This window comes from Streptomyces sp. NPDC005485, assembly GCF_040606085.1.
Classification (GTDB): domain Bacteria; phylum Actinomycetota; class Actinomycetes; order Streptomycetales; family Streptomycetaceae; genus Streptomyces.
The window spans coordinates 114086-229428 of the sequence record NZ_JBEXDZ010000001.1; the positions used below are offsets into that span (position 1 = coordinate 114086).

Sequence of the window (115343 nt, forward strand, 5' to 3'; positions counted from 1 at the left end):
GTGCCGTCGTCGGCCGCCGTGCAGTGCAGGTCCGTGATGCCCCGGTCCCAGTCGGACGGGGTCATCAGGCCCGCGGCGAGGGCGTCCTCGCGGACGGACTCGATCATGGCGATGAAGGTGTTGCGGGTGAAGCCGTTCACCAGGGCGGGACGGGAGCGGTCGGCGTAGACCGTGCGGGGGCGGACCACGACATCCTCGTATCCGGCGCCGGTGACGAGAGGGTACAACTGGCGGCCGATCAGAGCGTTTCCGCCTGCGGTGGACTGGAGCTGGACCTGACAGTCGATCGCCGCGTGGGCGTAGGCGCTGTCGGGGTGGAAGAGCGGCGAGCCGTGGTCGCCCTCGATGACGGTGAGCGTGCCGCCGGGCTTCAGGACGCGCCGCAGGGCGGCCAGGGCCTGGCCCGGGGCCGGAAGATGCTCCAGCACGAAGCAGACGAAGACATGGTCGAACTCGGCGTCGGGGAAAGGAAGTTCGAAGAGGTTCGCCTGGAGCCACTCCACCTGCGCCCCGGGTGCGTGCGCCGTCACCCGGGCGCGTGCCTGGGCCAGTGAGTCGGCCGAGATGTCCGCCGCGACGAAGTGGGCCAGAGGGCTTCCCGTCACCAGGTGCACCGTCTGGGCACCCACTCCGCAGCCGACCTCAAGAACCTTGCTGCCCGGGGGATACGCCGTGCCGGAGTGCAGCAGGGCCGCCAAGGTGTCGGCCTGGTCGCCGAGGCGGCGGGTCTCGTGGGCGGAGTAGCCGTGCACATAGCCGATGTCATCGATTTCTACAGGATCTACAGGCGTGGTCATGGACCGACCCTCGCCCGACGGTGGCCCGGCATACAGGGCCAATGGACACCGTGTATGCGGGACCAATGTCCGGTGCCTGGCGCCTGCTGCCCTGACACTTGGCGCCTGGCGCCCCATGTCGTGAGCGGCAGCTACAGGTGCTCCGCGAAGTGCGCCGGTGCCAACACCCGTAGCGCCCACCGGTAATGACGTACGGCCTTCACGACTCCTATCAGGCCGGTCATCCACAGGATCAGGCCGATGCCCATGCCCAGAACCACATCGCTGAAGTACGTCTTCCTAGTCCCGGCCGCCGCGAAGGAGGCCCACAGGCCGATCGCGCCCACCACGATCGAGGAGAGGAACCAGAAGAGACTGAGGCCCGGCGAGCGGAGTCGGGCGTCCGTCGGCGGGTGGCTGTCCAGGTGCAGCCAGGCGTCGAGGAGTTCACGCAGCTTCCGGTCGCGACGGACGGCGAGGACGACGGCCACGACGGAGGGCGCGAGGGCGGCCAGGCCGAGGATCGCGAAGACCGGGCCCAGGATGAAGCCGGTGGGATCGTGCTGCTCGATCTGCTGCAGCGGAAGCACCAGCAGGGACCAGCCGATGATCGCGGCGAGCGCCAGCAGCCAGAGCAGCAGCACCCGGTGCACCCCGAGGCTCCGCCTCAGCAGTTCCTCCAGCGCCCGCCTCCGGTCGGCCAGCAGCGCTGCCCGGTCCGGCCAGGTCCGGACATGCGGGGGCGGAGGGGGCGGCGGCACGGAGGAGCGGGGCATCGGGACCTTCCCGGACGGCGGCACGTACAGCGAGGAGCGAAACTCGCGTCGACGCTACAGCGGTCCCGTCGCCGCTCTCACACCACCCGCGTCGCCCCCGCGAACGGCATCTCGTCGATCGGGGCGAGCCGGACCGGAGCCGTCGGGTTCGGGGCGTGGATCATCTGCCCGTTTCCGACGTAGATGCCCACATGGCTGATGCCGGAGTAGAAGAACACCAGGTCTCCGGGGAGCAGTTCGGAGCGTGAGACACGACGGCCGGCGCCGATCTGGGCGTACGTCGTCCGCGGCAGCGAGATGCCCGCGGAGCGGTACGCGGCCTGGGCGAGCCCCGAGCAGTCGAAGGCGTCCGGACCGGTGGCGCCCCACACGTAGGGGCTGCCGAGCTTGCTGTAGGCGTACGAGACGGCAGTGGCCGCACGGGAGTTGGGGGCGTCGGCCGCGGCGGAACCCGGCGTGGTCAGGCTCTCGCGCGGTGAAGTGGAGGAGCGCGAGGCGTGCCCCGCTCCGCCCGTCTGGGCGAGCCGCGTGCGCTCGGCGGTGGTGAGCTGCGACAGCAGACGCCGTGCCGTGTCCAGCTTCCCGGTGATCGTCTGCTTGTGCCGCTTCAGCTCCGCCTGGCGGGACTTGAGCGAGGCGAGCTCCACATGGGCGGCCCCGCGCAGCTGCTCGATCTCCCGCAGTTGCTTGCGTACGCGGGCCACGGCCTGTGCCTGCCGGTCACCGGCGCGTTCGGCGAACTCGGCGCCGTCCAGGTAACGGTCGGGATCGTCGGAGAGGGCGAGCTGCAGCGCCGGGTCGAGGCCGCCGCTGCGGTACTGCGCCGCGGCGATCGAACCGAGTGCGTCCCGTGCGGAGTTGAGCCCCTCCGTCTTGCGTGCCGCCTCGTCGCGCAGCTTGTCCAGCCGCTCCTCGGACCTGTCGGCCTTCTCCTTCGCGCCGTTGTACTTCTCGGTGGCCACCTCGGCCTCCTCGTACAACTTGTCGACCTTGGCCTTCACCTGCGCCGCCGACAGGTGTGGCTCGGCGTGACCCGTTCCGTCGAAGCCCGTCGCCGTCGCCGCTCCGGCGAGAGCGATCGTGGCCGCTGTGCGGGCCGTACCGCCACCGAGCGAGCGCTGTCTGGGCTTGCGGTGCGCTGCCACGAGGGCCCACATCCTTCCGTACGACCGCCGGGGCGTGAGCGGTGAGCGGTGACGCGTCCGACGGCGGCCCACACAGGGGGAGCGGGCCGCCGCCGGACCTTCTCGGCGGTGGTGTCCGACTGCCGCCCCTGGCCCGGGCGGCGGTGGGGAGCCGGTCACCTGGTGGAGGACGCTAAACCTCACTTAGGTCGAGTGGTAACGCAATGTACGGAAATGATCCGACTCGACCGCTGGGCGACCGTCTGTGGCCGTGATCCCGTTCCTCTGTCGCCGACTTCACGGAGTGTGCTGACCGATGAGGTGGTTCGGCGGCGGCCGGGGGCGCCACCGTGCTAGGCCGCCGTCCGGCGCCTTCCGAGTGCCGCATCCTGCCGAGGCCCACCCGGGGGGAGGCCCGGTGCTCAGGGGAACGCGGGCCCCCGGTTAGGCTCCGGCCTCATGGACGTACTCATCCATCTCTTCGTCGGCCTGCACATCATCGGCATCGCCGCGCTCCTCGGCGGCTTCTTCACCCAGATGAAGGCGATGGGCCAGGGCACCGCCCGGTTCGTTCCCGCGATGCTCCACGGCGCGCTGACCATGCTGGTCACGGGCGTCGCGCTGGTCGGGCTCAACCAGGCCGACGACCACACGGTCAACACCTTCAAGATCGGCGTGAAGCTGGCCCTGCTGATCGTGATCCTGGGGCTCGTCTACGTGAAGCGCGACGACGAGAAGGTCGACAAGGGGCTGTTCGGGCTGGTCGGCCTGCTGACCACGGCGAACATCTTCATCGCGGTGCTCTGGACCTGACCCTCCCGGCCGCCCCGGCTGCCACGAGCAACCAGGCCGCCACCGCGATCCACAGCAGCGTCTGCCCCGGGCCGCTCAGCCATCCGCTGCCGAGGGCGGTCCCGACCGCCAGGGTCGCCACCGCCGTCATCCCCATGGGGAACACGGTCGCCCAGCGCCGTACGTCGTAGCGCGGCCGCGGCCAGACCGCCTCGGCGGCGAACAGGACGACGTACCAGGCGAGGTCCAGCACGAGCAGCGCGGCGGTGACTGCGCGAAGGACGCCGTTGTCGTCGTCGTTCCACAGGTACGGGTTCGCGTGGTGCGCGGTCACGAGCTTCGCCCCGGCCAGCGCCGAGATGGCGAGCGCACCGCCCGCCACCCACTGGTCCCCGGCCCCGGTGGCCACCTGCCGGATGTCGAAGCGGAGCAACGCCACCCCGTAGAGGACGATCCCGAGCCAGAACAGCGCCAGCGCGGCATGCGCGAGCCACTCCACGCCCACCAGCGCGGCCAGCACGGAGCCCAGCACGGCGAGCCCCTGGGTGGCCACACAGCCGAGGAACACCGCTCCGGGCATACGGCGCCCCCAGTGCCGTACGACCACGATCAGCAGCCCCGGCCAGAGCAGGGCCGCCAGCGCGAGCAGAGCCTCTGCGAGGCCCAGCCACCCGAGGGCGGACAGCCGGGTGCCGAGCACGGTGGTCGCGGCGATGGCGGTGAGTGCGCCCGGCGTGCACGCCTCCGCCACCCAGCGCGCCCGGTCCCGTACGAGCCGCACCCCGAAGTCCGCGCCGAGCGCGAGCCACGCGATGACCGCCAGGACCAGGGCGATACGGGACAGGGTCTCGTAGCCGGTCAGGGACAGCCCGACGGAGACGATGCCGGTGGCCATGACGGCGGCCCCGGCGGCGGGCGGACGCTCCGCCCACCACGCGCGGAGCTGGGAGATGCCTGACATGCGCCCGATGCTAGGGATCTTCGCGCGGCTTGCCGTGCTGCACGCGCGCGTGGAGGACGAAAAACGCATACGGCACGAAAAAGGGGGTCCACGCGCGCGTGGACCCCCTCCCTACGGTGCGTTCACGCCGGTCGCACCACGCTGTGGATGATCGAGGAGCCGGCGTAGTAGACGGACTCCTCGCGGACGTACGCGCCCGGCTTCGGGGCGTGGATCATCATCCCGTTGCCTATGTAGAGGCCGACGTGGCTGATGTCGTCGTAGAAGAAGATCAGGTCGCCGGGTTGCGCGTTGGAGAGGGAGACCGTCGTGCCCGCGTTGACCTGGTCGTAGGTGGTGCGCGGGAGGTCGACGCCGGCCGCCTTCCAGGCGGCCGCGGTGAGCCCGGAGCAGTCGTACGAGTCGGGGCCGGTGGCGCCCCACACATACGGCTTGCCGACCTGGGCGCGGGCGAAGGTGAGCGCCTTGGCGGCCTTCGTGGCGTACGAGGAGTCGCCCGTGGAGGTGCCGGTGCCCGTGCTTCCCGAACTCGAGGAGTCCGAGGTGCCGGAGCCGGACTGCTGCTGAGCGGCTGCCTCCGCCTCCTGGCGCTGCTTCGCCTCGGCGGCCTGCTGGGCCGCCAGCTCCGCCGCCTTGCGCCGGGCCTCTGCTTCCTTCTTCTTCTCGATCGCCGCGAGCCGCGCCTTCTCCTCGGCGGTCAGCTTCGAGAGCATCTCGCGCGCTTCGGAGAGCTTCTTCTGGACGTCGGCCTTCGACGACTTCAGCGACTTCTGCGACTCGGTCAGCGTCTCCAGGCTCTTGGAGGCCTCCTGGCGCTTCTTCGCCGTCTCGGACTGCTCGGTGACGTAGTCGTCGACGGCGGTCTTCTGACGGCTGGTCAGCCGGCTCATCAGCTGGGTCTGGTCGAAGTAGTCCTGCGGGTCGTCGGCCAGCAGCAGGGTCGCGGTGCCGGGGGCGGCGGCGCCGGTCCGGTACTGCGCGGCGGCGAAAGAACCCAGCTCCTCGCGCGCGGAGTTGAGCTTGTCGGTGCGCTGGGCGACGTCGTCGAGAAGGGTGTCGACCTGCTTGCGCTGCTTGGTGGTCTTCTCCTTGGCGGTGTTGTACTTCTCGGTCGCCGTCTCCGCCTGGTGGTAGAGGTCGTCGACCTTCTTCTGCACTTCTTCGAGGCTCGGCCTGGGCTCGGCCGAGGGCGCGGCGTTCGCCGTCTGGGAGAGCAGGGCCACGGAGGTGAGGGCCGCTGTTGCCAGGGCGGGAGTCCGCATGCCCGCTACGCGCGTTGCAGCAGGACGCGGCTTTTTGTGCGACGCCAAGGGAGGCGACTCCTTCCGTCATCCGCCTACCGGGTTAGCTGTCGGGTTCGGGCGGGTGCTCCGGAAGGTTTGCCCTACGGTCCTTGCCCCGAAAGGCGGTTGGACCGATTCACCCCAGGTTCGGTGGGTCCCCGGTTCCGGCTGCCGCGTGGGCACACCGAATTCGGCGGAGGCCGCACGGCCCGGCGACGTTCGCCGGAGAGGGTCGAGCGGTCTGCCCGGCACGCTAGCCAACTCGTGTGGTCCCTGTGAAGGTTGATGTTCGATATGCCCGATACATTTTCGTGACCTTGGCCTCAACCGCCGCTTCCGTGACCGTCCGTGGTGACTCGTGACCCCATGCAGTGGTCTTCAAGGGGCATTCCCGCCCGGCCGGTGGCTGACCGTAACCGTACGGTTCTTGATCGTCCTGGACGATTCCTGACGGCGAAGGAGTGCCGAGTGGCCGGTTCTGGAAGATCATCGGCTTCCGGAGCCCTCGCGGGACAGGGAAATCCCGGGGCGGCGGTCTGTTGTCAGTGCGGCGGCCTAGACTCGGAGAGCGATGAGCAGCCTCTTTGACGACAGCTTCCTGGCGGACCTCAAGCCCTCAGGGGCTCACGAGGAAGAGCCCCCGCCGCCGCCCGAGGACGGGGCGGCCGAGCCGCTTCCGGACGACCTGTTCGGCGGCCGTTTCGACGTGCCCCCGGACCGCGACGCCTACTACCGCGACGGAGCCCCGCGCCCCGCCGTGGAGGCGGCCGCGCTCCTGGACGGGCTGAACGAGAACCAGCGGGCGGCCGTGGTGCACTCCGGCGCCCCCCTGCTCATCGTGGCCGGCGCCGGCTCCGGCAAGACCCGGGTGCTCACGCACCGGATCGCCTATCTGCTGGCCGAGCGCCATGTGCACCCCGGGCAGATCCTCGCCATCACCTTCACCAACAAGGCCGCGGGCGAGATGAAGGAGCGCGTCGAGCAGCTGGTCGGCCCGCGCGCCAACGCGATGTGGGTCATGACCTTCCACAGCGCGTGCGTGCGCATCCTGCGCCGCGAGTCGAAGCGGCTCGGCTTCACGTCGTCGTTCTCGATCTACGACGCCGCCGACAGCAAGCGTCTGATGGCCCTGGTCTGCCGCGACCTGGACCTCGACCCGAAGCGCTTCCCGCCGAAGTCGTTCAGCGCCAAGATCTCCAACCTGAAGAACGAGCTGATCGACGAGGAGGACTTCGCCGCCCAGGCCTCCGACGGCTTCGAGAAGACCCTCGCCCAGGCGTACGTGCTCTACCAGTCGCGGCTGCGCGAGGCGAACGCGCTGGACTTCGACGACCTGATCATGACGACGGTCAACCTGCTCCGCGCCTTCCCGGACGTCGCCGAGCACTACCGCCGCCGCTTCCGCCACGTCATGGTCGACGAGTACCAGGACACCAACCACGCGCAGTACGCCCTCGTGCGCGAGCTGGTCGGCACCTCCGCGCACCCCGTCGACGTACCCCCGAGCGAGGACGACCTCGGCCCCGCCGAGCTGTGCGTCGTGGGCGACGCCGACCAGTCGATCTACGCCTTCCGCGGCGCGACCATCCGCAACATCCTCCAGTTCGAGGAGGACTACACGGACGCGACGACGATCCTGCTCGAACAGAACTACCGCTCCACGCAGACCATCCTGACCGCCGCCAACGCCGTCATCGAGCGCAACGAGTCGCGTCGCCCGAAGAACCTGTGGACGAACGCGGGCGCGGGCTCGAACATCACCGGCTACGTCGCCGACACCGAGCACGACGAGGCGCAGTTCGTCGCCGACGAGATAGACCGTCTGACGGACGCGGGCGAGGCGAAGGCCGGAGACGTCGCCGTCTTCTACCGTACGAACGCCCAGTCCCGTGTCTTCGAAGAGGTCTTCATCCGCGTCGGCCTGCCCTACAAGGTCGTCGGCGGTGTCCGCTTCTACGAGCGCAAGGAGGTCCGCGACGTCCTCGCGTACCTGCGCGTGCTGTCGAACCCGGAGGACTCGGTACCGCTGCGCCGGATCCTCAACGTTCCCAAGCGGGGCATCGGCGACCGCGCCGAGGCCATGATCGACGCGCTGTCGCAGCGCGAGAAGATCAGCTTCCCGCAGGCCCTGCGCCGCGTCGACGAGGCGTACGGCATGGCCGCCCGCTCCACGAACGCCGTCAAGCGTTTCAACACGCTGATGGAGGACCTCCACACGATCGCCGAGTCGGGCGCCGGACCGGCGACCGTCCTGGAGGCCGTACTCGAACGCACCGGCTACCTCGCCGAGTTGCAGGCCTCGACCGATCCGCAGGACGAGACGCGCATCGAGAACCTTCAGGAACTCGCCGCCGTGGCACTGGAGTTCGAGCAGGAGTCCGGTGAGGGCGAGGCCGCGGGCAGCCTCTCCGACTTCCTGGAGCGGGTCGCGCTCGTCGCCGACTCCGACCAGATCCCGGACGAGGAGGACGGCAACGGAGTCATCACCCTGATGACCCTGCACACCGCCAAGGGCCTTGAGTTCCCTGTGGTGTTCCTGACCGGCATGGAGGACGGCGTCTTCCCGCACATGCGCGCGCTCGGGCAGGTCAAGGAGCTGGAGGAGGAGCGGCGCCTGGCCTATGTGGGCATCACCCGCGCCCGCGAACGGCTCTACCTGACCCGCTCGGCGCTGCGCAGCGCCTGGGGCCAGCCCTCGTACAACCCGCCCTCCCGCTTCCTGGAGGAGATCCCGGCGGCACATCTGGAGTGGAAGCGCACGGGCGCCATGGCCCCGGTGTCCTCCGGTCCGGCCTCGGGCATCGCGGCCTCGCTGTCGTCGTCCCGCTCGCGCTCCGCCGCCTCGGGCGCGTCCGGCTTCGCCACCCGCAGGGCCACCGACAAGCCGGTGGTCTCCCTCGCGGTCGGGGACCGTGTCACGCATGACCAGTTCGGCCTCGGCACCGTCGTCGGCGTGAAGGGCACGGGCGCGAACGCGGAGGCGACGGTCGACTTCGGCGAGCCGAAGCCGAAGCGGTTGCTGCTGCGGTACGCCCCTGTGGAGAAGCTCTAGGTTTCAGCCCGTCCGGCGTTTGAGGACGAGGCCGTTCAGGCCGAAGGGGGGTCTGGGGGCGCAGCCCCCAGGTCTCCGTCCACTGCAGCGCCGGGTTCGCTTACGTTGGGTCCAAGCCATGGCTGCGAAGCCACGGCAGCGGGTCGATCGCCGAGCCGCCGGCCGGGCGGACCTCGAAGTGCAGGTGCGGGCCCGTGGAGTTGCCGGAGTTCCCGGAGTACGCGATCGGTTCACCGGCCTTCACGACCGTCCCGGACGGAACCCGGTAGCTGGAGAGGTGGCAGTACCACGTCTCCGTGCCGTCCTTCGCGGTCACGATCGCCATGTTCCCGTACGCGCTGTTCCACTGCGTCCGGACGGTGCCGTCGGTCGCGGACATCACCGTCGTGCCGTACGACACCGGGAAGTCGATGCCCGTGTGCACGGACATCCAGTTGACGCCCGCCTGGCCGAAGTAGGCGCTGAGCCCCTTCTGCGTCACGGGGAGGACGAACTTCGGACGCAGCCGCTCCTTGCGGGCCGCCTCCTCCGCCGCCTTCTTCTTCTCGGCCACCTGCTGGGCCTTGAGGTCGATGCGCTCCTGCGTACGGCTGGCCCGGTCGGCGAAGTCATCGGCGCCGGCGGAGAGGTTCTGGAGCTGGGTGTCCAGCTTGTTGTTGGCGGCGGACGGTTTCACTGCGGTCGCGTCGGGCGCGCTGGCCGTCGTCTCCTTGCCGTCGTCGCTGCTCAGCGTTCCCACGGAGGCGGCGGCGATCCCCGCGACACCCATCACGCAGGCCGAGGGGACGGCGACGGTCAGCAGGGCGGAGCGTTTCGCCGGGCTGCGGCGACGCGAACGCGAACCGGAGCGGGAGGCGGAGCGAGAGGCCGTGGCCGGGATGACCTCGTCGGCGTCGTCGGGCAACCGAGTCCCGTACGAGCCGTCCGCATCGCAGTCGGCCTCCGAGCCCTCCAACTCGCCCTCGTCGGCGGCCGGTTGCGCGAAGTCGTACGTCACCTGTTCGAAGGTCGCGGTGGCCTGCTGCTCGAAGGTGGCGGTGGCCTGCTGGTCGAAAGGTTCCGGCACGGACGCGGCAGGGTCCGTGCCCGGGTCCGGGGCGTGGGGGACATGGGCGGCGGGCTGCTGTTCGTACGACTCGTAGCCGTCGTAGCCCTCTTGGCCGCTGTAGGTGTCGTGGCTACCCGACGAGTTCCACTGCGTGGCGTCGTACGCACCCGTGTCCTGGGTCTGCGCGGTCCACTGCTGGGTCTGGTCGGCGTGGTGCTCGGGCTGGGTCCAGGCGCTCGCGTCCCACTGGCCCGAGGCGTCGGGGCCCGGGTGCTGGGCGGGGATGTCGGCGAGTTGCTGGTAACCCGTCGCCCAAGCGGCTGTTTCGTAGCTGCCCGTGTCGTACGCGGCCTGGTGCTGCGCCGCGTACGGGTCGTAGTTCATCGTCTGGTGGCTGCCGGTGTTCCACTGCGTGGCGTCGTACGAACCGGTGCCGCCGCCCGTGCCGGGCAGGTCGCCGAAGAGGGGGTCGGTGGCGAAGGTCGACGTTTCACCGTTCGCAGCCGCGTACATGCCCGTGTTCGCGTGGGTGTTGAACTGCGCGTCATAACCAGTCGCGGCGTAACCGTCGTACGTGGTGAAGTCACCGTAATTGGCTTCCTGCTGGCCGTACGACGACGCGTAGTGCGCCGAGGCGGCATCGGAAGCCGGGGCCGGGGCAGTCACGGTCCCCGACGGGTGACGATCGTTCACCAACTTCTCTTTCGCCTCGACGACAGGGGCTGGCAGAGCAGTGCGGTGACTGTACCCGGCGGTACGCGGGCACGACAATCTTCGGCAGGTTTCCTTGGCGCAGGAAACGGGCATTCGGCCGTGTTTCGGGGGAGTGCGGGCACGGCCTTGGCCTGGCGTTCGACGAGTGTTCGAAGTTCAACGACCCCTGGTCGGCTGTGCGTCGACTGTGCGGCGGGTGTTTGTCGTTCGCTCGAAGGTCTCTGTGCGGGCTTTGTGTCGACCTTTCTGTCGATCTGGTGACGACCTGGGGACGCCCTTTTTGGTCGGCTTTTATGCCACCGTCAGGCCCCCCGTGCGAGCGGCGGTGCGGGCTCCGGTCTCCTCGACGTCGAGCGCCTGCCGTATTCCGGTCGCGACGGCGGGATGCACGGGCAGTGCGAGATGTCCGATACCGCTCACCCGCACGTTCTGCACGAGCAGGTCAGGGTGGTCGATGCAGGCCGTCTCCAGCGGGTCCATCAAGTGGTCGAGATCGCTCCAGAAACTCACGAAATGCGTACGGCAGCCGGGTGCGGGGCTCTGCAGTTCCTCGAGCAGGTCCGAACCCGGGCGCATCTGGCGGACGATGGGATGCGCGTTCATCAACGGCACGACACTGGTGCCCGAGTGCGGTGTCCCGAGCGTGACGAGCGTGCGGACCCGGAGATCGCCGCCGAGCCGCTGTACGTAGTAGCGCGCGATCAGCCCGCCGAGGCTGTGCCCGACGACGTCCACCCGATCGTGGCCCGTGCGCTCACATATCTCCTCTATGTGCCGGCCGAGCAGCTCGGCCGCGGTGCGGATGTCGCACGTCAGTGGCGAGTAGTTCAGCGACTCGATCCGGTGCCTGCCGTGCTGGGCGAGCGAACGGCGCAGCAGGACGAAGACCGAGCGGTTGTCGATGAAACCGTGCAGCAGCAGGACCGGCGGCTTGGCCTCGGTGGGCAGCTGCGTGGCGTCCGGCGACGGGAGCGTGGGGGCGGACCGGCGCTCCTGGACGATGCCGGAGGGATAGAGGAGGAGATGCCCGGCGAGGATCGCGATCTCCAGGGCCGTCGCCTTCAGGAGGGTCACCGAGAGGCCCGCCAGTCTGCTGGGGATCAGCCGCTGGCAGAGCGGAAGAAAGGGGAACATTGCCCTGGTGACCTTCATGGCCGACCTCCAGTCGGCACGTGGGGGGACAGCCCTGTCCCCCGTGTGCCCTCGTGGAAAACCGCGGTGACGGTGACATGCGGTGTGCCCGGGGCGGATGTGACGCCCGTGACGCGACGGGGGGCCCTGCCGTCGTCATGACCTGGTTCCACGCCGTCCGTGCGGCGCGGCTCCCTGTCCTCGTACGGGCGTGGCTCCCCGCTTGCTTGCCATCGCCGTGGCGGCCGGCTCTCGCGCCGCCCCGCTGACGGCGTGGTGATGCGGCCACCTGATAGCGGCTCTCCTTGCGCGAACCCCCGACCCGGCCCGTATGCCGCAGATCCGTGCGGCGCATGAGGCGCAGGAACGTGGAGCGACGCGCTGCGAACTTGTCCCACCGTGTGATTTCCCCCTCGGTCTCCACCGTGAAACTGCCGGTTGCGGGATGCTGGCGATAACGTTCGTTCACCATCCCGGCCGGTACGGCTCGGGGCAGCCGTGCCGCGGATACGCATCCGGTGCAGCGGGCAGTGGAATGTGCGATATCTGTCGGTACAGGTTGGTGTAGTCGGTTCATGGAGGCAGTGATGGGTGTGGCAGCCGGTCCGATCCGCGTCGTGGTGGCCAAGCCGGGGCTCGACGGCCACGATCGCGGGGCCAAGGTGATCGCGCGGGCGCTGCGCGACGCCGGTATGGAGGTCATCTACACCGGCCTTCATCAGACCCCCGAACAGATCGTCGACACCGCGATCCAGGAGGACGCCGACGCGATCGGCCTCTCGATCCTTTCCGGCGCCCACAACACGCTGTTCGCCGCGGTGATCGCCCTCCTCAAGGAGCGCGACGCGGAGGACATCAAGGTCTTCGGCGGCGGCATCATCCCCGAGGCGGACATCGCTCCGCTGAAGGAGAAGGGTGTCGCGGAGATCTTCACGCCGGGAGCCACGACGGCGTCGATCGTGGACTGGGTGCGGGCCAACGTTCGGCAGCCTGCGGGGGCGTAGGTCTGGCGGGGGCGCCTGCTGCCGTTCGCGGTGCGGTGTGTTGTGGGTCGGGTCCGTGCCGGTACGTCTTGCCCGTCGCCGCGTGGGCATACTGCCCGGCACCCGAGCACGGCGAAGCTTTGCGGGCGGCCGGCTACGCGACGGGCAGAGACGTACCGGCACGGACCCTTCCGTACGTACGCGACTGCGGGCCGTCCTGGCTGCGGGCAATCGGACGGCTGCCCGCCCACGCTGCGGCGGTGTGTGTACCGCCGGGTGGCCGGCGGAGCCTCGTTTGTGCGGGCGCGCGTGTGGCTGGGGGCGGTTGCCCACCCGGCAGTGGCTGGTGCGTGTGGCGCCGGGTGGCCGGTGGAGCCTCGTTTGTGCGGGCGCGCGTGGCTGGGGGCGGTTGCCCACCCGGCAGTGGCGGGTGCGTGTGGCGCCGGGTGGCCGGTGGAGCCTCGTTTGTGCGGGCGCGCGTGTGGCTGGGGGCGGTTGCCCACCCAGCAGTGGCGGGTACGTGTGGCGCCGGGGGGCCGGCGAAGCCTCGTTTCTGCGGGCAATCGTGCCGCCAGGGGCGGCACGGGTGGGCGCAGCGGCGCCCCGTAAGCGCCGGGCTGCGTGACCCAACCCCGCCCAGCACCAACCCCTGGTGCGAAGGAAACAAGGGGCGCCCGGGGTTTGCCCACCCGGGGGGTGCCCGATAGCCGCAGGGTGGGGCGGCCCCAGGCCGGCCGGAGTGTCACGGCGGGGTCAGTTCCGCTGACATCGCCGCGCGCAACCGTAGCGTGGTGACGAGGCGCTGGAAGGCCTCGGCCCAGTACCCCCCGGCCCCGGGCGACGCGTTCTCCGGCTCGTCGGGAATCGCGGTGAGCCCCTCCAGCCGTACGGCCTCCGCAGGGTCGAGGCAGCGCTCGGCAAGCCCCATCACTCCACTGAAGCTCCATGGATAACTCCCCGCGTCCCGCGCGATGTTGAGCGCGTCGACGACCGCCCGCCCAAGCGGCGCCGCCCACGGCACCGCGCACACCCCGAGCAGTTGAAACGCCTCCGACAGCCCGTGGGTCGCGATGAACCCCGCCACCCACCCGGCCCGCTCGGCGGAGTCCAGCGTGGCGAGCAGCTTCGACCGCTCGGCCAGCGACACCGCCCCCGGCCCCCCGGCCTCCGGGGCGGAGGGCGCCCCCAGAAGTGCTCTCGACCACCCCGAGTCCCGCTGCCGCACCGCCGCCCGGCACCACGCCGCATGCAGCTCGCCCCGCCAGTCGTCCGTCACGGGCAGCGACACGATCTCCCCGGGCGTACGTCCGCCCAGCCGCCGCTCCCAAGTCGCGAGGGGAGCCGCCTCGACCAACTGGCCCAGCCACCAAGATCGTTCACCTCGCCCCGACGGTGCTTTCGGTACTACACCGTCCCGCTCCATGCTCGTGTCGCACTCGTGCGGAGCCTCGACCACGATCGTGGGCGTCTTCTGCGTCCGGTCGACGGCCACGCACGAACCGGCCCGGTCCGCCATCCGTGCGGCGAGCGCCGAACCCGGCAGCGCGGACAGCAGCTCCGCCGCCGTGGCCCGCACATTGCGGCTCCGGTCGGCCAACGCCCGCTCCAGGAACGGCTCGTCCGCCGCGCACAGTCGCGTCCGCAACGAATCGAGGAACATCAGCCGGTCCTCGGCCCGCTCGGTAGCCCATGTCGTGGCGAGCAACTCGCGTGCGGCGGCGGGTTCCTGTGTCCGCAAAGCCCCGAGGAGTGCGACCCGCTCGGCGAACAGGCCCTCCTGCCACAGCTGTTGGATGCGCTCGGTCTCGCCCGGCCCGGGCAGTGCGGCGCCGCGGCCCGGCGTGGAGCGCAGCGCGAACCGCCAGTCCGGGTTCAGCCGGGCCAGCCACAGTGCACGCGGACCCGCGAAGGCCAGCGCGGCGGGCCGCAGATCCGTGCGCCCCCTGGCGGTATCGAGGAGGGCGGGCAATGCCTCCGGGGGCGCCGCGAAACCGCGCTCGTTCGCGAGGGTGAGCCACTGCGGCAGCAGCTCCATCAGGTCGGGTGCCGCCCCTCTGCGGCCGCCGCCTCCCGTGCCGGGGCGGTCCGTCAGCAGCATGGCGAGCCTGCGGGCCGCGGCGGGTGGGAGCGCCGGGCGGGGATCCCGTGCCGTCGGCTCGGGCCGGGCCGCCGCGCGGGCCGGCCGCAGCCCGGCCCGCCGCCGCAGGGTCCCCGCGGCGGCCGCGTCCAGCAACGTCGTGGGCGCCTCCCGTCCGGGCGCCCACCTCGGTGGCGTACGCCGTTCGGTCCCGAGCAGGGCAACCGTGACGAGCTCCTCCCAGGAGTCCCCGACGGATGTCTCCGGCGGCCGAGGGGCCTTTGCGGAAGCGGAGGTGCTGTTCATGAGCGTCCTTTCCGTACGGAGGGCTGAGGGTGAGGAGGGACAGGGGGCGGAAGGCGGGAGGCGGGAAGGCGGCTGCACGGGGCTTCGGGATTCCCCGTCCCCGGCGGGGGCCTGCGTCCTCAGCAGAGGGTTACCGCTTCCCCGGACCCCTCGGGCCAGGCCGTCAGCGGAGTGAAGCCGTGGTGGCCGCACTCGCCGAAGACCGTGACGGGGGAGCCGCCGGAGAGGGAGACGAGCCGCCACAGCCCGGCTCGGGTCCGGGCCGCCGGAGTGAGCGGCAGCGCCAAGTCGCCGTCGGCGGCGGCCAGTTGCCAGGAGTCGCCGTCCGGGATGGGAACGACGCGGTCCAGGGTCACCGGGACGGAGTCCAGCCAGGGGTCGTCGCGCAGCGCCGCGCCGTAGCGGGCCGCCGCCTGTGCCGGGCTCATCCCCGGCGGCCGTATCTCCATCGGCGAGGGCGGCGCGAACTGCTCTCCCAGCGCCGCCCGCAACTGCCCGGCCCCCGCATAAGCCGACAGCTCCGCCTCTACGGCCAGCCCCACCGGCAGCGCCAGCTCCGGAGCGCGCCCGGCGGCCCCGTAGGAGAGGAGCAGCGCGGTGCGGCCGGACTCCGTCCCGTACATCCAGATCCTGCGCGTCGTGAGATGGCCGTCCGACGTGTCGTACTGGGCGAGGACCAGCCAGCGGTCGCGCACCGGGAGGCCGTCCGCCGAGCCTGTCAGCCCCACCCGGGACCGGACCGTCGCCGCCAGACCGTCCGGCAGCCGCTCGCGCCGCAGCCACCCCCGGACGAGCAGGTGGAGCAGCGCGCACTCCTCCAGCAGCCGCACCGGCCAGCCCGGACCGGACGACGGGATCGCCCCCAACTCCCGTACCCGCGCCGCCAGACCGGGCGCCTGGGCGTCGACCATCCGGGCCGCGGTCTCCTCCCACAGCCCGTACCCCGCCTGCTCTGCGGCGGCCAGACCGCCCCGCAGTACGTCCTTCAGGCGCTGCTCCAGCTCCGCCGCCCCCGCCGTGATCCGCTCGGCCCGCCGCTCCGCCCTGCGCCGCGCCGCCTCCGGATCACCCGCGGCCGCTCCAGATACCCCGCCCGTCGTCCGTTTCTGCTCCGCCCGCTCTCTCCTCCCTTCCATCCACTGCTCCGCCCAGTCCGGCGCCTGCCCCCGCGGCACCGTGTCGCCCGAGCCCGCCCAGAGGAGCAGCAGCCCCAGCGCGTGCTTGCACGGGAACTTGCGGCTCGGACAACTGCACGTATAAGCGGGCCCGGTGGAGTCCGCGATGTCGATGACCGTCCGATACGGCTTGCTGCCACTGCCCTTGCACAGACCCCACACCGTCCCCTCGTCGCTGCGCCCGGCCCCGGACCACGGTCCGGCCGCGCCGAGTTTGCTTCCCGCTTTGCGTGACGCGGCGTCAGGCGCCAGTGTCAGCACCTGATCCGCTGTCCAGCGCACCGCCTGCTGTGTCATGCAATCGAAGGTAGATCCCGCCACTGACAATCGACCGCCGCGAGCATATTTCCGCAGGTCAGAGCGATTGTCAGTGCCGTGGTGCAGGGTGGAACCAGATCCGAACCGGCGAAGCTGGAGGGGGACCAAGCCATGTCTGTGTCCGTTGACCCGATGACCGTGAATCCGCCCGCGCACGACACGCACGAGGCGTTGCGCCCGCACGCCGAGAACGCGTTCGCGGCCGAGCTCGCGGCGCTGGCGGCGCAGGACGACCGGCCCCGCCCGGACCGCTGGCGGCTGTCGCCGTGGGCGGTGGCGATGTATCTGCTGGGCGGCACACTGCCGGACGGCACGGTGATCACACCCAAGTACGTGGGCCCGCGCCGCATCGTCGAGGTCGCCGTCAGCACCCTCGCCACCGACCGCGCGCTTCTCCTGCTCGGGGTGCCCGGCACCGCCAAGACCTGGGTGTCCGAGCACCTGGCGGCAGCGGTCAGCGGCGACTCGACGCTGCTCGTGCAGGGCACGGCCGGGACCCCCGAGGAAGCGATCCGCTACGGCTGGAACTACGCGCAGCTGCTCGCGCACGGCCCCAGCCACGACGCGCTCGTGCCGAGCCCCGTCATGCGGGCCATGGCGGAGGGAATGACCGCCCGCGTCGAGGAGCTGACCCGCATCCCGGCGGACGTGCAGGACACACTGATCACGATCCTGTCGGAAAAGACCCTGCCGATACCGGAGTTGGGGTCGGAGGTGCAGGCCGTCCGCGGCTTCAACCTCATCGCCACCGCCAACGACCGCGACCGCGGGGTCAACGAGCTGTCCAGCGCCCTGCGCCGCCGCTTCAACACCGTGGTGCTGCCGCTGCCCGAGAGCGCCGACGCCGAGGTCGACATCGTCTCGCGCCGCGTCGACCAGATCGGCCGCTCCCTCGATCTGCCGGCCGTGCCCGACGGTATCGACGAGATCCGTCGCGTCGTCACCGTCTTCCGCGAGCTGCGCGACGGAGTCACGGCCGACGGGCGCACAAAGCTCAAGTCCCCCAGCGGCACGCTCTCCACCGCCGAGGCGATCTCCGTCGTCACGGGTGGCCTTGCCCTGGCCGCCCACTTCGGTGACGGCATCCTGCGCGCGAGCGACGTCGCCGCCGGCATCCTCGGCGCCGTCGTCCGCGACCCGGCGGCCGACCGCGTCATCTGGCAGGAGTACCTGGAAGCGGTCGTCCGCGAGCGGGACGGCTGGAAGGACTTCTACCGGGCATGCAGGGAGGTGAGCGCATGACCGGACTTCCCGCGGAGCGGCCTCCGAAGGCCTGTGCGATGGGCGCCGATGGGCCGAAGACCCGCACGGGCTCGTACGGCCACGCCTACGACGACGGGCCCCTGTTGCTCGGCGTACGGCATCACGGACCCGGCTCGGCCCGTGCCGTTCGGGCCGCGCTGGAGGCTGCCGAGCCCCGCGTCGTACTCATAGAGGGGCCACCGGAGGCGGACGTGCTGATCCCGCTGGCCGCCGACGAGGACATGCGGCCCCCCGTCGCGCTGCTCGCCCATGTCGTGGACGAGCCCGGCCGCTCGGCCTTCTGGCCGCTCGCCGAGTTCTCGCCGGAGTGGGTGGCGATCCGCTGGGCCGGGGAACACGGCGTCCCGGCCCGTTTCATCGACCTACCGGCAACCCACACCCTGGCGTGGGGGAATGAGGAGAGCACCCCGGAGCAGGCCGAGGAGGCCGAGGGTGCCGCGGAAGTTGAGAAGGCCATCCGGATCGACCCCCTCGCCGTGCTGGCCGAAACCGCCGGCTACGACGATCCGGAGCGCTGGTGGGAGGACGTGGTCGAGCACCGGGGCGGGGCGGGCGCCGATCCCTTCGTGCCGTTCGCGGTGCTGGGCGAGGCGATGGGGGCGCTGCGCGAGGCGTACGGAGCAGGAGGGCACGACCGGGACCTGGTGCGAGAGGCGCACATGCGGCTCCGGATGCGGGCGGCACAGCGGGAGTTCGGGGACGACGTGGCCGTGGTGTGCGGGGCCTGGCACGTGCCCGCGCTGCGGCAGAGGTCCGCGGTCGCCGCCGACCGGGCGCTGCTGAAGGGGCTGCCCAAGGCGAAGGCCGACCTGACATGGGTGCCCTGGACACACCGTCGGCTCTCCCGGGTCAGCGGATACGGCGCGGGCATCGACTCGCCGGGGTGGTACGGGCATCTGTTCAGCGCCCCCGACCGCCCCGTCGAGCGCTGGATGACGAAGGTGGCCGGACTCCTGCGCGAGGAGGACAGGCTCGTCTCGTCCGCGCATGTCATCGAGGCCGTACGGCTGGCGGACACGCTCGCGGCGATGCGCGGTCGCCCCCTGCCCGGGCTGACCGAGACCTCCGACGCCGTACGTGCGGTGATGTGCGAGGGCTCGGATGTACCGCTGGCGCTCGTGCACGACCGGCTCGTGGTCGGCGACGTCCTGGGCGAGGTGCCCGCGTCGGCGCCCGCGGTGCCGTTGCAGCGGGACCTCACGCGGCTCCAGCGAAGTCTGCGGCTCAAACCGGAGCCGATGGAACGGGAGTTGGAGCTCGACCTGCGCAAGGACACAGACGCCGGCCGGAGCAGGATGCTGCACCGACTGCGCCTCCTGGGCGTCGACTGGGGCGAGCCGGCCGTGTCGCGCGGCAGCACGGGTACCTTCCGGGAGACCTGGCGGCTGCGCTGGGAGCCGGAGCTGTCCGTACGGGTCGCCGAGGCCGGGGTGTGGGGCACGACCGTGCTGTCCGCCGCGACCGCCAAGGCCGAGACGGACGCCGTCGCCGCACGCGCCCTCGCCGACGTCACCGCTCTCGCCGAGCGCTGCCTCCTCGCCGAACTCCCGGACGCGCTGCCCGTGGTGATGCGGATCCTCGCCGACCGGGCCGCCCTCGACACGGACGTCGGGCACCTCGCCCAGGCCCTGCCCGCCCTCGTCCGCTCCCTGCGCTACGGCGACGTACGCGGCACGGACACCCACGCCCTCACCGACGTGGCGGCAGGCCTCGCCGAGCGGATCTTCGTCGGCCTCCCGCCGGCCTGCACGGCCCTCGACGCCGAAGCAGCCGAGGAGATGCGCCACCATGTGGACGCGGTGCACGGAGCGGTGGCCCTGCTGGGGGAGACGCTCACGGCCTCGCCCGGCGGCATACGCGAGCGCTGGCACAGGGTGCTCAAGGTGCTCGCGGGCCGCGACACCGTCCCGGGAGTGATCCGCGGGCGGACGGTGCGACTGCTCCTGGACGACGGGGAGTTGGGGCACGACGAGGCCGCACGGCTCATGGGCCTCGTGCTGTCGCCGGGCACGGAGCCGGGGGACGCGGCCGCCTGGATCGAGGGGTTCGTCGGCGGCGGCTCCGGGGGCGGCATGCTGCTCGTCCACGACGAACGCCTGCTCGGCCTGGTGGACGCGTGGCTGACAGGGGTCCCGGCGGAGGCGTTCACCGATGTGCTGCCGCTGCTGCGCCGCACGTTCTCGGCGTACGAGGCGGGAGTGCGCAGGACGCTGGGCGAACTGGTCCGCCGCGGCCCGGGAGCGCCGGGCGCCGCCGGGACCACTGCCTCCGGTCTGCCCGGCTTCGCCCCCGACCTCGACCCTGACCGCGCCGACGCCGTCCTGCCGGTACTGCGCCTGCTGCTGGGATTGGACGAGGGCGCAGCCGACACGGACACCGCCACCGACACCGGAACCGACCCAGGCACCGGAGCCGGCACCGACAGCGACCGCGATCGAGCCGACCCCGATCGAGCCGACCCCGATCGAGCCGACCCCGATCGAGCCGACCCCGATCGAGCCGACCGCGAACGCGCCGACCACAGTGACGACAACGACCTTGCAGGGGTGTGACCTCATGACCACATCGGCGGTTGCGCCCGGCGCAAGCGGCGCGGGGGACGCGCGTGAGACGGGCGAAGCGGGGGATGAGCGGCTTCGGCGTTGGCGGCTCGTGCTCGGAGGTGAGGCCGCGGACGGCACCGGCTGTGTGCTGGCCGGGCAGGACGCGGCGATGGACGGAGCGCTGACCGCGCTGTACGGAAAGGGGGACAAGCAGCAGGCGGGGCGGGACCGTTCGGCGGGGCTGGGGGCGTCGGCGCCGTCTGTGGCGCGCTGGCTCGGGGACATCCGAACGTACTTCCCTTCGTCCGTGGTCCAGGTCATGCAGCGGGACGCCATCGACCGGCTCGGCCTCTCCACGCTGCTGCTGGAGCCGGAGATGCTGGAGGCGGTGGAGGCCGACGTCCACCTCGTCGGCACGCTGCTCTCGCTCAACAAGGCGATGCCCGAGACGACGAAGGAGACGGCACGGGCCGTGGTGCGCAAGGTCGTCGACGACCTGGAGAAGCGGCTCGCCTCCCGCACCCGGGCCACGCTCACCGGCGCGCTCGACCGCAGTGCCCGTATCAGCAGGCCCCGCCACCACGACATCGACTGGAACCGCACGATCGCGGCGAACCTCAAGCACTACCTGCCCGAGTACCGCACGATCGTGCCCGAGCGGCTGATCGGCTACGGGCGCGCCTCGCAGTCCGTGAAGAAGGAGGTCATCCTCTGCGTCGACCAGTCGGGGTCGATGGCGGCCTCCGTCGTCTACGCCTCCGTGTTCGGCGCCGTCCTCGCGTCCATGCGGTCCATCGCCACCCGCCTGGTCGTCTTCGACACGGTCGTCGTCGACCTCACCGACCAGCTCGACGACCCCGTCGACGTCCTCTTCGGCACCCAGCTCGGCGGCGGCACGGACATCAACCGGGCGCTCGCGTACTGCCAGTCGCAGATCACCCGGCCCGCCGACACGGTCGTCGTGCTCATCAGCGACCTCTACGAAGGAGGGATACGGAACGAGATGCTCAAGCGGGTCGCGGCGATGAAGGCGTCGGGGGTGCAGTTCGTGACGCTGCTGGCGCTGTCCGATGAAGGGGCACCCGCGTACGACCGCGAGCACGCGGCGGCGCTCGCCGCCCTCGACGCACCGGCGTTCGCCTGCACGCCCGACCTGTTTCCCGAGGTGATGGCGGCGGCGATCGAGAAACGGCCGCTCCCCATTCCGGACACCAGGTGAGGAGAGTTGAGAAAGGGGACATGAATACCCATCGGTAACAGGGGACTTGCGCAACCTCGGGCGCCCCGTGCGAGGATCGGGCTTCCTTATAAGCCTCTTACACGCGAGGACCCGCCCGCCTTGTCCCTGTCAGCCGCATGGCCCGGAGCCGGTGCCAGTGCCGCTCTGCGCGTGATGCGCACGGCGGCCGGGCGGCATGCGCTGCAACTGGTGCTGTTGGCGGGTGGGTTGTTCGTGCTGGGGCTTGTCTGCGGCGGACAGGCGTACGCGGCGGACTCGACGGGAGCGACGGTGCCGGTGCCGGCGGTGGCGACGCCCACAGGGGTCGTCAGGTCGGTGGCCCAGCCCGTGACGCGGTCGGTGACGGCGGTGTCGAGCGCGGCGGAGCATGTCGTGAAGCCGCCGGTTGAGCGGACCGCGGGCACCTCGGTTCGGCGCCAGCAGGCACAGGCACAGGTACAGGTCCAGGCCCCCGGGGACCCGGGAGCAGGCGCCACGGACACCGTGCGTGACGTCGTACGGCCGGGCGGGGATCCGGTCGGGGATCTTGTGGAGACGGTCACCGGTGGGCCGACAGGGCCTGGGGCGGACGTACTGCCATCGCTGTCCTCGCTGCCGACCCTGACCCCGACCCTGCCTGAACTTCCCACGCCACCGCTTCCGACCCCGCCGCTTCCCACCCCACCCGATCTGCCTGGTCTGCCCGGCGTGCCAGGCCTGCCCTCGCTCCCGGACATGGGTCAGACCCTCCCGGCGCCCGCAGCGGCGCAGCCGTCTGACGGGACGACGGCCGGGCGCGGCAGCGCGCACGGGACCACAGTCGCGGCGTCAGCGTCAGGGTCGGTGCCGGTGTCGGGGCCTGCGTCTGTGTACGGCCCCCACGCGCGGAGTGCGGAAGCCGGCGGTGCGGCCGTGGGTGGTGGAAGCCGGCGTGCACGCATCGCCCAGGTGCCCGTGCACCAGGCGCCCGCCGGTGAGCCAACCGGTGACCCGACCGGCGCGCTGGGCAATCAGTCGGCGGTCGACAACGGCGCGCCGCGACACGGTGATCCGCAGGCCGTCACCTTGAACCACCTGGCGCCGCTGCGGCTCGCGCCCGGCGCACCCGCGGGCGTCACCGCGGCCGAGACCCGGGACAGGTACCGGGACATTCCGGTTTTCCCCGGCTAGGGCAGCCCTTCCCCCGCTGATCGACCTGCCGCGCGGGGGCGGAACAGGTCTGCCCGCCGTCCGGGCACCCCGCTCCTCCGATTCCCGGATGGAAGCCCCCGGACCTCCCGAACCGAATGTCTCGGTCTCCCGAAGGATCTGACGCAAGCATGAACAAGAACATCCGCCGTTCCCTCGTCATAGCCGCCGGTGTCTCCGGCGCATGGGCGCTCGGCACCGCCGTCGCCAGCGCGGACGAGCTGCACTCGCCGTCCGTCTCCCTTCCCGACGTGAATGCCGACGGAGTCGTCGCGAACGTGACGAGCGACGTCGAGGACACAGCCACCGGCGCCACGGGCGGCAGCGATGTCACCGATGCCGCCGGTGTCACCGATGTCGCCCACAGTGCCTCTGCTGGTACTGCCACCAGCACGGCAACCGACAAGGCCGCGACCGCCACCACGACCACCGCGCCCGAGGACGAGATCGACTACCTCTTCGGGCCGCTCTCAGCCTTCGCGCCCGTCACTACGAGCACCACGAACGTCCCAAGCACCGCAAGCACCGCAAGCACCACAAACACCATGGCCCCGGTCGTCGACGAGACCGCGGCCGCCGCTGTGCCGCCAGTCGCCGTGACCGCCGTCGACGGCGTCGTGCCGCTCGCGGGGCACGCGGCCGGCAACGCGAGCAGGCTGGCGTACGGCGTGACGGGTGATGCGCAGCCGCTCGTCGGGGGTGTCGCCTCCGGTGTCGTCGGGGACACGGCGGGCGCCGTGCTGCCGCCGGTCGCGGCGACCGCCGTCCACGGGGTCGTCCCGGTCGCCGGGCAGGCCGTAGGAGACGCGACGACTCTGGCGCACGGCGTCGTCGGCGATGTCCGGCCGTTCGCGGGCGGTGTCGTGGGCGGTGTCACGGGCGGAGTTCCGCCGCTCGCGTGGGGTGCGGTCGGCGGCGTGGCCCCGTTCGCGCAGCACGTCGTCGCGCACGATGTGCGGCCCTTCACCGGCGGTGTGGCCGACGCGGCGCAACCGGTCGTGCAGTTCGCGCAGGGCGTCGTCGACAAGGTCCGGCCCGTTGCGGACGGAGTCGCGGGCAGCGCCACCCGTCTGGCGTACGGCGTCACGAGCGATGTGCGGCCGTACGCGGGCGGCGTCGTCGGCGAGGTCGACCCCTTCGCGCAGGGCGTGACCGGACAGGTCGCCCCCTTCGCTCAGGACCTGACCGGAACCGTCGGCGCGACCGGTGGCCCGCTGGCCGGCCATGCCGTCACCGGCGTCCACCACGTAGCCCAGTCGGTGACCCCCGGCTACCTCGGCTGACCAGCGGCAACCAGCGGCAACCAGCGGCAGCAGCCGCAACCAGCCGCACCAGCCGCGATCAGCCGTATGCAGATAGATCCCCATGTAGTTCCCTTCCCCTCCCATCTCCGCAGGGCCCGCGGCCCCGGACGGTCGAAAGCCATCGGTCCGTCCGACCGGAATTCCGACCGGGACCCTGCGGATGGGGCGGGTGGTCCCCATTGGGGTGGGGACCACCCGTCCTGGGCCCTTCAAAGCCATTGAGGGCTGTTCAAGGGGTCTCACCGGGCAAACCCCAGCCCGGTGAGGCCCCGTTTCCAACGAATCTGTGACAGGTATCACCGCTCAGGTGTGATCTGCGATTTAGGGACCCGCGTCCAGCGGCGATAACCTGCGAGACGGACATGCCGCGCGCTCGGACACCGTGTGCGCCACCCTTGTGACAGCGGACGTCACGTTGCCCTTCGCGGCACGCCCACGCATCCCAACGAACCGCGAGATCACTGATAGGGACGGACGCGCGTGGACCTGTTCGAGTACCAGGCGAGGGACCTCTTCGCCAAGCACGGTGTACCGGTGCTGGCCGGTGAAGTCATTGACACGCCTGAGGCAGCCCGCGAGGCGACCGAGCGTCTTGGCGGCAAGTCCGTCGTCAAGGCCCAGGTGAAGGTAGGCGGCCGTGGCAAGGCCGGTGGCGTGAAGCTCGCCGCCACCCCGGACGAGGCCGTCGCCCGCGCGACGGACATTCTCGGCATGGACATCAAGGGCCACACGGTCCACAAGGTGATGATCGCCGAGACCGCGCCCGAGATCGTCGAGGAGTACTACGTCTCGTACCTCCTCGACCGCACCAACCGCACCTTCCTCGCCATGGCGTCCGTTCAGGGCGGCGTGGAGATCGAGGTCGTCGCGGAGGAGAACCCCGAGGCCCTCGCGAAGGTCCCGGTCGACGCCAACGAGGGCGTCTCGATCGAGAAGGCCCGCGAGATCGTCGCCCAGGCGAAGTTCCCGGCCGAGGTCGCGGAGCAGGTCGCCGAGATCCTGGTGACGCTGTGGGACACCTTCATCAAGGAGGACGCCCTCCTCGTCGAGGTCAACCCCCTCGCCAAGGTCGCCTCCGGCAAGGTCATCGCCCTTGACGGCAAGGTGTCGCTGGACGAGAACGCCGAGTTCCGCCAGCCGGACCACGCGGCTCTCGAGGACAAGGAGTCGGCCAACCCGCTCGAGGCCGCCGCCAAGGCCAAGAACCTCAACTACGTCAAGCTCGACGGTGAGGTCGGCATCATCGGCAACGGCGCGGGTCTCGTCATGAGCACCCTCGACGTCGTCGCGTACGCCGGTGAGAACCACGGTGGCGTGAAGCCGGCCAACTTCCTCGACATCGGCGGCGGCGCGTCCGCGGCCGTGATGGCGAACGGCCTGGAGATCATCCTCGGCGACCCGGACGTCAAGTCCGTGTTCGTCAACGTCTTCGGTGGCATCACCGCCTGTGACGAGGTCGCCAACGGCATCGTCCAGGCGCTGCAGCTGCTCAAGGACAAGGGCGAGGAAGTCACCAAGCCGCTGGTCGTGCGTCTGGACGGCAACAACGCCGAGCTGGGCCGCAAGATCCTGTCGGACGCCAACCACCCGCTGGTCCAGCGCGTGGACACCATGGACGGCGCGGCCGACAAGGCCGCCGAGCTGGCCGCGGCCAAGTAAGGGACGAGGGAACCACACAGCCATGGCTATCTTCCTCAACAAGGACAGCAAGGTCATCGTCCAGGGCATGACCGGTGCCACGGGCATGAAGCACACCAAGCTCATGCTGGCCGACGGCACGAACATCGTCGGTGGCGTCAACCCGCGCAAGGCGGGCACGTCGGTCGACATCGACGGCACCGAGATCCCGGTCTTCGGCACGGTCGCCGAGGCGATCGAGAAGACGGGCGCCAACGTGTCCGTCCTCTTCGTGCCGCCGGCCTTCGCCAAGGCCGCCGTGGTCGAGGCGATCGACGCCGAGATCCCCCTCGCGGTCGTCATCACCGAGGGCATCGCCGTCCACGACTCCGCCGCCTTCTGGGCGTACGCGAAGTCGAAGGGCAACAAGACCCGCATCATCGGCCCGAACTGCCCCGGTCTCATCACCCCGGGCCAGTCGAACGCCGGCATCATCCCGGGCGACATCACGAAGCCGGGCCGCATCGGCCTGGTCTCGAAGTCCGGCACGCTGACGTACCAGATGATGTACGAGCTCCGTGACATCGGCTTCTCGTCCGCCGTCGGCATCGGTGGCGACCCGGTCATCGGTACGACGCACATCGACGCGCTCGCCGCGTTCGAGGCCGACCCCGACACCGACCTGATCGTCATGATCGGTGAGATCGGTGGCGACGCCGAGGAGCGTGCGGCGGACTTCATCGCGAAGAACGTGACGAAGCCGGTCGTCGGCTACGTGGCGGGCTTCACCGCGCCCGAGGGCAAGACCATGGGCCACGCCGGCGCCATCGTCTCCGGCTCCTCCGGCACGGCCGCCGCGAAGAAGGAGGCCCTTGAGGCCGCCGGTGTCAAGGTCGGCAAGACGCCGACCGAGACGGCGAAGCTGGCGCGCGAGCTTCTCGCGGGCTGATCCTCCGCTTGCCTGAACGTCGGGTGGGCCCGTACCCCTTGAGGGGTACGGGCCCACCGGCGTTTCCGGAACCGACACCGACGCCCGATGTCACGCCTGACAGACACGACGCCCGATGTCACGCCTGATGCGATGACGAGGCGCGCGCCGCCTAACGCGATTGCGGCACCAGCCTCTCCGGGCCATGGGCCGTCTGAGACCTGAGCTTGGCTCTCAACTCCAGTTCCTCCTCGGAGAGCGCGCCCGGAGCAGCCCGCGGCGGCACCCCCCGGACCGCGGCGCCCGGGGCGACCGGAGCCTCGTAGTGGTCCGGGGCCTCGCGCAGGGTCAGGGCGGTGATGCCGATGAGGAGGGCCGTGCAGGCGACGGCCGCGCGGGTCCATTGACGGGCACGGCGCTCGCTGCCGGTACGGACGGCCCGGGGTTTGGCGGCGCGGAGCCGCTCCGTGCCGGCGAGTTGCGTGAGGCGCTGGTGCAGCGCCTCCGGGACGGCCAGCTCCGGCAGCCGCGCGGCGACGGCCTGACGCGCGTACAGCAGCCGGTTGGCGGCCGCGGGCGTGCTCGCCTCCGTCTCGGCCGCGGTCTCGGGAAGGTCGAGCCCGACGCCGTCGTAGAGCAGCAGGGTGCGCCGGTAGGGCGGCGGCAGTTGCAGGAGTACGCCGAGCAGCGCCCGGCCGGCGGCGTCGGCGGGCGGCGCCTCCGGGTGCCGGTGTCGGGGGCGCAGCCGGTGCCAGGGGGAGAGCGCGTACTCGTACGCCGTCGCCCGCACCCACCCCGCGGGGTCCCGGTCGACAGCCACCTCGGGCCAGCGGTGCCAGGCCAGTTGGAAGGAGCGTTCCACGGACTCGCGCGCCAGTTCGCGGCGCCCGGTGAGCAGATAGGTCTGCCGTACGAGAGCGGGGGCGCAGAACGCGTAAAGGGCGTCGAAGGCCTGAGCGGGCGTCAGGGGTTCGAGCGTGTCGGCCGGGGCCGGCGCGGTGGCCTCCGCCTCCGCTTCCCCCGCCGGCAGCGGGTCGAAGGACGGTCCGCCGCCGACACCGACCAGGGCACGCACGGTCGCCTCGTGACGGTCACTCACCTCGGCCTCGGCGACTTCACGTACCTCAGCGACGACGGCTTCACGCATGTCGGCGTCGGTGTCGGCGGGCGGGCCCTCGGGTGTGCCCAGCAGCTTTGCGTACGCTTCCAGTCTCCGGCCGCGCGGTGTCGTACGGCCTGTCTCCCATGAGCGCACCGTCTCGCGGGTGACGCCCATCCGGGCGGCGACCTCGGCCTGGCTCAGTGACTTGGCCTCGCGGCGGCGGCGCCGTTCCTTGGGGGACGGGAGCGGGGTGGCAGAGCCGTCCGTCACAGCGCGCCCTTTCGTACGAAAAAGTACATAGATGCATATTGAGCGACACATCCGAGCTTCGCCTGTTACGACGGGAAAGCGCGTGTCGTTGGGAGCATGGCGGACGTGACCCACCTCACCGAGCGCGGCACGTCCCGCATCACGTCGTTGTCGTCCCTGCTCACCCGGATGCGCGACCGCTCGCCCGGGCTGGCCGCCGGCGCCTTCGGCGGCGCGCTCGCGGCCGGGCTCGGGCTCGGTTCGTTCGCCGTCCTCGTCATGGTGCTGTGGATCAGTTCGCCGTACCCGGACAGCGGACCCGGCGGCGCGCTGCATGTCGCCGCCGCGCTGTGGCTGCTCGCGCACGGGGCCGAACTGGTCCGCACCGAGACCCTGTCGGGGGTGCCCGCGCCCGTGGGCATCACGCCGCTGCTGCTGCTCGTGCTGCCGACGTGGCTGCTGCACCGCGCGGCGCGCGACGCGGCGGACACCGACGCGGAGGGTGACGAGGACGGCGGCTCCGAGGCGTCGCCGCGCGCGGTGTGGGCCGGGGTCGTGACGGGCTATCTGTCGGTCGGCGGGGCCGCCGCGTTGTACGCCTCCGGCGGCGAGCTGCGACCGTCCTGGGCGTGGACCGCCGTATGCCTTCCGGTAGTTGCGGCCGCGGCGGCGGGAGCGGGGGTGTGGACGGCGTACGGGCGTCCGAGCGGGCCGCTGCCGGCCCGGTGGCGCAGGAGGCTGACGGCCGCTCTGCCGGGAGGCCTACGGCGCTTCGTCACCGACGAGGGTCTGGAGCCGGGCGCCCGCCGCGCGCTCGCCTCGGCGGTGCGGGCGGCCGGGGCCGGGGTCGCCGTGCTGGTCGGGGGCGGGGCGCTGCTCGTCGCCGCGTCCTCGGTATGGCACGGCGGAGCGGCGCGCGACTCGTTCCTGCAGCTCACCGAGGTGTGGTCGGGCCGGTTCGCCGTACTGCTGCTGTGCGTGGCCCTCGTGCCGAACGCCGCGGTGTGGGGGGCGGCTTACGGCCTGGGGCCGGGGGTCGTGCTGGGTGCCGGGCATGTCGCGGGACCGTTGTCCTCGGCGGGACCGGGGTCCCTGCTGCCACCGTTCCCGCTGCTGGCTGCGGTGCCGGGGACGGCTACGCCGTGGGGCTGGGGGGCCGTGGCGGTGCCGGTGGCGGCGGGGGTGACGGTCGCGTGGTTCACCGTCGCGGCGGCGGCGCCGAAGGGCGGGGCTCGGGAGGAGGCCTGGTCGAGGGGACGGACGGCCGCTGTCGTGGGGCTCGCTTCCGTGCTGTGCGGGGCCGCTGTCGCGGGGCTCGCGGGGCTGGCCGGGGGGCCGCTCGGGGTGGATGCGCTGGCCCATCTCGGGCCGGTGTGGTGGCAGGCGGGGCCTGCGGCGGTCGGGTGGGTGGGGGTGGTGGGCGTGCTGGTGGCCGGGGGAGTACGGGGCTGGCGGGTACGGGTCTCCGGCCGGCATCGGCTCCGGGTGGCGTTGCCCTCCGCGAAGACCTGGTTCTCGTGGGCGAGGCCACGGTCGTCCCGGGCCGCGGGCAAGGCGGAGCCCGTGCTGCCGCCCACGCCCGCGCCGGAGCCCCCGGACCCCACCTTCGAGCCGTACGACTTCCTCCCCGCGGACGCCCCGCCCTCTCCCTGGCACGAGGACGCCACCCGAGAGTCCCGCTGGGCAGCCCTGAAGGAGGCTTCCACCCTCGCGGACCCGGAAGAGCTGGGCTGAGCCCGCACCAGGGCCGAGGGCCCCGCGTACCTGCGGCCGCGGGTACGGCATGGCGCCCGGGGTCCGGTGGGTGGGTCGGGGCCGGGCCGGAGCATCCGTCCTCGGTCCGGCGCGGAATCGGTTGCGTTACAGGTGGAGGGTGTTGACGCGCCATCCGCTGCGGGCGGACGTTCCGGCCCGTCCCCTGCCGTGCGTACGCGGCTGCGGGTGCGTGGGGGTGGTCGGTTCGGCTTCACCGCCGCGGGCTCGGCGCGCCAGATGCTCCGGCCCCACCCCTGGTCGACGACCGGCAGGCAGCAGCCCTCGACGTCAGCGCGTGCCCAAGAGCCCCCGGAGTTCCTTCGGGAGGAGGTCGTTGCAGGACTGCTTGGCGGAGTTGGTGAGGGCGTCGTTCGTGCAGGAGTAGTAGTCGCTGTAGACGAGTTGGGCGGTGAAGGCCGCGGCGACCATGACGATGGCGAGGGAGGCGGTGACCAGGCCGCTCACCGCAGCCGTCTTCTGAGGACGGGTGCTCGCGGCAGGGTCGGGCGCCGGGGCGTCCGGATCCGGCGTACGCGGCTTGGCGCGCAGGGCGCTGCCGCCCCAGTACAGGGCGAGCGCGCCGAGCAGCAGCGCCACGTACGGCCAGCTGAAGAGGGCGAAGAAGAACGCCCACATCCCGGAGAGCAGCGCGAAGCGTGCCCGCCGCTGGGCGGGGTCCGTCGGGTCCCAGCGCATCCCGGTGCCCGGACCGCCGCCGGGCCCCTCCTGACCGCCCTGCCCCTGAGGCGCACCGGGACGGTCACCGAAGCGGCCGCCGCTCGAACGGCCCGGCTGCTGATCGCTCCACTGGTTGCCCCACGGGGACTGCCCCTGGTGTCCGGACTGCCCGGGCTGCCCGGACCGGCCGTCGTCCTGCGAGCCCCGCCCGTTCGCGGGCCTCCGGGGCTGCCACGGCCGGTCGGGGGTCCCCTCCGGCGGCGGGGCGAAGGGGTTGTCCTCCGAGGGCGGGTCGGAGGGCGGGTCCGACGGCGTCGGCGTGTCCGACGAGGGGGCCGAAGGAGTCTCCCGGCCCCGCCCGTCCGCAGCGTCGCGTCCGCTCTCCTGCGGCGGCGTGGGCGAAGGGCGCCGCTCGCGCAGCAGGGGCGGAGGGAGTCGGAGACTGCGATCCGGCATCAGGTGTGCGTCTTCCCCTTGATGAATGTTCTGATGAATGTGCTGGTGAACGCGCTGGTCAGCGTGCTGATGAACGTGCTGGTGAACCGACTGATGACTTGCTCGGGAACTGACTCGGTGGTCCTCGCCGGGTGGCGTGGCCGGGCCGCGTGCCCCGGGCCCGAGCCTCCCGTCCCAGATCAACGTCCCACGCGCACAGGGCGTTCCCCGTGCTGAACGGTGTTCCCGGGTGGAACCTTCCCAGACGCTACCTTCCGGCCGCGCCCCCGTCCCGTGGGGGCCGCCCGGTGTGCCGGTATCGTTGCTGACGGTCGGCCGCTTCGTAGACTTCCCCGTATTCAGGGGTGCGATGCATTCGTACGACCATACAAACGCACCCCCGAGAAAGGGCCCCGTCGTGGCCGAGCCCGTGGTCAAGTCCGCGGCCAGGCGCCTTGTCGTGCTGGTCTCCGGATCCGGCACCAACCTTCAGGCACTGCTGGACGCCATCGCGGAGCAGGGCGTCGAGGCCTACGGAGCCGAGATCGTCGCCGTGGGCGCGGACCGCGACGGCATCGAGGGGCTCACCCGCGCCGAGCGCGCCGCCCTGCCGACCTTCGTGCGCCGCGTGAAGGACTACGACACCCGCGAGGAGTGGGACGAGGCCCTGGCCGACGCCGTTGCCGCGTACGAGCCCGACCTGGTCGTCTCCGCGGGGTTCATGAAGATCGTGGGGAAGGAATTCCTCGCGCGGTTCGGCGGGCGGTTGGTCAACACGCACCCCGCCCTCCTCCCCAGTTTTCCGGGGGCCCACGGCGTGCGCGACGCGCTCGCGTACGGCGCGCGGGTCACCGGCTGCACCGTCCACTTCGTCGACGACGGCGTCGACACCGGACCGATCATCGCGCAGGGCGTGGTGGAGGTCCGGGACGAGGACGACGAGAGCGCGCTGCACGAGCGCATCAAGGAAGTCGAGCGAAGGCTGCTCGTCGATGTCGTGGGGCGGCTCGCCCGGAACGGCTATCGCATTGAGGGACGAAAGGTAGTTATCCAGTGACCGCCGAGAGCACAGTCACGGCCGAGAGCGACAAGCGGGCCATCCGTCGGGCGCTCGTCAGCGTCTATGACAAGACCGGACTTGAAGAGCTCGCCCGCGGGCTCCACGAGGCCGGCGTGGAACTCGTCTCCACCGGGTCCACGGCCGGCCGTATCGCCGCCTCCGGCGTCCCCGTCACCAAGGTCGAGGAGCTCACCGGCTTCCCCGAGTGCCTGGACGGCCGCGTCAAGACGCTGCACCCGAAGGTCCACGCGGGCATCCTCGCCGACCTGCGCCTTGAGGACCACCGGCAGCAGCTCGCGGACCTGGGCGTGGAGCCGTTCGACCTCGTCGTCGTCAACCTCTACCCGTTCCGCGAGACGGTCGCCTCGGGCGCGTCGCCCGACGAGTGCGTCGAGCAGATCGACATCGGCGGTCCGTCGATGGTCCGCGCCGCCGCCAAGAACCACCCGTCGGTGGCCGTGGTCACCAGCCCGCAGCGGTACGCCGATGTCCTCGCGGCCGTCCAGGGTGGCGGGTTCGACCTCACCACCCGCAAGCGGCTCGCCGCCGAAGCGTTCCAGCACACGGCCGCGTACGACGTCGCCGTCGCCTCCTGGTTCGCCGACGAGTACGCCGCCGCGGACGACAGTGGCTTCCCCGACTTCCTCGGCCACACCTACGCGCGCAAGAACACCCTGCGCTACGGCGAGAACCCGCACCAGGGCGCCGCGCTGTACGTCGACGGCACGGGCGGCCTCGCGGAGGCCGAGCAGCTGCACGGCAAGGAGATGTCGTACAACAACTTCACGGACACGGACGCCGCGCGCCGTGCCGCGTACGACCACGCCGACCCGTGTGTCGCGATCATCAAGCACGCCAACCCGTGCGGGATCGCGATCGCCTCGAACGTCGCCGAGGCGCACCGCAAGGCGCACGCGTGCGACCCGCTCTCCGCGTTCGGCGGCGTCATCGCCGTCAACCGGCCGGTGACCAAGGAGATGGCGGAGCAGGTCGCCGACATCTTCACCGAGGTCATCGTGGCGCCCGAGTACGAGGACGGCGCCCTCGAAGCCCTCACCAAGAAGAAGAACATCCGCGTGCTCAGGGCCCATCAGGGTCCGGCCAACCCCGTCGAGGTCAAGCAGATCGACGGCGGCGCGCTGCTCCAGGTCACCGACCGCCTCCAGGCGGACGGCGACAACCCGGCGTCCTGGACCCTCGCGACCGGCGACGCCCTGAGCCCCGGTGAGCTCGACGAGCTGGCGTTCGCCTGGAAGGCCTGCCGGGCCGTCAAGTCCAACGCGATCCTGCTCGCCAAGGACGGCGCCTCGGTCGGCGTCGGCATGGGCCAGGTCAACCGTGTCGACTCGGCGAAGCTCGCCGTGGAGCGGGCCGGCGCCGAGCGCGCCCGCGGCTCCTACGCGGCCTCCGACGCGTTCTTCCCCTTCCCCGACGGCTTCGAGATCCTCGCCGAGGCGGGCGTCAAGGCCGTGGTGCAGCCCGGCGGTTCGGTCCGCGACGAGCTGGTGGTCGACGCCGCGAAGAAGGCGGGCGTGACGATGTACTTCACGGGGACGCGGCACTTCTTCCACTGACCCGTTCGCTGCCGCACAGGTAACGCACCAGGGCCGTGTCCCCCTGTACGAGGGGGGCACGGCCCTTGGTGTGAGTGGTGCGGGTGGTGCTGGGGGTTGGTTCAGTAGCGCGGGCGCGCGAACCAGGCGGTGCCGCTTGCGACGACCGGCGCCGCCGTGATGACGGTGGCGAAGACGACCCAGATCAACGGGAAGATGACCGCGGACGCGAGCCCGGAGTCCAGACCGGCGAAGAGCGCGATCAGACCCACGATGCCGCCGAGCGCACCGTAGACGACGGTGGTGATGCGGACGCCTTGACCACCCTTGCTGAACTTCACGCCGAGTGTGATGGAGAGGGTCGCCAGGGCCGCGGCGAGCAGCGCGATCAGGAAGAAGACTCCGGCGGCCATGTGGCCGCCGTCGCTCACCGAGCTGAACCCGTAGTCGTCCGCGCTGTCCGAGACGTCGTTCGCGAAGGCGGCGACGTAGAACCAGAACAGCGCTCCGATGATCTGGGGCACCGAGATGATGAACAGGAACACACGAGCCGTCATCAGCAGGCCCGGCATCGACTGCGGAAGCATCTGGTTGCCGCCCGGGTAGCCGGGGTACGCCGGCTGCTGCGGGTAGCCGTAGCCCTGCGGCGGTACGCCGGGGGGCTGCTGGGGGTAGCCGTATCCGGGAGCGGCCGGGGGCTGCTGGGGGGGCTGCCCGTAAGGGTTGTTCGGGTCGCCGAAACTCATGGCGGGTTTTCCTCCGTTGACTATGCGCGGGGACGAAGCGCGGAACGGTCGGAGGAATTTCTACAGAGCGGTCCGTCCCCCCGGTACTGCCCGCGGCACTGTGCCTCTCATCGTTCTTTAGGCGCCTCTTACTTGTCCAGCCGCATGCCATATGTGTTGTGCAAGTGCAACATCCCGATCATGGCCGGATGTGTGACATGCGCCCGGAAATCCGGTGCCGGAACGCCCGCCTGGTGGCCGGATTGGAACCGGGGCCGGGTCATCCGCGAGGATGGGGCCATGACCGCCCAGATTCTCGATGGCAAGGCCACCGCAGCCGCGATCAAGTCCGACCTGACCGCCCGCGTGGCGGCCCTGAAGGAGAAGGGCGTCCTGCCCGGCCTGGGGACCGTCCTCGTCGGCGACGACCCCGGCAGCCAGAAGTACGTCGCGGGCAAGCACCGTGACTGCGCCCAGGTCGGTATCGCCTCCATTCAGCGCGAACTGCCCGCGACCGCCACGCAGGAGGAGATCGAGGCGGTGGTCCGGGAGCTCAACGAGGACCCCGCCTGCACGGGTTACATCGTCCAGCTGCCGCTTCCCAAGGGCATCGACGAGAACCGCATCCTCGAACTGATGGACCCCGACAAGGACGCGGACGGACTGCACCCGATGAACCTCGGGCGCCTCGTCCTCAACGAGCCCGCCCCGCTGCCCTGCACCCCGAACGGTGTCCTCACCCTGCTGCGTCAGTACGGCGTCGAGATCAAGGGCGCCGAGGTGGTGGTCGTCGGCCGCGGTGTCACCATCGGGCGCCCGATGCCGTTGCTGCTGACGCGGCGCTCCGAGAACGCGACGGTGACGCAGTGCCACACCGGCACGCGTGACCTCTCCGCGCACCTCAAGCGCGCCGACATCATCGTCGCCGCGGCCGGCTCGGCGCACCTGATCCGCCCGGAGGACGTGAAGCCGGGCGCGGCCGTGCTCGACGTCGGTGTCTCGCGCAGCGCCGAGGGCAAGATCGTCGGCGATGTCCACCCGGGCGTCGCCGAGGTCGCCGCGTGGATCTCACCGAACCCGGGCGGCGTCGGCCCGATGACCCGCGCCCAGCTGCTCGTCAACGTGGTGGAGGCGGCGGAGCGCAGTGTCGGCTGAGGCTGAGGGCCACGGGGACCGCGTGGACGTCGACGAGCACGGCGACGCCGGCACCGCCACGGGGGGCGGCGGCGCACGTACCGCTGCAGGCGCCCATGGCGCCCGTACTGGTGAAAGAGCCGCTGCCACCGAATCCACCGATGCCGCCGCCGACGACGTCACCGGCGCCGACGCCACCAATGGCGCCGACGACATCGAGGTGCGGGACGCCGTCAGCGCGCCCGACGCCGAGGGGAGGCCGCGTCGCACCACGCGCCGCTTCCCGCTGTTCACCCGTGACACCGCGCGGCCCGAGGGCGGCGGCCGCGCGGCGCCCGGCGACGCCCCGGCACCGGCGCGTCAGTGGCCGATCCTCGCCGTGCTGACGACCGTCGGGATCGGCCTGCTGCTGACCGCGCTGGACGTGTTCCGCGTCGGCACGGTCCTGATCGGCCTCGCGCTGCTCGGCGGCGGTGTGCTGCGCTGGATGCTGCCCGACGTGGGCATGCTCGCGGTCCGCTCCCGCTTCACGGACCTGGTGACGTACGGCGTCCTGGGCGTGGCCATCGTGCTGCTCGCGCTGATGGCGCAGCCCAATCCGTTGCTGGAGATCCCGTTCCTGGACGACACGCTGCACTTCACGGTGCGCTGAACGGACGGTGGCCCGCACCTCCCCCGGAGGATGCGGGCCACCGCCGTTTCACCCCCTGCGGCGGGCGTTGGCGGGACGATCAGTGTCGGCCCGCTGAGCGAGGGAGGCTTCGCCGTGCGGCTGACCCTGGGCTCGTCCGGCCTCGTGGGTGAGGGAGAGTACGACCGCGGCCCGTCCTCTCCCCCGAGTAAGGACGGGCCGCGTTCGGGCGGGTGTTCCGCCTGGGTCAACCCTTGTGCACGCCGGCCAGGCTGTTCAACACCTGGCAGTTCCCTGTGGCACGGAAGTGACCATTCCGCTACGGTGTCCGCGCCCCGCAACGGGAACCGTCCGGGCCCCGGCGTCGTCCCTCGCTCACGGGAACGGCGAGGAGGACGGTGATGGGCGCCTGGCAGCCACTTCCGGAGGAACTTCCGCCGGAGGTACGCCACTTCGTGGAGCAGTTGCGGCTGCTCAAGGACCGCACCGGGCTCAGCCTGGTCGCCCTGGGCGCGCGCACGGCGTACAGCAAGTCCTCCTGGCAGCGCTACCTCAACGCGACCCAGCCGCCGCCCCGGCAGGCGGTCGTCGCCCTGTGCCGGGTGCTCGGCGAGGAGCCTGAACGTTTCGTCGTGCGCTGGGAGCTGGCGGTTCAGGCGTGGCCCCGCGAGCCGGCACAGGCCGGACCGCAGGCGACGGCCCAGGCGGCGGGAGGCGGCCCCGCGTCCGGCACGTACGGGCGCGAGGGCGGGGACGTCTACGAGGAGGACCCCACCCTTCCGTGGTGGGACGCGCCCGAAGAGCGGCCCGGAACCAGGGCGTCGCGATCGGCGCGCGGATCCTCGGGGCGGCTGCTCCTCTACGTCGCGCTGCTCGGGCTCGTCCTCATCGGCCTCGTCGCCGTCGTCGGCGCCGTCACTCTCGGGTGAACTGATTGTCCTTGTGGCTCCTGAGGTCGCTCCTGTGTTCCCATTGTGTCGATGTCTTGACAAGTTCGGGGATTTACGTCGATCGGCTTCAACAGCCGGGCTAACGTGGCCAATCGGGACGCTCCGGGATGCTCCAGGACGTCCCGTGCCGGAATTCGGCGGAGATCAGCGCAGCTCAGAGGTTCGACAGGTCGACCAAGGGGTCAGTGGGACACTGGACCGCAGACCAACCGGCGTGCAACGGTGCATGCCTCGGCCCGAAATGCTCCCGTGCGCCCCCGCCCCGGGAACTGAGATCCCGGCCGGGCGCATCCCTGTGGGTAGCCAGAACGGGGACTTGGCGGAGGGCCGCCACGCGCGGGAGAACAGTCAGGCACGTACGGGGGGAAAGCAATGAGGGGGGACAAGCAATGCCTCGTTGGAGGGCCTTGCCGGATGAGCTCGATCCGCAGGTCAGGGAGTTCGCCAGCCAGCTGCGCCGACTCGTGGACCGGAGCGGGCTGAGCATCGCCGCAGTGGCCGACCGCACGGGCTACAGCAAGACGTCCTGGGAGCGTTATCTCAACGGCCGGCTCCTCGCCCCCAAGGGGGCGATCGTCGCCCTGGCCGAGGTGACCGGGACCAACCCCATCCATCTCACCACCATGTGGGAGCTCGCCGAGCGTGCGTGGAGCCGCTCGGAGGCGCGCCACGACATGACCATGGAAGCGATCCGGATCTCCCAGGCGCGGGCCGCGCTCGGCGAGTTCGGACCGACCCCGGCGAAGGGGAGCAACGGCAAGCAGTCCCGCAAGGGCGGCAGTACGACGGTGACGCCGGGGATCGCCGGACCGGCGGGCGTGTCGCCGACCGTCCCGCCGATGGTGCCGCCGACCGTCCCTCCGCAGCCGACGGCTCCGGACGTCCAGGACTCCGTGGGCGGCGACGTACGGGGAGGCGCGTCTCGGCCGGGTTCGTCCGCGGGTACGGGCGGGGGTGCGGGTACGGGTTCGTCCGGGAGCTCCTCCGTCGCCAACTCGTGGGGGCTCGCCGGGTACGAGAGGCCCGCGCAGGCTCCCGGCCGGGGGGCCGGGAGCACGCCGGAGGCTTCCGGGCGGAATTCGGGGGCGAGTGTCGGTGTCGGTGCGGGGGCGAGTGGTTCCGGTGCCGGGGCGAGTGCGGGTGCGTCCGGGGCGTTCGGGCCGCCGCCCGGTGGGACGCCGCCGCAGGACGCTCGGCCTCCGTCCGGCGGGTCGGCCGACGCGGCGCGTCGCAGGCGGCGGCTCACGATGTTCCTCGCGGGGATCGTCGGCACGCTCGTCGTGATCGCGGCGGCCGTGTTCCTGACCCGCGGCGGCGGTGACAAGAAGGACGAGAGCACGCCTAAGTCGCCCACCACCTCCGCCGCCGTCGACCCCGATCTGCCGGTCGGGGTCAAGTGCAGCGGGAGCAGCTGCACGGGCAAGGACCCGGAGAACATGGGCTGCGGCGGGACGCTGGCGACCACCACCACCAGCGTCACCGTCGGCACCACCCTTGTCGAGGTCCGCTACAGCAAGACCTGTGGGGCGGCGTGGGCCCGCATCACCCAGGCCGCGGCCGGCGACAAGGTCGAGGTGTCCTCGGGTGCGGCGGCCAAGCAGACCGGGGCGGTCGACACGGACACCGACGCGTATACGCCGATGGTGGCTGTGAAGGACGCGGGGGACGCGAAGGCCTGTGCGACGTTGAAGGCCGGGCTGAAGGGCTGCACGAAGTAACCCCGCGGGCGGGGCTGTTCTCGTACGGTGCCGGGCTCGTCCGGCGTACGAGGATGGTCCCGCCTCGCTGTGCGTTCCGGTGCCGGGTCCGCCCACGAAGCCGGTTTTCGCCCCCTCCGCCCCTGCCCTTCCCGTGGTCCTGGGGGCTGCGCCCCCTCTCCCCCTGCCATCGCGCTGACGCGCTCGTCCTCAAACGCCGGACGGGCTGAAATACCCCACCCGCCGGTCGGCTGAAGTGCCCCACCCGCCCGATGAGCTGAAGTGCCGCCACCCGCCCGACGGGCTGAAATGCCCCACCCGCCCGATGGGCTGAAATGCCCCACCCGCCGGTCGGCTGAAGTGCCCCACCCGCCCGATGAGCTGAAGTGCCGCCACCCGCCCGACGGGCTGTCCCGCCGCTGGTGGGCCGGCATACCGCCACCCGTCTGAAATCCCGAACCCCAAAACTCCTCCCCGCGCTCACGCATGCCCCTGCGTTCTCGGGGCAGGCGGACGGTAACCCCACGGGATCCGGTGGCTGTTCGGGAGGAGACACCCCCTTCCGGGCTGTTCCGGTTGCCATTGGCGGCCGTCTTGCCCACCTCTCCCGGGCAGGCGGCCGCCTTTTCGTCGCTCTGTGGGGTGGGCCACACGTACCTGGACGTCCGGGATCCCGGAGGCGCGATAGCCTGACGGGCGGATCTCTCTTGACGCCAAGAGATCGATCATCTGTGTCCCTGATCGATCATCGCGGCGGAGCAGGGGATCCGGATCCTGCACCCGGGGCAGCGACGCCCCACCGCCAGCTGTCATACGGAGAACGCCATGACCCGCACTCCCGTGAACGTCACCGTCACCGGCGCGGCCGGCCAGATCGGTTACGCCCTGCTCTTCCGCATCGCCTCCGGCCAGCTGCTCGGCGCGGACGTGCCGGTCAAGCTGCGCCTCCTGGAGATCACGCCGGCGCTGAAGGCCGCCGAGGGCACCGCAATGGAGCTCGACGACTGCGCCTTCCCGCTCCTTCAGGGCATCGACATCACGGACGACCCGAACGTCGCCTTCGACGGCACGAACGTCGCCCTTCTCGTCGGCGCCCGCCCGCGTGCCAAGGGCATGGAGCGCGGCGACCTGCTCTCCGCCAACGGCGGCATCTTCAAGCCGCAGGGCAAGGCGATCAACGACAACGCCGCGGACGACATCAAGGTCCTCGTCGTCGGCAACCCGGCCAACACCAACGCGCTCATCGCGCAGGCGGCCGCCCCGGACGTACCGGCCGAGCGCTTCACCGCGATGACCCGCCTGGACCACAACCGCGCGCTGACCCAGCTCGCGAAGAAGACCGGCACGACGGTCGAGGACATCAAGCGCCTCACCATCTGGGGCAACCACTCGGCCACCCAGTACCCGGACATCTTCCACGCGACTGTGGCGGGCAAGAACGCGGCCGAGACCGTCAACGACGAGAAGTGGCTCGCCGAGGACTTCATCCCGACCGTCGCCAAGCGCGGCGCGGCCATCATCGAGGCCCGTGGCGCGTCCTCCGCCGCCTCGGCCGCCAACGCCGCCATCGACCACGTGTACACGTGGGTCAACGGCACCGCGGACGGCGACTGGACCTCCATGGGCATCCCGTCGGACGGCTCCTACGGCGTCCCCGAGGGCCTCATCTCGTCCTTCCCCGTCACCACGAAGGACGGCCAGTACGAGATCGTGCAGGGCCTGGACGTCAACGAGTTCTCGCGCGCCCGCATCGACGCCTCCGTGAAGGAGCTCGAAGAGGAGCGCGAGGCGGTCCGCAGCCTCGGCCTCATCTGAGCCGACCGAGCCACCCCGCTCAACGCGCAAGGCCCCGCCCCGGATTCGTTCCGGGGCGGGGCCTTCCGCATGCGTACGGAAAGTACGTATCGAACGTGCTTTCTTTATCCCCGCATGAGGTGACACTGCGGACGTAGCCGTCGCTATCGTCGCAGTGAGCAGGCTGATCGGGGGACGGGGACAAGAGATGTGGCGGTGGGACGCTCACCAGCAGCGGTGGATCGACGACGGCAACAGCGCGGGCGACGGCGCGGGCGGTGACGCCGGGTCGGAGACTCCTTGGTGGGCCGCGGAGGAGACCCGGGCGGCCGGCCTTCGGCCACCGCCGCCGGTCCAGCAGCCGGCGGCACAGCAGCCGCCGCCGCCACCGCCGGTCGGAATGCCGCCTCCGGTTCAGCCGCCGCCCGTTCAGCAGCCCTGGCAGCAGCCCGGGCCGTGGTCCGCTCCCGTCCCTGGAGCCGTTCCCGGCCCCGCTAACGCGCGCGGTGGCTCCGGGCAGCTGATCGCCATGGTCGTCGCCCTGGTCCTGGTGGCCGGCGGGATCGGGGCGGGGGTGTGGGTGCTGATGCGGCGTGACGCGGCGGACCGTACGGCGTCGGGGGGCTCCCAGTCGTCCGCGAGTGCCTCCGCTTCCGCCCATGCGCCGGAGTCCCCTTCCCCCTCCCCGTCGGCTTCCGCGTTCGCCTCCGCGTCGACGCTCGCGAGCACCCCGCCGCAGACATCCCTCGCCCCGCAGCCGGAACCGGCTCCCGGATACAGCCGGGCGGTGGACCCCGTCGGCTACACGCTCGACGTGCCCGACGGGTGGCTCCGGAAGCAGGAGAAGGGCGAGAAGGCGCCGGTCGTCACCTACTACACCGACCCCGGCGACAGCCGCGAGATCGAGCTGTTCAAGGTCACCGAGGACAGCCCGGCCGACTCCCTCGACCAGGCCGAGAACAAACCGTGGGGCTTCAGGAAGCAGCTCTCCGGCTACGAGGTCCTCGACCGTACGTCGGGCCCGGGCTGGGCCGAACTCACCTACCACTACGACGGTGGTGAGGAGGTGGGCCCCCTCCTCGTCATCGACCACCGCTTCACGGCACCCGACGGCACGCTCTACGCGATCCGCGTCAGCCACTACGAGGGGGCCACGTCCGAGGACCTGCGCGGGCTGCTCACGACGGCCGTGAGCTCCTTCTGCCCGACGGGCACGGACTGCACGGGGGCGTAGCCGGCGGCAGCCGCTTCTCGAACCAGTACGCGGCGTAGGCGTTGTCGTCGTACCGGGGGATCTCCGTGTACCCGCAGGCCCGGTACATCGCCTGGGCCTCGGCGAGGACCGCATGCGTGTCGAGGCGGACGACTCCGTGGCCGCGGGAGACGGCCTCGCGTTCCAGGCCGTCCAGGATCCGCCGGGCGAGCCCGAGACGCCGGGCGTCCGGGTGCACCCACACATGCCGGATCTCGCCGACCCCGGGCTCCAGCCCGCGCAGCGCCCCGCAGCCGACGGGGCGCCCCTCCTCGTACGCGACGAGGAAGGCGCCGGCCGTTCCGGACACCTCGTGGGGCCGTACGAGGGCGGCCGGGTCGAAGCCCTCCGGGAAGCGCTCGTCGATGTCGGCGGCGTAGGCGGCCAGGCAGTGGCGGGCGTCGGCCGAGGAGCCGTCGACGACCTCGACCGTGATCGCCGCGAGCCGCAGCAGCCGCTCGGCAGTGGCGACAGCCGCCGTGAGGTCACCGCGCTGCCGCTCGCTCAGTCCGCCGAGCAGGCCCGCGGCGAGGACGTCGGCGCGGTGGTTCTGCTCCTTCACCTCGACCCGCCCGGCCGGGGTGAGCCGGGCGATGCGCAGCCTGCTGTCGTCGGGATGCACGCTCACCCGGACAAGGCCCTGCGATTCGAGCGCCTTGACCATCCGGCTCAGATATCCGGCGTCGAGCCCGAGCCGGCCCCGGAGGTCTCGGAGGGAGGCGCCCGCCCCGGCCTCGGAGACCCCCGTGCCATCGGCGGTCGCGGCGGTCGCGGTGGTCTCGGCGATCTCGAAGAGCAGGCGTGCCTCGCCGAGGGGGCGGTCCTGCCCGAGGTAGTGGTCGTCAAGGGCCCCGATGCGCCGGGTGAAGTAGCGGTTGAAGCGGCGCAGGGCCTTCACGTCTTCCGCGGCGACCGGTTCCGTAGAGACTGACTCCATATCTTTGACTGTAGTCAAAGAAATCGCTCGGCGGCTCAGATCTTCTGCAACTCGCTCTGCAGCTTCGAGATGTCCACCGACTCGTCCGCCGACGGCGTGGCCGACGGGACCGGCTCGTTGTAGTCGGTGAAGAGCAGGGTCAGGTCCGAGCCCTTGCCCTTCTCCGTCGCCTCCACCAGGTGGTGGTCGTCGTCCGTGCTGACGTACAGCGTGGTCTTCTTGCCGGTTTCCTTGTACGACAGCGGGATGACCTTCGAGCCGTCGACCGTCGTCTCGGCGCCCTTCGTCAGGGTGTGCCGGTTGTCCGGATCGCCGGTGATCTCCTTCTGGAAGGCGTCGAGATCGCAGCTGTCGGCCATGCCCTTGACCAGGGCGTCGCCGGTGGAGCCGTGGATGTAGCGGTTCTTGAACAGCTCGGCGGCAGCGTCACCCTGGCCACCGGGGATCTGGGTCTTCCAGAAGGCCTTGTCGGGTTTCATCCAGACCTGTCCGTCGCGCACGACCATCTTCACGCTGCCCCCGTCGGAGCCCATCTCGATGGAGCCCGTGCAGTTGCCGTCCTGGTCGAGGGCGAGGTCCATCGAGGTCGGCTGGGTGGTGCTGGTGCTCGTGCCCGCGCTGTCGTCGGTGAGCTTGAGGTGGACCGACTTCGCCTTCAGCAGGGTCTCCTGCGCCTTGTCGGAGAGTTCCTGTGCGCTCGCGCCGTCGCCGTCGCCGTCGTCCGCCCAGGACAGCGCGGGGGAGAGGGGTGAGACGGGCGAGAGGGGCGACAGGAGAAGCGCTGCGGCGACCGCCGTGCGGGCGAGCGTCTTCCTGGACATCGCGTCACCTCCATGGTGCGCATCAGCTCCATGGTGCGCATCAGCGCCTCACTACTCAGCGTACTTTTGTGCCTGTTTGCCCGCATTTTCAGTGACGCGGCCCACTTTCGGCCATGGATCGCGCATGCATCGCTGGTCGAGGGGCAGGCGCTCACGGCCCCCGAGAGTGACACGTGTGTGACACAGGGGCACTGAACAGGAACGGAAGGCAACACCGACCATGGCCGGACACCAGGGACACCAGACGATTCATGTGGGCGGGGAGTGGCGCGAAGCCGTCTCCCGCGCCACTCGCGACATCCTCGACCCCGCGGATGCCAAGCCGCTCGCCGTGGTCGCGGAGGGCGACGCGCGGGACGTGGACGCGGCGGTCGCCGCCGCCCGCCACGCCTTCGACGAAGGCCCGTGGCCGCACACCGCCGTCGCGGAGCGCGCCGCCCTGCTGCGCCGTGTCGCCGACCTCCTCGTGCGCGACCGGGAACAGCTCGGGCTGCTGGAGAGCCGTGACGCGGGCAAGACGGTCGAGGAGGGGCGCGTCGACATCGACTGCGTCGCCGACGCCTTCCGGTACTTCGCCGACCTCGTCGTGGGGGAGGGCGGCGGCCGTGTCGTCGACGCCGGGTCCAAGGACATCCACAGCGTCGTCGTGCACGAGCCCGTCGGCGTCTGCGCCATGATCACGCCCTGGAACTACCCGCTGCTGCAAGCCAGTTGGAAGGTCGCGCCCGCCCTGGCGGCCGGTGACACCCTGGTGATCAAGCCGAGCGAGATCACCCCGCTGACGACCGTCGCCCTCATCGACCTGCTGGTGGAGGCCGGGCTGCCGGTCGGCGTCGCCAACATCGTGACGGGGCCCGGGCATTCGGTCGGCGCCCGGCTCGCCGAGCACCCGGACGTCGACCTCGTCTCGTTCACCGGAGGTCTCGCCAGCGGCACGAAGGTCGCCCAGGCCGCCGCCGTGAGCGTGAAGAAGGTCGCGCTGGAGCTGGGCGGCAAGAACCCCAACGTCGTGTTCGCCGACGCCTGTTCGACCGAGGAGGGCTTCGACACGGCCGTCGACCAGGCCCTCAACGCCGCGTTCATCCACAGCGGCCAGGTCTGCTCGGCGGGCTCCCGCCTCATCGTCGAGGAGAGCGTGCGCGAACGCTTCGTCGCCGAACTCGCCCGCAGGGCAGGCCTGATCAGGCTCGGCCGCGGCACCGAGGAAGGCGTCGAGTGCGGCCCGCTCGTCTCCGAGCAGCAGCGCGCGAAGACCGAGGCGTACGTCGCCTCCGCGCTCGCGGAGGGCGCGGTGCTGCGGTCCGGCGGCAAGCGCCCCGAGCCGTCCGCCGAGCGGCCCGCCACCGGGTACTTCTACGAGCCGACCGTCCTCGACCGGTGCCACCGGGACATGAAGGTCGTACGGGAGGAGGTCTTCGGGCCGGTCCTCACCGTCGAGACCTTCCGCACCGAGGACGAGGCCGTCGCGCTCGCCAACGACACCGAGTACGGGCTCGCGGGCGCCGTCTGGACCGCCGACGCGGGCCGCGCCCGACGCGTCGCGGGACGTCTGCGCCACGGCACCGTCTGGATCAACGACTTCCACCCCTACCTTCCCCAGGCGGAGTGGGGCGGCTTCGGCAAGAGCGGAGTCGGCCGGGAACTCGGCCCGTCCGGTCTCGCCGAGTACCGCGAGACCAAGCACGTCTATCAGAACCTCGCGCCGCGGCCTGTGCGCTGGTTCAGGGGCTGAGCTCGATGCCGACCCCGACTGCGCTCGGATCCGGCTGGGGGTCCGGGGGTTATCCCCCGGGACAGCACAGCCAGAACCTCGCGCCGAAGCCGGTGCGGTGGTTCGCCGGCTGAGCGCCGCAAGTCCCCAAGAGCCGGGCCGCGTCCCCCACGTACGGCCTTGTCCCCCCGTCTCCCCACCCATTACGCGCAGTACCTTGCACGATCTTGAGGAGCACCACTTCATGTCCGAGCACGAGAACACGTACGACTACGTCGTCATCGGCGGCGGCACGGCAGGCTCCGTGATCGCGTCCCGGCTGACCGAGGACCCCGACGTCACCGTCGCCGTCATCGAGGGCGGTCCCAGCGACGTGGGCCGCGACGACGTCCTGACCCTGCGCCGGTGGATGGGCCTGCTCGGCGGCGAGCTGGACTACGACTACCCGACGACCGAGCAGCCACGCGGCAACTCGCACATCCGGCACAGCCGGGCCCGCGTCCTCGGAGGGTGTTCGTCCCACAACACGCTCATCGCGTTCAAGCCGCTGCCGTCCGACTGGGACGAGTGGGAGGCCGCGGGTGCCAAGGGCTGGGGTGCGGTGCCGATGGAGGCGTTCTTCGGGCGGCTCCTCAACAACATCGTTCCCGTCGACGAGAAGGACCGCAACGCCATCGCCCGCGACTTCGTGGACGCCGCGCAGTCGGCGCTCGGCGTGCCGCGCGTCGAGGGCTTCAACCGGGAGCCGTTCACCGAGGGCGTCGGCTTCTTCGACCTCGCGTACCACCCGGAGAACAACAAGCGCTCCAGCGCTTCGGTCGCCTACCTGCACCCGGTGATGGACGAGCGCCCCAACCTCCGCATCCTCCTGGAGACCTGGGCGTACAAGCTGGAGCTGGCGGGGACGCGCGCCACGGGCGTGCACGTACGCGGCAAGGACGGTGCCGAGACCCTCGTACGGGCCCGCCGCGAAGTCCTGCTGTGCGCGGGTGCCGTGGACTCGCCGCGCCTGCTCCTGCACTCCGGGATCGGGCCGCGCGCGGACCTCGAAGAGCTCGGCATCCCCGTCGCGCACGACCTCCCGGGCGTCGGCGAGAACCTGCTCGACCACCCGGAGTCGGTGATCGTCTGGGAGACGCACGGGCCCATTCCCGAGAACTCAGCGATGGACTCCGACGCGGGCCTCTTCGTGCGCCGCGACCCCGAACACGCGGGCCCCGACCTGATGTTCCACTTCTACCAGATCCCGTTCACCGACAACCCCGAGCGCCTCGGCTACGAACGCCCCGCGCACGGCGTCTCGATGACCCCCAACATCCCCAAGCCGCACAGCCGCGGCCGGCTCTCCCTGACCAGCGCGGACCCGGCCGACAAGCCCGCCCTCGACTTCCGCTACTTCACCGACGAGGACGACCACGACGGCCGGACCCTCGTCGACGGAATCAGGATCGCCCGCGAGATCGCCAGGTCCGAACCGCTCGCCGGATGGCTGAAGCGCGAGGTGTGCCCGGGACCCGACGTCACGGGCGACGAGGAGCTGAGCGAGTACGCGCGCAAGGTCGCGCACACCGTGTACCACCCGGCGGGCACCTGCCGTATGGGTGCCGCGGACGACCAACTCGCCGTCGTGGACCCCGAGTTGCGCATCCGCGGCCTCGACGGCATCCGGATCGCCGACGCGTCCGTCTTTCCGACCATGCCCGCCGTGAACCCCATGATCGGGGTGCTCATGGTCGGGGAGAAATGTGCCGACCTGATCGGAGGCGGTGCGTGATGACCACCACGACCACCGTGCCCACGCCCGAGCCCGCGAACGCCCCCGCCACGACCGGGAGTTCGCCCGTCTTCTCCGTCCACAACCTGTGGAAGGTGTTCGGCCCCAAGGCCGATCGCATACCCGGCGACCCCGAACTCGCCGCGCTCACCCCCGCGGAGCTGCGCGCCAGGACCGGCTGCACCGCCGCGGTGCGCGACGTCAGCTTCGACGTGCGCAAGGGCGAGGTCTTCGTCGTCATGGGCCTGTCCGGCTCCGGCAAGTCCACCCTCGTCCGCTGTCTGACCCGGCTCATCGAGCCGACCTCCGGCTCCCTCGCGATCGACGACGAGGACGTCCTCGCCATGGACACCGCCCGGCTGCGCGAACTCCGCCGCCACCGCGCCGCGATGGTCTTCCAGCACTTCGGCCTCCTCCCGCACAGGTCCGTCCTCGACAACGTCGCCTACGGCCTGGAGATCCAGGGCGTCAGCAAGGCCGAACGCCGCAGGCGCGCCCAGGACGTCGTCGCCAAGGTCGGCCTGGAGGGCATGGAGCAGCGCAGGCCCGGGCAGCTGTCCGGTGGCCAGCAGCAGCGCGTCGGGCTCGCACGGGCCCTCGCCGTCGACCCCGAGGTCCTCCTCTTCGACGAACCGTTCAGCGCGCTCGACCCGCTGATCCGGCGCGACATGCAGGAGGAGGTCATCCGGCTGCACCGCGAGGAGGGCCGCACGATGGTCTTCATCACCCACGACCTGAACGAGGCACTGCGCCTGGGCGACCGCATCGCGCTGATGCGCGACGGCAGCATCGTCCAGCTCGGCACGCCCGAGGAGATCGTCGGGTCCCCGGCCGACGACTACGTCCGCGACTTCGTCCAGAACGTGCCCCGCGAGCAGGTCATGACCGTGCGCACCGCCATGCGCGCCGGTGACTGCGGCGGCTCGGAGCACCCGGGCCGGCTCGCCCCCGACACCGTCGTCATCGACGCGATCAGGACCGTCGCGCACAGCGGCCGGGCCGCCTGTGTCGTGGAGGACGGCCGTTGCCTGGGGGTGGTCGACCACGAGCGGCTGCTCGACGTGGTGGCCGGAGCGGGGCCGAGCAAGGAGGCGGTCTGATGGCAACGGTCACCACCCCCGCCCCCCGGATCGCGCTGCCCGGTGTCCTCAGACACCGCGCCGCGGGCAAGCTCCTGCTGCTCGCCGTCGCCGCGGCCGTCCTGGTACCGCTCGCCAACGCCCGCTGGGCGAGCGGAACCTGGCCGCACGCGCTGACCGTCGACCTGAGCGAACCGCTCGGCCGGGCCAGCACCTGGATCATCGACAACCGCGACAGCCATCCGCTGTTCCTGTACTTCTTCGGATACGTCAGCAACGCCGTCGTCCTCTCCGTCCGCGCCGTCTACCTGGTGCTGCTCGCGGCAGGCTGGGCGGGTGTCACGGCCGTCGCGGCGGTCACCGCGTGGCGGGTCGCCGGCGTCCGGCTGGCGCTGGGCACGGCCGCCGCGTTCCTCGCGTGCGGGCTGCTCGGTATGTGGGTGCCCACCATGCAGACATTGGCGCTCATGGTGGTTGCCGTACTCGCGTCCGTCGTACTGGGCGCCCTGCTCGGCCTCGCCGCCGGGCTCTCCGACCGCACCTACCGCGCCCTGCGCCCGGTCCTCGACACCATGCAGGTGCTCCCGGCGTTCGCGTACCTGCTCCCCGTCGTCCTGGTGTTCGGCATCGGCGTCCCCGCGGCCGTGCTCGCCACCGTCGTGTACGCCGCCCCGCCCATGGCCCGGCTCACCGCGCTCGGCCTGCGCGGCGCCGACGCCGGGGTGATGGAGGCCGTCGCCTCACTCGGCGCCACGGTCCGCCAGCGGCTGCTGACCGCCCGCCTTCCGCTGGCCCGCAAGGAACTCCTCCTCGGCCTCAACCAGACGATCATGATGGCGCTTTCCATGGCCGTCATCGCCTCGGTGATCGGCGCGGGCGGCCTCGGTGACCGTGTCTACCAGGCCCTCGCCTCCGTCGACGTGGGTGCCGCGCTCGCCGCCGGCATCCCGATCGTGCTGCTCGCCGTCGTGCTCGACCGGGTGACCGGCGCGGCGGGAGAGCGCCTCGGCGAGCCCAACGGCAGTCCCCTGCAATGGGGTTACGCGGCCGTCGTCGCCGTGGCCGTCGCACTCGCCGGACGTCTCACCGGCCGCCTCGACTGGCCCGAGGCCTGGTCGGTCGGCATCGCCGAGCCCGTGAACCACGCCGTCGACTGGATGACCGACCACCTCTACTCCGGCGTCCCGTACATCGGCGGCACCGCCGACTGGGCGGGCCACTTCACCACCTGGGTCCTCGACCCGCTCCGGGACGGCCTGCTCTGGCTGCCCTGGTGGTCGGTCCTCCTGGTCGTCGTCACGCTCGCCTGGCTGATCGGCACCTGGCGCACCGCGCTCACCGCCGTCCTCGCGATGGCCGCGATCGGCGTCCTCGGCGTCTGGGAGCCGTCCCTCGACACCCTCTCCCAGGTGCTGGCAGCGGTCGCCGTGACCCTCGTCCTCGGCTTCGCGACCGGCATCGCCGCGGCCCGCAGCGAACGCGTGGAGCGGGCCCTGCGCCCGGTCCTGGACGTCTTCCAGACGATGCCGCAGTTCGTGTACCTGATCCCGGTGGTCGCCCTGTTCGGCATCGGCCGCGCCCCGGCCGTCGCCGCGGCCGTCGTCTACGCACTGCCCGCCGTCGTCCGCATCACCACCCAGGGCCTGCGCGCGGTCGACCCGTCCGCGCTGGAGTCCGCCCGCTCCCTCGGTGCGACCGGTCTGCAGCAACTGCGCCAGGTCCAGCTGCCGTTGGCCCGCTCGTCCCTGCTCCTCGCCCTCAACCAGGGTGTCGTCCTGGTCCTCGCCGTGGTCATCATCGGCGGCCTGGTCGGCGGCGGCGCGCTCGGCTACGACGTCGTGTTCGGGCTCGCCCAGGGCGACCTGGCCACCGGACTCGTCGCCGGTGCCGCGATCGTCTGCCTCGGCCTGATGCTCGACCGGGTGACCCAGCCCACGGGCCGACGAGGGAAGAAGGGAGCCTGACATGCGCATACGTACGATTTCCGCGGTGGCCGGGGGATCGGCCCTGTTGCTGCTGACCGGCTGCGGCGCCGCCGACATGACCAAGCAGTCCTCGCCCTACGCCAACGCCCAGGGCGCCAAGACGGTGACCCTCTCCGTGCAGTCCTGGGTCGGCGCACAGGCCAACGTGGCCGTCGCGCAGTACCTGTTGGAGCACCGGCTCGGCTACCGCGTCGACACCGTCCAGGTGGACGAGGTCCCGGCCTGGGACGCGCTCAGCCAGGGCCGCGTCGACGCGATCATGGAGGACTGGGGCCACCCCGACCAGGAGAAGCGGTACGTCGAGGACAAGAAGACCATCGCCCACGCGGGCGACCTCGGCGTCACCGGCCACATCGGCTGGTACGTCCCGACGTACTTCGCCAAGCAGCACCCCGACGTCACGAACTGGAAGAACCTCGACAAGTACGCAGACCAGCTGCGCACCGCGGAGAGCGGCGGCAAGGGCCAACTCCTCGACGGCTCCCCGTCGTACGTCACCAACGACAAGGCGCTGGTGGACAACCTGGACCTGAACTACCAGGTGGTGTTCGCCGGTTCGGAGGCGGCGCAGATCACCCAGATGAAGCAGTTCGCCAAGGAGAAGAAGCCCTTCCTCACCTACTGGTACTCACCCCAGTGGCTCTTCGAGAAGGTCCCGATGACGGAGGTGAAGCTCCCCGCCTACAAGGAGGGCTGCGACGCCGACGCCAAGAAGGTCGCCTGCGCCTACCCGCACACCCCGCTGCAGAAGTACCTCAACGCGGACTTCGCCAGGAGCGGCGGCAAGGCGGCCGCCTTCCTGAAGAAGTTCAAGTGGACGACGGAGGACCAGAACGAGGTGTCGTTGATGATCGCCAACGACAAGCTGACCGCGCAGGAGGCGGCGAAGAAGTGGGTGGCCCGCCACGCCTCCACATGGAAGGCGTGGCTGCGGTAGCCCCCGGCCGCCGCGTGATCACCGCAGCCCGTCGGCGATCCCCCGCAACGCCCCCGTCGCCGCCCGCTGCAGCCCCGGCCCGAACGTGATCCGCGTCGCCCCTCGCCCGCCCAGCTCGGCCGGCGAGGGGCCCCCGTCGAGCGTGGCGAACACGTTCACCGGCCCCTGGATCCCGGACCGCAGCAGGGGCAGTACGTCGACGGGGGCGCCGATCGGATACACGCAGTCGGCGCCCGCGGCGACGTACAACGCGGCCCGCTCGATGGCCCGTCCGGGATCCGTGACCCCGCGCACGAACGTGTCGATGCGCGCGTTGACGAAGAGCTGGTCGGCCGCCGCGGCCCGCACCTCAGCGAGCCAGTCGGCGTGCCGGGCCGCATCCTTGAGGGCACCCCCGTGCGAGTCCTCAAGGTTGCAGCCCACCGCACCCGTCTCCAGCAGCCGCTCCACCAGCTCCTTCGGCGCGAGCCCGTACCCGTCCTCGATGTCCGCGGACACCGGCACGTCGACGGCCCGGACGATCCGCGCCACCGCCGCGAACATCTCGTCGGCGGGCGTCGCCCCGTCCTCGTACCCGAGCGAGGCCGCGACCCCCGCGCTGGGCGTCGCGAGCGCCGGGAACCCCGCGTCGGCGAACACCCGCGCGGAGGCGGCGTCCCACGGCCCGGGAAGGACCAGCGGGGCGTCGGGCAGACGGCCCCGGTGCAGCGCGCGGAACGTCTCTGCCTTGCTCACCACGTGGGTCCTCCCGGTGGGATGCGGCGGCTGACCATCAGCCGGTTCCATCCGTTGATGACGGTGATCAGTCCGATGAGATGGGCGAGCCGATCGTCGTCGAAGTGCTTGGCGGCCCGCTCGTACACCCCCTCCGGCACGAAGCCGTCGGTCAGGACGGTGACGGCTTCGGTGAGCGCGAGAGCGGCCCGTTCGCGCTCGCTGTAGAGGTCCTCGGCCTCCTCCCAGGCGTCGAGGAGATCGAGACGCCGCCGATCGACGCCGTGCTCGCGCGCGAGGCCGAGATGCATGTCGAGGCAGAACGCGCAGTGGTTGATCTGCGAGGCGCGGATCATGACGAGTTCGGCGAGCTCCGGATCGCCGAGCCCCTTCTTCGCGGCCGCGCTCAGCGCGGACATGGCCCGCCCCACCCGCTGGTCGAGCACCTGCGTACGGCTCACTTGTGCGTGCCTGCCTGGTAGTGGCCCGGCGTCATCCGGGTGCTCACCCCGAACCGGTTCCACGCATTGATCACCGTGATCGCGGCGATCAGCTGGGACAGCTCCGCCTCCTCGAACTGCTTGGCGGCCCGCTCGTACACCTCGTCCGGCACGAAACCGTCGGTCAGCACGGTGATCGCCTCGGTCAGCTCGATCGCGGCCAGTTCCTTCTCGGTGTAGAAGTGCCGCGACTCCTCCCACGCGCTGAGCTGAATGATCCGCTCGACGCTCTCACCCGCCGCGAGCGCGTCCTTGGTGTGCATGTCCAGGCAGAACGCGCAGTGGTTGATCTGCGACGCCCGGATCTTCACCAGCTCGTACAGCTTGGGCTCCAGGCCCTGGCGGGCGGCGGTGTCCAGCCGCAGCATCGCCTTGTAGACCTCGGGGGCGTGCTGGGACCAGTTCAGACGGGGGGCCTGCTCGGCGGCGTACGGGACGGATTCCTCAGTGGTCATGTCCTCGACCCTAGGAGCGGAGCAGCCCAAGGGTATGGTCCATTTCCATGGCGAAAACCTGGGCCACTTTGGGCGTCGACCTGCACCTGGAACCGAACGGCTCCGGCGGTCTGCGCCGGGGCCTGACCGACGCCCTGCGGGACGCGGTCCGCGGCGGCCGGCTCGCTCCCGGCACCCGCCTCCCCTCCTCACGCACCCTCGCCGCCGACCTGGGCATCGCACGCAACACGGTCGCCGACGCGTACGCCGATCTCGTCGCCGAGGGCTGGCTCACCGCCCGCCAGGGCTCCGGCACCCGCGTCGCGGAGCGCCCCGTCCCGCAGCGCACGCCGGACACCCCACCCCACCCGCGCGAGCCGGGCCGCCCCACGTACGACCTCGTCCCCGGCGCCCCCGACCTCGCCTCCTTCCCGCGCACGGAATGGCTCAAGGCGGCCCGGCGCGCACTGGCGGCGGCCCCGCACGACGCCCTCGGCTACGGCGACCCGCGCGGCCGTGTCGAACTGCGCACCGCGCTCGCGGTCTACCTGGCCCGCGCCCGGGGCGTCCGCGCCGACCCGGAGCACATCGTGGTCTGCTCCGGGTTCGCGGACGGGCTGACACTGCTCGGCCCGGTGCTGCGCGGGCGCGGGCTGCGCTCGCTCGCCGTGGAGTCGTACGGCCTCGACGCGCACTGGAACCTGCTGGAGCGGGCGGGGCTGCGCACCGTGCCGCTGCCGTTCGACGAACTCGGCACGGACATCGGCGAGTCGGCGGGCGTACGCGGCATGCTGCTGACCCCCGCGCACCAGTTCCCCATGGGCGTGCCGCTGCACCGCGACCGGCGGGCCGCCGCCGTCGACTGGGCGCGTCGCACCGGCGGCCTGATCCTGGAGGACGACTACGACGGCGAGTTCCGCTACGACCGTCAGCCGGTGGGCGCGCTCCAGGGACTGGACCCCGACCGCGTCGTCTACCTCGGCACCGCCAGCAAGTCGCTGGCTCCCGGACTGCGGCTGGGCTGGATGGTGCTGCCGCCGGCCCTGGCCGCGGAGGTCGTCGCGCTCAAGCGCGGCGGTGGCTGGTCCAGCGGAGTCCTGGACCAGCTGACGCTGGCGGAGTTCCTCACGTCGGGGTCCTACGACCGGCACGTCCGCGCCGCGCGCCTTCGTTACCGGCGTCGGCGCGACGGTCTGGTCGCCGCCCTTGCCGCGCAGGCGCCCGGCGTCCACGCCACCGGCATCGCGGCCGGCCTGCACGCCGTCCTCCAACTCCCGCCCGGCACCGAGCAGTCGGTGCTCCGCGCCGCCGCCTGGCAGGGCCTGGCCCTGCACGGCCTCACCCGCTACCGCCACGCCCTGTCGACCGCGCCCCGACAGGACGCCCTGGTCGTGGGCTACGGCACCCCGCCGGACCATGCGTGGGCGGGGGCACTGTCCGCCCTGTGCAGGGCGCTGCCGTCGCCGTAGAAGCCGGAGGGGCTGGATTCAGCCCGTCCGGCGTTTGAGGACGAGCGCGAAGCGCGATGCAGGGGGGAGGGAGCGCAGCCCCCAGGTCAACGGGATGGGCAGGGGCGGAGGGGGCGAATCAAGCCTCGGCCCGCTCCACCGCCGGCGCCTCCCCGAACCGCGCCAGCGCCAACGCACCGGCCACCGCGACGGCGAAGCCGAGGACGGCCAGCCAGCCCAGACCCTCCCGGGTCCGGTCCCCGAGCCACACCACCCCCACCACCGCGGGCCCGATCGTCTCCCCGATCACCAGCCCGGCGGTGGCGGTGGTCACCGACCCCCGCTGCAACGCGGAGGTGAGCAGCACAAACGCCGCGCCACCACCCAACAGCAACGCATACGTCGCAGGGTTGGAGAGGAGCGCGCCGACCCCGAGGTCGTCGATGAGCCGCACCGTCACCTCGACGACCCCGAACCCGAACCCCGCCCCGAGCCCGAGCGTCAACGCCCGCCCACGATCGGGCAGCCGCCCGGCGACACCCCCGAGCAGCAGCACCCCCACCGCCGTACCGAGCATCACGTACTTGAGCGTCAGCGACCCGGCCCGCTCCCCCTCCGTCCCGGACGCCAGCCCGAGCATCGCAAGGCCCGCGCACACGACGCCCACCGCGCCCCACTCGACCCGGCTCAGTCGTACGTCCAGCAGCCGGGCGGCGACGACGGCGGTCACGGCGAGGCTCGCGGCGAGCGCCGCGCCGACGGCGTAGATGGGAATGGAGCGCAACGCGGCGATCTGGAGCAGGAATCCGACCCCGTCGAGCGCGAGCCCCGCCAGATACCGCCACTGCCGCAGCGCCCGCAGCAGCAGCGCGGCCTCGCCGCCGGGCGCCGAGTCGTCGGCAACCGCCCGTGCGGCGATCGCCTGCAACACCGTCGCCGTACCGAAGCAGACCGCTGCGCCAAGGGCGCACACCATTCCGAAGAGCACGAAGTGACTTTAGGGGAAGGGGGTGGCGGGGCCGTCGCTCAGGCGCCCAGCACACCCCGCAACTGGCCCAGCCCCCAGTCCAGATCCTCCTTGGTGATCACCAGCGGCGGGGCGATCCGGATCGTCGAGCCATGCGTGTCCTTGACCAGCACACCGCGGTCCATCAGCTTCTCGGAGATCTCCCGGCCCGTGCCGTACGCCGGATCGATGTCGACGCCCGCCCACAGGCCGCGCCCGCGGACCTCGGTCACATGGCCGGAACCGGTCAACAGGCCGAGTTCGCGGTGGAGATGGTCGCCCAGCTCCGCCGCCCGGCGCTGGAAGTCGCCCGAGCGCAGCATCGCGATCACCTCCAGCGCCACCGCGCACGCGAGGGGGTTCCCGCCGAACGTCGACCCGTGCTCGCCCGGCCGGAACACACCGAGCACCTCACGCGAGGACACCACCGCCGAGACGGGCACGATCCCGCCGCCGAGCGCCTTGCCCAGCACGTACATGTCGGGCACCACACCCTCGTGCTCGCACGCGAACGTCCTCCCGGTGCGGCCGAGGCCCGACTGGATCTCGTCCGCGACGAACAGGACACCGCGCTCGCGCGTCAGCTCCCGCACGCCCGCCAGATAGCCGGCCGGCGGCACCAGCACCCCCGCCTCGCCCTGGATCGGCTCCAGGAGCACCGCCACCGCGTTCTCCGTGAGCGCGGCACGCATCGCGGTGAGATCGCCGTACGGCACGATCTCGAAGCCCGGTGTGTACGGCTCGTAGTCCGCCCGTGCCTCGCGGTCGGTGGAGAAGCTGATGAGCGTCGTCGTACGGCCGTGGAAGTTGCCGGCCGCGACGACGATCTTCGCCATTCCGGAGGGCACACCCTTGACCCGGTAGCCCCACTTGCGGGCCGCCTTCACCGCGGTCTCCACCGCCTCCGCGCCGGTGTTCATCGGCAGCACCAGCTCCATCCCGCACAGCTCGGCGAGCTGCCCGCAGAAGTCGGCGAACCGGTCGTGGTGGAATGCCCGCGAGGTCAGCGTCACCCGCTCCAGCTGGGCTCTGGCCGCGTCGATCAGCCGCCGGTTGCCGTGGCCGAAGTTCAGCGCCGAGTATCCGGCCAGCAGGTCGAGGTAGCGGCGGCCCTCGACGTCCGTCATCCAGGCCCCGTCCGCGGTCGCCACGACGACCGGCAGCGGGTGGTAGTTGTGCGCGCTGTGCGCGTCGGCGGCGGCGATCAGGGTTTCGGTAGTGCTCACGGGGTCTCCCTCTCCAACCGCACGGGTGCTTGTGGCCCCCTTCCTATCGTCGCTCGCATGGTGGACGCAGGAACCCGGCGATCCGGCGCGCCCGGTAGGCTGACCGGCGGGCCGTGACTGGCGCGCTGGGATGGGACCGACCATCGGGGAGCGGCCCTGGACGTCGTACGGAAGTACGGCGGTCCAGCGACTGTGTGCCGTGCGCCTGGGCCGAACCGTGAACGCTGAACCCACGCCGTCCGGAGGTCCCGCCGATGTCAGAACCCCTCTCCACCGAATCCACCGCCTTCCGCGCCGCCCTCGACGTGATCCGTGCCGTCGAACCGCGCGTGGCCGACGCCATCGGCCAGGAGGTGCACGACCAGCGCGAGATGCTCAAGCTGATCGCCTCCGAGAACTACGCCTCCCCGGCCACCCTCCTGGCCATGGGCAACTGGTTCAGCGACAAGTACGCCGAGGGCACCGTCGGCCGCCGCTTCTACGCCGGCTGCCGCAACGTCGACACCGTCGAGGCCCTCGCCGCCGAGCACGCCCGCGAACTCTTCGGCGCCCGGCACGCCTACGCCCAGCCGCACTCCGGCATCGACGCCAACCTGGTCGCCTTCTGGGCCGTCCTCGCCGACCGCGTGGAGGCCCCGGCGCTCGCCGAGGCCGGCGTCCGCAACGTGAACGACCTCTCCGACGCCGACTGGGCCGAGCTGCGCCGGGCCTTCGGCAACCAGCGCATGCTGGGCATGTCCCTGGACGCGGGCGGCCACCTCACGCACGGCTTCCGCCCGAACATCTCCGGCAAGATGTTCGACCAGCGCTCCTACGGCACCGACCCGGCCACCGGCCTCATCGACTACGAGGCCCTGCGCGCGTCCGCCCGCGAGTTCAAGCCGCTGATCATCGTCGCCGGCTACTCCGCCTACCCGCGCCTGGTGAACTTCCGCATCATGCGGGAGATCGCCGACGAGGTCGGCGCGACGCTCATGGTCGACATGGCGCACTTCGCCGGTCTCGTCGCGGGCAAGGTCCTCACCGGCGACTTCGACCCGGTCCCGCACGCCCAGATCGTCACCACCACCACGCACAAGTCGCTGCGCGGCCCGCGCGGCGGCATGGTCCTGTGCGACGACTCCCTCAAGGACCAGGTCGACCGCGGCTGCCCGATGGTGCTGGGCGGCCCGCTCCCGCACGTCATGGCCGCCAAGGCCGTCGCCCTCGCCGAGGCCCGCCGCCCCGAGTTCCGCGACTACGCCCAGGCCGTCGTCGACAACGCCCGCGCGCTCGCCGAGGGCCTGATGAGGCGCGGCGCCACCCTGGTCACCGGCGGCACCGACAACCACCTCAACCTGATCGACGTCGCCTCCTCCTACGGCCTCACCGGCCGCCAGGCGGAGACCGCCCTGCTCGACTCGGGCATCGTCACCAACCGCAACGCCATCCCCGCCGACCCGAACGGCGCCTGGTACACCTCCGGCATCCGCATCGGCACCCCGGCGCTCACCACGCGCGGCCTGGGCGCGGCCGAGATGGACGAGATCGCGGGCCTCATCGACCGCGTCCTGACCACCGCCGAGCCGGGCACCACCAGCAAGGGCGCCCCGTCCAAGGCCCAGCACGTGCTGGACCCGAAGATCGCGGACGAGATCGCCCACCGCGCGACCGACCTGCTGACCGGTTTCCCGCTGTACCCGGAGATCGACCTCGGCTGATCCCCGCGCGGCCGATCCCCGCGGGGTTCACAGATCGATCAGTTCCTGTCGTGGCTCCCGCGGCGGTCCGGGCTCGTGCCGGGCCGCCGCGCGGCGTATCAGCAGACTGCCGCCCACGCCGAGGGCCAGGCCCCCGGCGAGCCCCGTGACCGCCCACCGCACGCTGTCCGACGTCCCCTTGTCCGCCGCGGCGGACGTGGTGGTGGCCGTACGCGCGGGTCCGAGCAGCCCGTCGCGGTTCAGCTCGTCGAAGACCGTCCGCGAGGCCCGGTGCCAGCGGATGTCGTCGTCCTCCACGTCGGGCGCCGGGTCGGTGCGCACCCACACCACGCCGTCGGCCGCCTGGAACACCTGGTCCACGCGTTCCATGGCGATGTCCCCGCCGGGCGCCCGCTGCGTGTACGGCCAGCCCCCGATGCCCGTCATGCCCCATAGCACGGTGACCCGCACCTGCGGGAGGCGGCCCTCCTGCCAGGCCTCCGGGACCGCCTCGCTGTCCGTGTCCGTGGGCGCCAGCAACTGCCACAGCCGGGCGAAGTCCCGCTGGCCGGACCGCAGGGCGACCGTCCGCGCTGTGCCGTTCGTCACGACGAGCGCGAGATCGGGTACGTCCCGGTCCGTGGCCTGCGCCCGGGACGCCCCCGGCCCCGTCAGCACCACGGCCGCAGCCGCCGTCACCGCCACCAGCCCACCGAACCCGCGCATCGGTCTCCCTCCCATGTCTTCCCCCTTGTTACACCGTCGCCGACGGATAGGTTCCCGTCTGTTTCCGCCCTGTCCCTGATCGTGCCCGTACACCTGAGAGAATGGTGGACATGGCCTCTGATCGTCCTCGCGTGCTCTCCGGAATCCAGCCCACAGCAGGCTCGTTCCACCTCGGCAACTACCTCGGCGCCGTCCGCCAGTGGGTCGCCCTGCAGGAGTCCCACGACGCGTTTTACATGGTCGTCGACCTGCACGCGATCACCGTTCCGCAGGACCCGGCCGAGCTGCGCGCCAACACCCGGCTCGCCGCCGCGCAGCTCCTCGCCGCCGGTCTCGACGCGGATCGCTGCACGCTCTTCGTGCAGAGCCATGTGCCCGAGCACGCCCAGCTCGCCTGGGTCATGAACTGCCTGACCGGTTTCGGTGAGGCGTCCCGCATGACCCAGTTCAAGGACAAGTCGGTCAGACACGGCGCGGACCGGGCCTCCGTCGGCCTGTTCACGTACCCCGTCCTCCAGGTCGCGGACATCCTGCTGTACCAGGCGCACGAGGTCCCGGTCGGCGAGGACCAGCGCCAGCACGTCGAGCTGACCCGCGACCTCGCCGAGCGGTTCAACGGCCGCTTCGGCGAGACCTTCGTGATCCCGAAGCCGTACATCCTCAAGGAGACGGCGAAGATCTTCGATCTCCAGGACCCGTCGATCAAGATGAGCAAGTCGGCGTCCACGCCGAAGGGCCTGATCAACCTCCTCGACGAGCCGAAGGCGACGGCGAAGAAGGTCAGGAGCGCGGTCACCGACACCGACACGGTCATCAGGTATGACGTGGCCGAGAAGCCGGGTATCAGCAACCTGCTGACCATCTACTCGACGCTCACCGGAACCGGTATCGCGGAACTGGAGCAGAACTACGCCGGCAAGGGCTACGGTGCGCTCAAGACGGACCTCGCCGAGGTCATGGTCGACTTCGTGACGCCGTTCCGGGAGCGCACCCAGCAGTATCTGGACGACCCGGAGACGCTCGACTCGATCCTGGCCAAGGGTGCCGAGAAGGCGCGCGCCGTCGCCGCGGAGACGCTCTCCCAGGCGTACGACAAGGTGGGCTTTCTGCCCGCCAAGCACTGACACCGGGTCCGACCGCCGGCGCGACCGCCGGTAAGAGACGAGCACGACACCGGTACGACGCCCGCTACGGGGCCGCACGGCCGTACAGTCGACAGTCGAGCCGGCAGTCGCGCCTGCCTGCCGGGCCGGCTCGACCCGACAGCACGACAACACCACGACACCTCAACACGACGAAGGAGACGACGTGGGGACCGTAACGATCGGTGTCTCGATCGCGGTCCCGGAGCCTCATGGCAGCCTGCTCCAGGAGCGGCGCGCGGGCTTCGGCGACCCCGCGGCTTCCGGTATCCCCACGCACGTCACCCTGCTGCCGCCGACGGAGGTCGAGAACTCGGCGCTGCCCGCGATCGAGGCGCACCTCGTCGAGGTCGCGGCCGCCGGGCGCCCCTTCCCGATGCGGCTGTCCGGGACGGGCACCTTCCGCCCGCTCTCCCCGGTGGTCTACGTCCAGGTCGTCGAGGGCGCCGCGGCCTGCACCTGGCTGCAGAAGCAGGTCCGCGACGCCTCCGGGCCCGTGGCGCGCGAGCTGCACTTCCCCTACCACCCGCACGTCACCGTGGCGCACGGCATCGAGGACGCGGCGATGGACCGCGCGTTCGAGGAGCTCTCCGGCTACGAGGCGCAGTGGCCGTGCACGGGCTTCGCGCTCTACGAACAGGGGGCCGACGGCGTGTGGCGCAAGCTCCGCGAGTTCGCCTTCGGCGGCGCCGTCGTCCCGCCGCAGGCCGCCGCCCCCGCGGAGCGGGACAGCACGCCTGCCCGCTGAGCCCGTCGTGACCGGCCGCGCGGTTCGCCGAGCCTGCTCAGAGGTCTTCGACTACAGCGGCAGCCGTCGGAACAGCGGCCGCGGCACATGCCGCAGCGCCGACATCACCAGCCGCAGCGCGCCCGGCACCCACACCGTCTCGGACCGCCGCCGAAGCCCCAGCTCGATCGCCGTCGCGACCGCTTCCGGAGTGGTGGCCAGCGGGGCTTCCGTCAGGCCCGCCGTCATCCTCGTACGCACGAATCCGGGGCGTACGACCATGACGTGCACGCCGGTGCCGTGCAGCGCGTCGCCCAGGCCCTGGGCGAAGGCGTCCAGGCCCGCCTTGCTGGAGCCGTAGATGAAGTTGGCGCGGCGGGCGCGCTCCCCGGCGACCGAGGAGAGCACCACCAGCGAGCCGTGGCCCTGCGTCTGGAGCGCCCGCGCGCACACCAGCCCCGCCGACACGGCGCCCGTGTAGTTGGTCTGGGCGACCCGCACCGCGGACACCGGCTCCTTCTCGTCGCGCGCCTGGTCGCCGAGGACCCCGAAGGCGAGCAGCACCATGTCGAGGTCGCCCTCGGCGAAGACCTTGCCGAGCGCGGTCTCGTGGGAGTGGGGGTCGAGCGCGTCGAAGTCGACGGTCCGGGTGTCCGCGCCGAGCGCGCGCAGATGGGCTGCGGCCTTCTCCAGTTCGGGGGAGGGCCGGCCGGCCAGCCACACCGTGCGGGTGCGGCGGGCGATCAGCCGGCGGGCGGTGGCGAGGGCGATCTCGGAGGTGCCGCCGAGGATCAGCAGGGACTGGGGGGTGCCGAAGGCGTCCTTCATGGCAGCTTCTCCTAGAAGTTCAAGTTCATAATTCAAGTTCAGAAGTTCAGAAGTTCAGTCGACGGGACAGGTCCGAGGCGAAGACGCCCCGCGGGTCCAACTCGGCTCGCAGGGCCTGGAATTCGGCCAGCCGCGGATACATCCCCGCCAGCAGTTCCGGCCGCAGCCGCGCGTCCTTGGCGAGGTACACGCGGCCGTCCGCCGCCGCGACCTCCACGTCCAGCTCGTCGAGGAACGCGCCGAGGCCGGGCAGGTTGGCGGGGATGTCCAGGGCGAGGGTCCAGCCCGGCATCGGGAAGGACAGCCAGCCCGGATCGCCCTCCCCGAACCGCTTGAGGACGGCGAGGAAGGACGGGCAGCGGTGCGCGGAGATGCGGTGCACGATCCGGCGCAGGGCGTCCTCCTGCCCGTACCCGACGGCGAACTGGTACTGCACGAAGCCGCAGCGCCCGTAGATCCGGTTCCAGTGCGGGACCCCGTCGAGGGGGTGGAAGAAGGTGGAGATCTTCTGGAGCTGGCCGGTGCGCGCGACGGGCGCCTTGCGGTACCAGAGCTCGTTGAAGAGGCCGACCGTGGTGCGGCCGAGGAGGCCTTCGGGGACGAAGGCGGGGGCGGCCGGGAGCTGGGCGGGGCGGAACGCCAGCGGGTGGCGGCGGGCGCGGTCCGGCAGGGCGTCCAACGGGGCGTGGTCGCCGCGGGTGAGCACCGCGCGGCCCAGCGAACGGCCGCGTGCGAGCAGGTCGATCCAGGCCACCGAGTAGCGGTGGAGGTGGTCGGTGGCGGTGAGGCGGGCCATCAGGTCGTCGAGGTCGACGGCGCGTTCGGTGTCGACCATCATCAACGAGGTCTCGACGGGCTGCAGTTGGACGGTCGCCGTGAGGATCACCCCGGTCAGGCCCATGCCGCCCGCGGTGGCGTCGAAGAGAGGGGTGCCACGGCCGACCGTACGGATCCCGCCGTCCGCGGTCAGCAGCTCGAAGGAGAGCACATGGCGGGCGAACGACCCGGACACATGGTGGTTCTTGCCGTGGATGTCCGCGCCGATCGCGCCGCCGACCGTCACATACCGGGTCCCGGGCGTGACGGGCACGAACCAGCCGAGCGGCAGCAGGACTTCCATCAGCCGGTGCAGGGAGACGCCCGCGTCGCACAGCACCGTGCCGCCGTCCGCGTCGATGGCGTGGATGCGGTCGAGTCCCGTCATGTCGAACACGGCCCCTCCCGCGTTCTGGGCGGCGTCCCCGTACGCCCGCCCGAGCCCGCGCGCGATGCCACCGCGCGCCCCGCACTCCCGGACGGCGGCCACCATCTCCTCGTAGGTGCGCGGGCGGACCAGGCGGGCGGCGGTCGGGGCGGTGCGGCCCCAACCCGTGACGGAGACGGTGTCGGCAGGCATGGCCGTGACCGTAGCCCCGGAAAGGGTGCATAACTACCTAATCACCCCGATCCGCACGGCCCCTCACCGAAATGGGTGATTAATGGGATGTCGTCCTAGATTGCCGTAGTTCTGCGCTCACTCCCTAGAAGAGTGAGATCACATGGACGACCTTGACGGCGACCTTGCCGACGTTCTTGACGATGATCTTGGCGACGACTTCGCCGGCATGGACCGCCGGCTGCTGTCGACGCTGCACGCGTACGGCGCCGATCCGCGGGTGGCCGCCCTCGCGCGCGGCCTGTCCCGGGCCGGGGAGCACGGCGCGCTGTGGCTCGCCGCCGGGCTCGCGGGCGCGGCGGTCGACCGGGAACGGCGCCGCGCCTGGCTGCGCGGCACGGCACTCACCGCCGGCGCCCATCTGGCCAGCATGGGGGTGAAGCGGCTCGTGCGCCGCCCGCGCCCCGCACATGTGCGGCCGCTGGTCCGCACCGCCGGACGTCACTCCTTCCCCAGCTCGCACGCCACCTCGGCCGCCGCCGCCGCGGTCGCCTACGGAGCACTGGGCGCCCCCGCGGTCGCCCCGGTCGCCGCCGCCATGTGCCTGTCCAGGCTGGTCGTCGGCGTGCACTACCCCTCGGACGTCGCCGCGGGCGCGGCCCTGGGCGCCCTGACGGCCCGCCTCGGCGCCCGCTGGATGGGAGCCGACGCGGGCCCGGCTGCCCGCTGGATGGGAGCCGACCATGGCTGAGCGCACGGTACTGGTCACCGACCGCGCCACCACCGGACGCCGTAGCACCTCCCCGGCGCCCGCACGGCCCGGCGGACTCGCGCGGGGGCTGCTGCGCACCGCCCGCCCCCGCCAGTGGGTCAAGAACGTCCTCGTCGTCGCCGCCCCGGCCGCCGCCGGCCAGCTCTTCTCACGCCACTCCCTCACCCAACTCGCCCTCGTCTTCGTCCTGTTCACGGCCTGCGCGAGCGCCGTCTACCTGATCAACGACGCCCGGGACGCGGCCGCCGACCGCGCCCACCCCGTCAAACGGCACCGTCCGGTCGCCGCCGGACAGGTCCCCGTCCCCGTCGCCTACACCGTCGGCGGCATCCTCGCCGTCCTCGCCCCCACCGCCGCCGCCTGGCTCTGCTCGCCCTTCACCTCGGCGCTGCTCACCGCCTACCTCGGCATGCAACTCGCGTACTGCGTCAGCCTCAAGCACGTCCTCGTCGTCGACCTCGTCGTCGTCACGACAGGGTTCGTGATGCGCGCGATGATCGGCGGGCTCGCGCTCGGCATCCCGCTCTCGCGCTGGTTCCTCATCACCACCGGCTTCGGCGCGCTGTTCATGGTCTCGGCGAAGCGGTACTCCGAAGCCGTCCAGATGGCCGGAAAGGCAGGCGCCACACGGGCGTTGCTCACCGAGTACACCACCGGCTACCTGCGCTTCGTGTGGCAACTGGCCGCCGGGGTCTCCGTCCTCGGCTACTGCCTGTGGGCCCTGGAGGAGGGCGGCGTGCCCAGCACCAGCGTGCTGCCGTGGCGGCAGTTGTCGATGGTGGCCTACATTCTGGCCATCCTGCGCTACGCCGTCTTCGCCGACCGGGGCACGGCGGGCGAGCCCGAGGACGTCGTCCTGCGCGATCGTGCGCTCGCCCTCATCGGCCTGGCCTGGCTGGCCATGTACGGGCTCGCGGTGGCCAACTGGTGAGCATCGCCCAACGGCCCCTGGTTCACGAGCTGTTCGGCTTCGCCACCGCCGGACTCCTCGCCTACGCCGCCGATCTCGGCCTCTTCGTCTGGCTGCGCGGGCCCGTCGGGCTCGACCCGCTGACCGCCAAGTCGCTCTCCTTCATGGCCGGTTGCTCGGTCGCCTACGCGGGCAACGCACTCGGCACGTACCGCAACGCCCCACGCGGACTGCGCCAGTACGGCGCCTTCTTCGCCGTGAACGTCGCCGGAGCCCTCGTCCAGCTGCTGTGCATCGCCGTCAGCCACTACGGGCTCGGCTTCACCTCGCCGCGCGCGGACACCGTCTCGGGCGCCGGGATCGGCATGGCGCTCGCCACTGTCCTGCGGTTCTGGGGTACCCGGACATGGGTGTTCCGGCGGGAGGGAAGAATCGGATCATGGACTGGCTGAAAAAGCTCCCCGGTATCGGGCCGGTGGTCACGTGGCTGATGACCACGCACGCGTGGCGCTCCTACGAGCGTCTGGACCGGGTCAAGTGGACGCGGCTCGCCGCGGCGATGACCTTCATCAGCTTCATCGCGCTCTTCCCGCTGCTCACCGTCGCCGCGGCGATCGCCGCCGCCACGCTCAGCGACCGTCAGCAGACGGACCTCCAGGACAAGATCGCCGACCAGGTCCCCGGCATCTCCGACCAGATGGACATCCACTCGCTGGCCCAGAACGCGGGCACCGTCGGCGTCATCGCGGGCGCCCTGCTGCTGTTCACCGGCATCGGCTGGGTCGGCTCGATGCGGGAGTGCCTGCGCGCGGTGTGGGAGCGCGACGACGAGGAGGGCAACCCCTTTGTGCGCAAGCTCAAGGACGGCGGCGTGCTCGTCGGCCTGGGCGGCGCCGTCCTCGTCACCATCGCCGCGTCGACCGTCGCCTCCGCCATGGTCGGCTGGATCGCCGACCAGCTCGGCATCGAACGGGGCGGCTGGGGCAGCCTCGTGCTGCGGACCGCCGCGTTCCTCGTCGCCGTCCTCGCCGACTTCCTCCTCCTGCTGTACGTCCTCACACTGCTGCCCGGCGTCGAGCCCCCGCGGCGCCGGCTGATCACCGCCGCGCTGATCGGCGCGGTCGGCTTCGAGCTGCTGAAGCTGCTGCTCAGCGGCTATATCCAGGGCGTCGCCTCGAAGAGCATGTACGGCGCCTTCGGCGTGCCCGTCGCGCTACTGCTGTGGATCAACTTCACCTCGAAGCTCGTACTCTTCTGCGCCGCGTGGACGGCGACGCAGAGCGAGGGGGAGGCCGAGGGGGACGAGGAGCAGACCGAGGGGGCTGAGGATCAGGCCGAGGGGGCTGAGGGCGACGAGGAGGCTGAGGTGGAGGCCCAGGTCAGCGGCCCGAACGGCGACGCACCAGATCGGGCAGCGGCCAGCGGCGGTTGACCAGGAAGATCCCCGCGGCGAGCAGCACCAGCACGCCGCCCGCGATGCCCAGCGCGACGCCGATGCCACCCGTCCGCAGCTTCGCGTGCGAGGCCGCGGTCACCGGCTTGCCGGAGGCGGCGCCGTCCGGAGACGCGTTCGCCCCCGCCTGCGCGCTCGGCTCGACACCCTTCGGCGCGACCAGCTCACCCACCGGCTGGACCTTGTCGGCCGCCTGGAAACCCCAGTCGAGCAGCTTCGCCGCTTCCTTGTAGACCTCGTTGTGCTCGTCCTTCTCCGGGTTCATCACCGTGACGAGCAGCACCTTGCCGCCACGCTCCGCGACGCCGGTGAAGGTCGCCCCCGCGTTGGTGGTGTTGCCGTTCTTCACCCCTGCGATGCCCTGGTAAGGGGTGATGTCGCTGTCGCCGGCGAGCAGGCGGTTGGTGTTCTGGATCGCGAAGGACTCCCGGGTCTTCTTGCCCTTCTTGTTCTTCTTCGTCTCGCCCGGGAACTTCGCCGTGACCGTGGAGCAGTACTCCCGGAAGTCCTTCTTCTGCAGGCCGGAGCGGGCGAACAGGCTCAGGTCGTACGCCGAGGAGACCTGGCCCTTCTCGTCGTAGCCGTCCGGGCTGACGACATGCGTGTCGAGGGCCTGGAGGTCCTCGGCGTGCTCCTGCATGTCCTTGACCGTCTGGTCGACACCCTTGTTCATCGCGGACAGGACGTGCACCGCGTCGTTGCCGGAACGAAGGAAGACGCCGAGCCACAGGTCGTGGACCGAGTACGTCTCGTTCTCCTTTATCCCCACCATGCTGGAGCCCGCGCCGACGCCCGCGAGGTCCGACAACGCGACCTTGTGCGTCATCGTCTTCGGGAAGCGGGGCAGCAGTGTGTCGGCGAAGAGCATCTTCAGGGTGCTCGCCGGGGGCAGCCGCCAGTGCGCGTTGTGCGCGGCGAGAACGTCACCCGACTCGGCGTCGGAGACGATCCACGAGCGGGCGGTCAGGTCCTTCGGGAGCACGGGGGCACCGCTGCCGAGGTTCGCCTGCGTGCCGGGACGGCCGAGCTGCGCTCCGCCGACGGTCGACATGTTCGGCGGGGGTGTCACCGAAGGAGTCCCCGACGGGTCGGCCGAGGAGGACGGGTCGGCCGAGGAGGTCGTCGACGGGCTGGTCGTCGACGGGCTGGTCGTGGGACTCGGCGACGTGCTCCCGTCGGCGAACGCGGGCGCCGTCAGCGAGAGGGTCAACAGTGTGGCGGAGGCGACCAGCAAGGTGCGCTTGGCGGTCTTCTGAGGTGCGGGCACGGTCGGAAACGTACATGCCACAGCGCGTGAAGTCGCGCGGCCCTCCCCACCCCGGCCGCGGCGCCCGGCGAACGGCGGTGATACTGAACGTATGAAGCTCAGCCGCCCCGTCTCCTGGTTCCTGCTCGCCTTCGGGGTGTGGAGCTGGATCATCTGGATCACTTTCGTCAAGAACCTGTGGAAGGACGGCAGCGGGCTCGCGTTCGACGACGCGGGGGACCCGACGGCGTACTTCTGGGTGCATCTGACGCTCGCCGTCGTCTCCTTTGTTCTTGGGACGGTCGTCGGGGGCATCGGGTTGCGCGGAGTCCGCGCCCTGCGCCGCACGTCATAACGGGGGATACGTGGTCGTCGTCTTCGTGCTGGTGGGGCTGGTCGTTCTCGGCATGGTCGCGGGGCTGCACTGGTATGTGTGGCGGCGGCTCGTGCGGGACACGACGCGGGGGGCGGGGGTCGCGCGGCGCGTCGGTACCGGGGTGATCGTCGGCGGGCCCGTGCTGATGGTCGGGGCGTTGGTCGCCGAGCGGGGTGGGGCGCCGTTCTGGGTGCAGCAGGTGGTTGGCTGGCCCGGGTTCCTGTGGATGGCGCTCGCGATCTACCTGCTGTTGGGGGTTCTCGCCGGGGAGCTGGTGCGGCCCGTCGTTCGGCGCCTGCTCGGGGATCGGTCGGGGCCGGGCCGGAGCATCCGTCCTCGGTCCGGCGCGGAATCGGTCGCGTTTCAGGTGGAGGGCGTTGACGCGCCATCCGCTGCGGGCGGACGTTCCGGCCCGTCCCCTGCGGTCCGTACGCGACCGCCGGTGAGTGGGGGCGAGCGCCCCAGAGAGGATCCCAGTCGGCGGCTCTTTGTCTCGCGCGTGGTGGGTGGTGCGGTTGCTGCCGGTGCGGTGGGGACGGTCGGATACGGGGCGTACGGCGTCCTGCGCGGGCCCAGGGTCAAGCGGGTAACCGTTCCGCTGGCCAAGCTGCCGCGTTCTGCTCATGGGTTCCGGATCGCCGTGGTGAGCGACATCCACCTGGGGCCGGTGCTCGGGCGAGGCTTCGCCCAGAAGGTCGTCGACACGATCAACTCGACGCAGCCCGACCTGATCGCGGTGGTGGGGGATCTGGTCGACGGGAGCGTGAAGGACCTCGGGCCTGCTGCCGCGCCCCTCGCGGGGCTCCGGGCTCGGCACGGCTCGTTCTTCGTGACGGGGAATCACGAGTACTTCTCCGGAGCCGCCCAATGGGTGGAGGAAGTACGGGAGTTGGGGATCCATCCCCTGGAGAACGCCCGCGTGGAGGTGGACGGCTTCGACCTGGCAGGGGTGAACGACCTCCAGGGAGAGAGCGAAGGCCAGGGCCCCGACTTCGGGGCAGCGCTGGGGGATCGGGACAGGGCGAGGGCTTGCGTGCTGCTCGCCCATCAGCCGGTACAGATCCATGACGCCGTACGACACGGAGTCGACCTCCAGCTGTCCGGACACACCCACGGCGGCCAGCTGTGGCCGGGCAACTTTGTGGCTGAGCTCGCCAATCCGACGGTTGCTGGACTGGAGCGCTACGGCGACACGCAGTTGTACGTGTCCCGGGGCGCGGGGGCCTGGGGGCCGCCGGTGCGGGTGGGGGCGCCGTCGGACATCACTGTGGTGGAGCTGGCGTCGCTGCGGGCGTGAGCGGGCGCAGCCGCATCCTGCAGAGCCGCAATCGGTTCGAAATCCGGCTCGGTAAGTTCTTTCTCATCTCAACCAAAGCCTCTTCCCCCAGCTGAAACACCTGTGATTAGGTGATCCGCGCCACTGGGGAGTGGCATGAGGTGTGCCACAGGGGGAGTGGCTTGGGGGCCACGGGAACGTGGCATGGGAGGGGCAACCGATGCGTTCGGTTCGCGTGCGGGTTCTGGCGATGCTGCTTGTGCTGGCGGGCATCGGGGTGGGCGGCTGGCAGCTGCTGCCCGATCAGGAGGACTCCGACAGGACCATGGTGGTGGGCACGACCGACGCGGTGACGTCGCTCGATCCGGCCGGTGCGTACGACGCGGGGTCCTGGGCCCTGTTCAGCAACGTCTTCCAGACCCTGCTGACGTTCGAGTCGGGCGGTGCCACACCGGTGCCGGATGCCGCGAAGAGCTGCGCCTTCGTGAACGGCGGACTCAAGACGTACCGCTGCACCCTGCGGGACGACCTGAGCTTCCCGAGCGGGCGCAGGATGACCGCAGAGGACGTCAAGTACTCCTTCGACCGGGTCAAGGCCATCAAGGACGACCAGGGCCCCGAGTCCCTGCTCGACACCCTCGGCTCGGTCGACGCCGACGGACTGACCGTCACTTTCCACCTGTCCTCGCCGGACGCGACCTTCCCGTTCAAGGTGGCCACCGGCGCCGGCTCGATCGTCGACCACACGCGCTACGCGAAGGACGCCCTGCGATCCGGCTCCGACGCCGACGGCAGCGGACCGTACCTGCTCAAGTCGTATACGAAGGACAAGCAGGCCGACCTCGCGCCGAACCCGGACTACCGCGGCGCCATCAAGCAGGCCGGCACGCCGATCGAGATGCGCTACTACACCAGCGCCGAGGCGCTCGCCGCGGGCTGGAAGGCGAAGGAGGTGGACGTCGCCACCCGCCAGCTGCCCCCGGCGCTGCTCTCCGGCCTCTCGCCGAGCGACACCTCGCAGCGCGTCACCGTCTCCGACAGCGCCGAGACCCGCAACCTCTTCCTCAACGTCCGCCCGAACTCCGCCCTCCACGACCGCCGCGTACGGCAGGCCCTCGCGCTGCTGGTCAACCGCGAGCAGTTGGTCGACGAGACGTACAAGGGGACCGACGACCCGCTCTACGGGCTGATCCCGGCGGGGATCACGGGGCACACGACCGCGTACTTCGACGCCTATCCCAAGCCCGATGCCAAGAAGGCCCGCGAACTGCTGATCGAGGCCGGTGTGACGCTGCCGGTGCACTTCACGTACGGGTACGGCGCCGGGCGCGGGTCCGGTGCCGCCGAGGCCGCCGAGCTGAAGCGGCAGGTGGAGGCCTCCGGGCTGTTCAAGGTGACGACCAAGGGCCTTGAGTGGACCAAGTTCCAGGAGCAGTACGCGAAGGGCAGGTTCGACGCGTACGCCGCCGGGTGGGTCGCCGACTTCCCCGACCCGGACACCTTCAGCGCCGCGCTCGTCGGCACCGGCGGCTCCATGAAGAACGGGTACAGCAGCAAGGACGTCGACCGGCTGATCCTGGACAGTCAGCAGTACAGCGACCGCAGCCGCACCACGGCCGACTTCCGGCAGATGCAGGACATCGTGGCCAGGGACGTTCCGCTGATTCCCTTGTGGCAGGGCAAGGAGTATGTACTCAGCAGTGAGGACGTCGGCGGTGGCCAGTACCTGTCGGACGGCACCGGTGTCTTCCGTCTCTGGCGGCTGGGCTGGATATGACAGTTGACGTGATTTCGCGGGGCCGTTCCGCACCGCGGTGACATTGCGCCCTCACCCAACGCAGCTGAATGTGTAAGAGGCGTGCGCGGGGTGAGGAGCAGACGTGTTGAGACGCAACTCCTTCCGGCTGCCACGGCATCCGGCGTCCGTCGGCCTCGCCAGACGCCGGGTCCGGGACCATCTGGCCGACTGGGGGCACAGCAACGACGACCCCACCCTGGAGGACGTCGTCCTGCTCGTCTCCGAGCTGGCGACCAACGTCGTACGCCATGGCCCGCTCCTTGAACGGGAGTTCGAGGTCGCGGTGACCGCCCTCGCCGACGGCTCCTGCTTCATCGAGGTGTCCGACGAGAGCCTCGCCGAGCCCCGGCTGCGCGTGACCACCGAGTGGGAGGAGAGCGGCCGCGGCCTCCACCTGGTGGAGGGGATCGCGGCCGCGTGGGGGGTGTGGGGCCGGGGGCGGTACGGCAAGACGGTGTGGGTGCTCGTGCCTGCCACTGCCGTCTAGCCGTACCGGTGCCGGTGTGTCTGCGCCCGGTTCTTACGGTGCCGTCGGCTGCGAGCCGTACGCCGTCAGGAAGCGGTCGCGGAACGAGCTCATCTTCCAGACCGGGGCGTCGTGCGCCGGCTGCAGACCGTCCGTCCAGTGCCAGTCGGCGATCTTGTCCAGCACCTTCGGGTCGTGCGCCACGATCGCGACCGGCACATCACGGCTGGCGTGGTTGCCGCTGACCTTGGCGATCGGCTGGTGGTCACCGAGGAAGACGAGGACCGTGTTCTTGTTGCCGTACTTGATCACGTAGTCGATGAGGCTCGTCACCGAGTACTGGATGGACTTGCCGTACTCGGCACGCACCTGGTCGGTCTGCTTCCACACGTCCGTCGGCCGCTTGGCCGCCTTCTCGATGCCGTCGTAGACCGAGCCGTCCCCGACCTGGGAGTCCGGGATCGTCTTCGGGATGGGCGCCCAGGGGTTGTGGCTGGAGGTCAGGATCAGGAACGACATCAGCGGCTTGGCGTGCTTCTTGCCGTGCTCCAGCCGCTCGAACGCCTTCAGGGTGTACTGGTCGGGCATCGTCGACCAGCTGAACTTCGGGCCCTTGTAGCCGAGCTTGTGGGAGTCGTAGATGCGGTCGAGGCCGTAGTACTTGCCCTCCGGCCAGCCCTTCTGGACGCCCGGCATGACGCCGACCGTCTCCCAGGCGCCGGTGCGCCGGAACGCGTCGGTCAGCGGCATGTGGTCGCTCGCCATCACCGTGCGGTAGCGCTGCTGGTTGGAGATCCACAGGCCCGACATGAAGGTGGAGTGGCCGAGCCAGCTGCCCGCGCCGTACGTCGCCGAGGTGAGCCAGCCGCTCTCCGAGCCCCAGCCCGCCTTCTTCAGCTTCGCGGTCGCCGAGGTGAGCGTCGCGTCGACGCCCGGCGCCATGATCGGGTCCTCGATCGCGCTGCGGCCGTAGCTCTCGATGAAGGTGAACATCATGTCCTTGCCGCGCAGCCCTGTGAGCAACTGGTCGCCCGGCAGAGCGGCGAAGTTGTCCTTCTTGGTCTCCTTCGCGAACACCGCCTCGTCCTTCAGCGTCTGGTCCACCCGCTCCACGCGGTCCTTGGCCTCCGACACCGTGCTCTTCGACGCGACGGGCTCGCCTGCGACCTGCAGACCCAGGGCCGTGCAGGTGATCCACGCCGTTCCCAGGACCAGCGTGGTGCGGGTCGACACCGCGGTGTTGCGCGCCATCAGGTTGCTCAGCCGGATCACTGCCAGCGTCATCAGGACGAGCACCAGGACTACGGCCACCACCGCCGCGATCGCCGTGAGGATCGCGCCCGTCCTGCCGACCGAGTCCTGCAGGAACGACTCGGCGTCGGCGAACAGCGGCCAGTCCAGGACGATGTTGAAGCCCCGGCCGAGGTACTGCTTGAAGCCCATGTCCAGCATGTTGAGGATGGCCAGCGCGCCGATCGTCAGCCCGCCGAGCGCGGCGGCCACCAGGCGTGGCCACTTCGGCAGCACGAGCAGTACGGCCGCGCCGAGGACGGCCTCCAGCGGGATGTGCGCGAACGCGCGGGGCGTGAGGAGATCGAGGTTGGTCGGCACGAGGAGGCCCGCGAGGACGAACGCCGCGGCCAGCACCGTGGTCGTCCACGCCACGATCCGGGCGGCCAGCGGGTAGCGGATACGCCAGCCGCGCCAGCCGGGGCGGGAGGGACCGGGGACCTCGTCGGTCGGGGGCTTGTCGGCCGTGCCGTCGCCGCCGTCGTCGCCACCGGGGTCGCCCGGGCCGGCGGTGGCTTCTTCGGCGTCGGCCTTGTCGGCGGCCACGGACTCCTCGGCGGCCTTCTCGGCATCCTCTTCGTCGGCCGTCTCGGTGGCTGTGGCGGTATCGGTATCGGCGGCGGTTTCGGTGGGAGCCTCGGTGGTGGCCTCGGCCTTGTCCGTGTCCGCTGCCGTAGCCGTGCCGACAGCGTCGGTCGTATCCGAATCTGTGTTCGGATCCGTATCCGTGCTGATGGCCGCCGTTTTCTCGCCCTCGGCGGTGGTGTCCGCCGCCGGGGCTTCGGAGGTTGCCGGGTCCGTGTCCGGCTGGTGCTCAGAGCGCGTGGAGAACGACAACCCCAGGGTCCTTCCGTGCGAAACGCGGTGGTGGCACGGCGGACCGGGCGCGGAAGGTCTCAGCCGCCGTACTCAGTCGCCGTTCTCCTTATCTGTACGGCACATCGGCGCCGTCCGTTCAGTCAGCTCACCGCATGGGTCGCGGCCGGCAGTGTGACCGTCACCGCGAGCCCCGCGCCGGGCGCCGTCACCACCGCGACCTCGCCCCCGTGCGCCGCCACCACGCCCTGCACGATGGCCATGCCGAGACCGCTGCCGGCGCCGCCGCCCGCCCGGAAGAACCGGTCGAAAATGCGCGCCGCGTCCTCCTCGGCGAGCCCCGGCCCCTCGTCCGCGACACTCAGGCGTACGACACCGTCCACGCGCTCCAGACCGAAGGTGACCGGGACCTCGGCGGGCGTGTGCGTGCGCACGTTGCCCACGAGGTTGCCGAGGACCTGGCGCAGTCCCGACTCGTCGGCGTGCACCAGCAGGGTGCCGTCGGCGCCGACGCTCACCGGGCGGCCGGGCTGCTGGGCCCGCAGGTCCTCGGCGGCGTCGCGGACCAGGCGGCTCAGGTCGACGTTGCGGAAGCGGAGTTCCGGCTGTTGGTCCAGGCGGGCCAGGGTGAGGAGTTCGTCGACGAGCCGGCCCATGCGGTCGACCTCGCCGTTCATGCGGTCCCAGGCCCGCTTGCGCTCGGCCGGATCGCGCAGCATCCCCTTGTCGTACAACTGGAGGTAGCCGCGGATCGCGGAGAGCGGGGTGCGCAGTTCGTGCGAGGCGTCCCCGACGAAACGGCGCAGCTGGGCCGCGCTGCGCTCGCGCGTGCGGTATGCCGACTCGACCTGGTGGAGCATCGAGTTGAGGGCGAGGCGCAGCTGCTCGACCTCCTGGGTCGGGTGGTGGCTGGAGGGCACCCGGCGCGTCAGGTCGCCCTCGGCGATCGCCGACGACGTCTCCACCATGTCCTCCAGCGGCCGCATCCGGCGGCGCACGCTGAACAGCGTCACACAGGCGAGCAGCGAAATGAGCAGGGTGCCAACAGCCAAGTCGAGCCTGAGCGCCTTGGCTATGCCCTTGTGCAGCCCGTCGGTGGAGGTGGCGAACAGGACGTACATGCCGTCGGCGAGCCGGGTCGCGGTCACCCGGTAGGCGGCGTCGTGCACGGTGACGTCGTGCGGTTCGCTGTCGTGGGCGAGGGCGCGGGGGTCGTCGACCGCGTCGGCCAGCGCGAGCTGGGTGCCGGTCGGCGCGAAGCCGGCGACGGTGACGGCCTTCCCGCGGGTGTCGACGCCCACGAAGATCGAGTCCGGTTTGGGCCGCTCGTCCGTCGGCGACACGAGCCGGTCGCGGACGAACGCCAGCGCGCTCAGCGAGTTGATGTCCCGCATGGTGAGCCCGGAACTCCCCAGTGAGTCCCGGGTCTTTGTCAGCTGGGCGTCGACCTGGTCGAGCAGGTAGTGCCGCATGCCCATCAGGCTGACGCCGGTCGCGACGATGATGCCGAGGGCGAGCAGCGCCACGTTCGCGAGGGTCAGTCCGCCGCGCAGGGAGTGGATCCCGTGGCGGTGGCGGTGCCGGATGTTCACGCGAGCCCGTATCCGACGCCCCGCCGGGTCTGGATCACCGGCGGCCCCAGGGTGTCGAGCTTGCGCCGCAGATAGCTGATGTACGTCTCCACGACCGTGGACTCAGCCGAGTGCTCGTACTGCCATACATGACGCAGCAGTTGCTCCTTGGGCACGATCCGCCCGCCGTTGCGGACGAGGAAGCGCAGCAAGGCGTACTCGGTGGGGGTGAGCTCCACCGTGCGGTCGCCGCGGTGCGCGCAGTACGTCGTCTCGTCCAGTTCCAGGTCGCCGTAGCGCAGCGGCGGGCGCTGCGGGAGGACGTCGGCGGGGCGGGTGCGGCGCAGTACGGCGGAGATGCGGGCGATCACCTCGTCGATGTTGAACGGCTTGGTGATGTAGTCGTCTCCGAAGCCCAGGGCGCCGACTATCTCGGCGGGCGCGTCGCGGGCGGTGAGGAAGACGATCGCCAGGTCGGGCTGTCGTAGCCGTAGTTCGGTGCCCAGCGCCCGGCCGTCGCCGTCCGGCAGCATCACGTCGAGAAGCGCCGCGTCGGGCCGGGTGCGCTCGGCGAGGGTGAGCGCCTCGCGGACGGTGCCCGCGATCATCACCTCGAAGCGGTGGTAGCGCAGGGCGATGGCGAGGACGTCGGCGATGCTCGGCTCGTCCTCGACGACCAGCACGGTTCCTGGAGCCGTCATACCCCCAGTATCGGCAAGCGCGCTGATCCGTGGGGCCGTTCGCGCCTTGGAGTTCCTTGAGAGTCATGGGCGAGCCGTGTTGTCGCGTGCGCGTCGGCGCCAATGCTGGTGCCCAGGACCTGGGGGACCGACCGAGCGACAATCGAAGGAGCGTTGAGCGTGGCGACATTGGCGCGGTGGTGCTATCGGCACCGGCTGGTGGTCCTGTTGCTGTGGGTGGGGGCACTGTTGGGACTGGGATTCGCGGCATCGACCGCGGGCACGTCCTACGCGAACGTCTTCTCCCTGCCGAACACGGACTCCAAGAGTGCGTTCGACCTGATGCAGAAGGCGTTCCCGGAGAGCTCCGGCGACACCGACACGGTGGTGTGGAAGGTCGACGGGGGAACGGTTCGCGACCAGGCGGTACGGTCCCGGATCGAGCCCGCGCTCGACGAGATAGGCAGGATGAAGGGCGTCGGGGGAGTCACCAGCCCGTACGCGGGTGACCGGGGCGCGGCGCAGATCAGCGGGAACGGGCGGATCGCGTACGCCGAGATCACCTTCACCGAGCAGGCCAACGGCGTACCGAAGGAACTGATCCAGGACGTCGTCGACACCGCTCAGAAGGCCGGGAACGGCTCACTGCAGGTCGAGTTGGGCGGTCAGGCGGTCCAGCGGGTCGAGGAACCGCCCACCGGGATCGCCGAGGTGGTCGGTCTCGCGGCGGCGGCCGTCGTGCTGTTCCTCGCCTTCGGCTCGCTCTTCGCGATGCTGCTGCCGATCGGCATCGCCATCTTCGGTGTCGGCACCGGACTGTTCTCCACACAGCTGCTCAGCCATGTGACGGACGTGCCCGAAGTGGCACCGCTGCTCGCCTCGTTGATCGGACTCGGCGTAGGCATCGACTACGCGCTGTTCATCGTCACCCGGCACCGCAAGGGCATCCTGCGGGGCATGGAGCCGGAGGATTCGGCAGCCACCGCCCTCAACACCTCGGGCCGGGCCGTGCTGTTCGCGGGCGGCACCGTGTGCATCGCCCTCGCCGGGATGCTGGTGACGAACCTGCGCTTCCTGGACGGCGTGGTCATCGGCACCTCGCTCACCGTCGTCCTCAGCGTGATCGCTTCGGTCACCCTGCTGCCGGCGCTGCTCGGCTTCCTCGGCCCCCGGGTGCTCAGCCGCAAGCAGCGCCGCAAGCTGGCCGCCGACGGGCCCGAGCCGGAGCGCACGAGCGGTCTCGCCGCCCGCTGGTCGGGAACGGTGCAGAAGCGCCCGATCCGGATCGCCGCCCTCGCCCTCGTGGTCATGGCCGTCCTCGCCCTGCCCGTGCTGTCGCTGCGGCTGGGCGCCAGCGACCAGGGCAACAATGACGCGTCGTCGACGACCCGCAAGGCGTACGACCTGCTCGCCGAGGGCTTCGGCCCCGGCTTCAACGGACCGCTTCAGGTCGTCACGGAGGGCGGTGACACGACCGCTCTGGTGAAGGGCATCCAGGCGGCCGACGGGGTCGCCCGGGTCGCCGCGCTGCCGCCCACGCACGGCGTGTCGGTGATCCAGGTCGTCCCGACCACCTCACCGCAGTCCGAGAAGACCGACCAGCTCATCGACACCCTGCGCGACGAGGTGATCCCGGCCGCGGGGGCCGAGGCGCATGTCGGCGGTGTGACCGCGATCTTCAAGGACTTCGCGTCCGTGACCGGGGACCGGCTGCCGTACTTCATCGCGACCATCATCGGCCTCGGCTTCCTGCTCCTGATGGTCGCCTTCCGCTCCGTCGTGGTGCCCCTGACGGCCGCCCTGATGAACCTGATCGCGGCCGCCGCGTCCTTCGGCGTACTCGTCGCGGTCTTCCAGTGGGGCTGGGGCCTTGACCTGCTCGGCCTCGGCAAGGAGGGCCCGATCCAGGCCTTCCTGCCGGTCATCATGCTCTCGCTGCTCTTCGGCCTCTCCATGGACTACCAGGTGTTCCTGGTCAGCCGCATGCACGAGGAATGGGTCCACACGAAGGACAACGCGCGTGCGGTCAGGGTGGGCCTCGCCGAGACCAGTCGCGTCATCAACTCCGCCGCCCTGATCATGGTCTGCGTCTTCCTCGCCTTCGTGCTCAGCGGCGACTCGGGCGCGGCGATGGCGGGCGTCGGCCTCGCGGCGGCCGTGGCGCTGGACGCTTTCATCCTGCGTACGGCGCTGGTGCCGGCCGCGATGCACCTGCTGGGGAACTCCAACTGGTGGCTGCCGGTCTGGCTGGACAAGCGGCTGCCGCACCTCGCGGTGGAGCCGAAGGAGGACACCGTCGCGGAGCCGGCTCCGGCCGACGGCGACGGCGGCCCGACCGTGGTGCACGGCTTCGTCCGCGACGCCGACGGCACCCCCGTAGAGGACGCCGCGGTCACCCTCCTGTCGAAGGGCGGCCGTCAACTGGACAGGGTCGCGTCCCTCGCCGACGGCTCGTACATCCTCTCGGTCCCGGCCCCGGGGACGTACCTCCTGTCGGTGTCGGCGGCCTCGTACGGCTCCCGCGCCCGCCAGCTGACCGTGGGCGGGCAGCCGCTGGTGCACGACGTGGAGCTGGCGGAGGGGGAGGTCGACGCGGTGAACTGACCGCGTACGGGATCTACTGACGGACCTGCTGACGGAACCTGCTTGCAGGACCTACTGGCAGGACCTACTGAGGGGTGCCCGCGCCGAACGGGCGCCCCTTTTTCCCTTCGGGCTTCTTCTTGGCGTCCTGGTTCTGCTTCGCGTCGGGCTTCTTCCTGGCCGGGTCCGGCAGGGCGTTCGTCATGCCGGGCAGGAAGTCCGTGAACAGGTCGTGGACTTCGAGGACGAGGGGACGCAGGACCCGGAAGCGGGCCAGGCCGACGCCCCGCGTGGTCAGGCGCGCACCGCGTTCGGCGAGCCGGTAGCTGCGCTCGCGGCCCTCCGTACGGTCGAAGACCCAGTACAGGACGAGGCCCATCTGGGAGAGCCACATCAACTCCGGGAGAATGTCCCGCAGTTCGGGCGGAACCTTCGCCTTGGACCCGGCCAGCACCTCCCGGTGGACGCTGATGGCCTCCTCGCGCGCGTGCTCCGACTCGGCGGAGAAGGGGCTGAGCGGGCTGTCCGGGTCGGCGGCGTTCTTGAAGAACTGCACCGCGAACTCGTGGTACGGCGTGGCGATGTCCAGCCAGGTCTTCAGAACCCCGGAGATCCGCGTCTCCAGATCCGTCTCGCGTTCCAGGACCTCGCGCACGGCCACCCGGTGCTCGGCGGCCAGCCGGTCGTAGAAGCCCTGGATCAGGTGCTCCTTGCCGGCGAAGTAGTAGTACGCGTTGCCCACGGAGACACCGGCCTCCTGGGCGATGGCCCGCATCGTCGTCTTGTCGTACCCCCGTTCCTGGAACAGTCGCATCGCCGTCTCCAGGATCAGCGCGCGGGTCTGCTCGGACTTGCTGGGCGCACCGCCGTCGCCCTCACCGGCGGGGCTGAGGCTCGTGGCGGGCTCTGGGCTGTCGTTCTTCGCGGGCACGCAAGGAGCCTAACGAGTGCCGCAGGTGCCGTCGGCACACCCCGGAGCCGCGAACGTCCACCCGCGGCCCGGGTCGTACGTCCACCCGTCGCCCCACTGGTACGCGCCGCCGCCCGGCTGCCCCTGCCACGGCGTCCCGCCCTGCTTGCCCTGCCACTGCGCCCCGCGCCACTTCGCGGCCGCCAGTGCGGCGCCCTTGGCGAGCCTGGCGCCCGCCGGGGTGCTCAGCCGGTGGGCGAGCGGCCGGTGCTCGCGCAGCGCCCACAGGGTGACGACCCAGGCGGCGGAGCCCCGGTAGACCTGGCCGGCGTCCCCGACGACGGTGATGTCCTCCAGCGTGGCGCGGTGGTCGAGCGAGGGGAAACGCCGCCGCGCCTCCTCGGAGCCCGCCGCGACCAGCTCCAGCGGTACGAGCTGGCGCTGCTTGCCGAGCCAGTCGCGGACGTGGGCGCAGAGCGAGCACTGCGGGTCGTAGAGGACGGTGAGCCCGCGGACCGGGACGCGCGCGGCGTCCCGGTCGGCGGTGCGTCCCGTGGCCCGGACGGTGGTCCCCATCGCCCCCGTGGCCCCGGCTGCGGGCCCCGTGGGCCTGGTGGCGGCCATCGGGGTCAGGCCCCGGCCGCGGGGGCGATCCAGTCCTGCGGCGCGACGGGCGGCAGCTGCTCCCGCTCCATCATCCCGCGCCGCCGGATCCTGTTGAGCACGTACACGTTCCCCAGGTGCATCACGCCGAGCACCAGCAGCACCACGCCGAGCTTGGTCGACAGGGCCTCGAAGATCTCGCGCGTGCTGCCGATGTTGTCGTCGCCGCTCAGGTACAGCGCGACGAACCCGAGGTTCACGAGATAGAACCCCACCACCAGCAGGTGGTTGACGGCCTCGGCCAGTTTCTCGTTCCCGTGCAGGACGTCGGCGAGGAACACCCGCCCGTTCTGGCTCAGCGTGCGCGCCACCCAGACCGTCAGCCCGACGCTGACCACGAGATACACGACGTACGACACGACCGTGAGATCCATGCCCCCACCCTTCAAAAAGCCCCGTGACGGGGCCGTTTCGGTGCCCTTGCGCGCTCTCTTGAACGCGTTCAAAAGCTTCTGGGCAAGACTGTAGACCTGCTTTTGAACACGTTCAAGCCGGGGGAGGGTGGGGCTGGTGTGAGGTGGGCCCTATGAGGCCCGGGCCAGTTCGGGCCGCTTGCTGTAGTCGGTGAAGCCGATGCTGTTCCCCCAGGGGTCGGCGATCTCGACGGTCCACCCGGTGGCGCACGAGAAGGGCTCGGCGAGGAGGTCCAGGCCGGCCGCGGTGAGCGCCTGGGCCTTCGCCCGCGCGTCCCGCACCTCCAGCCACATCCGCGGCGAGGCCCACACGGGCTGCCGCCTGCTGAGCTCCTCCTCCAGCCGCAGCAGCACCCCCGGCGTCTCCTTGCCCACCTTCAGCAGGACGATCCCGGCCTCGTCGAGCCGAAACGCCACCGGAAACCCGACCCGCTCGTAGAACGCCACCGCCTCCCCGAGATCCCCCACCGGCATCAGCACGTTGTCGAAACCGAGCAGCTCGTACGACTCATCATCTGACATGCCATCAGATTAGGTACGGCACCGCTGTTGCGGGCGGGGGCTGGCTGGTGGGGTCACTCGTTGAGGCGAGGCGGTATCCCGTTCCGGGGAATTCAGCAGCCGCCCACCCGGCGGGTGCTCACGGCGATGTCGTCCAGGCGGACGTCGTACGACGACGGGGCCGGGTCGGCCTGGTAGAGCTGCCAGCCCAGCTTGAGCTTGTCGAAGGTGGGGAAGGTGAAGTCGTCCGAGGTACCGCCGTGGTGGTGGGTGGAGGCGGTCAGGTCGGGCTGCTCGACACCGTCGAGGTAGACGGTGACCTGGTTGTCCGTGGCGTCCAGGTGGAATTCGACGCACTGCCACTCAGAGGCGGTGGCCGGGGCGGAGGTCTTCCAGGCGGTCCAGTCGCCGGTGGGGCCGAGGTCGGAGCCGACGCCCCAGAAGTTGGCGTTCTCGGTGGGGGCGTACTGGCCGCCCAGCGGTCGTACCAGCGTGGGCGAGTCGGCGCCGGACGCTTCCGCGACGGTCCAGTGCGCCCAGTCGGGAGCCGTCGGGAACGCGGCCACCCGCAGCCGCAGCCGGGCCCACAGGCTGTTGCCATGCGGGGCGAGGTCGGACAGCACCAGGAAGGCGCGGCCGTTGCCCTCGGTGCGGATACGGAGTTCGCGGCCGTACCCCGTGGTGCTCGGCTCGACGGTCAGCGTGCCGTCGGACGCGTCCGTGGTCCAGCCCCTGCCCGCGGTGACCGGGCCGAGGGGCAGCCGGTCGAAGTTCTCCCGCACGCGCGTGCCGTGCGGAGCGGGCGCCGTCGCCGAGGCGGTGGTGGTTGCCGCGAGCAGCAGGGCCGCGGTGGCCGCCAGCGCGGCGGTGACTTTCCTCAGGGGTGCCATACGGCCAGTCTGTGACAGGGGTCCCACCGGTCACAGGGGTCACACGACATCTGGCCGACGGGGCAGCCTTCTGTGTCCGGCTTCAGGCGGTCACTGGGGTGCGGTCGGTGCGGAGGGCAGCTTGTCCAGCAGGCCCATACGGGAAGTGATCCCCAGCTTGGTGTAGGCGTGGCTGAGGTGGAATTCGACCGTTTTGATGCTGAGGACCAGGCGGCGGGCGATCTGGCGGTTGGTCAGGCCGGAGGTGGCGAGGCGGGCGATGGCCAGTTCCTGGGGGGTGAGGGGGGAGTCGGGGGCGGGGGAGTGGTGGCCACAGGCGGTCAGTTCGCGTTCGCAGTGGGCGGCGCTGGGGGCGGCGCCCAGCGCGGTGAACGTGTCCAGGGCCCGGCTCAGCTGCTCGGCGGCGGCGGTGCGTTTTCCCGTACGGCGCAGGAAAGCGCCGTAGGCGAGAGCGACCCGCGCACGGTTGAAGGGGTCCGGGACCTGTTCTGCGTGGCCGAGGGCCTTGCGGAAGGACCATTCGGCGGCGGCCGGTGATCTGCGCGCCGCCAGCAGGGTGCCCCGCGCCCGGGCCGCCGCCGCGAGGTGGGAGTGGCGGCCCCGGTGGGCGGCTGGGGCGTCCAGGCCGTCCAGGATCCGCTCGGCCTGCCGGTGTTCACCGAGGGAGGTCAGTGCGTCGGCGAGCAGGTCGCGCCACGGGGCGACGACCGTCTCCGCCACGGCCTCGCGCCGCAGCAGCGGCGTCAGCGCGGCGGCCACCTCGTCGGGTGCACCCCGCGCCGCCGCCAACTGGGCTTCCGCGCGGGCGACATGGGCGATCCCCGACTCGCTCTGCCCGTACCCGCCACTGCGGCGGGCGGTCGCGAGGTGCGCGGCGGCCCGCTCGGTCCGGCCCCGTACGGCGAGTACGGCCGCGGCGTCCGCGTGGACGACGGGCTCCAGCCAGGCGAGCCCGGCCGCGGTGGCCGTCGATGCCGCCGACTCCAGCTCGTGCAGCGCGCCGTCCCAGTTGCCGAGCCTGAACTCGGTCTCACCGAGGAGTAGTTGGGCCATCGCCCGCAGCGGGACCGGGCCGCGCAGGCACAGCGGTGCCGCCGAGCGGAGGTCGCCGCGGCTGCCCTCCAGGTCGTCGCAGCCGAGCCGCAGCGCGCCCCTGCCGAGGAGCAGGTCCACGTCGTCGGGCTGGACGAGAACCGACTCCGGCAGCCGGGACGCCAGCGCGATGCCCTCCTCGGCAGCGCCCGTCAGACCCAGTGCGGCCAGTTGTGCGTAGCGCAGCATCCCGCAGGTGAACGGCACGGCGGGCAGCCGCTCCGCACGGCGCGCCCAGCGCACCGCGGCGCCCGCCTCGCCCTGGCTGAGGCAGACGTAGGAGAGGCGCTCGGCGATCCGCCGGGCCAGCGCCGGGTCGGCGGAGGTGTCGCAGTGCTGCCACGCGTCGTCGAGCAGTACGCGCGCGCCGGGCGTCTCGCCGCGTACGAACGCGAGGTGGCCGTGGACATAGCGCAGCGCCGCCCGTGCCATGTCGCCCGGCAGCGAACGCACCAGGTCGGCGGCCTCCGACACCCGCCCGTCGCAGAGCAGCGCGTCCGCCGCCTCCACGGTGAGCCGCTCCCGCTCGGGGCGCGTCGTCGCCAGCCGTGACGCGTGCGAGGCCATCGAGGCGGCGTTGGACCAGGACCCCGCGGTGGCCTGGCGGCGGGCGCCCGCGGCGAGATCGGCGACCAGGGCCGGATCCGGGACCCGGCCCGCGAGGAGCCGGTGCCAGGTGCGGCTGACGGTGTCGCTCGTCGCCTGCACCGCGCCGGCGTGCAGCGCGGCCCGCCGCGCCGGCCCCAGGTGGTGATAGACCGCGGCCCGGATCAGCGGGTGCGGGAACACCAGTTCCGGCGGTCCGCCCGGCGGGCACTCCGCCAACAGGCCCTGGGCGACGGCCTGTTCGACGGCCGGCAGTGGATGGTCGAGGTCGGCGAGCCGGGCCACCCGGTGCAGCGGGGCGCACAGCCCGAGCACGCTGGCCGCGGCGACCAGGTCCTGCGCCGGCCGGTCGCAGCGCGCGAGGCGTTCGAGCACCGCGAGGCCGTACGAACGCGGCGCGGGCAGCGTGGAGTTGGCGGCGGCGAGGACGGCGGGCGGGACCTGGCGGAGCAGGGCGCGCAGGTGCAGCGGGTTGCCCAGGGTGTGGGCATGGAGCCTGCCGACCGCATGCGGTGGCAGCCCGGCGGGGAGAAGGCGGCTGCTCAGCGCGGCCGTCTGCTCGACGGTCAGGCCGTCGAGTGCGAGGCGCAGTGTGTGATCGTCGTCCCGTAACCGCCGCAGACCGTCGGGCAGTTCGTGGTCGGCCGGGTCGTGGACGGCGAGCAGCGTGAGGACCGGTGTGGACTGCAGGCGGCGCAGCATGAAGGTGAGGGCCTCCAGCGACGGTCCGTCCGCCCAGTGGGCGTCGTCGACGACGAGGACGGCCACCGTGTCCGCCGGGATGCGTTCGGCCAGCGCCAGCAGCCGTGAACCCGCCGTGTGGGCCTCGTCGCCGGGGCCCGGAGCGTAGGCGGACGCCGCGGTCCGCATGAGGAGCTGGGTGAGTACGCCGTAGGCAAGTGCCGTCTCGTTCTCGGCGCCGCTGGCCTGCAAAACGCGTACGCGGTCCGCCGTGCGCAGAAATCGGCGGATCAGTGCCGTCTTCCCGATGCCGGACGGGCCCTCGACGAACACCAGCCGCGAGACCCCTTCCCGGGCCTGTCGCAGCCGGTCCTGCAGCGCTGCGAGCTGCTGCTCTCTGCCGTAGAGCACCAGCTCGTCGGCTCCGTCGGGTTGTGCTGTTCGCGCGTACGGCGATGTGTTCACCGGCATGTCGACGTCTACCCCCGCAGTGTCGTCGGTGCTGCCAAGGCCATGATGATGGCCCCGTCATGACGGTTCAATGCGTGCTGCCGGTTCCCTCGGGACCGGTCGGGTCAGGGGAACCGGCGGTTCGCGAGCGGTCGGGGGACGCCCGGGGAACGTCGGAGAAGCGGAGGGGTTCAGGCCGCCTGGATCCGGACCGCGGGGACCGGGAGGCCGGCGAGCCTGCGCTGGACGAAGAAGGTGTTCTTGTTCTGGTCGAGGCCCTGCACGGGGCCGATCCACTGCCAGCTCATCGAGGCCGCGTACTTGTCGGTGAAGCGCCGCCACTCCTCCGGGTTCGGGTAGCGGTGGTTCGTGTCGTGGAAGTAGACGTAGGTGGAGCCGAACTCGGTCGCGTTGCCGATCGGGTTCGCGATCGCCCCGCCGAGCGCCCGGGTCGCCACCGACCTTGCGGAAGCAGGCAGTTGGGACCAGGGGCGCTGCTGGAGGTCGAGGTAGGCGCGGCGCTGGCCGCGCGGGATTCCGGGCGGTGCGGGCGGTCCGAAGGTGCCGCCGGTCCGCACGTAGTCGGGGCGGCTCATGTTCCGCCTGCTCGCGCCCCAGCTCTTCAGGACCGGTTGCAGGGGTGTCGAGTAGGCGCGCAGGAAGGCGTTGAACGTCCGGTAGTAGGGGCGGGTGAGCAGCGCGTACCGGTTGAACATCGCCCAGATCACCGCATGGCTGTCCGCGTCGTCCCGGCCGCCCGACTCGCCGATGACGAAGCGCGCGGTCCATTCGAGGTCCTCGGCGGTGAACCGGTAGGGAGCCTTGCCCTGCGAGGTGAGGGTGCCCAGGCGCGGCGCGGCCGCCACTTCGAGGGCCGGCGGCTCGGGCCCGCGGGGGGTGGGGGCATGCGGTGCGAACCGCACGTGCAGATGGTTGTCGTGGCCTTTCAGGGGACGCACTCCGCGTACCTCCGGGTCGTTGAAGAAGATCGCGTGGACCGGCAGGACCTGGTTGCCGCGCAGCAGGTCGACGAGCTCCTGCGTGAGTGCTCGCGAGTACCCGGGCCGGCGCCAACTCAGGGGTCCCTGACGGCCGTTGGACTTGACGGGCCGGATGTCCACGTCGAACCCGAGGCGGTGGGAGACATGCCCCGGCAGTGGGCCGCCGCCGCTCCGGCTCAGATCGCGGATGTCGAGCACCGGCCCCTTCGGGTGCGCCCGGCTCCAGGCCGCCGCGACCGCCAGCAGGGCCCGGCCGGTCTCCGGCCGCCCGAATCGGTGTGCGGGGCGGCCGGACGCCCGGAACCCCGGCCCCGACGCCGGAAGCTGGAAGGAGACGGCGGGGTCCTTGGACACTCCCGCGGCCGTGCGCAGCAGGGGCCAGGTGGTGGCCCCGATGTCACCGTCCGCGGGCGAAATCCCCTGCGCCGCCTGCCACTTCATCGTCTCGTCGCCGAGCGCGGCCCAGTCCCATTGCGTACGGCGCGAGTTCAGTGCCCGGCGCAGCGCCGGGAGGTGGTGGCCCCAGCCCAGCGAGCGGGCGTAGGCACGATTGCGGGCGGTGGTGTCCTGCACGCGCCGGGCACGGGCGCCCCGGGAGTGCGGGGAGAGCCGGGTCACCCGGGCGTCCGGGACGGCGGCCCGCGAGGGCCGGGCGCCGGCCCCCGGGGGCGCAGCGAGCCGCGCCCCCTCGGGGTGGTTCCAGGCGGTCGGCATGCCCCTCACTCCCCTTCCGGGCGCCGGCGCCGGGGCGCCCCCGCGTTGCGGCCCGGCGGCAACTGCGCGGGACGCCGTGCGGGCTGCCTGCCGCCGGGCAGGGCCTGCGGGGCACGGGCGGCGGCCGGGGGCAACTGCGGCCTGGACTGGGCCCGTTCGATGCGGCGCCCGTCCCGGCGGTCACCGCCGGAGGACGCGGCGACCGAGTGCCGGCCCTGCTGCTCAAGGAGCCGGCGCCGCAGATGCACGGCCGGCATGGTGGCGTCGATGCGCGCGTCGGTGCGCTCCAGGCCGAGGTCGACGCCGGTCACCGAGCGGTAGGAGTGCAGGTATCCCTGGATCTCCGAACGCCAGTAGCGTGCCCAGTTCGCCGCCTGCGTACGGTCGTTGACCGAGTTCCAGTTGCCGTAGCGGATCGTCAGGAGCAGCTGCTCGCCGAACCGGCCGAGGTCGCGGAAGTGGATGACGGTGTCCGGGGTCCAGCCCTGGAGCCGCTTCATCGTGTCGACGCGGTCCATCCACTGCTCGGGATAGGCGACCATCGTGCGGCCCGGCAGGAACTCGCGCATCTCCGGGCGGGCCAGGATCCACTCCTCCATCAGCATCTCCTGCCGCGCCGTCCACGGCAGGTCGCCGTACTGGTTGTGCTGTCCCTCGGTCAGCAGCAGGTGGACGTCCTTGAGCGCGTTGAGCACCGGGAACCCGTCCGCGATGACCGTGGTGTCGTCGTCCTCGCGGAAGAACACCGACGTCAGGCTCAGCAGGGTGTGGAAGGCCTCAAGGAAGCGAGGACGGCTGTCCACCGGCCGCAACGGCGGGTTGCCGGGCGCCAGTTGGGTGATCCCGTACTGGTGGTCGTACTCGTAGGCCCGCCGCAGGGAGGTCAGCCGGTTCTGCTCGTCCTGTACGTAGCCCCACATCAGCTGGTTGAGGGCGCGCAGCGGGTCGATGTCGACGTGGGCGAGCGGGTCGTAGTCGCCGGGGCCGTGCAGGTTCTGGAAGCGGTTGGCGATGGCCTCGGTCGAGTTGACCAGCATGCCCTCCTCGTGCCAGTACGACCAGATCAGTTCGAGGAAGCAGGGGAACGTCAGCTTGTCGCGGAGGATGCCGAAGCACTCCACACCGAACTTGTCCGCATCGGTGATCGCGAGCTCGCCCAGCTTCAGCCGGATCACCCCGAGGTAGGGCAGCAGTGCCAAGTCCTGCTCGTCCGGGCGGCGGTCACCCGGCGAGGATGCCGAGATATAGCGCTGCCAGCGCTGCTGGATGGCCCGTGCGAACGCGTCGCCGTCCACGTCGCCCGACTCGCCGTACCGCCGCCGCTCCTCCTCCAGGTCGACGCCCTCGAACGGCGTGATCAGGTCGTCGGCCGAGACCAGCACCCCGCAGCGCACGAGGAGGAACACCTCGGTGGCGACCTTCAGCAGCCGGTAGGCGTCCACACCCGGGAACGGCAGCGCGCGCGGCCCGATCTGCTTGCGCGGCTCATGGGCGCCGGGCAAAGGCGTGGTGTTGCACATGATCGGGTCGATGAAGGCGCTGTACTCGTTGAACGAGATCCGGTCGGTGGAGCGGCGGATCGCCGTCCACAGCGCCTGGTCGTCCGTCGGATCCGAACCCGCCCTGCGCAGCTGCACGTTGATGCTGTCGCCGGCGGCGAACGGCCGCACCGCCACGGTGACGTCGGCCGTCCCCACGTCGTCCGCGACACCGGGGCTGCGGAAGGTGACCCGGGCGGTGTAGCCCCCGGGCTGCTGGTTGTCCGGCACGTCCCAGACGGCCCGGGCGGGGTCCGCCGGGTCGGGGGTCAGCGGCCCGAAGCCGACGACCTCCCAGGTGACGGTGGCTGTGGCGTCCGCGGCGGTGGGCTCGGTGCTTCCGGCCGGTCCCCGCGGAGCGGGTTTGGCGAGCAGCGAGACACGTCCGCCCTGTTGGATCTGCTGGGGCCGTACTTCGATCGTGGCCATGACGGCCTCCTCAACGGCTTTCGGATACGAATGCGGATGTGGAAATGGATGCGGATGCGGATGCGCAGCCGGGTGCGGATACGGCGGCTGCGGCGGCCGTAGGCAGCGGCGGCGCGGTGGCCGCGCACGCCGACAGGGTGCCGAGCGTGCTCGCGAGCGCCCAGTGGGCGATCAGCTCCCCGAGGAGCCGGCTCTCCTCCTCGGGCGTGATGAGCGCCGCGGCCCTGGCCTGCCCGAGGACCGCGAAGACGAGCGTGGGCGGCGCCGTGCGCAGCAGCTCGGGCTGCCGCATCCAGCGCCGGTGGCGCGCCGTCAGCAGTGCCGGCGTACGGCTGCCGCGGGGCATCAGATCGGCCAGCCGGGCGCCGCTCAGCGAGGGCGGACGGTGAGCCGCCAGCAGCCGGACGAAGCGCGGCATGGACCGTTCGAGCGCCCTGATCAGGTCCCGCACCTCAGGTGTGGCGCGGCGCGGCGGATAGAGCGAGGCCCACAGTTCGGCGAGCTGCCCCCACTGCGAATGCGGGTAGAGGGCCTCGCCCATGGCGCAGCTGAGCCGGACCCGGATGTACGGAAACGGATGCGGGTCGTCCAGCGGCGCCGGCGCGAGCACCAGCCTGCGCGGCAGGGACACCACCGCCATCAGGCCCAGCGTGCCGCCGATGCCGAGCTTCCCCACGGCGAAGAAGTCCGCCAGCACCTCGGAGAGCGTCAGCCCCCAGTACCGGAAGGCGGTCCGCTCGGCCTCGGTGCGGGCACCCCGCTCGATGTCGTACAGCACGGGCCGCAACGACTCCAACAGGCCGAGCTGCGCGACTGCTTGATGTCCGACCTCATGGGTCAGCGAGGAGCCGATGCCGTATCCGACCATGCGCTCGCGCGGAATCCGGATCAGCGCGACCGGGCTGCGGCCGCCGCCCGGGATCCGGGTGTGCACCCGGCGGATCGCGCCGCCGGGACCCCGGGCCAGGTAGCAGACGATGGGCGGCGGATCGGCGAGCGGCGTGCCCGGCGAGGTGAGCGCGTCGACCGCCGCCACGTCCAGCCCCGCGAGCAGCACGCCCACCTCGCGCTCACTGCGCTGGGTGACGGCTTCCTGGAAGAGGTCGAAGTGGGTCAGTACGGAGTTGAACTCCCAGCGCAGCAGGGAAAACTGGTGCTGCTGCCACTCGGGATCCCGGTCCCCGCCCGGCCCTTCGAGCCACTCCAGATACGCGCCGACCCGGCCCCGCAGTTTCGCCCGCCCCTCCATGAGGAAGCGCTCGATCGCGCTCTGGGCGGCGGGGGACGGTGCGGCGGCAGGCACCATGGTCTCGTGCAGCGCGAACGGCTTGACCCGGGCCAGCCGGGTCAGCAGTGCGCGGGCCTCGCCCTCGAGCAGCGCGGTGGCTGCCGGCCGCATGTCCACGGCGGTCAGGCCCCCATGATGACGATCTTGCGGCCCTGACGGACCCAACGGCCGGACCGGGCATGCCCGTTGTGATGCCCGCCCTCGTGCCCGCCGTGCCGCGCACCCTCACCGTGAGCGTGCGCCTCCTCGGCCCGCTCCCACCCGGCCTCTTCACCGAAGCCGCGCCGCTCTTCCTCACCGAAGCCGCGGTGCGCCTCTTCGCCGTAACCCCGGTGGGCCTCTTCGCCGAAGCCGCGCTCTTCCTCTTCGCCGTAGCGACGCCGGGCTTCTTCGCCGAAGCCGTGGTGCCTCTCTTCGCCGTACTCCCGACGACCCTCCTCCTCTTCCTCGCCCCGTTCCTCCTCCGCGTACTGTCCGGTCTCTTCGGCGTGAGCCCAGCCCCACTCCTCCTTGACCGGCGCACCCGATGCGCCGGCGGCGTCCGCCGGTGCCTGGCCGTCGACGTCCACAGGGATGGGCGCCGGCCAGTACCAGGGCGCCGGAACGGCGAACGCCCTGAAGCGGCGGGCGACCCCGGGGGCGTAACGGCGGGCCGCGGAATGGGCGGCCTGCTGGGCGAGGGCGCGCGGGGCGGTGCGGCGCGAGCCGTGGGCCGCGTTGCGGGCGGCGGCGCCGGACAGGGCGACGAAGCGCCGGGCGGCCTCGAACTCGTACTCCTCGTGGTCGAGTCCCTCGCCCTCCACCTCGAACAGGTTGCTCGCCCAGGAGCCGAGCTTGGAGCCGACGGCGGTGCCGAGCCCCGGGGCGATCGCCGTTCCGATGGCGCCTCCGATGCTCGGCAGGGCCTGCTTGGCGACGTTCTTCAGGATGCCGCCGAGCTGCTTGCCGACCGAGGAACGCAGAAACCCGCCGGCCTTCTTCGCGGCGGACTTCAGCCAGTTGCCGAGGAACTGCTCCAGCTCCTCCTCCGAGGTGACCCCCAACAGCTCTGTGGCCAGCTGGAGTTCCTCCTCCTCGCTGAACGGGCTCTCCAGCGACTCGGGCACCCGCTCCCCACGCCGCTCACCGCGCCGCGCCTCACGGTGCTCCTCGGCCCCGAACTCCTCTTCCTCCTCGTAGCGCTCCTCATGGCGCCCCTCGCCACGCTCTTCGTAGCGCTCCTCGTAATCCTCTTCTTCGTACGGCTGCATAGTGATCAGCCCCTCCCGGCCATGAGCCGACGCGACCTGTCCAGACCCAGGAACCAGGGCCTGAACAGCAACGTTGGCAGCGGGACGGGGGCGCGGTCTTTGGGGGCGGACCTGGGGATGACCCTGGGTTAGGGGGCCTGGGGTGCCTGGGCGCGAGGCTCAGAACGCCGCGTCGGCTATGCGCATGACGTACGGCAGCTCGGGGGTCCGGCCCGTCGGGTTGATCGAGTAGACCAGGACTCGGCGCAGGTCGCGGGTGGCGAAGACGCCGCTCGTGTAGCCGGGGTACGAGCCGCTCTTGCCCCAGACGACGGTGCCGTCCGGCAACGCCGTGCGCTGCAGGCCGCCGTAGCTGAACTGTTTGTCGCCGGTGACGCCGGTGGGCAGCGTGAAGAGTTCCCTCTGCTGGGCGGGCGGAAGCAGCCGCCCGCGGTACAGGGCCGTGAAGAACCGGCCCAGGTCGGGGGCGTTGGAGATCATGCCGCCTTCCGCCCAGGAGTACGGGCTCTGGACGCTCACGTCCTTCAGCTCGTCCGAGCCCTCCACCGCCACCAGTCCGCGGGTGTACGGCGCCGGTATCGACCAGTCGTCGAGCGCGGGCACCGAGGTGTCGCGCAGGCCCAGGGGGCGGAGTATGCGGGCGGTGACCTCATGACCGTACGAGTGGCCGCTCACCTTCTCCACGATCAGCCCGGCGATGAAGTAGTTGATGCCGTTGTACTGCGTGACCTTGCCGGGCTCCGTCGGCGTCCCGCAGGACAGGGCCGACCTGATCACCTCCAGTGGCGGGACGTCCTCCTTGGCACAGGTCGGTATCTGCAGCCCGCTGGTGTGGCTGAGCAACTGGCGGACGGTGATGGGGTGGTAGCCCGTGGGGAGAAGCCCCGGCAGCCACTGCTGCACCGTGTCGTCCAGGCTCAGCCGGTGTTCCGCGGCGAGTTGCAGCACCACCGTCGACGTGAAGATCTTCGTGATGCTGCCGATCCTGAAGTGCGCGTCGGGGGAGGGGACGGAGGGGCCCGCCGTTCCCGTCCATCGGCCGTCGCTCCCGCTCATGCGAATGAGCCCGCCCGTCACGTTCTCGTCGGGCAGGCCGGCGAGCGAGGCCCTTAACGCCTTCTCGTCCAGCCCTTGATGCCGTTGATTGCCTTGATTCCCTTGTGCCTCGCGGTGCACGGGCGCTGCGGCCGCCGCCGGAACGGCTCCCGCGGCCAGCAGAACAGCCAGCGCCCCGGCCGCCACCACGACCCCGCGATTTCCTCTACGCAACAGTGAGTTCGCCATGCCCACGAGTCTGCCGCCGCCCCGCCCGCAAGCCATCGGGAAGATCCCGGACCCACCCCTGACCCCCACCCCGACCCGCCCTCGGGGTCCGCGGCCGAGGGCCTCAGGGGCGCTTGGGCCGGCCGGCGTTGAGGATCCTGGTCACATCGACGGTGACCTTGGCGCCGATGGAGTCGGGGAGATTGACGAGTTCGCCGGGGGCGTGGATGTGGTGACTGCCGTATTCGCCCTTGTCCGGGTCCGTGAGCACGTGGAGGCGCTGGTGCTTGCGGTCGACGATGACGTACACGGGCACATGGGCACTGGCATAAGCGGCGACCTTGGTCCGCAGATCGGTCTGGTAGTTGCTGGACGTGACTTCCAGGACGAGGCGGAAGGCGATGGGGTCGTAGCAGTCGTTCTCGACCAGTTGCTCTTGGAAGTCGGCATCCACCAGCGTGAAGTCCGGGATGGCGTAGTCCTCGGTGCCGGTGGGCAGCCACAGCCCGATGCCCTGGAGCACCTGTGTCTCCGCTCCGTGCAATCCGGCTGCGAGGAAGGGGACCATGAGGTCGGTCAAGGCGCTGGCGTGGGCATCGTCCGGCGGCGGGGACACGAGGATCTGGCCTCCGATGATCTCGACGCGGTTGCCCGGGAGGCGATCCATGATGCGGTTCGCCTCCGCGATCAGCGGACGGTCGTCGTGGGGCCGCTCGACGGATGCTGCGGACATCACGTGCCTCCTGTGGGCTGGTGTCGAGAGCATCATCGTAGGCCGGGCGAGCCGGCCGTGGCCCGTTCGCAGCACGTCACCCGATCGTGCCCCGGCACGCCCGTGGGCCCCGCTTCCACCAGGAAACGGGGCCCACGGCGACGTACAGCAATAACCGTCAGAAGCGCCGAGTGATCAGCGCCTTCTTCACCTCGGCGATCGCCTTCGTGACCTCGATACCGCGCGGGCAGGCGTCCGTGCAGTTGAACGTCGTCCGGCAGCGCCAGACGCCGTCCTTGTCGTTCAGGATCTCCAGACGCTGCTCACCGGCCTCGTCACGCGAGTCGAAGATGAAGCGGTGGGCGTTCACGATGGCGGCCGGGCCGAAGTACTGGCCGTCGTTCCAGAACACCGGGCAGGACGAGGTGCAGGCGGCGCAGAGGATGCACTTCGTCGTGTCGTCGAAGCGCTCGCGGTCCTCGGCCGTCTGGAGACGCTCGCGCGTCGGCTCGTTCGTGTCCTTCGTGATGAGGAAGGGCATCACGTCGCGGTACGCCTGGAAGAACGGGTCCATGTCCACGACCAGGTCCTTCAGGACCGTGAGGCCCTTGATGGGCTCAACCGTGATGGGCTTCTCAGGGTTGATGTCCTTGATCAGCGTCTTGCAGGCGAGGCGGTTCTTGCCGTTGATCCGCATGGCGTCCGAGCCGCAGATGCCGTGCGCGCAGGAGCGGCGGAAGGTCAGCGAACCGTCCAGGTCCCACTTGATCTTGTGGAGGGCGTCGAGGACGCGCTCCTTCGGGTCGATCTCCAGCTGGAAGTCTTCCCAGGCCGCCTCCGCCGAGACTTCGGAGTTGAAGCGGCGGACGCGGAAGGTGACCGTGATGTACGGCGAGTCGGCGAAGCCCGCCTCGGGCTTGGCGTCTTCCTTGTCGAGAGTCGGGGTAGCCATCAGTACTTACGCTCCATCGGCTGGTAGCGGGTCTGGACGACCGGCTTGTAGTCGAGACGGATCGACTCGGTGCCGTCGTCGCCGACCTCGCGGTACGCCATGGTGTGGCGCATGAAGTTGACGTCGTCGCGGTTCGGGTAGTCCTCGCGGTAGTGACCGCCGCGCGACTCCTTGCGGGCCAGCGCCGACACCGCCATGACCTCGGCGAGGTCGAGGAGGTTGCCGAGCTCGATGGCCTCAAGAAGGTCGGTGTTGAACCGCTTGCCCTTGTCCTGGACCGAGACGTTCTTGTAGCGCTCGCGCAGCTCCGCGATCTTCTCGACCGCCGTCTTGATCGTCTGCTCGGTGCGGAACACCATCACGTTGGCGTCCATGCACTCCTGCAGCTCCAGGCGGATCGCGGCGACCCGCTCGGTGCCCGTCGAGCTGCGCAGGCGCTCGACCTGCGTGACGACCTGAGACGCCGGGTCCTCGGGCAGCTCGACGTGCGAGGAGACCGTGGCCGAGTACTCGGCCGCCGCGATACCCGCACGCTTGCCGAACACGTTGATGTCGAGGAGTGAGTTCGTGCCGAGACGGTTCGCGCCGTGCACCGACACGCACGCGACCTCGCCGGCCGCGTACAGGCCCGGGACGACGGTCGTGTTGTCGCTCAGCACCTCACCCGCGACGTTCGTCGGGATGCCGCCCATCGCGTAGTGCGCGGTGGGCTGGATCGGGATCGGGTCCGTGTAGGGCTCGATGCCGAGGTACGTGCGCGCGAACTCCGTGATGTCGGGCAGCTTGGCGTCCAGCTGCTCCGGCGGGAGGTGCGTGAGGTCGAGGTAGACGTGGTCGCCCTCGGGACCGCAGCCACGGCCCTCACGGATCTCCGTGTAGATGGAGCGCGAGACGACGTCACGGGACGCGAGGTCCTTCATGACGGGCGCGTACTTCTCCATGAAGCGCTCGCCGTCCTTGTTGCGGAGGATGCCGCCCTCACCGCGGGCGCCCTCCGTCAGCAGGATGCCCATGCGCCAGATGCCGGTCGGGTGGAACTGGAAGAACTCCATGTCCTCCAGCGGCAGCCCGCGACGGTAGACCGCCGCCTGACCGTCACCCGTCAGCGTGTGCGCGTTCGACGTCACCTTGAAGAACTTGCCGGTGCCGCCGGACGCGTAGATCACGGCCTTCGCCTGGAAAACGTGGATCTCGCCGGTCGCCAGTTCGTACGCGACGACGCCCGCCGAGTGCTTGACGCCGTCGACCTCGACGATCAGCTGGTCGAGGACGTAGAACTCGTTGAAGAACTCCACGCCCTCCTTCACGCAGTTCTGGTAGAGCGTCTGGAGGATCATGTGGCCGGTGCGGTCGGCCGCGTAGCAGGAGCGACGGACGGGCGCCTCACCGTGGTTACGGGAGTGGCCGCCGAATCGCCGCTGGTCGATCGTCCCGTTGGGCGTGCGGTTGAACGGCAGGCCCATCTTCTCCAGGTCGAGGACCGAGTCGATGGCCTCCTTCGCCAGGATCTCGGCGGCGTCCTGGTCGACCAGGTAGTCGCCGCCCTTGACCGTGTCGAAGGTGTGCCACTCCCAGTTGTCCTCCTCCACGTTGGCGAGCGCGGCGGCCATGCCGCCCTGCGCCGCGCCCGTGTGGGAGCGGGTGGGGTAGAGCTTCGTGAGCACGGCGGTGCGGCTGCGCTTCGTCGCCTCGATGGCGGCGCGCATGCCCGCGCCACCGGCGCCGACGATGACGGTGTCGTACTTGTGGATCTTCATGGTGTTTGCCTCAGCCCCGTGCCTAGCGGATGTTCGGGTCGAAGGTGAAGATCACCAGCGTGCCCAGCAGGATCGTGAACACCGTGGCGGTGTAGAGCAGGCCCTTCAGCCACAGGCGTGTGTTCGCGCGCTCCGCGTAGTCGTTGATGACCGTGCGCAGGCCGTTGGCGCCGTGCAGCATCGCGAGCCACAGCATGGCCAGGTCCCAGACCTGCCACCAGGGGGACGCCCAGCGGCCGGCCACGAAGGCGAAGCCGATCTTGGAGACGCCGCCGTCCAGCACGAGCTGGATCAACAGGTGGCCGAGGACCAGGACGACCAGCACGACGCCCGACAGGCGCATGAAGAGCCAGCCGTACATCTCGAAGTTGCCGCGGGTCGACTTGGGGGTCTTCTTGGTCCGCATGCGCGGGGCCTCGATGAGCGGCGCCGGGTTGTCGACGTCGTACGCCGAAACTCCTGCGCCCTCGACGGGTCCGATCCCGGAGGCGGCGGTTTCAGTGGTGGACATCTGTGTCAGCTCCCGAAGACTTCGCGGAATGCGTGACCGAGGACGGGGTAGAGGGCCCCGGCCATCAGCACGACCCAGATACCGACGACGGACCAGAGCAGCTGCTTCTGGTAGCGCGGGCCCTTGGACCAGAAGTCGACGGCGATGACACGCAGGCCGTTGAGCGCGTGGAAGAGGATCGCGGCGACGAGGCCGTATTCCAGCAGCGCGACGATCGGCGTCTTGTACGTGGCTACGACCTTGTCGTAGTCCTCGGGGGAGACACGCACGAGAGCGGTGTCCAGCACGTGTACGAACAGGAAGAAGAAGATGAGGACGCCGGTGACTCGATGAGCCACCCAGGACCACATTCCTTCCCGGCCGCGGTACAGCGTTCCAGCCGGCACGGAAGAACCCTCCGGGAGCGGGGATTGGGGCCTGCCGGCTTCGATGTCGGTCGGGCCCGGCCGGGTACGGTCCACCGGCCCTGGCCATCGTAGCGACGACTTGTCGGAACGCTTACGGGGGCCCTGCCTCTGTGATCAAACAGGCACGCGTACGGGCTAGGGGCGGCGGCATCTGGGATGGGGTGTCCCGTTATCTTCCGGGCGCGGCGCCGCTGCGGCCGGCCGTGCCCCGCGGCGGAGCGGCGTGACGCGACAGCTCGGTGCTCCCGTACAGGTGGGCCAGTCGCCCCTTTGCCAGACGGCGCAGCTCCTCCGCCGCGACGATCCGCTCCTCCTCGGGATCGTTCGTCAGCCGTGACCGGATGCCCGCCAGGACGTGGTCCAGCGTTTCCTCCGGCGGCGTGTCACCCAAATAGATGACGAACGCATGCCCGAAACGTGCCTCGTATGCCGCATGGGCCGCGTTCAGGGCCATGTGGGCCGCCCCGTACGCGTCCTTCGGCAGCGACGGCAGCGACTCCCCGGCCAGCGCCTCCGCGAGGTCGCCCGGGGTCAGGTCGTAGGCCGCCTCGTCGGCCGCGGCGAGGAGGGCGTCCAGGTCGGGGTAGGGGCGGTGGTCGGCGAGGCGGTGGGCCCAGCGCAGGCTGCGAAGGCAGGTGAGGAGGGCGCGCTCGGCGGCTTCGGCGGACGCGGAGTTGAACGGCTCCAGGCGGGCCGGGGACGGCGCGGCGCCCTTCTGCTCGGGTAGTGCGACCTGGCCGGGGAGGCGTGGGAAACGGTGCGAAGGCAGCGTGGATCCTCGGCGGTGAAAGGGGGCTGAAACGGGCGACATGCGTGGACGCCACGTGTGGGTCGGCAGGGGAAGGTGTGAGAGATGTGCCCTCACGTTATCCAGGAGGGTCAGCAGCTGTCCGACGGATGCCCGAATTTCACCCGCACGGGAGAGTTTCGGAACGTGTGGTGGACGCATGAAGTGGTCGTCGGGTCATAGGTTGGCGCGGTGAGCGAGCGCAGGCGCCGAGCACGGGCGCGACAGAGCCGAGTACGCACGGGCGGGATCCTCGTCGCCGCCGGAGTCGCCGTGGCGGGCGCCGCGGCCGCGGTCACCGTGAGCCTGTGGCCGACCGGCGACAGCAGCGGGCCCGCGGCGCATCGGCCCTCGGACGCCGGATCCGCGACGGCGTCCCACCCCTCCGCCCGCACCAACGCCCCCAGCCCGTCCCCGACCCGCAGCTACCCCCTGTCCGCGACACCCCGCACGATCCCCGCCGTACGCGAGCACACTCCGGCGCGCGGACCGGGCTGGCGTCCGGCGCGCGGCGGCCGGGTCGTGATCGACGACGAGGAGCTCGCCGACGAGGGCCGGCTGCTCGCCGGGGAGATCGGGCTCACGTACGCCGGGCAGAAGGACGCCCGGGCGGGGGATGTCGAGCTGGGTCTCGACGGCGCCCGCACCGGCACGGAGTCGTACACCCTCACCGTCAAGAACCGCAGGGTCACCATCACCGCCCCGGCCGAGGCGGGCGTCTTCTACGGCACGCGCACCCTCAAGCAGGAGGTCCACGGCGGCGGTACGGCGCCCGAGGGTGTCGTCCACGACCGGCCGGCCAAGCCGCGGCGCGGGCTCATGCTCGACATCGCGCGCAAGCCCTACACGGCGGCCTGGATCGAGGACCGGGTGCGCGAGCTGGGCGACCTGAAGTTCAACGAGCTGGGCCTGCACTTCTCCGACGACCAGGGCTTCCGCATCGAGTCCGACAAGCACCCCGAGGTGGTGTCGCGGCAGCACCTCACCAAGGCCGAGGTCCGCCGGATCCTCGCGCTCGCCGCGAGCCGGCACATCACCGTCGTCCCCGAGATCGACTCGCCCGGCCACCTGGGCGCCGTGATCGCCGCGCACCCCGACCTCCAACTGCGCAGCGCGAGCGGTGGCGCCACGCGCGGCACCCTCGACATCTCCAAGCCGGGGGCGGCGAGGATCGTCGACGAGCTGCTGAACGAGTACGCCGGTCTGTTCCCCGGCGCGTACTGGCATCTCGGCGGCGACGAGTACCAGGCGCTGACCGTGTCGAACCCGGCGGCGTCGTATCCGCAGCTGGCCGCCGCGGCACGCAGCCGGTACGGCTCGGGCGCCGGGATCGCCGACCTCGCGACCGGCTGGCTCAACGACCGCGCCGACGTGGTGCACGGGCACGACCGGACGCCGCGGGCCTGGAACGACGGGTTCTTCCGCGGCGGCGTGGTGCGGCCGGAGGGCGACATCGAGGTCGCGTACTGGACGGGCAAGGAGATCGGCGCCCGGCAGCCCGTCGAGTATCTGAGCGCGGGGCGCAAGCTGCTCAACTACAACGACGAGTACCTCTATTACGTACTCGGCCAGCCGCAGACCTTCGTCTACCCGGCCGGGGAGCGCATCTACGAGCAGTGGACCCCGCGCGTCCTGCGCGGCAGTACGCCGGTCGCGGGGAAGTACGACCCGCAGATCCTCGGCGGCACCTTCGCGGTCTGGGGCGACTTCCCGAACGCGCAGACGCAGGACCAGGTCGCGGCCGGCATCCGGATGCCGCTGCGCGCCACGGTCCAGAAGCTGTGGAACCCGACCAAACCGGCGCTGTCCTGGGCGGACTTCAGGAAGCTGGCGGACCGGCTGGGCTGAGAACGCTTCCAGAACGCTTCCGAGTGGACGTGCGGGGCTGCTGAACCGTATGTTCCGCCTGTCGCGCGTGAGGTTCTGGGGAGAACTCGTGTCCGGCGTTCATCGACCGACACCTCGGGGGGCGTTCCACCATGATCTGTGCGCGCTGTCAGCAATTCGGCGCGATACCGGGCGGCAGCCTGTGCGAGCGGTGCGCCCCACCGGCGACCGTGCAGTATCCGCCGCTGGACGCCGGGCAAGCGGCCTGGCTGCGCTCACCGGTCGGGCTCGGCAAGGCCGTGGCCGTACTGCTCGGCGTGGTCGCCGCCGCCGACCTCTTCGCGGTTTGGGTGGACATCGACAGGTACGGCGTGATGGCCAAGGTCCTCGACGGGGAGGTCGGTGCGGCCGTCCGGCGAGAGGCCTCCCGTTCGGACACGCTGTCCTCCGCGGCCGGTATCGCGCAGACGTCCGCCCTGATCGCGACCATCGTCGTCTTCCTCTTCTGGTTCCAGCGGACGCGGGTGAACGCCGAGGTGTTCAACCCCTTCGAGCACCGCATGAAGCGCGGCTGGACCTGCTGGAGCTGGTTCGTGCCGGTCGTGAACCTGTGGTTCCCGCGCCGGATCATGGTGGACATCTGGGACGCGAGCAGCCCGGCGGGCACGCGCAGTTCGCACGGGCTCGTCAACGCCTGGTGGACGCTGTGGATCGTCTCGCTGCTCGCGGACCGGGCCTCCTTCACCGTGAACCGCAACGCCGAGACGGCTCAGGAGATCCAGGACGCCACCCTCCAGACGATGTTCGCGGATGTCGCCGACATCGCGGCCGCCGTCCTCGCCGTCCTCGTCGTGCTGCGCCTGACCAGGATGCAGAACGAGAAGGCGCAGCACGGCCCGGTGTCGGTCGGCGTCTGACGGCCAAAACGTCCCCATCTCTGGCGTACTTGCGTAACCCTGTGGTGTATTCGCCCCGAGCCGGACCGTTACGACCGGACCGATCCACCGGGGGGAGCCGGACATGGGCTACTGGGGGTACTACGTGGTCGGCAGAAGCGAGCGGCCGCTGGCCGAACTCGTGGTGCCGGCAGGGGCGCGCGGCATGGCCCTGCGGTCGACGGGCCCCGACGGCTGGCAGGTGTGGGAGTACCCGGGCGGCGGTGACGGCGGCGTCGGGAGCATGAACGCGCTCGCCCGGGAGACCGGCGCGCCCGCGCTCTTCGGGTACGTCATGGACAGCGACTGCGTGGCCGTCGAGGCGGCCGCGCCGGACAGCGGCGTCTGGACGACCTGTCTGGCCCGTGACGCGATGGCCGGCCACCTCGACGGGAACGAGGAGGGGCTGAGCGTCGACGACTGCTTCCTGGAGCCGCGCGACGCCGCCGAACGCGCCGTCGCCTGGGCCGCGGAGGCCGGGCACACCGTCGCCCCCGAGCCATTGCTCGACGTACTGACCGCCGATGCCGACCTGTTGGCCGAAAACCTCTTCTTTCGCCTACTCGACCGACTCGGTGTCGTACCGCTGTGACACTCAGGTACCGTCGCACGCAGTAAGGGGAAGTGCGGGCTCCGTACGGAAGAGGCGCCCTGTAGAGGGGCTTCGAGGGAGGCGTGATGAGCCTGGTGGAACTGATCGCTCAGGCCGACGAACGTGGTCTGGCAGCGAGCGGTTTGGCTTGTTTGGATCGGTGCGTGCCGCTGCTGGGCGGCGACGACGAGATCCTGCGGCCCCTGTGGGCGAGCCTCGTGGACGGGGACGCGTGGGGTGAACGGCTCGCCAAGGCCCGCGCGGACCTCGGCGAACCGGACGCCGAAGGCCCGGCTGCCGACGCGGGCCCCGACGCCTCTCCTGAGGGCGCCGCCGCATTGCTCGCCCGCCGGATGCTCGCCGCCGTCCCCGCGGAGCCCTCCGCCGCCGAACTGCGCACCTGGGCCGACGCCTGCTCCGTCGCCGCACTCCAGATACACCGGCTCCTCGACGCCTCCGACGACGGCACGTCCTCGGTCGCGGCCCGCCGTGAAGGCCGTACGGAGGGCATGTCGCCGCTCGTCGCCGCCGAACTGCGCCGCCAGGTCACCATCCTGGAAGTGCTCGCGGGCCACGGCGCGGGCGGCGTGCGCCACGCGCGCGACGTCTCGACGGAAGGCCGGCGCGTGCTGCGGGCGGTCGTCTCGCGCCGGGCGCGCCGGGCCTAAACCTGCGGTGGCGAGGGGTTCCTGTGACCGTCCCGCGGTGGCGCGTGGGGGTCCTGGGCCGGTGTCGCGGACGGGCCCGGAACGCGTGACGAATCCCGCCCCCGCCACGCTCTTCGGAGTGTGACTGCACAGCAAGCAACCAGGCCCCACGCTGCGACGAAGCCCATGCGATGGGCGGCGGACGCGGTCGCGACGATGCGCGAGGGCGCGCGGCTGCGCCTCGACTACTCCGAGCAGAGTCTGTGGCGCGTCGACCGGATGATCGAGGAGATACGCCGGGAGGGGGCGCCGTACGCCGCCGTCGAGGCGGTGCTGCGCGGATTCGGGGCGTACGCCGGTGAGGTCATCGCCCGGCGCACCGGCGCCGAGTGGTGGGAGACGGGCGGTGACCACTGGCTGCGCACGCCGGACGGGCGCCTGTGGGACCCGGTCGACGAGGCCCGCCGCTGCTACGCGGGCAACGGCTCGCTGCGGCTGCTGTGCCGGGACGCCACGACTGGATCCGGATTTCCGGAATAGGTACGCGAGCGTTCCCAAAGGTGGGTTCCGGCGGGACCATGGGGGAAGTGCAACCGCCGTATCCGGGAGACCCCATGGCAGCCAACCGCCGTTGGGTCGGAGGGGGAGTGGCTGGGAGTCCCGCTGTTGCTCCTCCGCGGGCGGATCGCCGACCTGGCAGGGTGCAGGATCGCCTTCATGACCGGGCTGTTGGGCTTCGCCGCCGCGTCCGCGCTGGGCGGCGCCGCGGCCAACTCGGGGATGCTCTTCGGCGCCCGCGCACTGCAGGGCGTCTTCGCCGCGCTCCTCGCGCCGGCCGCCCTCGCCCTGCTCGCCACCACGTTCACCGACCCCAAGGAGCGCGGCAAGGCCTTCGGTGTGTTCGGCGCGATCGTCGGCGCGGGCGCGGCAATCGGGCTGCTGGCGGGCGGCTTCCTCACGCAGTACCTGGACTGGCGCTGGTGCCTGTACGTCAACGTGCCCATCGCGCTCGTCGCGTTCGCCGGCGCGTGGGTGCTGCTCGACAGAGGGGGACGTTCGCCCTGCGGGGCAGCGAGTCCCTCGTGGTGCGGGGGCAGGCGCCGTCCATCGCCACCTATGCCGCCACCGTGCACCGCACGACCGTCCCGGAGGCTCTCCGGCAGACCGGCACGATCACCACCGCCAAGGGGGTGCGCAAGAGCGAGTTGGTGTACGTCGTCGGCGGCACCGGGTGCGTCAACGAGGGCGACGTGGCGTGGCGGAAGTGGACGCTGTCCGATCCCGACATCGCCGACGACGTCGAGGACCCGGTGACCGAGCTGGACGACTTCGCGGCGTACGCCAAGAGCGCGAAGGTGAGTCGCACGGGGTCGGGCGGCCCGCGTTGAATCGGGTGGTGCGGGAGGCCACCCTTCCCTGCCGCCCGACGCGAGTCGGACGTGAGCAACGCAGGGCAACCTGCGCAAGCGACGCAGAGCAACCTGAACAGGAAAGGCGAACGACGAACAACGGGCCAAAAGGTTGTACGTGGAACCTGGGTTCGGTGTGTGTGAATCGCCACTTCTGTGGACCGTGATGTTCCTGAGCCGGCATCCGCTGGGGCAACCGGGAAGGCCGGGAAGGGGTTTCCCCGGCCGAGCGAAGGGGTGGGGGCCATGAGGGAAGTCGAGGAGCGCGTACCGGGGGCGGACCGGATGCGCGGGTGCGCGACGGCCTTCGTCACGCACGCCACGGCCCGCAACCGCCTGCCGCTGGACTACTCCGTGGCCAGCCTCCGCGTCGTCGACTTCCTGATCGACGGACTGCGCAAGGGCGGGGCAGGGCGCGAGCGGGTCGGCGGCACCCTGTTCGGGCTCGGCGCGTACGTCGGGGAGGTGCTGGTGCGACGCGCGGGCGCGACCTGGGTGGACTTCGACGCCGACCAGCGGGCGTACTTCGCCCAGCCGGTCGGCGTACGCATGCCGGACGGCCGGGTCTGGAACCCCCTCGGCAAGGTCCACAACCGTTTCGAGGTGGGCGGTCCTGAGGAGTCCCTGCAGACCTTCTACCTGATGCTGCCCGGGAGGGCCCGGCGCGCGGTGGCCTGACGGCGGGCGCCGGGCGAAGCGGTCCGGCCACGAACCCTGGGGTGCGGCGAGCGCGTCACGGCAGCAGCTCCCGGCCGTGCAGGATCAGCATGTCGGCGACCAGGCAGGTGACCTCGCCGTCGCCGGCGCGGCCGATCCACACCGGGTACGTGCCGTCGCCCAGGCCGCTCGGGTACGCGATGAGGTTGCCGCCGGACCGCGGGTCGTCGAGGACGAGGATGCCGTCGGGAAGGTCGTCGTCGGGGATGGTGTCCTGGCGGCCGGTGAGCCGCTCGGCCGCCGCCGCGTCGACGAAGCAGCCGGTGCCCGTGTCCACGCCGAAGCCGTAGAACTCCCCGTCCCTCAAGGTGCGCGGGTCCTCGCCGGGGCGCAGCGCCAACTCCCAGGTCTCCGTGGGCTTTTCGCAGACGAGGACGCGGGCCGCGGTGTAGTCCTCCAGGCGGATGTGCGCGCCCTCGTACTCGCTCGCGTACGCGGCCATGGCGACCTCCACGCGGTACTCGCCCGGCGGCACCGTGACCGTGAAGGGCTCGACGGGGCCGTCCCAGCCCGGGTCGCAGGCGACGACACGGCCGGTCGGCAGCCGCAGCGGCCCGGCGTCGACGACGTCCCCGACGATGTACGGGCCCACGGGACCGTCGTACGGCGGCGAGAAGCGCGTGCCGGGCGTGAACGTCCCGGCGAGGTGGTGCGGTCGCATCGGGGCAGGGGGACGCCAGCTCGGGACGGGGGTCGCCGTCGTCCCCGTGTCCCTGTCCCCGCCCGTCTCGGGCGTCGGGGTTTCGCGCAGAGGGCCCGTCGGCCGGCCGTCCGTCGCTAGGGCCACCGCCCGGCCCCAGTCCCCGAACTCCGGTGCGGGCACACGGCGTTGGTTCTCGGGTACATCGGGCAGCGTGTGCGTCGAGCCGCCCCGCACTCCCTTCGGCTCGCAGACCTTGCGGCCCCGGCCGTCCGGGTGGAGGTCGGTCAGGATCCGGCCCGCCTCCGCCGCGAACTCGGCCATGTCATCGGTGTCGTAAAGCCATTGAGCGAGGTGGCGGAGGAAGAGCTCCCCGGGTTCGAGCCGGCGCAGGTCGATCTCTCGGGTGCGCCGGCCCCGGTCGTCGTACGCCCAGATGCCGAAGTAGCCCTGCGCCCAGGCGACATGGAGCACGGCGGCCGGTTGCGGGTGACCCTCCTCGCGCAGCACCACCGCGTACTGCTCGCCCGCCGCGTCGCGGGCCGCGGCCCGCTGCCTGCTCATCGGGCCGGAAACGGTGCGGGACACCGGGTCCCAGCTCTCCCCGTACGTCACATCCAAGGTCACGTCTGTTCCAGCGCACCGGAGCCCGAAAAAGTCACCCCCGTTTCCGCGCCCGTGATGTTTGACGGCATGGTTCCGCTGGGTCTGGTGGGACCGGTGCGTGAACGCGCCCCGGGCGGCGGGGAGAGAGAAGGAGCGGGGAGCCGTGGTGAAGGTGGTCATGGGAGGGGCGCGGAGCGGTCGGCCGAAGAGACGACGGGTTGTGGTGGCCGCGTGTCTGGCGGTCCTCTGCGCGGTTCCAGGCCTGGTCTCGTGCGACGTACGACAGCGGCATGTCGTCCTCGACGGCGGTACGTTCACGCCGCTGACGCCCGAGGACGAAGCGCGCGGAACGCGGCTCGCCCGCACCGCGGCGGACCTTCTGCGCACCACCGACTCCGTACGGCTGAGCGTGACCACGGCCGGCAGTGGCAGTGGCGGCGCGGGTGGGCAGAAGGTCTCGCTGCTCATGGACCGTGACGGGAACTGCACCGGCACCTTCGACGTCGGCCCGATGCGTCGCGGCGAGCTCGTGGTGACCGGCAAGCAGGCGTACGTACGCCTCTCCGACGCGGCTCTCGACGAGATCCGCGCCTCCGCGGAGTCCCGTGGTGCCGAGGCGCGGGCCCGGGTCGCCCAGCGGACCGAGTTCGCGCGCGGCAAGTTCCTCAAGGCACCTCTGAAGGACAGCGGGGGCCTCGCACCCTCCTCCTCCTGCGACCTCGACGCACTGCTGCAGAACCTCGACGGCGACCCCGGCGCCACGAAGGCCCTCCCGGAGACCACCCGGTACGGCAGGCACGTCACGCCGCTCGTGGAGAAGGGGCGCGAGGGCGGCACCACGATGTACGTGGCCGCGAGCGGGCGGCCGTACATCCTCGGCGTCACCGGCCGGGAGAACGGTCGGTCGATGGAGATGCGGCTGTCCGACTACGGCAGTCCCGTCGACGTACACGCTCCGGGGGCGGAGGAGACCATCGTCATCGACCCGAACGCGTCCGGGAGCGGCGGCTCGCTGTTCGACCTCTGAGCGAGTCGGGGCGGGAGGGGAGCCTGATGGGCTGTGACATTTCTGTGGCGCGCGGCGCTGATCACGATGGGGGCGTGGACACGGCGAACCGTGGCTCGCGGTGCGCATTCGGACGATCTCGGTACGAGCGATGCAGGTACAAGCGATCTCGGCACGAACGAGGACAGTGTTGGGCCAGGGAGGGGAACCCCGCCGCGTGCAGGCTTACGACGGGGAGCTGGGCGTGGCCGTCGGGCAGGCGCAGGAAGGGGACGAGGCCGCCTTCGCGGTCGCGTACCGGATCGTCCAGCCGGGACTGCTGGGGTACCTGCGCGGAATCGTCGGCGACGACGCGGAGGACGTGGCGTCGGACGCGTGGCTGGAGATCGCGCGGGACCTGGGCCGCTTCCGGGGCGACGGGGCGGGGTTTCGCGGCTGGACCGCGACGATCGCCCGGCACCGGGCGCTGGACCACCTGCGGCGGCTGAAGGTACGGCCCCGGGCGACCGTGCTCGAACAGGACCTGCTGGAACTGCCCGGCACGCACAGCACACACGACCAGGCGCTGGAGTCCCTCTCCACCCGGGACGCCCTCCGGCTGGTCGCGGGGCTGCCGCGCGACCAGGCGGAGGCGGTGCTGCTGCGGGTGGTCGTCGGCCTCGACGGGCCCGCGGCCGCGCGTGTTCTGGGCAAGCGGCCGGGCGCGGTCCGCACCTCCGCCCACCGCGGGCTCAAGCGCCTTGCCCGGCAGTTGGGCGCCGAGGGTGTGACGGATGAAGGCCCCAGCACGCTGGGGGAGTCGAGATGAACCGCAGGACGGCCGACCAGACGGCCAAGAAGAACCACGAGAAGTTCATGAGTGACCGCGAGCGGTACAGCGAGAAGTTCAAGAGCGACTGCGAACGGTCCGAGAGCGACGGCGAGCGGTCGCGGAGCAACGGCAAGCAGTCCCAGAGCGACAGCGAGAAGTCGCAGACCAACGGCACGCAGCCGTCGGGCAGAGGCAGAGACGGATCCGGACATGGGTGAACGACACAGCCACGGCGGGGCGCCCGACCGCCGGGCCGCGCGCCCTGACGCCGCACGCCCCCTCGACGCCGCGGCGCCCCTGTCCGCCCACCCCGGCACCTCCGCCGCCGCCTCCACCCCGGGCGTCGACGCGCTCCTCGCCGCCGCCGTGCGCGCCACAGCCGTGGATGCCGAGCGGGAGGCGCGGGCCGTAGCCGCCTTCCGTGCCGCGCGGGACCAGGGGGCGTATGCCGCGCACGCCGCGCGGACCCGGCGCCGGGACGACTGGCGACCGCGGCAGGAGAAGACGAAGCGTTCGCTGCGGGCCACCTTCGCGGTGCTGGCGGCGAGCGTGACGCTGGGCGGGGTCGCCGTCGCGGCCATCGGCTCCTCGTCGGACGGCGACGGTGGTGACCAGAGCCGGACGCGGCCGTCGAGCAGCGCCCCGGACCATTCCGCCCCGGACTCCGCGAACCCGGCGGCGCCGGGCTCCTCGGCCCCCGGCACGACCGACGCGGCCACGCCGTCCCCCCACCCGTCGCAGGCCCAGGACACCGAGGCCCACTGCCGCGCGTACGAAAAGGTCGGGGGCCGGGGCAAGGCCCTGAACTCCACGGCCTGGCAGCGGCTCGTCGACGCGGCGGGCGGCGAGGACAAGGTGGCCGCGTACTGCGCCGCACAACTGGCCGAGAACGCCACAGGCACAGGCACAGGCACAGGCACAGGCACAGGCACGGACAAGGGCAAGGGCGGCAGCGACAGCAACGGAAACGGCACCGCCGGTACGGCACGGGCGACCCCGACCCCGGCGACCCCGACCCCGGCGACTCCCACCCCGGCGACTCCCACCCAGGCGGCGACGCCGAAGCCGGGGAAGTCCAAAGGGAAGCCGTAGACCCGTCGACCCGCTCTGTGCCTAGCGCCAGTCGGGTACGCCCGAGACGGGCGGCAGCTGGGCTTCGATCTTCGCCCGGATCTCCTGCATCACGGCGACGATGCGGGCCTCGTGCTCCGGGGTGAGCCGGGCCATCGGCACCGAGCAGCTGATGGCGTCGGTGGCCGGGGCGGCGTAGCGCAGAGCGAAACCGAAGCCGGCTATGCCCGTCACCGTCTCCTCCCGGTCGATGGAGTAGCCGCGTTCGCGGATGCGGGCCAGGTCGGCGAGGAGGGACGCGCGGGTGGTGTGCGTGTTCTCGGTGAGGGCGGTCAACGGCCCCTCCGGTAGCGACAGTTCGTCGTCGGAGCGCTCGGCGAGCAGTGCCTTGCCGAGTCCGCCGGCGTGGGCCGGGACGCGGCGGCCGACGCGGCTGATGGTGCGCAGGTACTCGTGGGACTCGCGGGTGGCGAGATAGACGACGTCCGGGCCGTCGAGCCGGGCCATGTGGATCGTCTCTCCGAGCGCGTCCGACGCCTCGTCGAGGTAGGGACGGGCGACCCGGATGCGCCGGTCGCCGTCGAGGTAGCTGGTGCCCGTGAGCAGCGCGCGGATGCCGATGCCGTAGAGGGAGCCGGTGGCGTCGGTGCGGACCCAGCCGCAGTCGACGAGGGTCTGCAGCAGCTGGTACATGCTGCTGCGCGGCACGCCCAGCTCCTCCGCGAGCTGGTCCAGGCGCGAGGGCTGCTCTCCTCGTCCCGCGAGCAGTTCCAGCAGCGCGACGGTTCTGGCCGCCGACTTCACCCCGCGGACACCTGTCTTCTCCGGCATGGGCCCAATCGTAGATCCGCGCCGATTCGCGGAGGCGCACCCATTGACCGCTCTCGTTCACCCATCTAACCTCCATCTGCATACGTAGACGGCATCCGCATACAGGGATGGGATTTCATGACAGGGATCAGCGCTGAGCTCGCAGAGGTCGTCCAGCGGCTCCGGGACGGAATGGCGGGCGGAGTGCTTTCCTTCCCCCTCACGAGCTTCCGGGACGACGGCGGGCTCGACCTCGACGCGTACCGGGCCTACCTGACCGGCCGGCTGGCCACCGCACCCGGAGCGGTGTTCCCCGCCTGCGGGACCGGCGAGTTCTTCTCGCTGGACGAGGACGAGTACGCGGCGGTCATCGAGGCCACGGTCGAGATCGCCGACGGACGGATGCCGGTGGTCGCGGGCATCGGGTACGGCTGGGCGCAGGCGCTGCGCTTCGCCCGGATCGCGGAGCGGGCGGGGGCGGACGCCGCTCTGGTCCTGCCCCACTACCTGGTGGGCGCCCCGCAGGACGGTCTGGTGGAGCAGCTGCGCCGGATCGCCGCGGGGACCCGGCTGCCCTTGATCGCGTACCAGCGTGACCAAGTCGCCTTCACGGCCGCCTCGTTGAGGCATATCGCCCGGATCGACGGGGTGATCGGGCTCAAGGACGGGCACAGTGACCTCGACCGGCTCCAGCGCCTCACCCTCGCCGCCCCCGAGGGCTTCCTGTTCTTCAACGGCGCCTCCACGGCCGAGATCCAGGCCCGCGCCTACGCCACCGTCGGCGTCCCCGCCTACTCCTCGGCCGTCCACGCCTTCGCCCCCGAGATCGCGAACGCCTTCTTCGCCGCCCTGCGGGACGGTGACGACGCCGTCGTGACCAGGCTCCTGCGCGAGTTCTACGTCCCCCTCGTCGAACTGCGCGACCGGGTGCCCGGCTACGCCGTCTCCCTGGTCAAGGCCGCAGCCCGGCTGCGCGGCCTCCCGGTCGGCCCGGTGCGCGCCCCGCTCACCGACCCGTCGGACGCGGACCTCGCCGACCTGGAGAAGGTGCTGGACCACGGACTGAGCCTGGTCGGCGCCGTACGGCAAACCGCCTGACGAACCCGGCGGGCACCCCGCCGTGCCCGCCGGACGCCCCACCGACGCACCTCCCGCTCACCCCCCACGCCCTCCCCTTCGCTCGACAGTTCAAAGGAGAACTGCCATGCCACTTCTCGTGGTCGGGATCAGCGTTCTGGTCCTGCTGCTGCTCATGACCAGGCTGAAGCTCAACGGCTTCGCGGCTCTGCTGCTCGTAGCGGTCGGCGTCGCGCTGGTCCGGGGAATCCCGGTGGCGACCATCCCGGACGTCCTCTCCGAGGGCATCGGGGGTCAGATCGGCGACACCATGCTCACCATCGGGCTCGGCGCGATGGTCGGCCGCATCATGGGGGACTCCGGCGCCGCACAGCGCATCGCCGGCAAGCTCCTGGACGCCTTCGGCCCGCGCGGGGTCCAGATAGCCATGGTGATCACGTCCATGCTGATCGGCGTGACCATGTTCTACGAGGTCGCCTTCATCATCATCGTGCCGATCGCGTTCACTCTGGTCCGGGTCACCGGGTCGAAGCTGCTGTGGGTCGGCCTGCCGATGTCCATCGCGCTGTCCACGATGCACAGCTTCCTGCCGCCGCACCCCGGCCCCACCGCGGTGGCCGCGACCTTCCACGCCTCCGTCGGACTGACGCTGTTCTACGGCCTGTTCATCGCGATCCCCGTCGGTGCGCTCATCGCCCTGGTCTGGCCGCGCCTGCCGTTCGTCCGGGCGATGAACCCGTCGATCCCCCAGGGCCTGGTCACCGAGCGCGAGTTCACCGACGAGGAGATGCCCGGCCTCGGCTGGTCGCTGTCCGTGGCGCTGTTCCCCGTGGTGCTGATCGTGGCCGCCGCCGTCACCGACATGGCCACCTCGTCCGAGACCCCGCTCCTGCACACCGTCGCCTTCATCGGCTCGGCGCCGATCGCGCTGCTGCTGACCCTGTGCCTGGCGAGCTGGGCGTTCGGACCTCGGATCGGCCGCAGCCTGGAGGAGGTCGGTGAGTCCTGCGCCTCGGCGGCGAAGGCGATGGCGATGATCCTCCTGGTCATCGGCGCCGGCGGGGCCTTCAAGAACGTCCTCGTCGAAGGCGGCATCTCCGACTACATCAAGGACGCCACCGACGGCTGGTCGATCTCACCGATCATCCTGGCCTGGCTCGTCGCCGTCATCCTCCGTATCGCGCTCGGCTCGGCGACGGTCGCCGTCGTGACGGCCTCCGGTGTGGTGCTGCCGCTGCTCGCGGGCAGCGGGGTCCACCCGGAGGTGATGGTGCTCGCCGTCGCCTGCGGCTCCATCGCCTTCTCCCATGTCAACGACCCCGGGTTCTGGCTGTTCAAGCAGTACTTCAACCTCTCCGTCATCGAGGCGATCAAGGTCCGTACGACCTATACGACGGTGCTCGCGATCCTCGGCCTGGGCGGCGTCCTGGTCGCCGAGCAGGTCCTCGACGCGCTCAGCCTCTAAGAACCCACCACTCCACCGCAGAAAGGCACCCGATGAGCATCGGACAGCCGACCGTCACGGCGTTCGCCGTCTACCCCGTCGCCGGCCGGGACAGCATGGAGCTGAACCTCTCCGGCGCGCACGGCCCCTACTTCACCCGCAACATCGTCGTCCTCACCGATTCCGAGGGCCGTACGGGCCTTGGCGAGGTACCCGGCGGGGAGCAGATCACGCGGACGCTGCGGGACGCCGAGTCGCTGGTCGTCGGGGCGAAGGTGGGCGACTACAAGCGGGTGCTGCGCGAGATCGGCGACCGGTTCGCCGACCGCGACTCGGGTGGCCGTGGTGCCCAGACCTTCGACCTGCGCACCACCGTCCACGCGGTCACCGCCGTCGAGTCGGCACTCCTCGACCTCCTCGGGCAGCACTTGGACGTACCGGTCGCGGCACTGCTCGGCGACGGCCAACAGCGCGACTCCGTCCGGGTGTTGGGCTACCTCTTCTACGTCGGCGACCCGGACCGCACCGACCTGGAGTACGTCCGCGAAACCGACTCCCCGGTGGACTGGTACCGGATCCGGCGCGAGGAAGCCCTCACGCCGGAGGCGATCGTCCGCCAGGCGGAGGCCGCCTACGACCTGTACGGCTTCCGGGACTTCAAGCTCAAGGGCGGTGTCCTTGAGGGCGCGGAGGAGGTCAAGGCGGTCCGCGCCCTCAAGGACCGCTTCCCGGGAGCCCGGATCACCCTCGACCCGAACGGCGCCTGGTCCCTGGCCGAGGCGGTCGAGCTGTGCCGTCCGCTGGGCGACACACTCGCGTACGCCGAGGACCCCTGCGGGGCCGAGGGCGGCTACTCCGGGCGGGAGATCCTCGCCGAGTTCCGCCGCGCGACCGGTCTGCCCACCGCGACCAACATGATCGCCACCGACTGGCGTCAGATGACCCACGCCCTGGCCCTCCAGTCGGTCTCCATCCCGCTGGCCGACCCGCACTTCTGGACCATGCAGGGCTCGGTACGCGTCGCGCAGCTGTGCAACGCGATGGGTCTGACCTGGGGCTGCCATTCCAACAACCACTTCGACATCTCGCTGGCCATGGTCACCCACTGCGGCGCCGCCGCCCCGGGCGAGTACAACGCCCTGGACACGCACTGGATCTGGCAGGAAGGAACGGAACGCCTCACCACGGCCCCGCCGCGCATCGTAGGCGGCGAGATCGCCGTCCCGCAGGCCCCGGGCCTGGGTATCCAGCTCGACATGGACCGGCTCCTGGCGGCCCACGAGCTCTACCGGCAGAAGACGCTGGGAGCCCGCGACGACGCGGTCACCATGCAGTACCTCATCCCCGGCTGGGAGTTCGACAGCAAGCGGCCCTGCCTGGTGCGGTAGCCCCGAAGACTTGGGGCTACGACGAGATCAAGGACGGCGGCGGGGACTGCGACGCGGAGACGACCGGGGCCGCCACCCCCCACAGGAGAGGCCCCGGCCGTCGCGCGGTACGGGCCGCGCGGCGGCCCGTACTCTCTACAGCGTCGCGGCTGCGTTTTCTGTCACACCTCTCTGCGTCACGAGATAGTTGCACGTTGTACGGACATGGACGGGGAGTGGTTTCAGGCCGTAACGTGCCATTCGCGCCGGACTGCGCAGCGCGGCCGACTGACTAGCGGCCCCAGAAAAACCGCAACCATCAATTGAGCACCACGATGGTGAGCAACCAGGTCCGCGAGAGCGGCGCCGGATCAGGCGCATGAGGGAGTGCGGTGCTGGGGGACGACGCGGAGCTGACCGCCGCCGTGCTTGCTGCACAGGCCGGGGACGAGACCGCGTTCCGGACTGTGTACCGCGCGGTGCACCCCAGGCTGCTCGGATACGTCCGGACGCTGGTCGCCGACCCCGACGCGGAGGACGTCACCTCCGAGGCCTGGCTGCAGATCGCCCGTGACCTCGGACGGTTCGACGGCGACGCCGACCGCTTCCGCGGCTGGGCGGCCCGCATAGCCCGCAACCGCGCCCTCGACCACATACGGATGCGCGGTCGCCGCCCCGCGATCGGCGGCGACGAGACCGAGCTGACCGGCAGGCCCGCCGAGTCCGACACCGCGGGCGAGGCGATCGAGGCGCTGGCCACCGGTCGGACCCTCTCCCTCATAGCCCAGCTCCCGCAGGACCAGGCGGAGGCCGTCGTGCTGCGCGTCGTCGTCGGCCTCGACGCCAAGACCGCGGCGGAGACCCTCGGCAAGCGCCCCGGAGCCGTGCGCACGGCGGCGCACCGCGGTCTGAAGCGACTGGCGGAGCTGCTCGGCGGCGATCCGGAATCCGCCGGCGCGCTCGACGCCGTACCCCCACAAAGAGAACCGCGCACGCGCGCGGCGACGTCCGCGGGTGTGACGCATACGCGTCCGCGGACGCAGAAGGACATGTGATGGCCGACGAGCACTACAGGTGGCTGGACCGCGACGCGGCGGAGCGTCTGCTGAACGGTGAGCCGCTGGAAGACGTCGACGCCGACCTCCGCGCCGAGGCCGACCGGCTCTCCCGGGCCCTGCACGCGCTGGCCGCCGAACCCGCCCTGAGCAGCGCGGAGTTGCCCGGCGAGGCCGCCGCGCTGGCCGCGTTCCGGAAGGTTCAGGAGGGCCAGGCGGGAGCCAACGGCGAGGCGGTTCAGGTGGGTCGCGGCAGGGGGCGTGCGCACGGCGCCGACGTGGGCCTCGTCCGTCTCGGGCGCCCCGCCCAGGACGGCCGCCGGGCCCGCTGGGGGCGTCCCGCGCGCCTCGGGCTCGCCGCAGCGCTGGCCGCCGGAATGCTCGGCGGAGTCGCCGTGGCGGCCGGAACCGGAGTGCTGCGGACCCCCTTCGGTGACGACCGGCCGGGCCCGGTCGCCTCGGTCACGGCCGCTGTGACACCGGACCGTCCGCTTGTCTCGCCGCCGCCGGGCGGCGACCGGCGGGAGGGCCTGCCGGCACCGACACCCGGCGGCAAGAACAGCCCCTCCGGCGGCACCTCGTCGCACGATCCGTCGAAGGACGGGAGCGGGGAGGGGCCCGGGAACGGCGCGAGCGCGCGGCCCGGTTCCGACTCCTCGGGGCGTTGGGATGCGAGCCGCTACGGCGGGGGAGCGAGCGGTCTGCTCTCGTCCTGCCGTGACCTGCGCGCCGGCAAGACCCTGGAGAGCGGCCGCCGCCGCGCCCTGGAGGGCGCGGCCGGTGGCGGCGGCACGCGCGTGAAGAATTTCTGCAAGGACGCCGTGACCGACGCGGACGCTCGCACACACGACGACGACAAAGGCTATAGAGGCGACAAAGACGGCAAGGGTGCCAAGGGCTCGGGCAGAGGTTCGGGCAAGGGCTCCGGCAAGGGTTCGCACGGCGGCTCCGGCAGCGGAGGTCGGGGCGACCAGGACGACCAGGGCGACCGCGGTGGCGACGCCGACGGTCACATACGCGGCGGCCACGGCCACCCCGGCGGCGACCGCCGGGGCGGCGGAAACGGCCATAGCGGCAGCGGGGAAACCGTCATCTCGGCACCCGTGAGCCCGCACCCGACGCCGAGCCCGACGCCGAGCCGCAGCGCGCTGTAGCTGCTCCGGCCGTCCGGACCGGCGCCGCCAGAACCCATCCTGACCTGCGGTTTCCCGGTTCGTTGAACTTTCTTCGACGCAGGTGTGACGTTTTCAGCCGCCGTAACGCAGTAATGAGTGAGCCGACTGGTCATCGGCCGTCGCACCGAGCCGGAGTTCCCCCCGTACTCTCGGCCCGGTGCACACGGCGCGGGCGGGACACGTTCCCCCGGTTCCGCCCGCGCCCCACTCACCCACTCGCCCCGCTTCCGGGGCTCCGCGCAGGACGGCGTCACCAGTAGACGACGACCTTGTCCCCGTTGCGGACCTGCGCGAACAGCTTCGCGATCTTCCCCTCGTCCCGTACGTTGACGCAGCCGTGCGAGGCGCCGTAGTAGCCGCGGGCCGCGAAGTCGGAGGAGTAGTGGACCGCCTGGCCGCCGCTGAAGAACATCGCGTACGGCATGGGCGTGTGGTAGATCGTCGACACATGGTGGCGTGACTTGAAGTAGACGTTGAACACACCTTCACGGGTCGGCGTGTACTGCGAGCCGAACCGCACGTCCATCTCGGAGACCGTTCTGCCGTCGATCATCCAGCGCAGCGTGCGGCTAGCCTTGCTGACGCACAGCACCCGGCCCGTCATGCAGCGCGGATCGGGCTTCGCGGCCGGCTGCCCGCCGTACGGGTAGAGCTCCCAGTCGGCCGGTGAGTGCGTCATCTTCCGCAGCCGCTGCCAGGTGACGGCGTCCATCTCGCCGGTGCGCGGCAGGCCCCGCTTGCCCTGGAAGCCCTTCACGGCCGAGACCGTGGGGGAGTCGTACGTCCCCGTGGGCGCCGTGATGAGCCAGGCGACCTGGTGCAGCCGGGCCTGGAGCCGGCGGACCTCGGTGCCCTTGTCGCCGTGGGACCAGAGCACCTCGGCGGCGGGTCGAGCGTCACCGGAGGAGCGCTCGGACGAACCCTTGGAGGCGGTGCCGCTCGGCTTGGCGTCGTCCGGTTTGTCCGTGACGTCGATGTGCACCGGCGGCTGCTTGCCGTTCGCGTCCACGGCGTGGGCCGTGCAGCCGCAGACGGCCGCGAGCACCGCGAACGCGGCCAGCGCCCTTCTGATGCCGGCCGTCATGCGCGGCCTCGTCATGGCTGTCGTACGCATCCCGACCCCCCGTTGCTTCCCCGGAACCGATGATCGGCTGTGCCACATTCTCACTTGAGAGGCTCCCCGCACAGGCCCGGTGACGAACTACGGTGCAAGGTGGTGAACAGGTCTGTGAGCAAGGTCCCAGCCTGGTCCTCTCCAACGGGCGCACGGCCGCCACTACAGTCCGTCGCGAGGGTCGGGTCCTACTAGTAAGTAGCTTCAGCGGGAGGCACAGCAATGGCGCGCGAGTCGGAGTCCGGACTGCCCATCGAGCCGGTCTACGGACCGGATGCTCTGGAGGGCTGGGATCCGGCGGAGAAGCTGGGTGAGCCCGGGAAGTACCCCTTCACCCGAGGTGTCT

Annotated in this window: 100 protein-coding genes, 1 pseudogene and 1 riboswitch (2 of these 102 running past the window's edge); of the genes and pseudogenes, 55 read left to right on the forward strand and 46 right to left on the reverse strand. The window is 71.3% G+C overall.

The features are described from left to right. The 3 genes from ABZS97_RS00555 to ABZS97_RS00565 all read right to left on the reverse strand — a co-directional run. On the reverse strand, positions 1-797 hold the 5' portion of the coding sequence (locus ABZS97_RS00555) for an L-histidine N(alpha)-methyltransferase (RefSeq protein WP_356131628.1). It extends 58 nt beyond the left edge of the window; 797 of the gene's 855 nt are visible here — the first part of the coding sequence; it begins with the start codon at positions 795-797; its stop codon lies off the left edge, out of view. A gap of 131 nt (positions 798-928) precedes the next feature. After that, entirely contained in the window at positions 929-1552 is a 624-nt protein-coding gene (locus tag ABZS97_RS00560) for a hypothetical protein (RefSeq protein WP_356131630.1), read from the reverse strand. A 77-nt stretch (positions 1553-1629) separates the two neighbouring features. Continuing rightward, complete coding sequence (locus ABZS97_RS00565; protein ID WP_356131633.1) at positions 1630-2697, reverse strand: NlpC/P60 family protein; 1068 nt, start codon at positions 2695-2697, stop codon at positions 1630-1632. Between the two features lie 438 nt (positions 2698-3135). Between ABZS97_RS00565 and ABZS97_RS00570 the strand changes: the two genes are divergently transcribed. Beyond that, the gene (locus ABZS97_RS00570) at positions 3136-3489 is read left to right on the forward strand and encodes a hypothetical protein (RefSeq protein ID WP_356131636.1); all 354 of its coding nucleotides are present in this window, start codon (positions 3136-3138) and stop codon (positions 3487-3489) included. On the opposite strand, the gene ABZS97_RS00575 is transcribed toward ABZS97_RS00570, so the two are convergent. Next, positions 3467-4429 (reverse strand): tellurite resistance/C4-dicarboxylate transporter family protein, encoded by a 963-nt coding sequence (locus tag ABZS97_RS00575; protein ID WP_356131639.1) that lies wholly within the window; start codon positions 4427-4429, stop codon positions 3467-3469. The genes ABZS97_RS00570 and ABZS97_RS00575 overlap by 23 nt on opposite strands. A gap of 122 nt (positions 4430-4551) precedes the next feature. Next, the gene (locus tag ABZS97_RS00580; RefSeq protein ID WP_356131642.1) at positions 4552-5739 is read right to left on the reverse strand and encodes an NlpC/P60 family protein; all 1188 of its coding nucleotides are present in this window, start codon (positions 5737-5739) and stop codon (positions 4552-4554) included. A 7-nt stretch (positions 5740-5746) separates the two neighbouring features. Next, positions 5747-5918: riboswitch (cyclic di-AMP (ydaO/yuaA leader) on the reverse strand. A gap of 365 nt (positions 5919-6283) precedes the next feature. Between ABZS97_RS00580 and pcrA the strand changes: the two genes are divergently transcribed. After that, positions 6284-8764: a DNA helicase PcrA gene (pcrA, locus tag ABZS97_RS00585; RefSeq protein WP_356131645.1), complete on the forward strand. Its 2481-nt coding sequence runs from the start codon at positions 6284-6286 to the stop codon at positions 8762-8764. Between the two features lie 100 nt (positions 8765-8864). On the opposite strand, the gene ABZS97_RS00590 is transcribed toward pcrA, so the two are convergent. Continuing rightward, positions 8865-10505 carry a M23 family metallopeptidase gene (locus ABZS97_RS00590; RefSeq protein WP_356131648.1) on the reverse strand — a complete coding sequence of 547 codons (1641 nt, stop codon included), beginning with the start codon at positions 10503-10505 and terminating at the stop codon, positions 8865-8867. A 312-nt stretch (positions 10506-10817) separates the two neighbouring features. Then, positions 10818-11678 (reverse strand): alpha/beta fold hydrolase, encoded by an 861-nt coding sequence (locus tag ABZS97_RS00595; RefSeq protein ID WP_356131651.1) that lies wholly within the window; start codon positions 11676-11678, stop codon positions 10818-10820. Positions 11679-12244: 566 nt separating this feature from the next. Between ABZS97_RS00595 and ABZS97_RS00600 the strand changes: the two genes are divergently transcribed. After that, positions 12245-12661 carry a cobalamin B12-binding domain-containing protein gene (locus ABZS97_RS00600; RefSeq protein ID WP_356131653.1) on the forward strand — a complete coding sequence of 139 codons (417 nt, stop codon included), beginning with the start codon at positions 12245-12247 and terminating at the stop codon, positions 12659-12661. A gap of 721 nt (positions 12662-13382) precedes the next feature. Here ABZS97_RS00600 and ABZS97_RS00605 read toward each other — a convergent pair. Together ABZS97_RS00605 and ABZS97_RS00610 are read right to left on the reverse strand one after the other, a co-directional pair. Next, positions 13383-15023 (reverse strand): DUF5691 domain-containing protein, encoded by a 1641-nt coding sequence (locus tag ABZS97_RS00605; RefSeq protein WP_356131656.1) that lies wholly within the window; start codon positions 15021-15023, stop codon positions 13383-13385. 119 nt (positions 15024-15142) lie between these two features. Continuing rightward, positions 15143-16495 carry an SWIM zinc finger family protein gene (locus tag ABZS97_RS00610; protein WP_356131659.1) on the reverse strand — a complete coding sequence of 451 codons (1353 nt, stop codon included), beginning with the start codon at positions 16493-16495 and terminating at the stop codon, positions 15143-15145. A 132-nt stretch (positions 16496-16627) separates the two neighbouring features. Between ABZS97_RS00610 and ABZS97_RS00615 the strand changes: the two genes are divergently transcribed. The 7 genes from ABZS97_RS00615 (at position 16628) to sucD (ending at position 26599) form a co-directional block, all read left to right on the forward strand. Continuing rightward, positions 16628-17758 (forward strand): AAA family ATPase, encoded by a 1131-nt coding sequence (locus ABZS97_RS00615; protein ID WP_356131662.1) that lies wholly within the window; start codon positions 16628-16630, stop codon positions 17756-17758. Between the two features lie 38 nt (positions 17759-17796). Beyond that, positions 17797-20331, forward strand: a complete 2535-nt coding sequence (locus ABZS97_RS00620; RefSeq protein ID WP_356131969.1) for a DUF5682 family protein — start codon at positions 17797-17799, stop codon at positions 20329-20331. 4 nt (positions 20332-20335) lie between these two features. Then, positions 20336-21541 carry a VWA domain-containing protein gene (locus tag ABZS97_RS00625; protein ID WP_356131665.1) on the forward strand — a complete coding sequence of 402 codons (1206 nt, stop codon included), beginning with the start codon at positions 20336-20338 and terminating at the stop codon, positions 21539-21541. Between the two features lie 912 nt (positions 21542-22453). Continuing rightward, entirely contained in the window at positions 22454-22711 is a 258-nt protein-coding gene (locus ABZS97_RS00630; RefSeq protein WP_356131668.1) for a hypothetical protein, read from the forward strand. 149 nt (positions 22712-22860) lie between these two features. Continuing rightward, positions 22861-24012, forward strand: a complete 1152-nt coding sequence (locus ABZS97_RS00635) for a hypothetical protein (protein ID WP_356131671.1) — start codon at positions 22861-22863, stop codon at positions 24010-24012. 501 nt (positions 24013-24513) lie between these two features. Further along, positions 24514-25692 (forward strand): ADP-forming succinate--CoA ligase subunit beta, encoded by a 1179-nt coding sequence (gene sucC / locus ABZS97_RS00640; protein ID WP_356131674.1) that lies wholly within the window; start codon positions 24514-24516, stop codon positions 25690-25692. A 22-nt stretch (positions 25693-25714) separates the two neighbouring features. After that, the gene (sucD, locus tag ABZS97_RS00645) at positions 25715-26599 is read left to right on the forward strand and encodes a succinate--CoA ligase subunit alpha (protein WP_327431112.1); all 885 of its coding nucleotides are present in this window, start codon (positions 25715-25717) and stop codon (positions 26597-26599) included. A gap of 151 nt (positions 26600-26750) precedes the next feature. Here the strand turns inward: sucD and ABZS97_RS00650 are convergent, their stop codons facing one another. Beyond that, positions 26751-27950, reverse strand: a complete 1200-nt coding sequence (locus tag ABZS97_RS00650) for a helix-turn-helix domain-containing protein (RefSeq protein WP_356131678.1) — start codon at positions 27948-27950, stop codon at positions 26751-26753. Between the two features lie 96 nt (positions 27951-28046). Here ABZS97_RS00650 and ABZS97_RS00655 point away from each other — a divergent pair, with 96 nt between their 5' ends. Further along, positions 28047-29663: a DUF6350 family protein gene (locus ABZS97_RS00655; protein ID WP_356131680.1), complete on the forward strand. Its 1617-nt coding sequence runs from the start codon at positions 28047-28049 to the stop codon at positions 29661-29663. Positions 29664-29972: 309 nt separating this feature from the next. Here ABZS97_RS00655 and ABZS97_RS00660 read toward each other — a convergent pair whose 3' ends face one another. Then, complete coding sequence (locus ABZS97_RS00660) at positions 29973-30818, reverse strand: hypothetical protein (RefSeq protein ID WP_356131683.1); 846 nt, start codon at positions 30816-30818, stop codon at positions 29973-29975. A gap of 349 nt (positions 30819-31167) precedes the next feature. Between ABZS97_RS00660 and purN the strand changes: the two genes are divergently transcribed. Together purN and purH are read left to right on the forward strand one after the other, a co-directional pair. Continuing rightward, positions 31168-31854: a phosphoribosylglycinamide formyltransferase gene (gene purN / locus ABZS97_RS00665; RefSeq protein WP_356131686.1), complete on the forward strand. Its 687-nt coding sequence runs from the start codon at positions 31168-31170 to the stop codon at positions 31852-31854. Next, positions 31851-33431, forward strand: a complete 1581-nt coding sequence (gene purH / locus ABZS97_RS00670; RefSeq protein WP_356131689.1) for a bifunctional phosphoribosylaminoimidazolecarboxamide formyltransferase/IMP cyclohydrolase — start codon at positions 31851-31853, stop codon at positions 33429-33431. The genes purN and purH overlap by 4 nt, the downstream gene beginning before the upstream one ends. Positions 33432-33532: 101 nt before the next feature. Here purH and ABZS97_RS00675 read toward each other — a convergent pair whose 3' ends face one another. Next, positions 33533-34156, reverse strand: coding sequence for a hypothetical protein (locus ABZS97_RS00675; protein ID WP_356131692.1), 624 nt, complete (start codon positions 34154-34156; stop codon positions 33533-33535). A 279-nt stretch (positions 34157-34435) separates the two neighbouring features. Here ABZS97_RS00675 and ABZS97_RS00680 point away from each other — a divergent pair, with 279 nt between their 5' ends. The 6 genes from ABZS97_RS00680 (at position 34436) to ABZS97_RS00705 (ending at position 41575) form a co-directional block, all read left to right on the forward strand. Beyond that, entirely contained in the window at positions 34436-35290 is an 855-nt protein-coding gene (locus ABZS97_RS00680) for a bifunctional methylenetetrahydrofolate dehydrogenase/methenyltetrahydrofolate cyclohydrolase (RefSeq protein WP_356131695.1), read from the forward strand. Positions 35291-35312: 22 nt separating this feature from the next. Continuing rightward, the gene (locus ABZS97_RS00685; RefSeq protein WP_356131698.1) at positions 35313-35921 is read left to right on the forward strand and encodes a DUF3017 domain-containing protein; all 609 of its coding nucleotides are present in this window, start codon (positions 35313-35315) and stop codon (positions 35919-35921) included. A gap of 380 nt (positions 35922-36301) precedes the next feature. After that, on the forward strand, positions 36302-36829 hold the full coding sequence (locus ABZS97_RS00690) for a helix-turn-helix transcriptional regulator (RefSeq protein WP_356131701.1): 528 nt from the start codon (positions 36302-36304) through the stop codon (positions 36827-36829). Between the two features lie 410 nt (positions 36830-37239). Next, positions 37240-38568: a DUF2690 domain-containing protein gene (locus ABZS97_RS00695; RefSeq protein WP_356131704.1), complete on the forward strand. Its 1329-nt coding sequence runs from the start codon at positions 37240-37242 to the stop codon at positions 38566-38568. An 804-nt stretch (positions 38569-39372) separates the two neighbouring features. Continuing rightward, positions 39373-40362, forward strand: coding sequence for a malate dehydrogenase (locus ABZS97_RS00700; RefSeq protein ID WP_356131706.1), 990 nt, complete (start codon positions 39373-39375; stop codon positions 40360-40362). 154 nt (positions 40363-40516) lie between these two features. Then, positions 40517-41575 (forward strand): hypothetical protein, encoded by a 1059-nt coding sequence (locus ABZS97_RS00705; RefSeq protein ID WP_356131709.1) that lies wholly within the window; start codon positions 40517-40519, stop codon positions 41573-41575. On the opposite strand, the gene ABZS97_RS00710 is transcribed toward ABZS97_RS00705, so the two are convergent. Both ABZS97_RS00710 and ABZS97_RS00715 read right to left on the reverse strand, forming a co-directional pair. Further along, positions 41520-42530 carry a helix-turn-helix domain-containing GNAT family N-acetyltransferase gene (locus tag ABZS97_RS00710; protein ID WP_356131712.1) on the reverse strand — a complete coding sequence of 337 codons (1011 nt, stop codon included), beginning with the start codon at positions 42528-42530 and terminating at the stop codon, positions 41520-41522. The genes ABZS97_RS00705 and ABZS97_RS00710 overlap by 56 nt on opposite strands. A gap of 35 nt (positions 42531-42565) precedes the next feature. Further along, on the reverse strand, positions 42566-43351 hold the full coding sequence (locus ABZS97_RS00715) for a hypothetical protein (protein ID WP_356131715.1): 786 nt from the start codon (positions 43349-43351) through the stop codon (positions 42566-42568). Positions 43352-43571: 220 nt separating this feature from the next. On the opposite strand from ABZS97_RS00715, the gene ABZS97_RS00720 reads away from it, so the two are divergent. The 5 genes from ABZS97_RS00720 to ABZS97_RS00740 all read left to right on the forward strand — a co-directional run bounded on the left by ABZS97_RS00720 (position 43572) and on the right by ABZS97_RS00740 (position 50837). Next, entirely contained in the window at positions 43572-45083 is a 1512-nt protein-coding gene (locus ABZS97_RS00720) for an aldehyde dehydrogenase family protein (protein WP_356131718.1), read from the forward strand. A gap of 223 nt (positions 45084-45306) precedes the next feature. Then, positions 45307-46836, forward strand: a complete 1530-nt coding sequence (locus ABZS97_RS00725; RefSeq protein WP_356131721.1) for a GMC oxidoreductase — start codon at positions 45307-45309, stop codon at positions 46834-46836. Next, on the forward strand, positions 46836-47936 hold the full coding sequence (locus ABZS97_RS00730) for a glycine betaine/L-proline ABC transporter ATP-binding protein (RefSeq protein ID WP_356131723.1): 1101 nt from the start codon (positions 46836-46838) through the stop codon (positions 47934-47936). The genes ABZS97_RS00725 and ABZS97_RS00730 overlap by 1 nt, the downstream gene beginning before the upstream one ends. Beyond that, positions 47936-49879 carry an ABC transporter permease subunit gene (locus tag ABZS97_RS00735; RefSeq protein WP_356131726.1) on the forward strand — a complete coding sequence of 648 codons (1944 nt, stop codon included), beginning with the start codon at positions 47936-47938 and terminating at the stop codon, positions 49877-49879. Before ABZS97_RS00730 ends, ABZS97_RS00735 begins: the two co-directional genes overlap by 1 nt. Before the next feature lies 1 nt (position 49880). Further along, a complete protein-coding gene (locus ABZS97_RS00740; RefSeq protein WP_356131729.1) occupies positions 49881-50837 on the forward strand; it encodes an ABC transporter substrate-binding protein in 957 nt (318 codons plus the stop codon). 18 nt (positions 50838-50855) lie between these two features. Here the strand turns inward: ABZS97_RS00740 and ABZS97_RS00745 are convergent, their stop codons facing one another. Genes ABZS97_RS00745 through ABZS97_RS00755 form a run of 3 tightly spaced genes read right to left on the reverse strand, consistent with a single transcriptional unit; the run spans position 50856 to position 52506 of the window. Continuing rightward, positions 50856-51572 (reverse strand): isocitrate lyase/phosphoenolpyruvate mutase family protein, encoded by a 717-nt coding sequence (locus tag ABZS97_RS00745; protein ID WP_356131732.1) that lies wholly within the window; start codon positions 51570-51572, stop codon positions 50856-50858. Next, positions 51569-51970 (reverse strand): carboxymuconolactone decarboxylase family protein, encoded by a 402-nt coding sequence (locus ABZS97_RS00750; RefSeq protein ID WP_356131972.1) that lies wholly within the window; start codon positions 51968-51970, stop codon positions 51569-51571. Before ABZS97_RS00750 ends, ABZS97_RS00745 begins: the two co-directional genes overlap by 4 nt. A 38-nt stretch (positions 51971-52008) precedes the next feature. Beyond that, on the reverse strand, positions 52009-52506 hold the full coding sequence (locus tag ABZS97_RS00755; RefSeq protein ID WP_356131735.1) for a carboxymuconolactone decarboxylase family protein: 498 nt from the start codon (positions 52504-52506) through the stop codon (positions 52009-52011). 47 nt (positions 52507-52553) lie between these two features. Here ABZS97_RS00755 and ABZS97_RS00760 point away from each other — a divergent pair, with 47 nt between their 5' ends. Then, positions 52554-53954: a PLP-dependent aminotransferase family protein gene (locus ABZS97_RS00760; protein ID WP_356131737.1), complete on the forward strand. Its 1401-nt coding sequence runs from the start codon at positions 52554-52556 to the stop codon at positions 53952-53954. 118 nt (positions 53955-54072) lie between these two features. Here ABZS97_RS00760 and ABZS97_RS00765 read toward each other — a convergent pair whose 3' ends face one another. Next, complete coding sequence (locus tag ABZS97_RS00765; protein ID WP_356131975.1) at positions 54073-54909, reverse strand: DMT family transporter; 837 nt, start codon at positions 54907-54909, stop codon at positions 54073-54075. Between the two features lie 50 nt (positions 54910-54959). Further along, positions 54960-56165 (reverse strand): ornithine--oxo-acid transaminase, encoded by a 1206-nt coding sequence (rocD, locus tag ABZS97_RS00770; protein WP_356131740.1) that lies wholly within the window; start codon positions 56163-56165, stop codon positions 54960-54962. 254 nt (positions 56166-56419) lie between these two features. Here rocD and ABZS97_RS00775 point away from each other — a divergent pair, with 254 nt between their 5' ends. Beyond that, entirely contained in the window at positions 56420-57865 is a 1446-nt protein-coding gene (locus ABZS97_RS00775) for a glycine hydroxymethyltransferase (protein WP_356131743.1), read from the forward strand. Positions 57866-57892: 27 nt separating this feature from the next. Here the strand turns inward: ABZS97_RS00775 and ABZS97_RS00780 are convergent, their stop codons facing one another. Further along, entirely contained in the window at positions 57893-58585 is a 693-nt protein-coding gene (locus ABZS97_RS00780; RefSeq protein ID WP_356131746.1) for a hypothetical protein, read from the reverse strand. Positions 58586-58680: 95 nt separating this feature from the next. On the opposite strand from ABZS97_RS00780, the gene trpS reads away from it, so the two are divergent. Then, entirely contained in the window at positions 58681-59694 is a 1014-nt protein-coding gene (gene trpS / locus ABZS97_RS00785; protein WP_356131749.1) for a tryptophan--tRNA ligase, read from the forward strand. Between the two features lie 184 nt (positions 59695-59878). Further along, positions 59879-60460, forward strand: coding sequence for a 2'-5' RNA ligase family protein (locus ABZS97_RS00790; RefSeq protein WP_356131752.1), 582 nt, complete (start codon positions 59879-59881; stop codon positions 60458-60460). 51 nt (positions 60461-60511) lie between these two features. Here the strand turns inward: ABZS97_RS00790 and ABZS97_RS00795 are convergent, their stop codons facing one another. Then, positions 60512-61267 (reverse strand): decaprenylphospho-beta-D-erythro-pentofuranosid-2-ulose 2-reductase, encoded by a 756-nt coding sequence (locus ABZS97_RS00795; RefSeq protein WP_356131755.1) that lies wholly within the window; start codon positions 61265-61267, stop codon positions 60512-60514. A gap of 46 nt (positions 61268-61313) precedes the next feature. Beyond that, on the reverse strand, positions 61314-62663 hold the full coding sequence (locus ABZS97_RS00800) for an FAD-binding oxidoreductase (protein ID WP_356131758.1): 1350 nt from the start codon (positions 62661-62663) through the stop codon (positions 61314-61316). Positions 62664-62871: 208 nt separating this feature from the next. Between ABZS97_RS00800 and ABZS97_RS00805 the strand changes: the two genes are divergently transcribed. Genes ABZS97_RS00805 through ABZS97_RS00820 form a run of 4 tightly spaced genes read left to right on the forward strand, consistent with a single transcriptional unit; the run spans position 62872 to position 65756 of the window. Next, positions 62872-63393, forward strand: a complete 522-nt coding sequence (locus ABZS97_RS00805; RefSeq protein ID WP_356131978.1) for a phosphatase PAP2 family protein — start codon at positions 62872-62874, stop codon at positions 63391-63393. Continuing rightward, positions 63386-64345 (forward strand): decaprenyl-phosphate phosphoribosyltransferase, encoded by a 960-nt coding sequence (locus tag ABZS97_RS00810; protein ID WP_356131761.1) that lies wholly within the window; start codon positions 63386-63388, stop codon positions 64343-64345. Before ABZS97_RS00805 ends, ABZS97_RS00810 begins: the two co-directional genes overlap by 8 nt. After that, positions 64342-64776 carry a GtrA family protein gene (locus ABZS97_RS00815; RefSeq protein WP_356131764.1) on the forward strand — a complete coding sequence of 145 codons (435 nt, stop codon included), beginning with the start codon at positions 64342-64344 and terminating at the stop codon, positions 64774-64776. Before ABZS97_RS00810 ends, ABZS97_RS00815 begins: the two co-directional genes overlap by 4 nt. Next, positions 64764-65756: a YihY/virulence factor BrkB family protein gene (locus ABZS97_RS00820; RefSeq protein WP_356131767.1), complete on the forward strand. Its 993-nt coding sequence runs from the start codon at positions 64764-64766 to the stop codon at positions 65754-65756. The genes ABZS97_RS00815 and ABZS97_RS00820 overlap by 13 nt, the downstream gene beginning before the upstream one ends. Here the strand turns inward: ABZS97_RS00820 and ABZS97_RS00825 are convergent. Continuing rightward, positions 65704-67044, reverse strand: coding sequence for a D-alanyl-D-alanine carboxypeptidase (locus ABZS97_RS00825; RefSeq protein ID WP_356131770.1), 1341 nt, complete (start codon positions 67042-67044; stop codon positions 65704-65706). The genes ABZS97_RS00820 and ABZS97_RS00825 overlap by 53 nt on opposite strands. A gap of 91 nt (positions 67045-67135) precedes the next feature. Between ABZS97_RS00825 and ABZS97_RS00830 the strand changes: the two genes are divergently transcribed. From ABZS97_RS00830 to ABZS97_RS00845, 4 genes are all read left to right on the forward strand, one after another. Further along, the gene (locus tag ABZS97_RS00830) at positions 67136-67378 is read left to right on the forward strand and encodes a hypothetical protein (RefSeq protein WP_356131773.1); all 243 of its coding nucleotides are present in this window, start codon (positions 67136-67138) and stop codon (positions 67376-67378) included. A 10-nt stretch (positions 67379-67388) separates the two neighbouring features. Then, positions 67389-68696, forward strand: coding sequence for a metallophosphoesterase (locus ABZS97_RS00835; RefSeq protein WP_356131776.1), 1308 nt, complete (start codon positions 67389-67391; stop codon positions 68694-68696). 199 nt (positions 68697-68895) lie between these two features. Beyond that, complete coding sequence (locus tag ABZS97_RS00840) at positions 68896-70452, forward strand: ABC transporter substrate-binding protein (RefSeq protein WP_356131779.1); 1557 nt, start codon at positions 68896-68898, stop codon at positions 70450-70452. Positions 70453-70555: 103 nt separating this feature from the next. Beyond that, a complete protein-coding gene (locus ABZS97_RS00845) occupies positions 70556-70960 on the forward strand; it encodes an ATP-binding protein (RefSeq protein WP_356131782.1) in 405 nt (134 codons plus the stop codon). 33 nt (positions 70961-70993) lie between these two features. Here the strand turns inward: ABZS97_RS00845 and ABZS97_RS00850 are convergent, their stop codons facing one another. From ABZS97_RS00850 to ABZS97_RS00860, 3 genes are all read right to left on the reverse strand, one after another. Next, a complete protein-coding gene (locus tag ABZS97_RS00850) occupies positions 70994-73066 on the reverse strand; it encodes a sulfatase-like hydrolase/transferase (RefSeq protein ID WP_356131785.1) in 2073 nt (690 codons plus the stop codon). Positions 73067-73188: 122 nt separating this feature from the next. Further along, a complete protein-coding gene (locus ABZS97_RS00855) occupies positions 73189-74637 on the reverse strand; it encodes a HAMP domain-containing sensor histidine kinase (RefSeq protein WP_356131788.1) in 1449 nt (482 codons plus the stop codon). Continuing rightward, complete coding sequence (locus tag ABZS97_RS00860) at positions 74634-75317, reverse strand: response regulator transcription factor (protein WP_356131791.1); 684 nt, start codon at positions 75315-75317, stop codon at positions 74634-74636. The genes ABZS97_RS00855 and ABZS97_RS00860 overlap by 4 nt, the downstream gene beginning before the upstream one ends. A gap of 168 nt (positions 75318-75485) precedes the next feature. Between ABZS97_RS00860 and ABZS97_RS00865 the strand changes: the two genes are divergently transcribed. Next, on the forward strand, positions 75486-77900 hold the full coding sequence (locus ABZS97_RS00865) for an MMPL family transporter (RefSeq protein WP_356131981.1): 2415 nt from the start codon (positions 75486-75488) through the stop codon (positions 77898-77900). Positions 77901-77964: 64 nt separating this feature from the next. Here the strand turns inward: ABZS97_RS00865 and ABZS97_RS00870 are convergent, their stop codons facing one another. The 17 genes from ABZS97_RS00870 to ABZS97_RS00950 form a co-directional block, all read right to left on the reverse strand. Next, positions 77965-78711: a TetR family transcriptional regulator gene (locus ABZS97_RS00870; protein ID WP_356131984.1), complete on the reverse strand. Its 747-nt coding sequence runs from the start codon at positions 78709-78711 to the stop codon at positions 77965-77967. 108 nt (positions 78712-78819) lie between these two features. Beyond that, positions 78820-79365, reverse strand: a complete 546-nt coding sequence (locus ABZS97_RS00875; RefSeq protein ID WP_356131794.1) for a DCC1-like thiol-disulfide oxidoreductase family protein — start codon at positions 79363-79365, stop codon at positions 78820-78822. A 53-nt stretch (positions 79366-79418) separates the two neighbouring features. Beyond that, positions 79419-79826: a hypothetical protein gene (locus ABZS97_RS00880; RefSeq protein ID WP_356131797.1), complete on the reverse strand. Its 408-nt coding sequence runs from the start codon at positions 79824-79826 to the stop codon at positions 79419-79421. 150 nt (positions 79827-79976) lie between these two features. Then, positions 79977-80387 carry a VOC family protein gene (locus ABZS97_RS00885; RefSeq protein WP_356131800.1) on the reverse strand — a complete coding sequence of 137 codons (411 nt, stop codon included), beginning with the start codon at positions 80385-80387 and terminating at the stop codon, positions 79977-79979. A 92-nt stretch (positions 80388-80479) separates the two neighbouring features. Continuing rightward, positions 80480-81256, reverse strand: coding sequence for a hypothetical protein (locus tag ABZS97_RS00890; protein ID WP_356131803.1), 777 nt, complete (start codon positions 81254-81256; stop codon positions 80480-80482). Between the two features lie 90 nt (positions 81257-81346). Then, positions 81347-84106, reverse strand: coding sequence for an AAA family ATPase (locus ABZS97_RS00895; RefSeq protein ID WP_356131806.1), 2760 nt, complete (start codon positions 84104-84106; stop codon positions 81347-81349). A gap of 170 nt (positions 84107-84276) precedes the next feature. Continuing rightward, positions 84277-85800, reverse strand: a complete 1524-nt coding sequence (locus ABZS97_RS00900) for a penicillin-insensitive murein endopeptidase (protein WP_356131809.1) — start codon at positions 85798-85800, stop codon at positions 84277-84279. 5 nt (positions 85801-85805) lie between these two features. Continuing rightward, complete coding sequence (locus ABZS97_RS00905; protein WP_356131812.1) at positions 85806-87767, reverse strand: hypothetical protein; 1962 nt, start codon at positions 87765-87767, stop codon at positions 85806-85808. A 10-nt stretch (positions 87768-87777) separates the two neighbouring features. Next, positions 87778-89166 (reverse strand): hypothetical protein, encoded by a 1389-nt coding sequence (locus ABZS97_RS00910; protein WP_356131815.1) that lies wholly within the window; start codon positions 89164-89166, stop codon positions 87778-87780. Positions 89167-89177: 11 nt separating this feature from the next. Next, a complete protein-coding gene (locus ABZS97_RS00915) occupies positions 89178-90305 on the reverse strand; it encodes a hypothetical protein (protein ID WP_356131818.1) in 1128 nt (375 codons plus the stop codon). 159 nt (positions 90306-90464) lie between these two features. Then, positions 90465-91589 (reverse strand): serine hydrolase domain-containing protein, encoded by a 1125-nt coding sequence (locus ABZS97_RS00920; RefSeq protein WP_356131820.1) that lies wholly within the window; start codon positions 91587-91589, stop codon positions 90465-90467. Between the two features lie 103 nt (positions 91590-91692). After that, positions 91693-92301 carry a Uma2 family endonuclease gene (locus tag ABZS97_RS00925; protein WP_356131823.1) on the reverse strand — a complete coding sequence of 203 codons (609 nt, stop codon included), beginning with the start codon at positions 92299-92301 and terminating at the stop codon, positions 91693-91695. Positions 92302-92458: 157 nt separating this feature from the next. Beyond that, positions 92459-93232 carry a succinate dehydrogenase iron-sulfur subunit gene (locus ABZS97_RS00930; protein WP_356131826.1) on the reverse strand — a complete coding sequence of 258 codons (774 nt, stop codon included), beginning with the start codon at positions 93230-93232 and terminating at the stop codon, positions 92459-92461. Then, on the reverse strand, positions 93232-94989 hold the full coding sequence (gene sdhA / locus ABZS97_RS00935) for a succinate dehydrogenase flavoprotein subunit (protein ID WP_356131829.1): 1758 nt from the start codon (positions 94987-94989) through the stop codon (positions 93232-93234). The genes ABZS97_RS00930 and sdhA overlap by 1 nt, the downstream gene beginning before the upstream one ends. A 22-nt stretch (positions 94990-95011) precedes the next feature. Continuing rightward, a complete protein-coding gene (locus ABZS97_RS00940) occupies positions 95012-95500 on the reverse strand; it encodes a succinate dehydrogenase hydrophobic membrane anchor subunit (RefSeq protein WP_356131832.1) in 489 nt (162 codons plus the stop codon). A gap of 5 nt (positions 95501-95505) precedes the next feature. Beyond that, entirely contained in the window at positions 95506-95886 is a 381-nt protein-coding gene (gene sdhC, locus ABZS97_RS00945) for a succinate dehydrogenase, cytochrome b556 subunit (protein ID WP_356131835.1), read from the reverse strand. 190 nt (positions 95887-96076) lie between these two features. Next, positions 96077-96718, reverse strand: a complete 642-nt coding sequence (locus tag ABZS97_RS00950) for a 2-oxo-4-hydroxy-4-carboxy-5-ureidoimidazoline decarboxylase (protein WP_356131838.1) — start codon at positions 96716-96718, stop codon at positions 96077-96079. A 225-nt stretch (positions 96719-96943) separates the two neighbouring features. Between ABZS97_RS00950 and ABZS97_RS00955 the strand changes: the two genes are divergently transcribed. The 8 genes and pseudogenes from ABZS97_RS00955 (at position 96944) to ABZS97_RS00990 (ending at position 102782) form a co-directional block, all read left to right on the forward strand. Beyond that, positions 96944-98542, forward strand: a complete 1599-nt coding sequence (locus ABZS97_RS00955; RefSeq protein WP_356131987.1) for a glycoside hydrolase family 20 protein — start codon at positions 96944-96946, stop codon at positions 98540-98542. A gap of 131 nt (positions 98543-98673) precedes the next feature. Beyond that, the gene (locus ABZS97_RS00960; protein ID WP_356131841.1) at positions 98674-99438 is read left to right on the forward strand and encodes a DUF4328 domain-containing protein; all 765 of its coding nucleotides are present in this window, start codon (positions 98674-98676) and stop codon (positions 99436-99438) included. A gap of 103 nt (positions 99439-99541) precedes the next feature. Continuing rightward, the gene (locus ABZS97_RS00965; RefSeq protein WP_356131844.1) at positions 99542-100048 is read left to right on the forward strand and encodes a hypothetical protein; all 507 of its coding nucleotides are present in this window, start codon (positions 99542-99544) and stop codon (positions 100046-100048) included. Positions 100049-100134: 86 nt separating this feature from the next. Next, a complete protein-coding gene (locus ABZS97_RS00970) occupies positions 100135-100716 on the forward strand; it encodes a hypothetical protein (protein WP_356131847.1) in 582 nt (193 codons plus the stop codon). Positions 100717-100836: 120 nt separating this feature from the next. After that, positions 100837-101235, forward strand: a complete 399-nt coding sequence (locus ABZS97_RS00975) for a hypothetical protein (protein WP_356131850.1) — start codon at positions 100837-100839, stop codon at positions 101233-101235. Between the two features lie 123 nt (positions 101236-101358). After that, positions 101359-101748: pseudogene (locus ABZS97_RS00980) on the forward strand (MFS transporter); the annotation flags it as partial. After that, positions 101724-102083, forward strand: coding sequence for a hypothetical protein (locus ABZS97_RS00985; RefSeq protein WP_356131853.1), 360 nt, complete (start codon positions 101724-101726; stop codon positions 102081-102083). The pseudogene ABZS97_RS00980 and the gene ABZS97_RS00985, both read left to right, overlap by 25 nt. Positions 102084-102350: 267 nt before the next feature. Next, positions 102351-102782: a hypothetical protein gene (locus ABZS97_RS00990; RefSeq protein ID WP_356131856.1), complete on the forward strand. Its 432-nt coding sequence runs from the start codon at positions 102351-102353 to the stop codon at positions 102780-102782. A 55-nt stretch (positions 102783-102837) separates the two neighbouring features. On the opposite strand, the gene ABZS97_RS00995 is transcribed toward ABZS97_RS00990, so the two are convergent. After that, positions 102838-104088: a DUF4241 domain-containing protein gene (locus tag ABZS97_RS00995; RefSeq protein WP_356131858.1), complete on the reverse strand. Its 1251-nt coding sequence runs from the start codon at positions 104086-104088 to the stop codon at positions 102838-102840. Positions 104089-104230: 142 nt separating this feature from the next. Here ABZS97_RS00995 and ABZS97_RS01000 point away from each other — a divergent pair, with 142 nt between their 5' ends. From ABZS97_RS01000 to ABZS97_RS01015, 4 genes are all read left to right on the forward strand, one after another. After that, positions 104231-105094, forward strand: coding sequence for a hypothetical protein (locus ABZS97_RS01000; RefSeq protein ID WP_356131861.1), 864 nt, complete (start codon positions 104231-104233; stop codon positions 105092-105094). Between the two features lie 169 nt (positions 105095-105263). Next, positions 105264-105881 carry an RNA polymerase sigma factor gene (locus tag ABZS97_RS01005; protein ID WP_356131864.1) on the forward strand — a complete coding sequence of 206 codons (618 nt, stop codon included), beginning with the start codon at positions 105264-105266 and terminating at the stop codon, positions 105879-105881. Further along, positions 105878-106102 carry a hypothetical protein gene (locus ABZS97_RS01010; RefSeq protein WP_356131867.1) on the forward strand — a complete coding sequence of 75 codons (225 nt, stop codon included), beginning with the start codon at positions 105878-105880 and terminating at the stop codon, positions 106100-106102. Before ABZS97_RS01005 ends, ABZS97_RS01010 begins: the two co-directional genes overlap by 4 nt. Continuing rightward, on the forward strand, positions 106095-106976 hold the full coding sequence (locus ABZS97_RS01015; protein ID WP_356131870.1) for a hypothetical protein: 882 nt from the start codon (positions 106095-106097) through the stop codon (positions 106974-106976). The genes ABZS97_RS01010 and ABZS97_RS01015 overlap by 8 nt, the downstream gene beginning before the upstream one ends. A gap of 21 nt (positions 106977-106997) precedes the next feature. Here the strand turns inward: ABZS97_RS01015 and ABZS97_RS01020 are convergent, their stop codons facing one another. Continuing rightward, on the reverse strand, positions 106998-107786 hold the full coding sequence (locus ABZS97_RS01020) for an IclR family transcriptional regulator (protein WP_356131873.1): 789 nt from the start codon (positions 107784-107786) through the stop codon (positions 106998-107000). Between the two features lie 117 nt (positions 107787-107903). Here ABZS97_RS01020 and ABZS97_RS01025 point away from each other — a divergent pair, with 117 nt between their 5' ends. The 5 genes from ABZS97_RS01025 (at position 107904) to ABZS97_RS01045 (ending at position 113862) form a co-directional block, all read left to right on the forward strand. Then, complete coding sequence (locus tag ABZS97_RS01025) at positions 107904-108863, forward strand: 5-dehydro-4-deoxyglucarate dehydratase (protein ID WP_356131876.1); 960 nt, start codon at positions 107904-107906, stop codon at positions 108861-108863. A 106-nt stretch (positions 108864-108969) separates the two neighbouring features. Further along, entirely contained in the window at positions 108970-110307 is a 1338-nt protein-coding gene (locus ABZS97_RS01030) for a gluconate:H+ symporter (protein WP_356131879.1), read from the forward strand. Positions 110308-110345: 38 nt separating this feature from the next. Next, positions 110346-111674: an enolase C-terminal domain-like protein gene (locus ABZS97_RS01035; protein ID WP_356131989.1), complete on the forward strand. Its 1329-nt coding sequence runs from the start codon at positions 110346-110348 to the stop codon at positions 111672-111674. A 371-nt stretch (positions 111675-112045) separates the two neighbouring features. Next, positions 112046-112708: an RNA polymerase sigma factor gene (locus ABZS97_RS01040; protein ID WP_356131882.1), complete on the forward strand. Its 663-nt coding sequence runs from the start codon at positions 112046-112048 to the stop codon at positions 112706-112708. Continuing rightward, entirely contained in the window at positions 112708-113862 is a 1155-nt protein-coding gene (locus tag ABZS97_RS01045) for a hypothetical protein (protein ID WP_356131885.1), read from the forward strand. Before ABZS97_RS01040 ends, ABZS97_RS01045 begins: the two co-directional genes overlap by 1 nt. 271 nt (positions 113863-114133) lie before the next feature. Here the strand turns inward: ABZS97_RS01045 and ABZS97_RS01050 are convergent, their stop codons facing one another. Then, the gene (locus tag ABZS97_RS01050) at positions 114134-114967 is read right to left on the reverse strand and encodes a L,D-transpeptidase family protein (protein ID WP_356131888.1); all 834 of its coding nucleotides are present in this window, start codon (positions 114965-114967) and stop codon (positions 114134-114136) included. 252 nt (positions 114968-115219) lie between these two features. Between ABZS97_RS01050 and ABZS97_RS01055 the strand changes: the two genes are divergently transcribed. Further along, positions 115220-115343: the 5' end (the start) of a methylmalonyl-CoA mutase family protein gene (locus ABZS97_RS01055; protein ID WP_356131891.1), read on the forward strand. Its footprint extends 1457 nt past the window's final position; only the first 124 of its 1581 coding nucleotides appear in the window; the start codon lies at positions 115220-115222; its stop codon lies off the right edge, out of view.

Coding starts and splice junctions, on each gene's coding strand:
- ABZS97_RS00595 (WP_356131651.1), bottom strand. CDS start 11,678: ATGAAGGTCACCAGGGCAATGTTCCCCTTTCTTCCGCTCTGCCAGCGG.
- ABZS97_RS00755 (WP_356131735.1), bottom strand. CDS start 52,506: ATGACCACTGAGGAATCCGTCCCGTACGCCGCCGAGCAGGCCCCCCGT.
- ABZS97_RS00795 (WP_356131755.1), bottom strand. CDS start 61,267: ATGAAGGACGCCTTCGGCACCCCCCAGTCCCTGCTGATCCTCGGCGGC.
- ABZS97_RS00890 (WP_356131803.1), bottom strand. CDS start 81,256: ATGGCACCCCTGAGGAAAGTCACCGCCGCGCTGGCGGCCACCGCGGCC.
- ABZS97_RS00760 (WP_356131737.1), top strand. CDS start 52,554: ATGGCGAAAACCTGGGCCACTTTGGGCGTCGACCTGCACCTGGAACCG.
- ABZS97_RS00885 (WP_356131800.1), bottom strand. CDS start 80,387: ATGTCAGATGATGAGTCGTACGAGCTGCTCGGTTTCGACAACGTGCTG.
- ABZS97_RS00570 (WP_356131636.1), top strand. CDS start 3,136: ATGGACGTACTCATCCATCTCTTCGTCGGCCTGCACATCATCGGCATC.
- ABZS97_RS00810 (WP_356131761.1), top strand. CDS start 63,386: ATGGCTGAGCGCACGGTACTGGTCACCGACCGCGCCACCACCGGACGC.
- ABZS97_RS00895 (WP_356131806.1), bottom strand. CDS start 84,106: ATGCCGGTGAACACATCGCCGTACGCGCGAACAGCACAACCCGACGGA.
- ABZS97_RS00720 (WP_356131718.1), top strand. CDS start 43,572: ATGGCCGGACACCAGGGACACCAGACGATTCATGTGGGCGGGGAGTGG.
- ABZS97_RS01010 (WP_356131867.1), top strand. CDS start 105,878: ATGAACCGCAGGACGGCCGACCAGACGGCCAAGAAGAACCACGAGAAG.
- ABZS97_RS00715 (WP_356131715.1), bottom strand. CDS start 43,351: ATGTCCAGGAAGACGCTCGCCCGCACGGCGGTCGCCGCAGCGCTTCTC.
- ABZS97_RS01015 (WP_356131870.1), top strand. CDS start 106,095: ATGGGTGAACGACACAGCCACGGCGGGGCGCCCGACCGCCGGGCCGCG.
- ABZS97_RS00970 (WP_356131847.1), top strand. CDS start 100,135: ATGAGCCTGGTGGAACTGATCGCTCAGGCCGACGAACGTGGTCTGGCA.
- ABZS97_RS00905 (WP_356131812.1), bottom strand. CDS start 87,767: ATGGCCACGATCGAAGTACGGCCCCAGCAGATCCAACAGGGCGGACGT.
- ABZS97_RS01030 (WP_356131879.1), top strand. CDS start 108,970: ATGCCACTTCTCGTGGTCGGGATCAGCGTTCTGGTCCTGCTGCTGCTC.
- ABZS97_RS00840 (WP_356131779.1), top strand. CDS start 68,896: ATGCGTTCGGTTCGCGTGCGGGTTCTGGCGATGCTGCTTGTGCTGGCG.
- ABZS97_RS00615 (WP_356131662.1), top strand. CDS start 16,628: ATGTCTGTGTCCGTTGACCCGATGACCGTGAATCCGCCCGCGCACGAC.
- ABZS97_RS00730 (WP_356131723.1), top strand. CDS start 46,836: ATGACCACCACGACCACCGTGCCCACGCCCGAGCCCGCGAACGCCCCC.
- ABZS97_RS00690 (WP_356131701.1), top strand. CDS start 36,302: ATGGGCGCCTGGCAGCCACTTCCGGAGGAACTTCCGCCGGAGGTACGC.
- ABZS97_RS00925 (WP_356131823.1), bottom strand. CDS start 92,301: ATGTCCGCAGCATCCGTCGAGCGGCCCCACGACGACCGTCCGCTGATC.
- ABZS97_RS00765 (WP_356131975.1), bottom strand. CDS start 54,909: ATGGTGTGCGCCCTTGGCGCAGCGGTCTGCTTCGGTACGGCGACGGTG.
- ABZS97_RS01025 (WP_356131876.1), top strand. CDS start 107,904: ATGACAGGGATCAGCGCTGAGCTCGCAGAGGTCGTCCAGCGGCTCCGG.
- ABZS97_RS00695 (WP_356131704.1), top strand. CDS start 37,240: ATGCCTCGTTGGAGGGCCTTGCCGGATGAGCTCGATCCGCAGGTCAGG.
- ABZS97_RS00990 (WP_356131856.1), top strand. CDS start 102,351: ATGAGGGAAGTCGAGGAGCGCGTACCGGGGGCGGACCGGATGCGCGGG.
- sdhA (WP_356131829.1), bottom strand. CDS start 94,989: ATGAAGATCCACAAGTACGACACCGTCATCGTCGGCGCCGGTGGCGCG.
- ABZS97_RS00930 (WP_356131826.1), bottom strand. CDS start 93,232: ATGGCTACCCCGACTCTCGACAAGGAAGACGCCAAGCCCGAGGCGGGC.
- ABZS97_RS00900 (WP_356131809.1), bottom strand. CDS start 85,800: ATGCCGACCGCCTGGAACCACCCCGAGGGGGCGCGGCTCGCTGCGCCC.
- ABZS97_RS00725 (WP_356131721.1), top strand. CDS start 45,307: ATGTCCGAGCACGAGAACACGTACGACTACGTCGTCATCGGCGGCGGC.
- ABZS97_RS01045 (WP_356131885.1), top strand. CDS start 112,708: ATGGCCGACGAGCACTACAGGTGGCTGGACCGCGACGCGGCGGAGCGT.
- ABZS97_RS01020 (WP_356131873.1), bottom strand. CDS start 107,786: ATGCCGGAGAAGACAGGTGTCCGCGGGGTGAAGTCGGCGGCCAGAACC.
- ABZS97_RS00625 (WP_356131665.1), top strand. CDS start 20,336: ATGACCACATCGGCGGTTGCGCCCGGCGCAAGCGGCGCGGGGGACGCG.
- ABZS97_RS00635 (WP_356131671.1), top strand. CDS start 22,861: ATGAACAAGAACATCCGCCGTTCCCTCGTCATAGCCGCCGGTGTCTCC.
- ABZS97_RS00710 (WP_356131712.1), bottom strand. CDS start 42,530: ATGGAGTCAGTCTCTACGGAACCGGTCGCCGCGGAAGACGTGAAGGCC.
- ABZS97_RS00740 (WP_356131729.1), top strand. CDS start 49,881: ATGCGCATACGTACGATTTCCGCGGTGGCCGGGGGATCGGCCCTGTTG.
- ABZS97_RS00920 (WP_356131820.1), bottom strand. CDS start 91,589: ATGGCGAACTCACTGTTGCGTAGAGGAAATCGCGGGGTCGTGGTGGCG.
- ABZS97_RS00575 (WP_356131639.1), bottom strand. CDS start 4,429: ATGTCAGGCATCTCCCAGCTCCGCGCGTGGTGGGCGGAGCGTCCGCCC.
- ABZS97_RS00605 (WP_356131656.1), bottom strand. CDS start 15,023: ATGAACAGCACCTCCGCTTCCGCAAAGGCCCCTCGGCCGCCGGAGACA.
- ABZS97_RS00910 (WP_356131815.1), bottom strand. CDS start 89,166: ATGCGGCCGGCAGCCACCGCGCTGCTCGAGGGCGAGGCCCGCGCACTG.
- ABZS97_RS00965 (WP_356131844.1), top strand. CDS start 99,542: ATGGGCTACTGGGGGTACTACGTGGTCGGCAGAAGCGAGCGGCCGCTG.
- trpS (WP_356131749.1), top strand. CDS start 58,681: ATGGCCTCTGATCGTCCTCGCGTGCTCTCCGGAATCCAGCCCACAGCA.
- ABZS97_RS00830 (WP_356131773.1), top strand. CDS start 67,136: ATGAAGCTCAGCCGCCCCGTCTCCTGGTTCCTGCTCGCCTTCGGGGTG.
- ABZS97_RS00860 (WP_356131791.1), bottom strand. CDS start 75,317: ATGACGGCTCCAGGAACCGTGCTGGTCGTCGAGGACGAGCCGAGCATC.
- ABZS97_RS00775 (WP_356131743.1), top strand. CDS start 56,420: ATGTCAGAACCCCTCTCCACCGAATCCACCGCCTTCCGCGCCGCCCTC.
- ABZS97_RS00820 (WP_356131767.1), top strand. CDS start 64,764: ATGGACTGGCTGAAAAAGCTCCCCGGTATCGGGCCGGTGGTCACGTGG.
- pcrA (WP_356131645.1), top strand. CDS start 6,284: ATGAGCAGCCTCTTTGACGACAGCTTCCTGGCGGACCTCAAGCCCTCA.
- ABZS97_RS00960 (WP_356131841.1), top strand. CDS start 98,674: ATGATCTGTGCGCGCTGTCAGCAATTCGGCGCGATACCGGGCGGCAGC.
- ABZS97_RS00660 (WP_356131683.1), bottom strand. CDS start 30,818: ATGCCGGATCGCAGTCTCCGACTCCCTCCGCCCCTGCTGCGCGAGCGG.
- ABZS97_RS00680 (WP_356131695.1), top strand. CDS start 34,436: ATGACCGCCCAGATTCTCGATGGCAAGGCCACCGCAGCCGCGATCAAG.
- ABZS97_RS00655 (WP_356131680.1), top strand. CDS start 28,047: ATGGCGGACGTGACCCACCTCACCGAGCGCGGCACGTCCCGCATCACG.
- purN (WP_356131686.1), top strand. CDS start 31,168: ATGCATTCGTACGACCATACAAACGCACCCCCGAGAAAGGGCCCCGTC.
- ABZS97_RS00875 (WP_356131794.1), bottom strand. CDS start 79,365: ATGGGGACCACCGTCCGGGCCACGGGACGCACCGCCGACCGGGACGCC.
- ABZS97_RS00750 (WP_356131972.1), bottom strand. CDS start 51,970: ATGTCCGCGCTGAGCGCGGCCGCGAAGAAGGGGCTCGGCGATCCGGAG.
- ABZS97_RS00700 (WP_356131706.1), top strand. CDS start 39,373: ATGACCCGCACTCCCGTGAACGTCACCGTCACCGGCGCGGCCGGCCAG.
- ABZS97_RS00950 (WP_356131838.1), bottom strand. CDS start 96,718: ATGTCGCCCGTTTCAGCCCCCTTTCACCGCCGAGGATCCACGCTGCCT.
- ABZS97_RS01050 (WP_356131888.1), bottom strand. CDS start 114,967: ATGACGGCCGGCATCAGAAGGGCGCTGGCCGCGTTCGCGGTGCTCGCG.
- sucD (WP_327431112.1), top strand. CDS start 25,715: ATGGCTATCTTCCTCAACAAGGACAGCAAGGTCATCGTCCAGGGCATG.
- ABZS97_RS00805 (WP_356131978.1), top strand. CDS start 62,872: ATGGACCGCCGGCTGCTGTCGACGCTGCACGCGTACGGCGCCGATCCG.
- ABZS97_RS00880 (WP_356131797.1), bottom strand. CDS start 79,826: ATGGATCTCACGGTCGTGTCGTACGTCGTGTATCTCGTGGTCAGCGTC.
- ABZS97_RS00800 (WP_356131758.1), bottom strand. CDS start 62,663: ATGCCTGCCGACACCGTCTCCGTCACGGGTTGGGGCCGCACCGCCCCG.
- ABZS97_RS00620 (WP_356131969.1), top strand. CDS start 17,797: ATGGGCGCCGATGGGCCGAAGACCCGCACGGGCTCGTACGGCCACGCC.
- ABZS97_RS00735 (WP_356131726.1), top strand. CDS start 47,936: ATGGCAACGGTCACCACCCCCGCCCCCCGGATCGCGCTGCCCGGTGTC.
- ABZS97_RS00915 (WP_356131818.1), bottom strand. CDS start 90,305: ATGCAGCCGTACGAAGAAGAGGATTACGAGGAGCGCTACGAAGAGCGT.
- ABZS97_RS00560 (WP_356131630.1), bottom strand. CDS start 1,552: ATGCCCCGCTCCTCCGTGCCGCCGCCCCCTCCGCCCCCGCATGTCCGG.
- ABZS97_RS00600 (WP_356131653.1), top strand. CDS start 12,245: ATGGGTGTGGCAGCCGGTCCGATCCGCGTCGTGGTGGCCAAGCCGGGG.
- ABZS97_RS00675 (WP_356131692.1), bottom strand. CDS start 34,156: ATGAGTTTCGGCGACCCGAACAACCCTTACGGGCAGCCCCCCCAGCAG.
- ABZS97_RS00780 (WP_356131746.1), bottom strand. CDS start 58,585: ATGGGAGGGAGACCGATGCGCGGGTTCGGTGGGCTGGTGGCGGTGACG.
- ABZS97_RS00610 (WP_356131659.1), bottom strand. CDS start 16,495: ATGACACAGCAGGCGGTGCGCTGGACAGCGGATCAGGTGCTGACACTG.
- ABZS97_RS00940 (WP_356131832.1), bottom strand. CDS start 95,500: ATGTCCACCACTGAAACCGCCGCCTCCGGGATCGGACCCGTCGAGGGC.